This is a genomic window from Acinetobacter sp. CAU_H_S170_2 (assembly GCF_058890445.1).
In genome coordinates, this window is sequence record NZ_JBZYAE010000001.1 from 2,472,938 (window position 1) to 2,588,280 (window position 115,343).

The window sequence follows — 115,343 nt, forward strand, 5'->3', positions numbered from 1 at the left end:
CTTAGCTTAACTGGATAGAGCAGTTGCCTCCTAAGCGACCGACGTGGGTTCGAGTCCCGCAGAGCGCACCATTTTATGGTTGTTTTCAACCTCTCTATGCCTAATCATAAACACTAAAAATTCGATTTATCACATGTGATACTAATAATCCCCTTCAAACTTGGACGCTGATTCAACAGCCGCTCAAACTCGCTCGCGGCGACACCTACATCTGGGTTTTCAAATCAGGTCTAACTAAGTCAAACTGTTCTAGAGACTTTACAATTAATTTTCGTGCTCGAATCAGTTGTTTGGCTGTTTAAAATAGCTGTTCTCAACAGATGCACGGAATGAGCCAAATTCCATACACAATTTTTCCCTTCTATTTTAGTGCTATAGCACAGATTTCATTCTGAAATCTTGGTATAACAAAGCGCCCCTATTTTAAAAAATATTTTTATGAATAATATTAATTTAATTTATAGGTCAATCATTTGCCAATTTTATTTATTACGTAATCAAATTACGTATTGAATAATAATTTAGATCAAGTATGATGAATTAAAACTTCTACACTTGCTCACTCAACATTGAGAATGCTGCTGAACAAGTGCCCCATTTCAGACAAACGGACTTGTCTCTCTCGCTCTAGAATTGTAGCGACCAGTCCGTTAGCTCTGAAAGGAATCGTTAAAAAGATAAGCAATAGGATTGCTTAAAAAAGAAATGAGGACGTTGTATGAATGAATTAGCCAACCCATTAGAACTGTGTGGATTCGAATTTATTGAATTTGTTTCTAAAGATGGTCAGCTAGATGCGGTGTTTGAAACCATTGGGTTCAGCAAAGTGGCAAAACATAAGTCTAAAAATGCGTATTTATGGCGTCAGGGCAAGATTAATATCATTCTAAATTATCAGCCTGAATCATATGCAGCTTATTTCTATAAAGAACATGGCCCTTCTGCCTGTGCAATGGGTTTCCGCACCAAGAATGCGGCAAAGGCATTTAAAAAGGCGATAGAAATTGGTGCTGAACCAATTTACAACCAAGTTGGTCCGATGGAGCTAAATATCCCAGCAATTAAAGGGATTGGCGGCTCTCCTATTTTCCTCGTCGATTGTGACATTTACCAAAATGACTTCATATTCTTTGATGATGTACCCTCTCATCCTGTCGGCACAGGTTTATATGAAATCGACCATTTGACCCATAATGTGTATAAAGGCCGTATGCAGTATTGGTCTGATTTCTATGAAAAGATTTTTAACTTCCAAGAAATTCGCTACTTCGATATTAAAGGTGAATATACTGGCCTGACGTCCAAGGCACTCACGGCGCCAGATGGCAAAATCCGTATTCCGCTCAATGAAGATTCGGATAAAGGAAATGGTCAGATTGCCGAATTCCTCAATGAGTTTAACGGTGAAGGCATTCAGCATATTGCCTTCATTTGTGATGACCTGATTAGCACTTGGGACAAGTTAAAAGCTTTAGGTGCCAAATTCATGACACCTCCGCCAAATACCTATTATGAAATGCTAGATGAGCGTTTGCCTAACCACGGTGAACCTGCTGATGAACTACAAAAACGGGGCATTTTGCTGGATGGCAATACTAAAGACGGTAATAAACGCCTCTTGTTGCAAATTTTCTCCCAAAATATGCTAGGCCCTGTCTTCTTTGAATTTATTCAACGTAAAGATGACGATGGTTTTGGTGAAGGCAACTTTAAAGCGCTATTTGAGTCGATTGAACGCGACCAAATTAAACGTGGCGTTTTAGATGTATCTAAAGCTTAAACGATTTCTAGAATTTCCCTGTACATATAGTTTTATGTACAGGGAAATTTAACTTTTGTGCAAGAACTATACTCGTAAAATTAAAGTCTGCTCCGATGACAATATAAAAATAACGAAACATCATCATGGTTCAAGGCTTTATCTCACATGGATGAAGAATAAAAATGCAGCACATTGAACAAGGAAACCTGAAAAAAGGTTTAAGTAATCGTCATATTCAGCTCATCGCCCTCGGTGGTTCTATCGGCACGGGGCTATTCCTCGGTATTTCACAAACCATCAAACTCGCAGGACCTTCTGTTATTTTAGGCTATGCCATCGCAGGCCTTATAGCCTTTCTCATGATGCGCCAGCTCGGTGAAATGATTGTGCATGAACCCGTGAGCGGTTCTTTTAGTCATTTTGCTTATAAATACTGGGGCAAATTTGCGGGCTTTATGTCTGGCTGGAATTATTGGGTACTGAATATTTTAGTGTGTATGGCTGAACTCAGTGCTGTCGGCCTCTATATCCATTACTGGTGGCCTGATATTCCAACGTGGGTTTCTGCTTTGGGTTTCTTTATTTTCATTAATGTCATTAATTTACTGCACGTGAAATTATTTGGTGAAATGGAATTTTGGTTAGCCATCATTAAGGTCGTGGCAATTATTGCCATGATTACTTTTGGTAGTTACTTGTTGGCCAGCGGTAGTGGTCATAGCCAGTCTAGCTTACAAAATTTATGGCAGCTCGGCGGCTTCTTCCCCAATGGTATTACAGGTTTAGTGATGGCTATGGCCATGATTATGTTTGCTTTCGGTGGAATTGAACTGGTAGGTATTGCAGCAGCAGAGACAGATAATCCTCAGAAAACTCTCCCAAAAGCCGTCAATCAAATTGTTTACCGCGTCTTATTGTTTTATATCTTGAGCTTGGTCGTAATTTTGTCGCTTTATCCATGGAATATGATGGCTGAAGGCGGTAGTCCTTTTGTATTAATTTTCGACTCGTTGGGCAGCCAGACCGTGGCCGCTGTTTTGAATTTTGTGGTTTTGACTGCGGCTGTTTCTGTCTATAACAGCACCAATTACTGTACCAGCCGAATGCTGCTTGGACTAGCACAACAAGGTAATGCCCCAAAATTTTTAAGCAAAATTAATCCGCGTGGTATTCCTGTAAATGCCATTATGGTTTCAGCTTTCTTTACTTTAATATGTGTTCTGATTAACTATTTATTTCCTGAAAAAGCATTTAACTTACTCATGATGCTGGTCGTAGCAGCTATTGTGATTAACTGGGTCGTGATTTCTTATACACATTTAAAGTTTAAAAAAGCCATGAATCGCATGCAGGTAAAAACTCAATTTCCAAGTGTGGCCTATCCATTTACCAATTATTTATGTATTGCCTTCATGGCGAGTATTCTGCTCATTATGAGTCGTAGCCCAGATATGCAAATTGCAGTTCTCATGATTCCAGTCTGGATCGCGATTTTACTGACAGCTTACCTCTTTAAACGGAAGCAAGAAGATCATGTTGCGTTGCTTGAAAAAAGTAAAATCACTTCCTTACCAGAAGCGTAATATCGTATTTATCATATTAGGATGTATTCATGTTTCAACATATTGATGCCTATGCAGGTGACCCGATTCTTTCTCTGATGGAGGAATTCAGCAAAGATGCGCGCCAGAATAAGGTCAATCTCAGTATCGGACTGTATTATAATGAAGATAATATTGTACCGCAGCTACAGTCGGTTCAAAAAGCCTATACTCATTTAATTCCTGACTATGACAAAGTCCGAGTCTATTTGCCAATGGATGGACTCAAGAGCTTTAATCAGGCTGCGCAAGAACTGATTTTCAGTCAGGCTAGCCCTGCCCGTCAGCAAGGGCGTGTCGTCACCATTCAGACTTTGGGTGGTTCTGGTGCACTCAAAGTAGGCGCAGACTTCTTAAACAAATATTTTCCGCAGTCCGAGATCTGGGTCAGTCAGCCGACTTGGGAAAACCATATTGCGATCTTTAATGGCGCTGGTGTTCAAACCCATTTCTACCCTTATTATGATGCGGACACCCATGCCGTAAATCTAACGGCGATGCTAGATACCTTAAGGCAGCTACCTGCTCAAAGTATCGTACTACTGCATCCTTGCTGTCATAACCCAACAGGTGCAGATTTAGCACCTCACGAATGGGATCAAGTGATTGAGGTTCTAAAAGCAAATGACTTGATTCCTTTCTTGGACATGGCCTATCAAGGTTTTGGTCAAGGCTTGGAACAAGATGCTTATGCAATCCACGCGCTAGATCGGTCTGGTATGAACTTTATTGTCAGCCATTCTTTTTCCAAGATTTTCTCCCTATATGGCGAACGCGTTGGTAGCTTAAGCTTTGTCTGTGATGACGCAAACATTGCCCAAAATGTATTGGGCCAGCTTAAAGCGACAGTCCGTCGCATTTATTCTAGCCCAGCCGCCAACGGTGCGTTATTGGTGAGTCAGGTATTAAATGACACAGCGTTGTCTCAGCTATGGCAGTCTGAATTAGAAGAAATGCGTCAGCGCATTTTACAGATGCGTCGCTTACTTGAAGACAAACTCAGTCAAGCGCTACCAGATATGGATTTTAGCTATCTGACCCAGCAACAAGGTATGTTTAGTTATACGGGCTTAAGTGCAGAACAGGTCGATTTGCTGAAACAAGATTATGGTATTTATTTAGTCCGCAGCGGCCGTATGTGTACTGCTGGCCTGAATTTAAACAATATTGATTATGTGGCTGAGTCGATGGCAACTGTGCTTAAAGCTGCAAGTTCCGCTGAGTCTGTGCTTGCTTAAGATATATCATGTTTACTTAGGCTTCTCACTCTAGGGTCAGAAGCCTTTTTTATCGTTATTATTCGGAACTTGAATCAAGGCAACCAAAGTCTACGGGTTTCAGCTTAGCTACCTAGTTCGTGCTTCCCCCCTTCGCCTTTAGACAGCGCAGTAAAAAATCAAATATTTCGACTGCCAAGCTCCACAGCCCAATAAAAAAATCCACCAGAGGGTGGATTTAAAACTTAATTCATCTTTTCAATGTAATCAACGCTTTTATATGGCAGCAGCTGGATGAAATAAAGCATCAATCTGACGCTGTACGCCAAGAACATAATCAATTGCTTGCTGCATTTGTCCTTCGGGTAACTGATCTTCTGTGCCAATACAAGTAATGACATGATCCAGTTGCTGCGTGAAATTAAAGACTGGAATACTAATCGCATTGATCCCGGCCATCATATCTCCTGTGACTGAAGCATAGCCTTGACTCAAGATTTTCACTTTCAGTTCTAAAAAATCTTCCCAATTTGCAGGATACTGCTCTGGTTTAGCACTACTTTCCCATTCTTTTTCCAATAATGGCCTGATGATGTGCTCAGGCTGGAAGCAGGCATGCAAGCGCCCTGTCGCAGATTTCAGCAGAGGCATGCGTGAACCGACTCGAGTAATAATATTAAAGACATGGTTAGATTCTAAAGACTGAACTACGACCGCGCCATCGGCGAACCATTTACTCACATGAATACTGCAATTCAGATGTTGCTGAATGTCCTGAATATAACGCTGGCTTAATTCCAACATATCTGTTCGTTTGAGTGCATTCACCCCAAAAGCATGTGCGCGCTCACCTAAGCTATAACGCCCATCCGTTAATTGCTGAGCATAACCTTTACGAATCAAACTCACCACATAACGGTGTACTTTGGCCGGGTGCATGGATAAAACTTCGGACAGCTCTTTTAACATCATCGGTGCATTATGTGCGGTCAATGCATCTAATACGGTTAATCCAACTTCCAGAGACTGAACCCCTCCCTGTATTTTTTCTTCCTCAACACTCATCGCTTTACCCTGCATAGCTGCATTAGTTGTCATAACTCCATTGGTGAATTGTACTACTTAAATCAAAAATGTGAGCCATCTAAACCTGACTCTCTCATTCAGAGTAGTATAGTTTAATAATTTACATTATTCATAAATAAATTATTTATTGCGTAATTTTAAAATATAAGTATGATTCTATCTAGAACGTAAATTTTCCACGGAAAGGATCAATATCCATGAGCAAACGCTTGAAGTCATTTGTTGAAATTGCTGCACATTCAGATTTCCCGCTAGAAAACCTGCCTTATGGCATTTTTAGTGAAAAACACAATTCGCAGGCCCGTGCTGGCGTAGCACTGGGAGAATGGGTGGTTGATCTGGCGGTACTGGAAGCGCATGGTTATTGCAAACAGGCAGATGGCAAACTGCTCTTTAATCAACCGACACTGAATTTGTTTATTGAATCAGGTAAAGCCAATTGGTCTAAAGTCCGCGCAGAATTACAAGCTTTGTTGTCCGCAGATAATCCTGAACTTCGTGACAATCAGGCCCTGCGTGATCAGGTTTTCTTCAAACAATCAGACGTCAAAATGCATATGCCTGTACACATCTCAGGCTATACCGATTTCTATTCATCTAAAGAACATGCCACCAATGTCGGTTGCATGTTCCGTGACCCGAAAAATGCGCTGCTGCCCAACTGGTCAGAACTCCCTGTTGGTTATAATGGTCGTGCTAGCTCAGTTATTGTGAGCGGCACTGACATTGTCCGTCCATCAGGACAAATCAAGCTGCCAGATTCAGAACGTCCTGTATTTTCTGCTTGTCGTAAACTCGACTTTGAACTGGAAACTGGTTTTATCGTAGGTAAATCAAGTCAGCTGGGTCAACCTGTTCCAATTGAAAACGCTTGGGATCATATTTTCGGTATGGTGCTCTTTAATGACTGGTCTGCACGTGACTTGCAAGAATGGGAATACGTGCCACTTGGCCCATTTAATGCCAAAACTTTTGCGTCGTCCATTTCACCTTGGATTGTGACGCTGGAAGCACTTGAGCCATTTAAAACCAGTTCTCCTGAACAAGAGCCGAAACCTTTGGCTTATCTACGTGAAGACAACAGCAGCAACAGCTATGACATTCATTTGTCGGTAGAAATTCAGCCTGAGAATGACGACAAAAGTGATGTGATCTGCAAAACCAACTTTAAATATATGTACTGGTCCATGACTCAGCAGCTAACACATCATACGATTGCGGGCTGTAACTTGCAGGTCGGTGATTTGATGGGTTCAGGGACCATTTCAGGGCCAACTCCAGATTCTTATGGTTCATTGCTCGAAATCACATGGAATGCCACCAAACCTTTAACGCTATCAAATGGCGAACAGCGTAACTTCATTCAAGACGGCGATACCGTCATTATAAAAGGCTATTGTGAACAAGATGATTTGCGGATTGGTTTTGGTGAAGTCAGCGGCAAAATTCTGCCAGCAGTGGATTTTGGTTTTACCCAATAATTGCAGATCAGGATCTTGCCCATGAAACTGTATACCTATTTTCGTAGTTCTGCGGCTTACCGAGTTCGTATTGGCCTGAATTTAAAAGGTCTGACTGCTGAACATGTACCTGTGCACTTAGTCAATAATGGTGGTGAACATCATAGTGAAAGCTACCGTCAAATCAATCCGAGTGAGCTGGTGCCCACATGGGCAGAGCAAGATTTTGTCTTGACCCAATCGCTAAGTATTCTTGAATATTTAGAAGAAAAATTCCCAGACATGGCCCTGCTCCCTCAAGACTTGCAGCAGCGTGCTTTGATCCGTGCATTTAGTTTAAGTATCGCCTGCGACACCCATCCGCTCAACAACCTACGGGTACTTCAGTATCTGGCGGGTACATTGGAAATAAGTGATGCACAAAAAACGGCTTGGTATAAACACTGGGTTTTAACGGGCTTTAAAGCCCTTGAAGCACAGCTAGAACAGTCAAATGGCAAATTCTGTTTTGGCAGTCAGCCGACCCTAGCGGACTGCTGCCTGATTCCACAAGTCTATAACGCTCTACGTTTTAATCTTGATTTATCCGATTATCCAAAAATTTGTTCGATCTACACCCATTGCAACACTTTAGAAGCCTTTCAACACGCTGCACCTGAAATGCAGCTTGAAGCCTCTTAAGTTTTTTATAAGGATATAAAAATGACCATTCAAATTGAAAAAATCCACCACGTGGCCTACCGTTGTAAAGATGCCAAAGAAACGGTGGAATGGTACAAAAAAAACCTAAATATGGATTTCATTCTCGCCTTTGCTGAAGACCATGTCCCTTCAACCAAAGCCTTTGATCCCTATATGCACCTATTCCTAGACGCAGGAAATGGTAATGTTCTGGCTTTCTTTGAACTGCCAACCCAGCCTGAAATGGGCCGTGATGAAAACACCCCAAAATGGGTGCAGCACATTGCACTCAAAGTCAAAGACCGTCAGGCACTGATTGATGCTAAAGAACACCTAGAAGCCAATGGCATAGAGGTCTTGGGCATTACCAATCATGGTATTTTCTACTCAATTTATTTCTTTGATCCAAATGGTCATCGTTTGGAACTGGCCTATGACGATGAAAAAGCGCCACAAAAAATTGCCATGATTACAGAACAAATGAAATATGACATGCTGGAAGAATGGAGCAAAACCAAACGCGCACCGCAGCATACGCACTTCCTACATGCAGATGAATTAAGCCAAAACTCTCGTACCGCCAAAGTAGACGCTTAAGTCTGGCGGAAGTTGTGCTGATGGTGAATGCCTTAGAGGCAACTTCAACGATGATAAAAAACGCAAAGCAGCTTCGGCTGCTTTTATGATTTAAATAGATAGGATTTCTTATTTTAATTAGCTACTTAGAGTACCTTAAATCTCCTATCAATCATCAATAATTGCTTTCCATTTGCTTCACGGCGAATCCTATTTCCGTCCTCATCCGTATCGAATCAAATTGTTCATGCATGAAACCTGTCTATGCATCCCTTTAAACTTATAGGTTTAAGCACCAGTCAAATAGGCAGCAATTTCATCAGCCGCAGCTCTTGCTGTTCTGGACACTCCAATTAAAGTCGCCGATGCCATGCCTGTCCACTCACCATAGCCAACCAACCATAAGTTATTTACTTTCATTGAACGCCCATTATGAACAGCAACCGTTTGATCAGGCTCTACCACACTAAGACCTCTTAAATGATTAAGTGCAGGGTTAAATCCTGTACACCAAATGACAGCATCTACCACTTGTGTTGAACCATCAGCCCAAATAACCGAATGCTCAGCAAATGCGACAAAAGGCTCTCGACTGTGCAAAACTCCTCGTGTTCTTGCCTCTTTGACACTGTCAATCATGACAATATCTCCCAACCCACCTGCGAGCTGTTCCAAACTCCGACCTTCCTGTTGTGCTTTTAAACGCTCCGTTGCACGAAGAAACAAGACCCGCCCATCCACATCATCTGATAAAAATGCTGGTGCTGTCATCGTGACCCAAGTCGTTTCTGCCACTTTTGAAACTTCGGCAAGAATTTGTGCGCCTGAGTTACCACCACCGACAACGATGACTTTCTTATTTTTAAAAGGCGCTGCATTGACATAGTCCGCTGAATGAAGCTGTATTCCTTTAAATTTTTCACGTCCAATATCATTAGGAATATGAGGCTGGCTCCATGTACCTGTTGCACTGACCACAGCCTTTGCCCGCCAATATTGATCTCTAGCATACACATCTAAATAGCCATCTTTTTGTTCAATATGATCGACATGGACTGGCCGAATGGTCGGAAATTGATAGCGTTGCTCGTATGCCGACAAATACTCGATCACTTCATTTCGCGTTGGGTAGGTGTGTTCAGTCGTTGGCATCATCCAACCCGACAACGAACTCCATGTATGCGGTGAAAAAAGACGTAGCGACTGCCAAGCATGCAGCCATGCACCGCCAGCTTGCGATTGATCATCTAAAATCACAAATGGAACTTTTTTACGTTTGAGGAAATAAGCTGTAGCAAGTGCCGACTGACCACCACCAATGATAATCACATCGACTTCTGCTTGTAGTTGTGCCAAAGCAATTCTCCTCTTTGTTATAGTGAAGCCATATTCATAATTAAAAAAGCCCAGTCTATTCAACAAACTAAGCGACTTTTAAAAATTGATCAAATCTGTAATTGGGCTTTCAATTGCACAAGCTACTTTTCAACATCTTTGATCATCTAGAGTTTATAAACTCCGTTGATTGACACGCTTAGATAATTCTTCTGCCGACTCTTTTCGCTCTGAATAGCGGTCTGTGAGGTACTGAGTTTGCCCACGCGTCAGTAGCGTGAATTTATACAGCTCCTCCATGACATCGACAATTCGATCATAAAAGGCTGAAGGTTTCATTCGTCCATCTTCTTCAAACTCTAAAAAAGCTTTGGGAATAGACGATTGGTTTGGAATGGTGATCATCCGCATCCAGCGGCCTAAAATACGCATCTGGTTTAAGCTATTAAAAGACTGCGAACCACCACTGACTTGCATGAGCGCCAAAGTCTTGCCTTGGGTTGCACGAATCGCACCACCTGCCAGTGGAATCCAGTCAATTTGCGATTTGAAAATTGAACTCATTGAGCCATGGCGTTCTGGCGAACACCACACCATCCCTTCTGACCAAGCCAAAAGTTCATGTAGTTCTTTGGCTTTTGGATGTTCCATATCTGCATCTTCAGGTAAGGGCAAGCCCTTAGGATGAAAAATTTTTACTTCAGCGCCAAACTGCTCCAAGATACGACCAGCTTCCATCACCACCAATCGGCTGTATGAACGCTCTCGGTTAGAACCATACAGCAGCAAAATACGGGGTGGATGATCTAGCACTTTAGCTTGTACTTTTTCTAAAGTCGGTTGATCGAGAAGATTCATATCTACATTTGGGAGAGTCATAGAAATTACACCTCTTCTTTAAAAAACTTTTTTCTAAGCCACAAAGACACACTGACTAAAGCAATCAACACTGGTACTTCAACCAATGGGCCAATCACAGTCGTGAATGCGACAGGTGAAGCCAAACCAAAGGTTGCAATCGCGACAGCCAGCGCCAATTCAAAGTTATTTCCCGCAGCTGTAAAAGAAATAGCTGTGGTTTTAGGATAGTCATTCCCCATCCACTTGCTCATAAAGAAGCTGATGAAGAACATCACGATAAAGTAAATGGTCAGTGGAATCGCAATACGCAAGACATCGAGTGGCAAACTCACCACGTCGTTTCCTTTGAGGCTAAACATCGCCACAATCGTGAACAATAACGCCAACAAACTCAGTGGACTGATCTTAGGTAAGAAGACATGTTGATACCAATCCAGACCTTTAGCTTTTACTAGAGTGAATCGCGTCATAAAGCCAAGGAAAAATGGAATTCCCAAATACACCAGTACTGCATGGGTAATAGTCCAAAAATCGACATTGATTACCTGTCCTGCAACACCAAAATAAGGTGGCAAGAAGGTTAAGAATAGCCAAGCATAAGTACTGAAGAATAAGATCTGGAAGATACTGTTAAAGGCCACCAATGCAGCAACATATTGGTTATCCCCACAGGCTAAACCATTCCAAACCAAGACCATGGCAATACAACGAGCCAGTCCTATCAAGATTAAGCCTGTCATGTATTCAGGATAGCTGTGTAGAAAAATGATGGCTAATGCAAACATCAGAACAGGTGCGATGAGCCAGTTTTGTACTAAGGATAGCGTCAGCGTTTTCTTATCTTTAAACACCTGTGGCAAAGCTGCATAGTCTACTTTGGCTAATGGTGGGTACATCATCAAAATTAAACCAATCGCAATTGGAATATTAACGGAATCCACACTCATTTTATCCAATGCCACTGAGGCTTGTGGAAAGAACACACCTATCGCTATCCCTAAAGCCATGGCAATAAAAATCCATAGCGTGAGGTTACGATCTAAAAATGACAGTCTTTGTTGGGCCATGATGTTCTCATTCAATATTTGAGATGTGATTGATTGAAGCAATCAATTCATGACGAGACATGTGCGCTGTATCCAGTGCAAATAACGCATCTAAACGACGATTGATATGATCCACAGTGACTTGGAATGCTTTGAGTTTTTCTTCTTTCGGCAAGTCTAAATGCGAAGGATCAGCCAAACCCCAATGTGCTTTGATTGCACCACCTAAATAAAGTGGGCAAGCTTCCTGAGCGGCTGAATCACAAACCGTAAACACCACATCAGGTTGGTATTGTTCGCAGTCATCAATGGTTTTACTCCACAAACCATCTGTTGAAAGACCAAGATTTTCTAAAGTTTCTATGGTCAATGGGTGTACTTGCCCTGATGGCTGACTACCTGCACTATAGGCTTTCAAACCTTCAGGCGCACGACGATTAAACAGCACTTCGGACAAAATGCTGCCACAGCTATTTCCTGTGCATAAAAAAAGAAATTTCATCTTGTGCTACTCGCAATAACTCTTTATTTGCGAAAAAGGGCATTCAATTTGGGGCTGTAAATCAGCATTTTTGAGGGTATTTAAGACGTCTACGCACCAAGTGGGTAAATTAGGATTGAGACTGTAATAGACCCATTGCCCTTGACGTCGATCTTGTAAAAGACCTGAAGAACGCAGTAAGGCTAAATGCCGCGAAATCTTAGGTTGGCTGAGTTGTAGTTTTTCAGTCAAATCACAAACACACTGTTCATTATTTCCAAGAACCAACATGACGATATTGAATCGCGTTTGATCAGCTAAACATTTAAAAAAATTGATTTGATCCATACTTTCACCTACTCAAACCTCTGGATATAGCAATACTTACAGATACCCAGTACTTATTTATTTCAATCGCTGCCCATTTGCATCAAGCACTTGTTCACCGTCTTCTTTAGTGAAAGCACCCTTTTGTGGGAGGGGTAGAATTTCTAAAACCAGTTCTGATGGACGACTTAAACGAGTGCCCAAATCTGTGACCACAAACGGGCGATTAATGAGGATTGGATACCGAAGCATAAAGTTAAGCAATTGATCTTCAGTCCAATCCTCTTGATCAATTCCTAATTCTGTATATGGAGCAACATTTTTACGAATCGCTTCTCTCACCGTTAAACCTGCATCCGCGATCATTTGAATCAGTTCATTTTTAGATGGAGGTGTTACAAGGTACTCAATCACTTCAGGTTCAATATTGGCATTACGGATTAACGCCAATGTATTACGTGATGTACCACATTCAGGATTGTGATAGATCTTCACTTTTGGAGTAGCAGTCATTTACTCAAACTCAATGGAATCTTTACATATATTTATATATGAATAAACATATATATGCAACTCCATATTTAAAGAATGAAAAATGATCTATTTTAAATATATAGTGATCGAATGAGCATGTTAAAATTAGATAAAATATAAGATTTAGAGGTCAAACTATGGAAACAGTCATGATTACTTTGATCTTAGTTATTATTTTGATTTTACTAGTCATATTTTATAACAAGAAAAAATAAACTATGGCTTTTGGGTCTATGAATAGACTCAGTAATGCCCCCCCAATTAATCGGTAAAAAGGTAAGATAGTTTTTTGCTCTCTTCTTAGCTTAGGAATTTCTGAATTATAGCCCATAAAATCAGCAACGACCTCTAACGCTGTAATACAGCGTTAGAGGGATAATGATCTCAAGATTGTATTGCTTCGGCTGTCTAATTTGCCGTATTAGGCACCATCACCAGCCCAAACCATATTCCCTTTTTTAAGCATTACTTAATGCACTGGCTAAATCACCAGTACCCTTCAAGTCAGACACCTGTCCCTCCAAAGGCCGACTAAATTCGATACGCTGAATCTTTGCTGCCCGCTCTGCGGAGAACACTGGGATTTGACTCATCGCAAATTCGGACAGTGCGGTAATGGTCAGTGAGGGATTCACACCTAAATTTCCAGGTACAATCGAACCATCTAATACGCGTAAATTTTGATAACCAAAGACTTGACCTGTGAAGTCCACAACGCCATTCGACTTATCATTTCCCATCGCGACACCACTCATAATATGTGCTGTCGTTGGCGTTCCCAGTAAAATTTCGGTAAGTGCAGAACCCGGTTCTCCACCCAACTTTTGTGCAATCATTTTAGTGGCTTCTTCAGCCGCAGGGAATGAAACGGTGAGTGGCGTGTCCCCTTCTTTTTGCACAGCAGTGATACTATTTTTGAACAGTCGATACCACTTTCTACGCCATTCAAAATGAATGAATGCTTCAGACTTTTGCATTACCAATAAAATGATCGAATCTTTGGCTTTACCCTTATAACGCAGTACTTTAAAGGTTTTTAAGGGATGTAACAGTGTATTGAACACAAACTTCATAAAGCGCATAAAGCCCTGACCGGTCACCATCGGCACGTATGGAATATAAATCCATGAAGCATCCGCACCTTCAGGGAAACGTGTGACCTCGATATTGGTATCTGCATCAACCGAAATAAAAGAGCTGATTGCCACCCCATCATCCAGTTTTTTTCCTGTGTTGTTTACTGTGGTCAGGGTTTCCGAATTCGTCCGAACTTCCTGTCCCAGCAATGAAGAAATATTGGGTAAAGTCTTATGCTGATCACGCATTTTTAACAACATCGGTACCGTACCCATCACCCCTGCAGATAACACTACCCCACGACTGTGCAAACTATACTGACGAACTTGTTTCCCAAGGGTTTCTTTGACTATTACTTCGTAACCTGCGCTACCATCTTCATTCAGTGGTTTAATTTTCACCACTTCTGAACTTGGACGAATTTCAACGCCATTACGCTCAGCAAAATACAGGTAATTTTTCATGAGGGTATTTTTTGCATTGTTGCGACACCCCAACATACAAGCACCACAATAAATACAGGAGTTACGATCTGGCCCATCTCCATTAAAATACGGGTCTTTCGCTAATTGACCTTCCTGACCAGCTGCTTGCGAAAAGAATACCCCTGTGTTGACCGTTTTAAAAGAGTCTGCATATCCAATTTCACTCGCAACTTCTTTTAACGTGTCATCTGCAATATTGGTATAAGTATTATTCGCTGTACCCAACATACGTTGAGCGAGACCATAAAACGGCTTTAAGGTTTCTTTCCAGTCTTTACGAATCTTGGTCCACGCCTCGGACTCAAAAACAGCATCAGGTGGAATTAAATGTACATTGGCATAAATTTGTGAGCCCCCACCAACGCCTACCCCGTGCAAAATGGTGGTTTTACTGGTGAAAGTAAATTGCATCGTACCTCTGAATCCCAGTTCAGGACGCCACAAATAGTTTTTGGTGTCTAAATTGGTGGTTGGAAAATCCTTATCTTCACGGCGTAAGCCTTTCTCCAAAATCAGGACTTTATAGCCTTTTTCACTAAGGCGTAAAGCACTGACCGATCCACCAAAGCCTGAGCCAATCACAATTTGATCATAATCAAAATCTATTTTATTCATCCTATTAACTCCTTTAATAGTTTTATTTTTCTGTTTTTAAATTTAAGCGCTTATGACTTCATCCGAATCAATAAATTCAACAGCCAATTGGCAAATTTTCCGTAAGGCGGCGCGAGAAACTTCAAGCTTGAAAAACCCGCCTGATAAAACACAGGACGCATTTTGGAAAAAGTCAAAAAGCCTTCATAGCCATGATAGTGCCCCATCCCGCTGGCACCGACTCCACCAAATGGTAAGTCATGCTGCCCGACATGAAATAAGGCATCATTGACCGAAACCCCGCCCGACATAACTCTGCTGATATAAAATTCGACTAAGCTTTTGTTATTGCTAAATGGATAAAAGGCCAATGGACGATCACGCTGAACAATATAGTCAACAACATCTTCAGGCTTTTGGTAGGTTTTGACCATCAAGATCGGGCCAAAGGTTTCACGCGTATCAATTTCCATCTCATCATTACTGTTCAACACCAAAGTCAGTGGAAATTTTCGTGTCGCAGCATCAGGCTCTTGCTGATTTAAATTAATTAAACTAGCCCCTTTGGCTTCAGCATCTGCCAAGCTATGTACTAAGCGCTGAAATGCACGCTCATCAATCACAGAAGTATAATCTTTGCTATGAATATCAGGCACATGTTCCTGCACCCAAACTGATGCCGCTTGAATAAACGCTTGTAACTTCGACTCATGTACAAATAAATAATCGACATTGGTACAAATTTGTCCCGCATTAAACTGTTTCACAAACATAATGCGTTCTACAGCTTTCTCAATAGGGTATTCAGGGTCTATCACCGCAGGAGATTTTCCGCCTAGCTCCAGAGTCACAGGGGTTAAGTTTTGCGCTGCAGCAGCCATGACTTTACGCCCTGTCGCACCAGAGCCAGTAAACATCAAGTGATCAAACGGCAGTTTTGAAAAAGTGATGCCCACTTCACCAGTCTCATCGAAAATCTGTAATTTTTCCGCTTTAAAATATTTGGGGCTTAACTCAATCAGCAATTCAGCCAAATGTCTTGAATTTTCAGACATTTTAACCATAGCCGTATTTCCCGCAGCAAACACGGCCGACAACTGTGAAAACATCAAATTGATGGGGAAATTCCACGGCACAATAATTCCAATCACCCCCAGTGGCTGAGGAATTACGCGGTTCTTCGCACCAAAATACAAGCTATGATCGACATGTCTTTTTTGTACTTTAGTCCACTGTTTCAAGTGTTTGATGCTGCCGTTTATATCATCTGTGACCGTAATAATTTCTGCCAGTAAGGTTTCATGGCGTGAACGATTGCCATAATCGCGATTCAGGGCTTCAATAATTGCTTCACGGTGATCATTAATCAGCGCTTTTAAATTCAGTAAATGTTGCTTGCGTTGCGCAATTGTTTCAATGCCTTGTTGATGAAAGCTTTTGCGCTGCAATTGAAAACAATCGTGTAATGTCTGTTCTATCACTGTTTGCTCGATATGAGGCTGAACCGTAAGTTGCATATGCTTTTCCTTTCACGGCTAAAAATGGTGATTTAATACTTCTTTTCTATGTTGGTTGAGATAATCTCTTATCCTACTTTAACAAATGGCTTGAATTATGCTTGACTTTTTAGGACACTAAATTGATGTTTTAGGACAACACGGAATGTTGTGATGGGAAGTTATATTCGTGCAGCCAGCCTCGGCGGTTTTGAAGACTTAGTCCGTAGTTATGGCATCAACCCTATAGAAATCTTGAAAGAGATCGGGATTTTACCTGCTTTACTCCGCGATCCAGATTCATTTATTCATTATGATCATTATTTAAATTTATTGGAAAAAGCGGCCTTAGCCTGTCAGGATGACTGCTTCGGTTTAAAACTCGGCGCACTCCAAAATATTAGCACAATCGGTTTGATTGGCGTCTACATGTCCCGACAAACGAGCATACTTGAAGCCTTAAGCGTGGCGCAAAAATATGTCTATTTACATGCTGAAGGCATTGTCTTCCACGTCTCGCAGCATAATGCTCTACTCTGTAAGTTGAACTTTGTTCGATTAAGTGAATACAACACCGATGTACCACAAAAATCACAACTGGCCATTTGCCTTGTCGCGAATATTCTCAAAGATTTGATTGGCCCACAGTGGCATGCAGAAAAAATTTGCTTCAAGCAAAAAGCACCACAAAAAAGTGCTCAAACTTTCCAAGCACATTTTTCATGTCAGGTAGAGTTTGAAACCGATGAGGATGCGCTTTATTTTCCCGCAAGCTTTTTAAGTTATAAACCCTATAATTTTAATGAAGATGCCATCAATCAACTGATCGTACAGCAGCTTGAAACACAAAGCAGCACCAAAACTGAAGACAATACCGCACTGATAGAGAGTTCAGTCCGCATGCTGATGGCGACAGGAGACTGCAGCATTGAAAATATCTCGCTGTGTATGGGCATGCATCCGAAAAAGCTTCAGCGCGTTTTAAAAATGCAAGGAACAACCTATCGAGATATACTTGAAAATGTCCGAAAGAAAGAAGCGCTTCGTATGCTTGATACAGATAATGTGAGTTTGACGGATATTGCTCTACAGTTGGGCTATGCAGAGTTATCTATTTTTAGTCGCAACTTTAAAAGTTGGTTTGGCGTTCCTCCAACCGAGTTAAGAGACAAAAGTCGAAGCCATATTGTTTAACTTCTGGTTTTGTTACTTTGTTCAATAATGAGCATACCTCTGAGTTTCAAGATCAAACCAAATGGCAATATTTCCACGATTAATGAGAACTCGGTTATATGAGGAGCAATTGCTTATACGGTCAATTTTAGGTGCTGGCTTCTTCATTCGGAAATTATATTGCTAAAGATGGCTTTAAGAATAGGTTTGTACAACAAAGCCCATCCTTCTAATCATTTATGGTTCACAGTAGAGCGATAGCGAACTAAAACTCTCACTTTTTTAATAAATTATGCTTTTAACGGTATAACAAAACGATAACTTATTTAAGCCAAGATAGAGTGCTGATTACACCGCTTAATGACCATCTGTCTTCATTCATCTATATTTAAAACTAAGGATTTTTGCTCTTAATATTTGATTCAACTTTTATATATTTTTTATAACACAGCACAATATTCCGCAACAATTATCATTGCTGCTGTAGACCATATTAATCATGTAAAAACAACAACTTGATCTTCTAAATAAAAATAATCGATAAATGATCTACGAAATATAATTTTGTATTATAAATACAGTAAAGAAAAAAGTGATACGAATCACAAAAAGGATTTATTTTTACGCTTAATTGAGTAAATTTTAACCAAATAATAAATTTTATATTTCAAATTATATATTTATATTTTTCATTAACTTAAGTTGAAAAAAAGTGTTTTTTTAGTGTAAAAACTCTATTGCGATCACTTTTTGAACTGATTAGTTATGTCTAGAGCATTTACTCTTATTTTAATTGTGCTATTTTTGTGACACGGAGTAACAAATGATTTCGGTTAACCGACTTCTCCAAAAGCCAAAAAACATAAACACAAAATGAGCAACAAACATTTGCATTTGCACCTCAAGGAAAGACGTAGAATGAAATTAAAGACATTAACGACAGCAATGATTTTAGCAACTGTACCAATGACGGGGGCATTTGCCGCTGCTCTAGATCGTTCAGGTCAGTCAATCTCTGCATTCTTGCAACCTGGTAATTACTTTGAAGCAGGTATTTCTGTATTAGATCCAGATGTATCTGGGAAGGCTATTTCAACTGCTGGTGGCGGCAATCTTTCTGACATGGGGGATGATTACTACTTCCCCTCAGCTGCTCTTAAATTACAAGTAACAGACCACTTCTCATTTGGTTTGATCTATGACCAACCATTTGGTGCTGATGCTGCATACTCAACAAGTGACCCACTTGTTGGTCTCAATACAGGTTTGTTACACTTAAACGGTGAAGCAACTGAAGTAGAAGTTGACACTCAAAGTTTGTCTATGATTTTTGGTTTCCAGCCAAATGAAAATTTCAACATTTATGCTGGTCCTGTTTATCAAACAATTAAAGGTAATGTTCAATTACGTGGTGCGGCATATGGTTCAGCTAACGGCCTTGGCTTATATAATGCTGATTTAGATGAAGATGGTGCAGTTGGCTGGTTAGCTGGCTTTGCTTATCAAATTCCTGAAATTGCTTTAAAAACATCTATCACTTATCGCTCTGAAATTGACCACAAAGCATCTGCTCGCGAATATGGTCAAAGTAACGTATTAGCATTTGTTGGCAGTAGCCCTGTTTACGATGTAGCAACAGATGCAAATATTACAACTCCCCAATCTGTTAACCTTGATTTCCAAACAGGGATCATGGCAAATACAGTTGCCTTTGCAAATGTACGTTGGGTGAATTGGAAAGACTTTTCTATTGACCTAAAACAATTCGGAACTGTTGCAGATACTCTAGGTGCGCTAGGCCAGACTCCAGACAACCCAAATGGCTTTGATATTGTTGGTTATACTGATGACCAATGGTCAGCAAACGTAGGTGTAGGCCGTAAATTTAATGATCTATGGGCAGGTAATGTCTCAGTAGGTTGGGATTCTGGTGCAGGTAATCCTATATCAACTCTTGGCCCAACTGAAGGTTACTGGAATGTTGGCTTAGGACTTCAATATAGTCCAACACCTGCAACCTTTATCGCTGGTGGTGTTAAATACTTCTGGTTAGGCGATGCAAAAGCGCAAGTCGCATCTAACTTTGGATCAGATACTTATGTTGCAGAATTTAATGACAATGATGCTTTAGCTTATGGCTTAAAAATCGGTTACAAGTTCTAATTACTAATACTGAAAAAACCATCTGCAAAGATGGTTTTTTCATTTTCAACAATGACACCTACGCTCTTTTTTATACACTTGTGATTCATTTGAGCAACAAATAAACACTTAAACATTTTGCATAATATTCAATCAGCCACTCAGCATCTAAAAATAAATCCATATAAATCATAAAATTAATATTTTTTTTTAGTGTTTTTACTCTACACAAGTATATTTTTTAACTTTTCAGTTCATTTTACAACCGTAGTTGAGCATTTACTCTTTTTGTATTTATGTTACTTTTCGTGCCAATCACTTACATAAAGCTACAACAAGGAATGTTCCCTATGAAGCTTACAGCTCTTCGCTCGGCTATTTTGCTCAGCTTAATCCCAACAACTTCTGTCATAGCTGGCGGTCTAGATCGATCTGGGCAATCAATGTCTGCTTTTTTTCAATCGGGCAACTATGCTGAAGCTGGTTTTACAGTAATTGATCCAACTGTAGAAGGTACCTCTACAGTTGTTAAAGATGAAAAAATCAGTGATATGGGAGGTGATTACTACTTCCCTTCTGCAGCGATTAAAATACAGCCAACCGATAATATTTCACTAGGATTATTATATGATCAGCCTTTCGGTGCTGATGCAACCTACTCATCAACAGCAGGTACATTTGGTAATGGTACGGAAGGAACTTCTGTTGAAGTTGATACTCATAATCTAACTGCGCTGATTGGTTACCAACCCAACCAAAACTGGAATTTTTATGCAGGCCCCGTATATCAAACAGTTGAAGGAAAAGTTTCATTACGTGGCGCCGCATACGGTGGTACTCGTCTATTAGGTGGCTACGACATAGATCTCAAAGAAGATGATGCTTTCGGTTGGATTGCAGGTGCCGCATACTCTATTCCTGAAATTGCACTTAGAGCTGCTATCACTTATCGCTCTGAAATTAAACATGAACTTGATACTTCAGAAACATTTGCCCTAGGTGCTGTTGTTCGTCCCAACTCAAACACAGAAGTTGTTACACCTCAGTCTGTAAACATTGATTTGCAATCAGGTGTCGCTAAAGATACCTTAGCTTTTGCAAATATTCGCTGGGTACATTGGGATCAATTTGCAGTTAAGCCAACATATTTAGCTGCTGCAACACAAGCTGCAAGAGGTAAAGCACAAAATCTAATCGACTATTCAGATGATCAGTGGTCTATTACAACAGGTCTTTCTCATAAGTTTAATGATAAATGGGCTGGTTCAGCTTCTGTTGGTTATGACTCTGGAGCAGGTAACCCTGTTACGACACTTGGCCCTGTAGAAGGAAACTGGAGTATTGGATTAGGCGCTCAATATAGCCCTGCACAAAGCTATTTCATTGCTGCTGGCGTACGTTACCTATGGTTAGGTGATGCAGATGCACAAACAGGTGGGAATGTTGTTGGTAGCTTTGAAGATAACAGCGCCCTTGCATATGGTATGAAAATTGGCTATCGCTTTTAATTAATCTATGTTAACTAACATTGAATTCAATGAAAAATGGCGCTAATTGCGCCATTTTTTATTATTTTAAAATCAATATATTAAGCAGGAATATCACGAACTGAAGCATTACGAATTGCCTCTTTTAAAGCTGCATAACCATGAATTGCAGGGAATTGTGGGAACTCTTTAATCACGTTTTCTGGTGCATCAAACAAAAAACCTTTATCCGCTTCACCCAGCATAGTGGTGTCATTATAAGAATCACCTGCGGCAATCACACGGTAATTTAGTCCATGCAATGCTTTAACTGCTTCACGTTTTTGGTCAGGTTGGCGCAGCTTATAGGTTGTAATCATACCCTTTTCATCAGTCTCTAACTTATGACAAAAAATCGTTGGCCAGCCCAGCTGTTTCATTAATGGGTGCGCAAACTCATAGAAAGTGTCTGACAAAATAATCAGCTGAAAATGTGTACGTAACCATTCAACAAATTCTTTTGCGCCTGGAAATGGGCCCATCTCAGCAATGACTTCTTGAATATCATTTAAGCCTAAACCATGTTCTTTTAATATATTCAAACGCTGCGTCATGAGCACATCATAATCAGGAATATCACGTGTGGTTGCTTCAAGCGCTTTAATGCCTGTTTTTTTAGCAAAGTTAATCCAAATCTCTGGAACTAACACCCCTTCTAGATCAAGGCAAACAACTTCCATGAATACTCCCTTTTATTTACGTGGAAAAATTTTGAACTATCATAGCTTAATATTTGTCTAATGCATTGCTGTTTTTTAAATCTATTTTTTTCATAAGCATTTATTTTTTAGTGATAAGTGGTTTATTTCAACTCTATTAAAATGCACAGCAAATAACGTAATATAGGTCTTGTTAGATTCCAAGCCTATTGCCAGGATACTTATGACAACCATTCCAACTATTGATCTTGTTGATGCTCTCGCAGCTGAATATGCAGACAAATCACCAAGTGAAATTTTAGCACTTGCACTGAATCAAACGGGTGAAATTGCCATCTCGTTTTCAGGTGCAGAAGATGTCGTACTTATTGATATGGCTGCTAACTTAGGTAAACCTTTTCGTGTCTTTAGCTTAGACACAGGACGTTTACATGCAGAAACCTATCAATTTATCGAAACTGTGCGTAAACACTACAACATTAATATCGAAATTTGCTTCCCAGAAGCAGATGCCGTTCAACAACTGATCAATGAAAAAGGTTTATTCAGCTTTTATCAAGATGATCATAAAGAGTGTTGTGGTATCCGTAAAGTTCAGCCTTTACGTAAAAAATTAGCGACTTTAGATGGTTGGATTACGGGTCAACGTAAAGACCAAAGCCCAGGCACACGAACTGAGATTCCAGTTATTCAAGCAGATGCAGGCTTTTCAGGCGAAGGCAAACAATTGATTAAATACAATCCTCTTGCCAACTGGTCCAGTGCCGATGTGTGGAGCTACATTCGCATGATGGAAGTGCCTTATAATCCATTGCATGAGCGCGGTTTTATTTCTATTGGCTGTGAACCATGTACGCGTCCAGTGTTACCAAACCAACATGAACGTGAAGGACGTTGGTGGTGGGAGGAAGCGACACACAAAGAATGTGGCCTACATGCAGGTAATTTGAAAAAGTAAAGATCAAAACCACTGCAAAGCAGTGGTTTTTTCGCAACCAATGGATACACACAAAGCGCTCCCATTGTTAAAAAAAATCGATATACTAGCTTTAAGTTCTATAATTCTAACAAGATTGCTCATATAGGAGCGGTCAGATATTGCAGTGAGGCAATCCAGACTATGCGTCCATTACATCCGATTGACTTTATTTTTTTATCACTTGAAAAACGCCAGCAACCCATGCATGTCGGTGGATTATTCTTATTCCAAATCCCGGAAAATGCACCTGCCAGCTTCATTCAAAATTTAGTTGCAGATATTCGTAACTCCAAATCCATTCCTATTCCTCCATTTAACAACAAACTCAACGGCTTATTTTGGGATGAAGATGAAGAGTTTGATCTTGATCACCATTTTCGTCATATCGCACTCCCACAACCGGGGCGTATTCTTGAACTGCTCACCTATATTTCACAGGAACACAGTAGTTTAATTGATCGCGCTAAACCGTTATGGACCTGTCATATTATTGAAGGGATTGAAGGGAATCGTTTTGCCATGTACTTCAAAATTCACCATGCGATGGTGGATGGTATTGCGGGTATGCGTTTGGTGGAAAAATCATTATCACAAGATCCAAATGCAAAGAGTATTGTACCACCTTGGTGTGTTGAAGGCCCTCGTGCGAAGCGTTTAAAAGAACCGAATGTTAGCCGCTTTAAGAAAATAATGAATGGCGTAATGGGCCAGCTTGGGTCAACACCACGTGTCATGTATGAGTTGTCACAAACAGTCATGAAAGATATGGGACGTAATCCTGATTATGTTTCAAGCTTTCAAGCACCCAGCTCTATTCTGAACCAACGGGTTAGCTCTTCGCGTCGTTTTGCAGCACAGTCTTTTGAGTTTGATCGCTTACGTCATATTTCTAAAAGTCTAGGGGTCACGATTAATGACATCGTACTGGCGATTTGTTCAGGTGCCCTACGTGAATATCTTTTGTCCCAAGACGCACTTCCTAAAAAGCCTTTAATTGCCATGGTACCTGCCTCGGTTCGTGATGATGATTCGTCTATGTCGAATCGTATCACCATGATTCTGGCAAATTTAGGCACGCATAAAGAAGATCCACTAGAGCGCCTCGCAATTGTTCGTCGTAGTGTGCAAAATGCCAAAGAAAAGTTCAAACGCATGAACTCAAACCAAATTTTGAACTATAGTGCGTTTGTTTATAGTGCTGCTGGTCTCAATATTGCCTCAGGCTTACTGCCTAAGCGCCAAGCATTTAATCTGGTAATTTCAAATGTTCCTGGCCCACGTGAACCATTGTATTGGAACGGGGCACGACTCGATGCGCTATACCCTGCCTCAATCATTTTAGATGGTCAGGCACTCAACATCACCATGACCAGTTATTTAGATAAACTTGAAGTTGGTTTGACGGCTTGTCGAAATGCGCTACCGAAGATGCAGAATCTACTCACACACTTAGAAGAAGAGATTCAACGCTTTGAGGCGATTGTGGGGATCGAAGACCCAAAGTTGCAAACGGTCAGTTGATGCCGCAAAAAAACGAATCAGAAATACAAGAATAATCAATAAAACTAAGGGGCTTCGATAAGCCCCTTAGTTTTTAATGCTACGACATTGTTTTAATAATTGATGACATGCAGTACGAATCATGGCAGTTGTAATTTGTACTTCTTTACCCTGATCATCCACGATATATGCATTATGCGTTACTTTCGTATCTAATAAATGTTTCAAACTAGGTTGAATAATTGCTTCTCTAACACCCATATCACACCTCATTTGCTAAACCTATTTGGGAGAATAAGCTTTGGCTATTTCCGTGTTTCTAGTATTAAAAATCTAAGATCGAAAGTAAAATTTCAGTTGTAACAACTATTTAACCATATATTGTTACAATTTCAGCTCAGAATGATATCGTATTGCTCTTGCGTATATAAATTTTCCACCTGAAATTTAATCACACGACCAATGAAATGCTCTAAATCAGCGACTGCTGGGGCTTCTGCAGTTAACAAACGGTCAATCACGGATGGATGCGCAACGACAGTAAAGCCAGTCTGAGATTGATACGCACGTGTATATCTCATGATTTCTCGAAAGATTTCGTAACATACAGACTCAGCTGTTTTCACATAACCCCGTCCCTGACAGGTCGGACAAGATTCACATAATAAGTGCTCTAATGATTCACGTGTACGTTTACGTGTCATTTCGACCAAACCTAGCTCAGAAACCTGTGTAATTTTGGTTTTTGCATGGTCTTGCTCAAGCATCCGTTCAAACTGAGTCATGACCTCAGTTCGATGCTCCTGCTCTTGCATGTCAATAAAGTCGATAATAATAATACCGCCTAAATTGCGTAGTCTCAGCTGGCGCGCAATGACCTGTGTCGCTTCCATATTGGTTTTAAACACGGTGTCTTCTAAAGAGCGACCACCCACATATGAGCCTGTATTAACATCAATAGTGGTCATAGCTTCAGTCTGGTCAATCATCAAATAACCACCAGACTTCAACGCAACACGCGTCTGCAGCGCTCTTTGAATGTCTTCTTCGACATTATACAAATCAAAAATTGGGCGCTCACCCGGATAATGAATAAGGCGTTCTTTGATATTCGGAACAAATTCTTCTACGAACTCTTGGAGCTTGCCATGTATTTCACGCGAGTCGACTGAAATTTTAGCGGTCTTTTCACTCGCAAGATCGCGAATAATTCGCTGGGGTAAAGGCAGTTCTTCAAAAATTAACGATGGCACCGCAATACTGATTTGCTTGCGCTGAATAAATTCCCAAAGTTTCGCCAAATAAGCCATGTCTTGCGCAATGGCAGCTTCCGCAATCCCATCAGCAGCTGTACGAACAATCACTGAACCCGGAAGTTTATGTTCCGCTTGAATACGCTCAATCATCGAACGTAAACGATCACGCTCAGCTTCAGACTCAATGCGTTGAGACACACCCGTATGATTGCCATAAGGCATCATCACTAAATAGCGCGAAGGAATGGAAAGATCAGTTGAAAGCCGAGCCCCTTTGGTGCCCAGCATATCTTTCATGACTTGAACAGTAAGAATTTGTCCTGGCTGTAAGAGCTCAAAAACATTCGGGGTGGGTTGATTACGTGACCAAACCATATCATTAATATGTAAAAAAGCAGTTCGTGACAGCCCGATATCGACAAAAGCAGCCTGCATTCCCGGAAGAACACGAACCACTTTACCTTTATAAATATTGCCCACTAAACCACGTTTCACCGTACGCTCAATAAATAATTCATTGACCGTGCCGTTTTCAATTAACGCGACGCGACATTCCATAGGCGTGACGTTAATTAATAACTCGTCAGACATAACAAACTCAAAACATTATAAAAAATCTTTTGAGACAGTTAATTTAGTGCCTTAACTGCCTGTAATAACTGTACCGTTTCATGTAACGGCAGCCCCACGACATTGCTATAGCTTCCCTCTATACGTGGAATATAACGTGCTGCAATGCCTTGTATAGCATAGGCTCCCGCCTTGCCAATGGGTTCAGATGTAGCCCAATATGCTTCCATATCATTCGGGCTCAAATGCTGAAATTCAACTTCAGTACGAACTACTATACTTGAAATTTGCGTATTTGTACGAACACAAACCGCAGTATATACATCATGCTTGCGCCCAGAAATTTTTCCCCACATTTCAAATGCATGCTGCTTAGATTCTGGTTTGCCTAAAATCTCTTGATCGACCCCTAAACTGGTATCGGCAGCAATCACAATTGCATCTGGGTATTGAAGCTGTACTGCCTCAGCTTTGGCACATGCCAGTCGCTCCACATAATGAGCTACCGACTCGCCTGCTTGTACAGACTCATCAATATCTGGACTATAGATATCAAATACTAGACTGAGCTGCTCAAGCAGCTCACGGCGACGGGGCGAACTGGATGCTAAAATTAAACGCGCCATTTCTTCAAGATGAAATAGACCATAGGGAAAGTCAGCACACTACTCAACAACGGTTGCCAATGACGTGCAAGAGAAAACTGTGCCCCGATCATAATTTGTGCGATCCAGGTAATAAACAAATGCGCGATCACAGCCAAGGTAGCGATGACCCAAATATTGGCAAAGGTCATAATTCGACGTTCCCGCGTTAAAAAACGGGACACAAATGTAATCAGGACAAAGCTGAGCGCGTTTAAGCCCAAAGGTGCATCAAGTAGTAAATCGGTGAAAATCCCGACTGCAAAGGCAAACCAAATCCCGCTCCATGTCGGCTGGCATAGCACCCAAAACAGCATCACCATCATCATAAACAGTGGACGCCAACCAGAGAGCGCATAAGACAAGGGATAAACCATCAACACTGAAGCAATGATCACCGAAAAAATGATCGGAAATAAGGGGTCACGCTGTTTGGCGGCACGAAGTTTAGCGATCGGCATGTGGTTGCTCCATCGCTAAAGAATCGGAAAATAACACAACGACATGATGCCCACCCGCTAACTGTGCAGCAGGAACAACATCAATTTGAGCAAACTCGCCTGAATTATGACGACTGATTTTTGAAATGGTGCCCACCAGATAACCTGCTGGAAAATGCTCACCTAAACCAGAGCTATACACTTTTTCACCCACTTTAATTTCGGCACTGGTCGGCACGTATTCCATTTTCAAATGACCCAAATCTCCAGTCCCTGAAACAATGGCACGCATTCCAGATCGCTCTAAGCGAACCGAAAGAGAATGTTCCTTATCTGAAAGCAACATGACGCGACTACTATGCGGATAGACATTAATAATCTGTCCCATAATACCTTTGTCATCGAGCACGGTTTGCCCGACCTTCAACTGACTGTTGGCACCACGGTTTACCACAATAATATGACGCAATGGATCGGCATCTGTCCCAATGACTTCTGCAATTTCCATACGACCATCAATGATCAACGGGGTATCTAACAGACCGCGTAAACGCGTATTTTCCGCAGATAATTCAGATAATTTTTGTAAACGCACCTGCGCCTGCAATAACTCGGCTTGCATCGCGGTATTTTCACGGCGCAATTGAGCTTCAGACTTGGTTTGTTGATTCAGCCACTCTCGCGATAACACGGGATAACTTGCTACGGCATAAATTGGATTATAAGCGGCGTACAAGACATCTCTTGCAGGTTGAATCACATGCGGCATGCGCCAGTTAAAAAACAGCACGACCAAGCATGTGATCACTGCAATGATAAATGAGCGAAAAGATGGCGGTTGTCTGGAAAACAGATTTGTTTGCACCCGCCGATTCCTTTATTAGCCTACAAATAACATGTCGTGATTTGGATTATCGAAGAATTCTAAAACTTTACCACCACCACGAGTGACGCAAGTTAGAGGATCTTCTGCAACCACCACAGGTAAGCCTGTTTCTTGCGCAAGAAGTTTATCGAGGTTACGCAGTAATGCACCACCACCTGTCAATACTATACCGCGCTCAGCGATGTCTGAAGACAGCTCAGGAGGCGTTTGCTCAAGTGCAGATTTCACAGCTGAAACAATACTTTGTAATGGATCAGAAATCGCTTGCGTGATTTCGTCCGAAGTCACAGTGATCGCACGTGGCACACCTTCAGCAAGGTTACGGCCGCGAACTTCAATTTCAAGTGTTTTAGAATCAGGTTCTGGTAAAGCCATACCCACTTCTTTCTTGATAATTTCAGCAGTGGTTTCACCAATCACGCAACCATGTGCTTTACGTACATAGTTAATGATTTGTTCATCAAATACATCACCACCAATACGTAGTGAGTCAGCATAGACACAACCTTGAAGCGAAATAATCGCAATTTCAGTTGTACCACCACCAACATCGACCACCATAGAGCCGCATGCTTGTTCAACTGGCATACCTGCACCAATTGCAGCAGCCATTGGTTCTTCAATCAAACGAACATCACGCGCGCCTGCATTAAATACAGCTTCACGAATAGCACGACGCTCAACCAAAGTTGATTTGCAAGGCACACACACCACAACACGAGGTGCAGGTGGGAACAGACGTTTTTCATGTACTTTACCAATAAATTGGTTCAGCATAGTTTCGGTCACTTCAAAATCGGCAATCACACCATCCTTCATTGGACGAATGGCAGAGATATTTGCAGGTGTACGGCCCAGCATTTGCTTTGCATCAAGACCTACCGCGGCAACGATTTTTTGTGAACCACTGTGACGAATCGCCACAACTGTCGGTTCATTTAATATAATGCCTCGTCCTGGTGCATAAATAAGTGTATTTGCTGTACCTAAATCAATGGCTAGATCGGGCGAAAACAAGCCAATTAGTCTTTTTAGAATCACGGAGACGTTCTCGATTAAACTTTATGTGGACGCAAGGTGGCAACTTTAACTAAATGTGATGATTTGAACAAGTCAATCGCTTATTATAACGCACGATATTTTGAAATTTTTTAATACTGACTCAGGTGATGTTATGTCTACATCGGATGCACAGCATTCTGCAGATTTAAATGCACAAACAGTTTCAGCAATCGCCAATCTTGCTCGATTGTCGCTAGATGATACGCAATCTGCTGAATATGCTCAAAGTCTAAATAAAATTTTAGGCATGATGGAAACCTTAAAAGGCATCGACACCGATGGTGTTGAGCCGCTTAAAAGCCCATTTGATCACCCACAACCCTTACGTGAAGATGTGGTTTCAGAAACCAATCATCGTGATGAATATCAAGCCATTGCACCGCAAGTGCAAGACGGTTTGTACCTAGTTCCTCGCGTGATTGAATAATTTCTATTCAGTTAAACCATTATTTTGTAAAAATTAACGTAAAGACATTTCTCATGACAGATTTACATCGCTTATCGATTCGTGAACTCTCTGAGGGTTTAGCTGGGGCTAAATTTTCATCTCGCGAACTGACTGAACATTATTTAAAGCGCATTGCAAAACTGGATACACAAGTTAAATCTTATGTAACCGTGACTGCAGAACAAGCGCTTGCACAAGCCGATGCTGCCGATGCTGCAATTAAAGCAGGCACAGCAACCGCATTGACAGGTGTGCCAATTGCACACAAAGACATTTTTTGCACCCAAGGCATTAAAACCACTGCGGGCTCAAAAATGTTGGATAACTTTATCTCTCCTTACGACGCTACCGTTGTAGCGAAAGGTAAAGCCGCTGGTCTAGTCACTTTAGGTAAAGTGAACATGGACGAATTTGCAATGGGTTCAACCTCTGAGAATTCATTCTACGGCGCTACAGCAAACCCTTGGAACTTAGGTCATGTACCAGGTGGTTCTTCAGGTGGTTCTGCGGCAGCGGTTGCAGCGGACCTTGCTCCATTTGCCACAGGTACAGACACAGGTGGTTCAATTCGCCAACCTGCATCGTTCTGTGGCTTAACGGGTCTTAAACCAAGTTATGGCCGTGTCTCGCGCTTCGGGATGATTGCGTATGCATCATCGCTGGATCAAGGCGGGCCAATGGCACGTTCGGCTGAAGACTGTGCCTACCTCATGAATGTGATGGCAGGCCATGACGCAAAAGACTCAACATCCGTTGAAAAAGACGTTGATGACTATGTGGCGAACCTAAACGGCACATCTGTTAAAGGTCTACGTATTGGTATTCCAAAGCAATACTTCAATGTCGCTGGTTTAGACGCAGACGTAAAAGCACGCGTTGAAGAATCATTGAAAAAATTGGAAGAGATGGGTGCGACTTTGGTTGAGATTGACCTCAACATGACTGAAGCTTATGTTCCAACCTATTACTTGATTGCGCCTGCTGAAGCGTCATCAAACTTGTCTCGTTACGATGGCGTGCGTTATGGCTACCGTGCAGAGAACCCTGTTGACCTGATGGACTTATACAAACGTTCACGTTCTGAAGGTTTTGGTGCAGAAGTGCAACGTCGTATCTTGATTGGTACATATGCGTTGTCTGCGGGTTACTACGATGCTTACTATGTCAAAGCACAAAAAGTCCGTCGTCTGATTCAACAAGACTTCTTAAAAGCGTTTGAATTGGTTGATGTGATTGCGGCACCTGCTGCACCAACCACGGCTTATAAAATTGGCGCGAACTTGTCCCCAGTTGAAATGTACTTGGGCGACATTTACACCATCGCGGTCAACCTTGCGGGACTTCCTGCGATTAATGCACCTGTTGGTTTTGACAAAGACAACTTACCTGTGGGCTTACAGCTGATTGGTAACTATTGGTCAGAATCTCAACTGTTGTCTGTGGTACATCAGTACCAACAAGCGACGGATTGGCATACGAAACGTGCGGCAATTGCTGAGGAGAATGCATAATGACTAAAAATGCTGCTAAACCAAAATCATTATTGATTGATGGTTGGGAAGTCGTTATTGGGATCGAGATTCACACTCAGCTTGCGACCCAATCTAAAATCTTCTCAGGTTCTTCGACTGAATTTGGTCAAGACCCAAACACCCAAGCCAGCCTCGTTGACTTGGCAATGCCGGGTGTACTACCTGTATTGAACAAAGAAGTGGTCGATTTAGCCATTCGCTTTGGTTTGGGTATTGATGCGTACATTGACCAAGCGTCTGTGTTTGCCCGTAAAAACTACTTCTACCCTGACTCTCCAAAAGGCTACCAAATCAGCCAGATGGATAACCCGATTGTGGGCTTGGGTCATATCGACATTCAACTTGAAGATGGTACGGTAAAGCGCATTGGCGTAACGCGTGCCCACCTTGAGGAAGATGCAGGTAAATCGATCCATGACCAGTTTGAAGGGATGTCAGGCATCGACTTAAACCGTGCAGGTACACCTTTGCTTGAAATCGTGTCTGAACCTGATATGCGTTCGGTTGAAGAAGCGGTGGCTTATATCAAATCGATTCACACTTTAGTGCGTTGGTTGGGTATTTCTGACGGTAACATGGCAGAAGGTTCATTCCGTGCAGACTGTAACGTGTCGTTACGTCGTCCGGGTCAACCGTTTGGTACACGTTGCGAGTTGAAAAACCTCAACTCATTCCGTTTCATTGAACAAGCGATCAATGTTGAAATTGAACGCCAAATGGAAATTTTGGAATGGGATGGCACGATTGACCAAGAAACGCGTCTATTCGACCCTGTGAAGATGGAAACACGTTCGATGCGTTCGAAAGAAGAAGCGAACGACTATCGCTACTTCCCAGACCCTGACTTGCTGCCTGTGATTATTTCAGATGCGCAAATTGAAACTGCTCGTGCTGCGTTGCCTGAGCTTCCTGCGGCACGTCGTGAGCGTTTCGTAGCGGACTTTGGTGTCACTGAGTACGATGCGCATGTCTTGACACTGACCCGTGAAATGTCAGACTTTTATGAAGTGGTTGTGGCTGCTGCTGGCGGCGCTGCACAAGGTAAAGTGTCTGCAAACTGGGTGATGGGCGAATTCTCAGGTGCTTTAAATAAAGCAGGCTTGGAACTCGCAGACTCTCCTGTTTCGGCTGAAAAACTGGGTGGCATGGTTGCGCGTATCGTGGATAACACCATTAGCGGCAAGATTGCGAAGCAAGTATTCGGCTTTATGTGGGATGAAGGCAAAACTGCGGACGAAATTATTGCGGAAAAAGGTTTGAAGCAGGAAACTGATACGGGTGCGATTGAAGCGATTATCAAAGACGTGCTTGCTGCCAATGAGAAGATGGTTGAAGAGTTTAAATCTGGTAAAGAGAAAGCTTTCAATGGTCTAGTGGGTCAAGTAATGAAAGCGTCTAAGGGTAAAGCTAACCCTGCGCAAGTAAATGAATTGATGAAGAAATTGATTGGTTGATTTATTCGCTAATTAGTTGATTTCATGTTATAAAAACCTCACAAATGTGGGGTTTTTTACGAGTAGGTTATGGCATCAAAAACTATTTTTAATATTTCTGAAGAAAAAACAGCGAAACTAGCAGTACTCATTGATGCAGATAACGCATCAGCCAAGGATATAAAAAATATTTTAGATGAACTTACCAAATACGGAGAAACAACAGTAAGGCGTATTTATGGGAACTTTGTTAGCCAAAATGGTAGCTGGAAACAAGCCATAAATGATTTAGCGATTAAACCCATGCAACAATTTGCTTATACCACAGGAAAAAATGCCACTGACGGCTTTATGATTATTGATGCGATGGATTTACTCTATACTAATCGTTTTGATGGCTTTGCTCTAGTTTCTAGTGATAGCGATTTTACTGCCTTAGCTATTCGTATTAAAGAACAAGGAGCAACCGTTTACGGTTTTGGAAAAATGCAAACTCCTGATGCCTTTAAAAATGCTTGCTCACATTTTACTTATGTGGAAAACTTAAGTGATGAAGAAGTTGCAACAATACCTCAACCAATTAAACAACAGAAAAACACCCAAACAGTAACTAAAGAAACTACTAAAATAGAATCAAAAACTATAACAACCTCCAATTCTAATACTGAACTCCCCTTATCCACTATACAGCAAGTTTTTGATAATCAAGATGCTGAATGGATTACTGTTGCATCTTTAGGCTCTCAACTAAAATTAATGAAAACTGATTTTGATCCAAGAACTTATGGATTTAAACGCCTTAATGATTTAATTAAAGGCTTTCCGCAAATTTTCGAATGTGATGAACGTACTCTAGAAAATGGGCATAAGCACTTGTATGTAAAGTTAAAATAAAACAGTTCGATGCTTTTGTAGTTTGCTTGATGAAAGCGCCTAAGGGTAAAGCTCCCCCCTACCCAAGTGAATGATTTGATGAAGAAATTGATTGGTCTGATTAGTTTTGGAATAAAAAATCCGCTTTAGAGCGGTTTTTTATTTATATGTTTATTATTTTTTTGAGCGATATTTTCCAAGTTTCTTATGATTTTCTCGTAGTCATTAACATTATTTATTTGCGCAAATTGAGATTCAATTTTTTTAAGATCAAACTCACTTATAACATCACTATTTATTTTTAAAAGATACTCAAAAGTAATTACTTTTCTGGCAATAAAATTTGTTTTAATGCCATCATAAGTATAAATAAAGAAAGGAATACAACCTAATAAGAAATAAAACACCATAAAAATGTAGAAGTTTTTATGATTTCTTAAGACCCAGTTTTTCTCTTTTTCTTCACATTCAACTCCATCTCGCTCGTCATCAAGTTTCTTCTTTACTTTCGAAAATAATATTACGCACATAAAAATGGTTACTAAGCCAAGCATCATCACAATGAGACTATAAGTCTTAGCTTGAAATCTATCTAAACTACGTAAAGCTATACTTTGATAAATCTCATCACTAAAACTTGATGAAGTCTGCACTAAAAAATTAATAATTCCATTTCCAAGAAAGCTAAATATGGGTTTCAATACTACTTCCCAAACACCACTTCCTAAACCACCTACAATTAAAGTACCTAAAATCCCAAGTACCCAACCTAGTGCATTATGTTTTTTTATAAAATCTTTCATCATCAATAAGCTATATAAATTTCAATCAATAATACTATATAAAGGTTGGTTTATTCCTAATAATTAACAGCTTAAGTTTTACCTAAAATTTAAAATATAAAGCTAAAAAACCTCCGAAGACATAACATTGAAGAAAACATGGTCACTAAAAAATATTCTCAATCAGCAAACTCGAAGACTTTGGATGCATCCAACTATCCAAGTCCTTTTTTATGCTTGATTTCTGAATCCCTCTCCTTGCGAAGCTTCGCTTCTCACCTTTAAAAAAAGGAAACTTTGTCATGTGATTAATTTGGTACGCGAAGTTCCCTCTCCTTTAATAAAGGAGAGGGCTAGGGAGAGGATTTCTACATGAAGTAGTTTTTAATTCCCCCAAATTACTACACTAAACGTATTCTATTACTTTAAAAACATTCACCACTTTAAGAAATCAAAGGACAAAAATGAAAATAACCATTCTCACACTTTCTACCCTTGCCTTCTTCAGCACCACTGCCTTTGCAGAAACCAAACCCAATGTTCCTACCATAGAAGCTAACCAAATATTTAAAGCCGCAGGCTTTTCAAAAACCAAACATGGCTGGGAAGGTAGCTGCGACACAGGTAAAATCACCACATACAAAGACTTAAATGGTGACGGGCTAAAAGACGCGGTCATTTCAGACTACAGCACCATGTGCTATGGCAACACAGGTGTCGGTTACCACATCATTTCTCAGCAAAAAGCTGGAACATGGAAACTCATTTTTGAAAACATGGGCATCCCTACTTTTCTACAAACCAAAGGAAAAGACGGTTGGCCAGATATTGAAAATGGTGGCCCCGGATTTTGTTTTGCTGTTTACCGCTGGAATGGTCAAAAATATGATGTCAACCGTTATGAATATAACGGCAAAGCCTGCACATTAGACTATTAACACCTTAGCATAGTAAATTTCATATCAGTGAATATATAAACTGATTGATTTAACAAGCTTTTACAGACAGGGATAACGCCTCAATTACTTGGAGCTTTTTTTATAAAAATGACCTCAGTTATACGACTAAAGAGCACTGAATGACTTAAAAATGACATCTGAACTGTGCTAATTTAGATCAAAATTGAACATAAATACGCACAAACAATAAAGAGGGTTTAAAAATGTCAAAACAAATTTTAATGCTCGTCGGTGACTATGCCGAGGACTATGAAACTATGGTGCCTTTTCAGTTTTTAACAGGTCTCGGTTATACCGTTCACGCAGTCTGTCCCGATAAAAATGAAGGTGAAAGCATCGCCACAGCCATTCATGACTTTGAAGGTGAGCAGACCTATAGTGAAAAACGCGGTCATAACTTTGCTATCAACTACAACTTTGAAGCGGTACACACTGCGGACTATGCCGGTTTAGTCATTCCCGGTGGTCGTGCGCCCGAATATTTACGCATGAATGAACGTATTCTTGAGATCGTGCGTGAGTTTGATGCTGCGAAAAAACCAATTGCAGCAGTTTGTCATGGTGCACAAATTCTTGCGGCAGCCGATGTACTCAAAGGTCGTACTTGTTCCGCTTACCCTGCCTGTGCAGCCGAGGTGAAACTTGCTGGTGGGACTTATGCGGACATTGAAGTGACTGAAGCTGTAACCGATGGACACTTGATCACAGCACCGGCTTGGCCTGCCCACCCTGCTTGGATGGCACAGTTTATTCAAGCTTTAGGGGCGACTGTGACGATTTAATTGTGTTGTTCCTCAAATGAATCTTTTATGAGATGGCCTATCAGCCTTTAGATTCAAAAATAAAAAAGCTCCTTCGATTCAAGGAGCTTTTTTTATAACATTAATGCTTTCGATTCAGTTTATAAACAGTTCTTACTATTCATAATTTTCAAATATTTTAATCGATTAAACTACCTCGTCACGCCTAACTTATTCCAAATTTCTGGGGTTAAAAAAGTCGTGACCAATTTATTCAAATCCACATAGCGCAGTACGCCTTGCAACTGCCCTTTCACTTCAGGGTTCTTTAAAATTTCCTCACCTGTAATCTGTCCAAGTTCTTGAAAGCTGTCTCCAACCGCTTGTAAGCCTTCAGCTTGAATCACTGCTTTGGTCTGCGCTGAACATTGCTCCACCAAAATGCGTTGTAATACTTGTGCTAAGTTTTTATCTAGCTGTGTCCGCTGTGCATCGGTGACATTGCTATACACCTTCAGATCAGGATGTGCAGCCAGTGCCGCAAACGTCCACTGCAACACAGTAGTTTTATCTGTTGCTGTCGTTGACTTCACCAAACAATTACTCAATTGGTCGACTGTAGTACTGGCCGTTGCAACTTGGACTGAACCACACAAGGCTGCTGCCAAAACAGCATGACGAAAAATAACAGAAGACCGACCACGTAAAACGCTTAAAACAGGCTGTGACATAAACTCAACTCCAATCAACAATTGCATTCTTTGTATCACAAAGCCCGCCAATCAGCCTGTTATGGAACTGTAAAATTACCGTGTAGTTGGAGAAAATTAAATCGCTCAATTCAAGCGATTTCCCTATTTAACTCAGCAGTTTCAAAGGCAGTGAGCTGTGGGTGTACGGTCGGGCATGCATTCCAAAACCAATAGAAGTAACCTTTGGGGTCAAGCAAAGTATACATCTGAATCGTAGATTGACTACTTTCGCCCTTCCAACACGCTAAAGCAGCATTACGGTTATTATGTAAATCGATAAATTCAGGAGCAACTTGCTTCGGCATTTCAGGAATATAAAGTGCGTCACCATGTTCTACCCACAAATCAGCCAAGTAAATTTTTCGGTCTTTTGGAAAATATCGTCCTGCTGAAATTACTAAAGGTAGTTTATTTGGATCGGTCGAAGCAAATACATGCGGAAAGTCATGATGCTCTAGGTCTGTGACGACAAAGGGATATAAGGTTTTTGCATCTAGATTGATTTGAGTTGGGTCATAAGGGAAAAAATGACCGGCCAACATGCCATATTGATATTTAATTTGAGACAACTTTTTCTGCGTAGCCTGTACCTCTATCGCCTGTCTAGCTTTCACCAAAGTCATACCAAATGCGGCAGCAGTTTCTGGCGTGGCTTTGAGTGGCATAAACTCAAAAGAGTTTCCTGCGAACGCTAATTGGGTCTGCTCTCCCCAATGGGTTTGGATCGTCGCTATTTCTTTGGGTACATCATAAACATGCCCCCTACTCATATGGGCGTTGGTTGAGGATGCTTGAATCAGCTCAATAGCATCTGATACTTCGGCTAAATACTCGGGTGTTCCACCATTGTTGTAAAAATAAGGCTGAGCTGAAATATCAACGTCTATTTCTTGCACGGTCTGATCTAGCAAAGGCGCAGTAAAATAGGTGGCTGGGGTTTGCACATTACTCATGATGTATTTCCTTTGGTTGAGGTGCTCACATGAAGTGCGGTCGCAAACAGCCTAAAATCTTACTTCATTTGCTTGAGCATATTTTTAGCACCTGTGTGGTTATGATTTTTGGCTAAGTTCTGCAAAACATATTTTGCCTGCCCTTTAGGGTTGGAAAAACGACTGCTATAACTTGGAATACCCGTTAAACAACGTGCAACTAATATGCCCGATTCGGTATAGACATTTGAGGCATCCGACCCCGGCAAACGACCATAGTTATATGCGCGTTGTGCACTGTTACAGGCAGCGACTTGGTTGCGTCCACTGTTAATATCACGGCGTGCAGCCACATACAGTTTGGCCTGTTGCTGCTGCGGTGTTTCTACAGCTTTGGCGACTTTAGGTGGTACTTCCACTTTGTTTTCTTTTTTAGGCTCTACTTCTTTTTTGCTTTCTTCCTCTTTCTTCACCTCTGCCTTGATCGCAGGTGCCTTCGTCACCGCTTTTTTGCTTGGTGTAATAGGTGCCATACTCCGTGGTGCTGGCTCAGTCAGTACTTTGCTTTGTAAATTAACCACACGAGTATCATTTGAGTTAGGCAGTTTACGTTCAGACAATGCCTCAATGCTCACCGACCACTGCTCGCCATTATTGAGCTGGCAACGAAAAGCACCCGTACCCTGTTTTAAACTGTTATAGGTGCGAAGTAATTTTTTCGCCCACGGATCTTTCACTAAGCTAAAACTACTTTTTTGTGTCTGAGTAAAACGCCCACCATGTGCTTGGCAATACTGACTAAACATGCTGCGTGGATATAGCACCTCGATATCTTTTTCATTTTTTACGCCTACCGTGTGATAGACGTATTCTTTGCTGTTTTTATCGGTATCATTAATTTTTCGTTCTACGATTAATTCTTGTGGTGATGCAATATTTTTAAAAGGTGCTTGTGCTATATTTCCCAGACTGGTACAGCCCTGCAACACACTCCCCAAAACCCCAAATACACATAAAATTTTATAATTCACTACGACTTTACTCTTAAACACCCGCATAAAAACATTAGCGGAAAGCTCATAAAATAACAAACTTAAATAACTGTTTTTATTATTTATTTTAGCTTGACGCACACATCATTCTGCTTTGTTTTATGATAAACCCAACAACATTTCATCAATTTAATTTGACCCATACAACAAAAATTACAGACAAGATGATGCTTGAGCACATAAAAAACCTGCCGTGAACAGCAGGTGAGATACATCAAAAATATTTAGTCATCCAAAGTCGATTCAAAAGCTTTTAGACGCTTATAAATCGAGAGCAGTTCAATAATGGTTTTCCATGACAAAATTAGATATTGAAATGACTCTCGTACTTTATCAAACACATTACCAATTTGGTTGATTAAACCTAGAGTCATTTTCCCTGCTGCAATTGCGGGAAATAACACCACCAAACTGTATAAAATATCCAGTTGTCGATACCATGTCGCGACTAAGTTAAAATAAGCATAGTGAAAATAAAGTCTAAAATAATTCTTTCTTACTCTGCTAAACAGTTCGACCAATGTTGCAGGTTGGGCACGGTCTGCATGGTCTTCCCCATACACCAACTCTTTACGGTAAGCCGCTTCAACCTTCTGATTATTAAACTCTAAACCTGGTAGTTTACTTCCCACTACCATTAACAAGACCGTACCAAAAATAGCCCAAATAATAGAAGCCCAAACTAGGGAATGCTTTACTTCACCCACAATAGGCAATTCAGGAACATTCTTTGAAAGCTCAAATAGAATTGGTAAGAAAGCCACCAACACCATCACAGCCTTGATCAACTCAACGCCCAAATCTTCTAAAATAGTAGCAAAGCGCATAGTGTCTTCTTGCACACGTTGTGATGCCCCTTCTATATGACGCAATTTTTCCCAGTGTTGGGTGTAGTATTCATTCATCGCTGTACGCCACCGAAATACATAGTGGCTGGTGAAAAAGGCATTGATCACTGCGAAAGTGACCGCAACCATCGCAATATACAAGAAGGTTAAAGTACCCATATATAGGTCTTTAATGTTACCGCCTTTACCAAGCATGCTTTGAATGAGATCCCAAAATGGTCCATACCATGCGTTGATGGCAACACTGACCTGTACACCAAACCAGATGTTAAACAGAATAAATGCGGAGCCCCAAATCGACCATCTTTGCCATTTATTGTCTGAGACAAAACGCCAAAATAAGGCAAAAAAGGTTGTTGCTATAAAAAACCAGAGATAGAACCACAGAAAAGACGGAGACCAAAAACGGCTCACTCCTATAGGCAGTTCAGCCGTTGCATATCCTTGCGGCCAACCTATGACGCTTCCCCATGTATTTCCCCCTGTGTACCACAGTACGACATTGATCACCGACCAAAGTAATACCGAAATGAAGAACCATCTAGGGTTTGGGAAAAATGACTTAAACATGAACGATATATATCCCTTTTATATTTCAGGTATGCAATCCGTGCATACTAATCCTTATTTCTTAATTTAGTACAATCGCATTACAGCAAGTTTGTACACTTTACTTATCCTTATTGGGTTATACGTTATTTGATTTGTATACCCCTTCACAAGAGCTCAGGACATTATTTTCCGACTTGATCAGTCACATCACAATCAAAATAAATTATTTCAATAACTTATGAAAATACGAACGGGCTTTGCCCCAGATTTAAAATAATATTTTATTGCTTATAACTTTTGGGTTTCAAACTGAAAAATTGCTTAGGATTTAAAGCGAGTGCAATGATGGTATTTCTCTGACAACCATACGATTACTTGTTGATTTTATGTATGAAAGAATGAAGTTTGCACATTTTAAAATAACTTCATGCTACTATCTTTTCATTAAAAACTATTGGATCTATGACATGGAAACCCTAGTACTTGAACTGATCAAACCACTCACACTGACAAAAGAAGACTTTCCACCCATTAACTTTGAAGAAGGCACTGTGCTCAAAGTTCTCATGAAAACACCTACAGGTTACTTGGTAACGGCGGACTCTCGTTTTAATTTTACGGTGTCTTTTGATGATGAAAATCAAGTGTGGCAGAAGCTTTAATTTGCAACGCTCTTTAATAAAAGAATAATCCATTCAATAAGATAAAAATAAAAACCATCTTTTTTTATTGATTTAAAACTGGTTATTTTTATTAAAATTTAGTTTTCTTATACCGAATCAGCAAATGAATACCGTGCTGAGAGTTTTCTATACCTATTGATTTTGTGATTTCTGGGGCTCATTTGTATCGTCGTTATGCATCCATTTTATCCTTAATCTCTTGATTTAATTGATCTACATTAAATCCTTCATCCTTGTTAAGTAAAACTTTGAACTATAAATCAGAAAAAGAGAAAGGATTTGAAAATCTTCAGTCTATAACTCTATATTTACCGACTCATTCACCAAGCTCATTACTATTTAAATCTAGGTCTTTCTGCAAAACCTATCGCTATAAAAAAGCCTCAGATACGAGCATCCAAGGCTTTTCAATTTTTAAACGTGTGCTGAGCTAAGTTATTGCGCGGTATAACCACCATCCATTACCACGGCTTGACCCGTTACACCGCCCGCCTTATCGCTGGCAAGGAAGATTGCATAATCCGCAATTTCTTCTACACTCAGTAAGCGTTTTTGTGGCACCATCGCCAAAATCACATCTTCTAATGCACTTTGCTCACTGACATTTCGAGTTTTAGCCAAGTCATGAATTTGACCGCGTACCAACGGTGTATCGACATAGCCCGGACACAGAGCATTCACCGTAATACCATCACGCGCGCACTCTAAAGCCGCCACTTTGGTCAAACCAATCACACCATGCTTAGCACTGTTGTAGCCGGCCTTGCCAGCAAATCCAATTAATCCATTAATCGAAGCCATATTAATCACGCGACCAAACTGCTGTGCTTTCATGATTGGAAATGCGTACTTAATGCCAATGAATGACCCCACCAACATGACATTAATCAGCTTTTGATAGACTGCAGTTGGAAAGTCTTCAATCACTGCAACATGCTGAAAACCCGCATTATTGATGAGAATGTCCAACCGACCATAAGTTTTCTGAGTCAGTTCAATCGCAGCTTTATATGCTTCTTCATCAGTCACATCACAAGGCGCAGACAATGCTTCAAAGCCTTGCTTTTGAAGTGCCGCCACAGTTTCAGAACACTTCTGGGCATTCATATCAGAAATGACAACTTTGGCACCTTCACTGGCAAATTTCTTTGCAATTTCATGTCCAATACCACTGGCTGAACCTGTAATAAATGCCACTTTATCTTTTAACAGTTGACTCATGATGTACTCCGTTGTCTTCTTTTTTCATTCCAAAGTCTTAAACAATACCAAACCAAGTAAAGGCAGCAATAGCAACAAATACCGCGATGGTTTTAATAATCGTGATGGCAAAAATGTCTTTATAGGATTGTTTATGGGTTAAACCTGTCACAGCAAGCAAGGTAATCACGGCGCCGTTATGCGGTAAGGTATCCATACCGCCAGAAGCCATCGCAACAATACGGTGTATGACTTCAGGTGGAATACCCATGGCTAAAATCGCAGCATTGTATTGATCGGCCATCGCACTTAAAGCGATACTCATACCGCCAGAGGCTGAACCAGTCACACCCGCTAAAACTGTCGTGGTAACCGCACCATTGACCAGTGGATTGGTAAAAGTATTGCCCAATGCATGACTAATAATCGCAAAGCCCGGTAAGGCCGCAATAATCGCACCAAAACCATATTCAGATGCGGTATTCATCACGGCAAGTAAAGACCCGCCAATACTGGCATTGACACCATCTTTGAAGCCCGTATAGACACGACGGAAGTCAAATGAAATTGCCGCGATAATACCCACAATTAAGGCTAAACCCACGGCCCAAATGGCAGAAGTTTTCGCAACATCGACGGTGTAAGCTGCAAGTCCAATAGCATTAAAGTCGAAACCGTTTGGATACCATTCTTTAATTGCAGTGGATAAATACTTATTGGTCACGGCAACTAAAATGAGCGGTACAAAAGCCAACCATTGACGTGCGGTAGAACCATTCGCTGTTGTATCTAAGTTTTGCTTCAGTTGTTGTTGCTCGGCTTCAGTCAGCTCAATACCTGTGGCATAACCATCGCCATTTCGAGCGGCTACACGGCGACGCCATTCCAAATAGCTCAAGCCTGTAGCAAGAACAAATACCGCACCAATCAAACCGAGAAAAGGTGCTGCATAAATGTCTGTACCAAAAAAGGTCGTCGGAATAACGTTTTGAATCTGTGGGGTTCCCGGCAAGGCATCCATGGTAAAGGTAAATGCACCAAGGGCAATGGTTCCCGGAATCAAACGCTTTGGAATATTGGCTTGTCTAAAGAGTTGATTTGCAAATGGATAAACTGCAAAGACCACCACAAAGAGACTGACACCGCTATAGGTTAAAATCGCACCCAAGAGCACAACAGTTAACATCGCATTTTTAGAGCCAATCAAATTCACAATGGTTTTGGCAATGGATTCGGCAATCCCTGACATTTCAACCACTTTACCGAAGATGGCACCGAGTAAAAACACCAAGAAATAATCTTTAATGAACCCAACCATTTTGGGCATAAATACGCCTGAATAAAAAGGCAAAACGTTAGCAGGGTTAATCAGTAAAACTGCCAACAGGGCACAAATTGGTGCCATAAGAATGACAGAAAAACCTCTGTAGGCTGTATACATCAGTAGCCCAAGAGACAATAAAATTACACACAAATCCCACATATTTTTTACTCCATCCTTAAAGAAAATATGTCTTGATGTGCTGTAATATTAATGGCGAATGATGTCAAACCTAGTTGAGTCACAGTGCAATCAGCCTGTGTGGAATACGCATTCATCGACCGTCTATTTCCCTCATGACGAGATGTCTATTTGCATTCTGATCTATGTACTATATTTATCCATCAGAGCATTAATATTTCAGCTTATGGGTCAGACTATAATGCATATAAACCCACGCATTGTTTGAAAATAATCATTGAGTAAGAAGAAAAATTGATTAATATCCAAGCCCTAGCAAGACTGATAAAACTAATTGCATCAAGTTAAAGGTAAAATTTTAAAATCGAACGAAATGACTATTTTTATATTTTTCATTCAGTTAAAACATATTTTTACAGACTATCATGCTGTTCGATTTATACTGCTTTGACGACTTGATAAAAATGCACCCACTTCCATCACTTGATCTGTTTTGACCGTCTGTTGTATTTTTCATGTAAACCATTTGAGAACAACACGTTCATTTTCATTCAACATCGTGTTGCATCATTGCTCAGGGAAGCTCATGACACTCAAACAATTAAAAGCCTTTTTGGTCCTTGCACGTACGCTTAATTATGCCAATGCAGCCAATGAGCTGTGTCTGAGCCAATCCGCTCTCAGCTTAAGTATTAAAACATTAGAAGAAGAACTCGGTGGAAAACTGTTTAAACGCAACACGCGCCGAGTAGAAATCACCACTGAAGGTCAGTCCCTCATTCCCTATGCCAAAAAGCTCTTGGCCAACTGGGAGGATATGGAAAAAGATGTCAAACAGCGCTTTAAACTCAACCGTGGTACTTTAAATATTGCCTCAATGCCCTTTGCCACTCATGCGGTACTCCCCGAAGTGATGCATGATTTTGCACAGCAGCACCCCAACATCAGTTTTTCAATCCATGACATCACCAATGAAAAAATCATTGAAAAAGTTCAAGAAGGCATCTTTGAGATTGGCATTTGTTTTGAACCTAAACCGAATGATCAACTGATTTTTCAGCCCTTATTCAATGAAGACTTTTTGGCTCTGCTGCCCAAACACCACGTCTTAGCAAAACAAAAAAGCGTGACATGGCTTGAACTCTGCTCTTATCCTTTTGTGACCTTACAAAACCCCTCGATTATTCGGCATGTGATTGAGGAGCAGTGTGCGGCGCATCAAGTGGTGTTGGATTTGAAAGTCGAATGCCACCAAATCAGTTCTCTATCTCACTTTGTTGCCTATGGTATGGGTGTCAGTGCTATTCCACGACATTTCCAAAAATTCATCGATCTTGAAAAAAATGTGTTGGTTGAAATTGAGGACAATCAAGCGCAACTCGCGGTGGGCATTATTTATAAAAAAGATTATGAACTGTCTAACATGTCGTCCCAATTTATTGAAACCACACTTTGGCATCATTTCTAAGCGAAGCTCTCCCTCCTTCGGACGAAACTGAAGCTAAACCTTAATAGCTCAGAATAAGCCGTATGATTATTTGCATGGCTTTACCACATGCTTTGACTCTTCTTTTATTTATTTTTCTTCGTAAATATTCTGCATTAATGAGTTTTTCTTATTATACGTTAGAAAGATTCAATTTCTAAAAAGTGCAGTGCAATGCTAAAAAAATAACAAGCAAGGAAGATCAGGAAATAAAAGATGAATAAAGTCGTCGCAAATGCAGCCGAAGCATTGGCTGATGTGGTTACCAATAATCAAACGGTTGCCGTGGGTGGTTTTGGCCTCTGCGGTATTCCAGAAGCATTAATTGATGCCTTAAAAGATACAGGTGTCACAGGTTTAACCTGTATTTCGAATAATGCGGGTGTGGATGGCTTTGGTTTAGGTAAATTATTAGAAACCAAACAAATTAAAAAAATGATTGCGTCTTATGTCGGTGAAAATAAAGAGTTTGAGCGTCAGTATCTCAATGGTGAACTTGAAGTTGAGCTCACTCCGCAAGGTACACTCGCAGAAAAACTACGTTCAGGCGGCGCAGGTATTCCTGCATTTTTCACCCAAACAGGTGTAGGCACCCTCATTGCCGAAGGCAAAGAAGTCCGCGACTTTGATGGTCGTCCGCATATTTTAGAAATGTCCCTTACTGCGGACATTGCTTTAGTGAAAGCCTACAAAGCCGATAAAGCCGGTAACTTGGTATTCCGTAAAACAGCACGTAACTTTAACCCTGACTGTGCCATGGCAGGCAGATTCACCATTGCCGAAGTTGAACAGGTGGTTGAAATTGGTGAAATTGATCCAGATGACATCCATTTACCGGGGATCTACATCAACCGCGTGGTGCTCAATGCCACCCCCAAAAAGCAGATCGAACAACTGACCATTAAAGCAGAGGAAGCTTAATTATGGCTTGGACACGTAATGAAATGGCGCAGCGTGCTGCCCTTGAACTCGAAGATGGTTTTTATGTCAACTTAGGTATTGGCTTACCGACCTTAGTGGCCAATTATCTACCCGAAGGGATCAATGTTTGGTTACAGTCAGAAAATGGCTTGCTCGGTATTGATGAGTTTCCAACCCGTGATGCAGTCGATGCAGACTTGATTAATGCAGGAAAACAAACTGTCACCGCACGTAAAGGGGCTGCATTTTTCTCAAGCTCAGAATCCTTTGCCATGATTCGTGGTGGTCATGTCAATATTGCTATATTAGGTGCAATGGAAGTCTCTGAAACGGGCGACTTGGCAAACTGGATGATTCCGGGTAAAAAAGTCAAAGGCATGGGCGGCGCAATGGACTTGGTCTCTGGTGTACAAAAAGTCGTGGTACTCATGGAACACTGCGCCAAAGATGGCACGCCAAAAATTGTGCCTCAATGTACCCTACCACTCACGGGTAAAGCTGTCGTTAGCCGTATCATTACTGACTTAGGAGTGATGGATATCACTGCTGAAGGTATGAAACTGGTTGAACTGGCACGCGATGTGAGCCTAGAACAAATCCAGAAAGCGACTGGATTAGAACTTATCATCAATGACTTTAAAGCTGCTTAAGTACAAAACAGCATCATTCAAAGCAGCTTCGGCTGCTTTCTTATTGGGCTCACTCAAAAATATTTTCAGTTACCAATAGGTATTTTTATGGCCTTTAAATCAAACATAAAAACCATCATCAGCTTGTTCAAGAGCATCTCTATACTCCCAAATTTAGGGAATGATGACTCCCGCGCACATCTTTTTAACCCAAATATCGGATGAAAAACCACACCGCTCGGCTACTATATTTGCATTCCACATCTAGAGGTTCCCATGTCACAACAAGATTATGAAAATGGTTTAAAAGTTCGCACAGAAGTCATGGGCGAATCTTTTGTTAAACGTGCTCAAGACAATACTGTACCTTTCACCCAACCTTTGCAGGACTGGATTAATGAACATGCTTGGGGCTCAACATGGCAACGTGAAGGTGTCTTACCGCGTAAATATCGCTCGTTAATTACCATTGCATTTTTGACGGCACAAAAGAGTCCAACTGAGTTGAAAGGTCACGTTCGTGGTGCGCTAAATAACGGTGCAACGGTTGAAGAAATTCAAGAAGTCCTTTTACACAGTTTACCTTATTGCGGCGCACCTGCGACTCAAGAGGCGTTCCGCGCTGCACTGGAAGTGATTCAGGAATATCAAAGTAATCCATAAATAGATTAAGCGCCCATACAAAAGCGTCTTTTGCAGTCGTATGGCGCGATTCATCTGGTTTGGCTATGCAGCATTTTTGGTTAGCCAAACCATTTTCATTAAAAGGCTTTGGTTACACTCATGCCTACACTAAAGTTTCGGCCATCGGCAGGTTCAAAGAAGCGACTATTGCCGTCATTCACAATTACTGAGCCAACATAGTTACGGTCAAACAGGTTATCAACTCGGGCATAGCTGTTTACTTTCCAGTCACGATTTACCCATAAATAGCCGACATTTGCAGCCATGACGGTATAACTTGGCGCAGTATCTGAGTTGATATCATCGACATAAATTTTATCCATATAGCGTGCTTCTAAGCCTGCTTGGAAACCCTGTTCAGGTTGCCATGCAATACGAGTAAACGCTTGGTTTTTGGCAATTCCGGGAATCTTATTTCCTTTATTAATGGCTTTCGCATAAGGTTTTTTTGAATCATCTGGATTCGCTATTTCTGCTGTATAACTATCAAATTCAGCATCGATATAACTAAAGCTCGATTGTATGTTGAGCTGTTTCCAGATCGTTTGTTGCCATGAAAGCTCTAACCCTTGTCGCGTGGTTTGATCTGCATTACGAAAAGTCGCACGACCATCACGTGTTCCCGCTGTCACTATATCGTTTTTTGTATCTGTCTGGAAAACAGCTAAAGTGAAGAGCCCGAATGGATTCTGCGACTTTAAACCTAGCTCGTAATTATCACTACTCGCAGGTTTTAACGCAAAATTCATACCCGATTTCTTAGGATCAGCGTTATAAGCCATTTCGGTAAAGGTAGGGGTTTCAAAGCCTTTGCCATAACTGGCATAGGCATAAAGTTCAGGTGAAATTTCCCAACCTAATGCCACAGATGGCAATAATTTTTGATAATCGGTTGAGCCACTGTCATCACCATTGCCATCTACAATGTAATGATCATCGGACTCATAATGCACATTGCTATAGCGTAAGCCTGTATCAAGATGCCACGTAGGTAAGAACTGCCATGAAGCTTGTACATACGGATCTAAATTCCATAAGGTATTATTTTCATTACGGCGTAATGCACCTTTTACACCAAAGTTACTTTCATTATCATAATTTTTATAGCCTTTCCGGTCTTCAACCATCCGGTCTAAAGCCACACCGGCAACTAAAGTTGTATTCGGTAAAAGCGCTTTACCCGTCCAACGGAAGTCTGCACCATAATAATCCCGATCAAAATCAATCACGCCACCTGCATGGCGATCATTCTCTTGAAACTCTTTTGGAATCGACTGATATTGTACAACTTGTCGGTTGCCCAAATAGAACATGCTATACAACTCTTGCTGGTCATTCAGCGGCTTAGTCCACGTCAGTCCTGTTTGGGTTTGTTCAATTTCTTTACGGACATTATAGGTATTTTTGCTATCATTGACTTGTTTTGGATTGGCTTTCCACTGCTCACGCTTTAGACCTTGTGGGTCGTCAGCATCAATATCGACACGATTCATCACCCAGTTGATTTTACTGCCATCCTCTAAGTTCCACGTCAGTTTGGCATTATTCAATACTTTTTGTGCTGCACTATGGTCTCGAAAACCATCAGTATCAAAATAAGAAGAACTAATCACATAAGCGGGCTGATTGGCCTGTTCGGAACCCCCTTGTAATTGGATATTGGCTTGTTGCTTATGGTGGCTGCCTGCATTAAGACCCACTTGGATTGAGTCTTTCCCTTGCCCTTCTTTGGTCTCAGTCAAGATGGTTCCACCTGATGAGTTACCATATAAAGATGAAAATGGCCCTGTCAGTACTTCAATGTGATCTAAACTATTGAGGTCAATATTGGAACTTTGCCCTTGACCATCAGGCATGGTCGCAGGAATACCATCGACATACATCCGAATGCCACGCACGCCAAAAGTCGAACGAGCGCCAAAGCCACGCATCGAAATCTGTAAGTCTTGCGCATAGTTTTCACGGTTATTGATTTGTAAGCCTGCAACCCCTTGTAAGACTTCAGATAGGTTCACATTGGCATTGTTTTGTACTGTAGCCGCTTGGACTTTTTGAATGGATGCAGAAGTCGATAACAACTCGCTATCGGTATGTACCGCTTGGACGGTGATGACGGGAAGTTGATATTCTGTGGTTTCTGCATAAGCATGCATAGACTGTAAAATAACCGCAGTCAATAAGGCTTGTTTAAAAGGCGCAGGCATCAAATAAGTTAATCGCACAATATTTCCTTGCTTGTTATTACCATAAAAATGGGAAGCCTATCATCTCGACAGGCTTCCCATACAATAAAACGTTTTAATCGGCTAAGCTATACGCAACCACATAATCACCATGATCAGGCGACTGACGTGCCCCACCTGCGGAAATGACCACATATTGCTTGCCTGTTTTTGGAGAAATATAGCTCATTGGTGTACCTTGGCTACCTACGGGTAAACGCGCTTTCCATAACTCTTCACCATTAGATGAATTGAAGGCGCGCAAGTAGAAGTCTTGTGTTGCAGCAAAGAACACTAAACCACCTTGAGTTGCCATTGGACCACCAATAGTTGGCATACCAATCGGCGCTTTTAAGCCCATTTTGATGCCCATTGGACCCGTATCTTCAACCGTACCTAAAGGCACTTGCCAAGCCACTTGACGGGTTTTCATATCAATCGCCGTCATGGTTCCGAAAGGTGGTTTTTGACATGGAATACCTAATACCGACATAAAGCGGTTTTTATTCACTTTATACGGTGTACCTTTCATTGGCACTGCGCCCATACCTGTGTTGACCTTCTCTCCACCACTGGCTTCAAGTTTTAAATCTTCAGGCGTTTGTTTAATCAGCTGAATCCACAGACCTAGGCGCATGTCGTTGACAAACATATAACGATGCGTTGGGTCAAATGCGATACTGCCCCAATTCATCCCACCCAACGAACCCGGAAAACTTAAAGATATATCAGAACCCGGTGCTGTAAAAAGACCGTCATAGCGCATTGATTTAAAGTTAATACGACACATCAACTGGTCAAATGGCGTTGCGCCCCACATGTCCGATTCAGTCAAAGTTTGATTGCCAATTTGTGGCATTTCAACTGAACGTGGCTGAGTTGCACTGTATTGCTCATCAGGAATATCTGCAGCTTTTACAGGTTGCTCAACCACTTTGGTTAAAGGCTGACCCGTAATACGGTCAAGTACAAAGAACTGCCCTGACTTGGTGCCAATGACGACAGCAGGTTTGGTTTGCCCATTTTGCATCGGAAAATCGACCAAGCTTGGCTGCATGGGTAAATCGAAGTCCCAAAGATCATTGTGAACGGTTTGATAAACCCACTTCTCTTTACCTGTGGTTGCATCCAAAGCCAAAACGGAAGAATTGTACTTATGGTCTACAGGTTGACGATTTCCACCCCAGACATCGACCGATGAACTTCCCATCGGTAAAAACACCGTGTTCATTTGCGGGTCGTAGGACATTGCAGCCCAAGAGTTAGCTGAACTACGTTTGTAGATTTCACCCGGTTTGAGGACATAGTTTGGATTTGGGTTACGTGGATCAAAAGCCCAGCGTAGCTGTCCAGTAATCACATCATAAGCACGAATCACACCACCCGGCATATCGGCTGCAAAGTTGTCAGCAATACGACTTCCAACGATGATACTGGTGCCTGCAATGGTTGGCGCCGAGGTCACTTCAAAACGAGGCGCTTGCGTGCCCGCACCTAGACCATCTAGTAAGTTCACTGTTCCATCAACACCAAAGTCTTTACAGCGTTCGCCTGTATCGGCATTGACTGCAATTAAACGACCGTCAGGTGTATTGGTATAAACACGACGTGGACATGCAGTATTATTTGCCACCGCTGTCACCGCACTTGCACCTGCTAAAGTCGGTTGTACCAAGGCTTGAGTCGAGTCAAAGTAACCCACACCACGGCAACGCTCCCAAGCATCGGCTTTTGAGTTCACTTCAGCCTTCCAGATTTGTTTACCTGTATCTGCATCTAAAGCAATAATGTTGTTATGCGGTGTACATAAAAAGACTTTATCACCGACCTGTAAAGGCGTGAGCTGGTCTTCTGCGCCATTACCCGTACCTGTGGTCATATCGCCTGTTTGAAAGCGCCATGCTTCCTTTAACTTAGATACATTATTACGGTTAATTTGATCCAGTGCGGCAAAACGACTTCCACCGGCATCATTACCATAGTGCGACCAATTCACTTGTTGAGTTTGAGCTGTTACAGGCACTAGGGGTAGTTCTTCACCACTGGCTTTTACCGTTGGATGTGGAATAAACATGCCATACAAACCACCGAGCATACCTAACACCGTTAAACCACCTAAGGCATAAGCGGGTGCTGAAGGCGCAATTTGAAATTGGTACTTACGAATAGCAGGTAAAGTAAAACAGAGTGCGGCAAATAAACCCGCAGGGAACATTAAACGTGAATGGAGTGCCCAAAAATCCCAACCTGCATCAAACAGTGCCCAAACCACGGTTCCAAGAAAAACCAGTGCAAAAATCCAGACACCCAATGCTTTTTTTCTAAAAATAAATATTGCGGAAATAGTAGTCAATAAACCTGCAATGAGGAAGTACCATGAACCACCTAGACTAATCAGTTTTCCACCACCGATTAAATAAAATAAGCCAGTCAGCAATAAAGCTAAGCCTAATATAAAGCACCATATTTTAAATATGGGTTGAGATTGCGCTTCGGACATACTTTTTACTCCAAATGCTGTGTTTTAAATGATCTCTCCTACTTTGTTTTGAGCATCATTCACACCACATCCAAACTTTGAGCATCCACAATTAACTTGCTTCAACAATGAAAAAAGAGTGTTTAGGGACTGTTGATATTTCATAAATGGCTTGCGTTGTAGGCTAAAATTGAGCAGGCAAGGCATGGAACGATGACAATAGTGGGACTATTTTCAAGTTTCATAACGATGCCTGTGAAGATTTTAGCCACAACCTTTTAGGACTAGAGTATTTTTTGATGCTACGTTGTTGCGAACCACTTATTTAGAATGACTAAATTGCGTATTTCACGCCTAGTATCATCTAAAAAATACTCGTTGTCGCAAGCATAGATGAAGTGTCAACAGCCCCTGACTCAGCAACAGTATTGCTTACATTTTAAACACTCTTTCACTTTAAATACGATTAAAAATTCACCTTAACGCTAAGACCCGCTACCCAAGCATCATCCACTTCTTTCACACCAGAAGGTTGATAGATATATTGTAGGTTGGGTCTGAGCATCACCGCAGGTGACCACTGATAGGTATAGTTCAACTCAACATTGAGTTCGTCATGTTGAATTGGGACATAATCGCTAGCGAGCGCGTCATAACTGTAATAACCACGGCCTTCGTTAGTGGCGATTTGCTTGTCCGTCGCACGATCATTCACGACATAATTGGCTAAACCAAAACCAATAGAATCATTAGGACGGCTATCAAAAGGACCTTTGTACCAAAGCGCCAGTTGTTGTGTACTTTCTACAAATGTTGTGGCCTTATCGTTCACTACGCCATTAAAACTGATATATAAACCACGCTTCGGATCAGCTCCGTGTTGGGTCAGTTGTTGTTGTGCATTCAGCCAAAAACTGTATTTTCCATCTTGCATTTCACCACTGCGAATGTCTTTTGCCTCAGCCGTGGAATACAGTGCACCCACTTTATATTCACCAGACAAACCATTAAATGCTGCTAACTTTGGTTTCCAAGCCAACTCTACAGGAATGGTTGCCCCCTCAACATTGTCCATGTCAAGGTTAAAACCATCACTGTCTGAGTCTGTTTTGACATTGTCTGGATTGACTTCATACACGCCCAAACCAAGTGACCATGCAGGTGCAAATTGGTATTTAATATTGGTGCCCCAGAGTCCTACAGGCCAGTTGTACCAGATCGAACCGATGGATTTACCTAACTGACCACCACACAAAAGTAAGTTCTGGAATTCACATTGTGAGCTGTTAAAGTCATCCGACATGCCCATACGTCCAATCTTAAATTGGACACGGTTATCATCAAATCCTGTTTTGATCCAAGCCTGAGTTAAGCGCCAAATCTTGCCACGCCCGTAAATTTCTTGAGTATTGCCTAAAGTACTGGCACGCGGGTCTTTAATGCGTTCAAGCGTTAAGGCGTTACCATCACGTTTGGTAATCATTAAGCCTGCGGTGGTGTTTTCCCAACCCGCAATTTTATTTAAATCAAAATTGGCACCCAGTGTGAGCTGCGCGGCATTGTCAAAACTATTGTCATCGTTATAACCACCATCCAGATTGGTTGCCGCCTGACTCATAATTGCCGCAGTAAATTTATAGCCTTGATCTTCCAGTTGCTTCCGCTCACCGTTCCAATCCCCAAATAACCATTGACGATCAGCCGAATAAAATTCATTGGCCGAAGCCAGCTGGCAAGTTAAAAGTGCCAAAGATAATGTGCCAAGTTTTAATAGTTGTTGCATACCAAACATCCCTTTTTGTGAGGAAAGCTCAACTCAAGTGAGCTTTCCATGCATTTATGCTTATTTAATATGAACGGCTGGACTGAGTTCAGAAGTTGCACCTAAATGATCGGTCACATTGGCTGTCACACTGGCAGCACCACTCAGTGTTTTCCAAGTAGTTTGACCTTGACCTTGTGCATTGGTTTTTACCACTTGCGCACCTAAGTACTGTTCAGCTTCTTGACCATTCGCTTGAAGGTTGGCAAAGAATTCAACGTGATAACGTTGATTTGGTTGCCCTTGAACTGTCGCGGTGACTTGACCTTTGTTATAGCTTAAACGTGGCGCTAGGATATTTTGGTTTGGGATCGCATTACAGCCTTGTTCATTCGACTGTGTACAGGTTTTTTGCAGTTTTGCTGCTTCAATCACCACACCACCACCACGAGAACCGACAAAGCCAGCATGTTCAAGTGCAGGCACTGCAAATACAATGGCACCCAAACGTTGATCTGGCACACACGAACCACCTGCTTCACAGCGTTTAATGTCTTTGCCATTGTCCCAAATTAGGTTTTTGGTCAATGTCGTACGGGCATTGGCATCTTTTTCTGAACGAATGGCAATGCCAAGACGGTTACCATGCACTTTGTTACTGTCAAAAATGTTGCCATCACCCGTGAGGTTAAAGCCTATCGAATTGTTGGTCAGTTCGTTATAAGCGATGTAATTGCGCTTACCCCAGTTAATTTGCAAACCATCAGAATAGTTTTCAAATTTGTTGCCGACCACTGCGTTGTCATTGCCCCACAGGATTTCAATACCCTGAGACGGCTCTGGATTGGCTTTGGTTGAAGTAAATAGGTTATTGGCAACAAGGTTAAATGCGGCGCCACGAGTCAGCTCTAAACCATCACCATTATCGACAAACAAGTTGTTCAAGACTTTGTTGTTATTAGTGGTGGTCGAGGTCGGATTGCCCTTACCGTCATCACCCGTCAACATCACGCCTGAGCCACCGTAGTTATTACTGATACGGTTATGTTGAATCAAGTTATTGCTTGAACGGTTCACCAAAACACCAATACAGAACCGATGAATATCCAGACCTTTTAGCGTCACACCATTCACATCTTGTAGAACCAGACCCGGCAAAGTCGTGGTACGGACATTGGTGCCGTACTGTTCAGGGTTTGCCCCTGGGCAGGCTTTCGCGCCTTCACCTTTAATATAGTTTGAACCATCAATCGCAATAAACTCGCCTGTTTTGTCCCATTGCATCCCGATGATCTTCACTGAAGACTTAATTGGCGGCAAAGGCTGATTTAGTTTAATTGCATAGGGGGCTTGCCCCACAGCTTGGATGTGAATTTCATTTTCTTGCGTCGCATTGGCATTCGATTGTTCAATCGCCCAACGCAGTGAACCTTTTGCACTATCGTCCTGATAACGATCCACAATATAAGTTTCTGCACTGGCCAAACCTGATGCCGCTAAACTCAAAACCAATGTGGTCAAACGTAAAGTTGATGGTTTCATATTTTAAATCCTTTTCTATCCTTGAACATGAATAACGCAGTGCGTTAAGGGGTTGGTTGTACAGTTTTCAGCAACTGTTTGAGTTGAGTCACATCAATTTGACCCGGTGCAGAGGCTTCACCAATCATGCCAAAACTTAGGCTACCGCCCATGTTGGCAGTCGCCACACGTGAAATGGTGCCCAACTGCCCCATCGACATGGTCAGTAGTGGTTTTTGACTTTTTTGGCTGACGACCAAGGTGGCATTCATGAGGGTAAAGACATCTTGTTTTGACTTTGGCATTACCGCAATTTTCAAAATGTCGGCACCCATCTGATCTTGTTTTAGCAGACGGTTTTCAATGTCTTGTTGCTCAGGTGTCTTTGCAAAATCATGATTCGACATGATCACCAACACCTTCTTGTCATGCGCCAATTGGATTAATTTCGCCACACTGCCTGCATCACGGAACATTTCAATATCCAGCAATTGCATAAATGGCTTTTTCAGGTATTCACGATAAATTTTTTCATAGTTTTGGTCAGACACCGTCATTTTTCCGCCTTCGTTATGGGTACGAATGGTGGCGATTAACGGTTTGTCTTTTAAAATTTGATTCAACTGCTGACCCAATGCCATCACTTTTTTAGTGTCGGCAGAAAATTCCAATAGGTCGATACGAAACTCAGCCACGTCAGCGTTTGGGTTATTGGCAATCACTTGGGCTTGGGCAATGGCTTGCTCTGCTGTCTTTGCGGTAATCGGCACAATAGTTTTGACAGGTAAGTCACCAATATTGAGGTTTTTCACCATATAGTGTTGTGCGCTTGATTGAGCCACTTCCGCTGCAAATGCTGGCATTGCTGCTAAAACAGCACTGCTTAAGCAGAGTTGCATCGCAATTTTTTTAATCTTCATCATTACATTTCCTTGTATTTTCAAATTATTGCCAGACTTCTGTCATCAACGGCAAATATACGTGGGATGAATGAAATGGGTCATACCATCACCACGTATAAACTTTTATCTTTAGAGTTAGTTCAAGATGTCTCGCACTAAATCTTGGAAAATTTAGATATCCAAAAAGACCGTTTCGTCTTCTCCTTGAATACGAATGTCAAAGCGATACACCACTTCACCATCACGCTGTTCACGTTTTGCAATGAGGGTTTGACGACGAGGTGCCCACTCAATGCCTTTCAGCACAGGATCTTGTGCATTGGCTTCCGCTTCATCTTCAAAATAGACACGAGTGTTCAAACCGATGTTGATACCGCGTGCGAAAATAATCAGGGCAATATGCGGGGCTTGAGTTGTGCCTTTACGTCCCGGAACAGCACCCGGTTTAATGGTATTGAAACTCCAAAAACCAGTTTCAAAGTCTGCCCCTGTACGTCCCCAACCGAAGAAGTTTGGATCGACCGCTTTGCCTTGAATATCCGCCGCACTTGGATACACGCCGTTGGCATCAGCTTGCCAAATCTCGATTAAAACATCACGTAATGGCAAACCTAAGCCGTCAAACACCTGACCTTCCAAGCGAATGCGTTCGCCTAAAGTATTTTCTTTAACCAGTTGGTTGTTAAAGTTATTTTCAAAGACTTCAATGTTGGCTTGTTTTGGTAACAAACCAATGTGTACATATGGTCCACCTGTTTGAGATGGAGTTTCATGCAATTCTTGAAAGTTCCAATTGTTCATGTTGCTCTCCCTGAATTAAGTCAAATCATTTTCGAAATAAGTCGCACGACGACCACGTAAAGTGATGTCAAAGCGGTAACAACGGCTGTCTGCTTCAATGAAGTTGCTCTTGTCTTCTAAAGCAATCAATGCGCGACGTTGTTCTTCCGAAGGAATGGTTTTAATAATCGGACACGAATCAATCAGCGTATCGCCTTCAAAGTAGAACTGCGAAATAAGACGTTGTGCCCAACCATCAGCAATCAAAGAGAAATGAATGTGTGCAGGACGCCATTCATTAATACGGTTACGCCAAGGATATGGACCCGGTTTAATGGTACGGAATACAAAATAACCATTGGCATCGGTCATCATGCGACCACAGCCGCCAAAGTTCGGGTCCATTGCACCAATAAATTGGTCATTTGGATGACGGTAGCGCCCTGAAGCATTGGCTTGCCACACTTCGAGCAAAGCATTTTTGACTGGGCGACCAAACTGATCACGGACATAACCATGCACAATAATGCGCTCGCCAATCGGCAAACCTTCTTTGGCATAGTTCAAGATCAAATCATTGTCTTTAGGACCAAACTGGTCTGCACTGAAATGCGGTGCGGTCACTTCAGTTAAAGTTTCTGCAATTGAGATCAATGCATTTTTAGGCGAGCGTAATACACTGGTTTTATAGCCGGGTGCATATGCTGGCGGATGATCTTCGGTATTGCGTTGTGCATAAGCACCTAAAATAAGTTGCGACATGTGACGTCCCTCTTAATCTTGTTCCATTACTCTTGATTCATTTGTTCTTGGCTAAGCTGCTGTTCGCTGAGCTTTTGCGGGGCAATACCCAAATCTGCAAAAACTTCTTCTGCCATATGCATAGCTGCATTGGCTGCGGGTAAACCTGCATACAGAGAACAGTGCAAAATCAACTCTTTTAAATCATCCTTGGTCACACCATTGTTAAAACAAGCACGTAAATGCATACGTAGTTCGTCTTCACGGCCCAGTGCCAATAAAACGGCAATGGTGACTAAGCTACGGGTATGACGCGGCATGCCCGGTCTAGACCAGACTTCGCCCCACGCAAAACGGCTAATAAAATTTTGGAAGTCGGCATTGAAATCATTCAAGTTCTCAAGTGAACGACCGACATGCTTTTCACCCAGCACTTCAGTGCGTACGGTAATTCCTTGTTGATAACGTTGTTCATCATTCATGGGAGAAACCTCAATTAGGTCGCATCGGTATGTGCGACCAGTGATTTAACAAAAATAGCGACTGCTGCTGCTGTTGCTGGAATTAACAGCAGACTTAAAATAGCTGTAAACGACCAGTCATTGCCCAGTAAAACTGCGCCGATCCATGCACCAAATACTGCACCGAAACGACCAATCCCAGACATCCACGCCACACCTGTTGCACGGCATTGGGTTGGGTAAAAACGCGCACTCAGTGCTGGCATTGCCGACTGCGCACCATTAATTGCAACACCAGCGCAAAGCACTAAAATGGCAAGTAAGGTTGGATTTGCTAAGCTCTGACCAACGGCAAAGGCAAAGATCCCAGCGACAAAGTAGAAGCATGCAATAATGCGGTTCGGGTTGAAACGGTCCATTGCCCAGCCAATAAATAAAGCACTGAGTACACCGCCAAACTGGAATAAACCACCAATAAATGCAGCTCGTTCCATGGTTGCGCCAGTTTCACGCATTAAGGTTGGTAACCAACTGGTGAGTAGATAAATCATCACCAAACCCATGAAATAGGTCAGCCACAATAAAACCGTGCCTTTGACATATTTCTGAGAGAACAGCATGCCAAACACACCTTTCTTCTCTGCACCTTCAGTTTTTTCTTCAGGTACATGAAACTCAGTAACACCCTGTACTTGCATCGGTGCAATACGCGTCAAAATTTTGCGGACTTTTTCACTGTCACGACCTTTCACAATCAAGAAACGATACGATTCAGGTAAGAAGAAAATCACCAAGATCATCAAAATTAGTGGAGACCAACCGCCCAATAAGAATAAGCTGTGCCAACCAAAGGTTGGGATCAACCAACTGCTAATGAAACCGCCTGTCGCCATACCTAAGTTGTAACCACAGAACATGCAGGTCACGAGTAACGAGCGTGAGCGCTGCGGGCAATATTCAGAAAATAGCGTGGTTGCATTCGGCATTGCAGCACCCAAACCAATACCCGTTAAAAAGCGCAGTACCACTAAAGTGTTTAAGTCAGTTGCATATGCCGATGCCAGAGTAAAACCACCAAAAATCAGCATCGAAACACTTAAAACAATCTTGCGCCCAAAGCGGTCAGCGGTTGGACCAGACACCAAAGCACCAATAATCATGCCGCCTAAAGCCGCACTCATGACTGGACCCAGTTGTGAACGGTCTATTCCCCAGTCTTGTGCCAAAGCGGGAGCAATAAAACCCATTGCCGCAGTATCAATACCGTCAACAAAAACAATGAGAAAACATACAATTGCAATCAACCACTGATATTTGCTAATCGGTGCATCATTAATCAGTGCTTGTGCGTCTATACTCGTTTTTTGAGTAGCGTATTCCTGAGACGCCATACCTGCCTCCTTGGGCTGAAAGTCCTTTTAAAATCCTTAAACTATTGAATCGATTCAATAAACTGACTCAGGGTTTGATTAAACAACTCGGGCTGCTCAATATTGGAAAGATGCGATGCATCAATCACCGCGAGTTCACTCTTTTGAATCTGTTGTTGCATGAAAATGCCATCATCAACTGTCGTTACAGGATCCAAAGCCCCTGCAATTACTAAAGTTGGAATGTGAATATTCTGAATCTCGTTGCTCAAATCGGCTTGTGCCAATGCACGGCAAGATTCTGCATAACCCAATGCTGGCGTAGTCGCTAAAGACTGAATGGTGCGCTGCGCCAAAGCATCGTGTTGATAATCAAACTGTTCGCTGAACCAACGTGTATGTGTTGTCGCGACCAAATCTGCCAAACCATTTTCAATCACGGCATCGGCACGCGTATTCCATCCTTCTTCATTCCAGATTTTGGCTGCTGAGTTGGCCACGGTAATGCTATGAAAACGATCTGCATGGTGAATACCGAGCCATAAAGCGGTCATGCCGCCCATCGAAATGCCGCAGAAATGCGCTTTTTCAATGTTTAAACCATCAAGAATATCAATCACATCTTCTGCAAGATTTTGTACAGTGGTTTGCTCAATCACATCGCTTTTCCCATGACCACGGGTGTCATAGGTCACTACTTTAAACTGCTGTTCAAAGGTAGCAACTTGTGGCTGCCACATGCCTTGATCGGTACCGAGTGAATTTGAAAATACAATCACAGGCGCATTGTCTTGCCCACTGATCGCAACGGATAAAGTCTTGCCTTGACGATTGGTCATCGTGATATTCACTTTGCCTCTCCTTTTGCCTCTTGCAACACCGCATCAATCTGGTCTTGAATATTGCCAAGATAAGATTCGGGTTTAAAAATTTCTGAAATCTGAGCTACGCTGAATAAGTCTTTAACTTGATCCAATTCAGCAATCACATCTCTTAAGTGCACGCCTTTTGCAACAGCTGTTTTACACGCGTCCTCTACCAAATGATGAGCCTGTAAACGTCCGATGTGTGGCGCCAATGCCATCATGACCGCTTCTGCCATGATCAAACCCTGTGTGCAAGCTAAATTACGTTGCATGTTTTCAGCATTAACTTGCATCCCTTGTAGAACGTCCAAAGTCCGCTCTAAAGCACCTGCACAGAGTTGGAAAATTTCAGGCAATGCCAACCATTCCGCATGCCATCCACCTAGACTACGCTCATGTTCCTGCACCATGCTTTGGTACAAACTTGACATCAGCACAGGCACACGATTGGCTGCTGCCAAAACGGATGCCGCAGCAACAGGATTACGCTTATGTGGCATGGTTGATGAGCCACCACGCCCTTTCGCTGCCGGCTCAAATACTTCTGCAATTTCAGTTTGCATCATCAACGACCAGTCACGTGCCATTTTGCCCAGACCACCTGTCACTATTGCGAGAACACCCGCCACTTCGACAATACGGTCGCGCTCACCATGCCAAGTACAGCTTGGAACTGAAAGTTGTAACTGTGCTGCAAATGCTTGCACAACTGCTGTGCCTTGATTTTGCAAAGATGCCAATGAACCCACTGCACCGCCTAATTGCGCAGTGAACACACGTGATTTCATAGCTTCAATACGGGCTAAATCACGATGAAAAGCCGAAGCCCAACGTGCGAATTTATGCCCCAGCGTAATCGGTAAACCTTGCTGTAACCATGTTCGTCCAATCATCACTTGTGAACGATACTGCTGTACTTGAGCTAAAGCTGCGCGATAACATTCTTGAATTAAAGCTTCAACCTGCGTCATTGCTGCACGGCATTGCAAAATACAGGCGGTATCTAAAATGTCCTGACTAGTTGCACCCCAGTGCACATAGCGCGCAGTATCTTCATCACTTTGTTTCACAATTGCGGTTAATTGCTTTACAAATGGAATCGCAATATTGCCCGCTAAGCCTGTTGCTACAGCCAAAGCATCAAAATCAATCTGATCGAGGGCAGTCTGGGCAACTTGGGAAATTGCTGTTGCTGCAGATTCTGGAATGACACCGACCTGAGCCTGCGATTTTGCCAAGGCAACTTCCGCCTCAATCATGTATGACACCAACGCGCGATCACTGAAAATTTCAGTCACCTCGTTTTGGTAAAATAAGCTGGCATATAACTGGCTCATGATCGCTATCCTTAACTCTGCTTTAAACGCGCTGAATAATCATTGCAATACCTTGACCGACACCAATACACATTGAACACAAGGCATAGGTGCCACCGGTTTGTTCTAATTGATTTAAAGCTGTGGTCACCAAACGTGCACCCGAAGCACCCAATGGATGACCAATCGCAATCGCACCACCATTTGGATTCACTTGAGTCGTGTCATCTGCTAAACCGAGGTCACGGGTAACGGCAAGTGCTTGTGCTGCAAAGGCTTCATTCAGCTCAATCACATCCATCTGCTCGATTGTGAGATTGGCTTGTTTGAGTAACTTTTTGATGGCAGGTGCAGGTGCAAAGCCCATGATGCGCGGTTCTACACCCACTGCTGTTGAAGCAATGATTTTGGCACGTGGTTTAAGTTGGTACTCTTGAATCGCCTGTTCCGAAGCGATCAGTACAGCAGCCGCACCATCATTGATGCCTGACGCGTTTCCCGCGGTGACGGTGCCTTCTGCTGTCACGACTGGCTTGAGTTTCGCCAAAGCTGCTAAGGTGGTAGATGCACGTGGATGTTCATCCGTGTCGACTACGATTGGATCACCCTTACGCTGTGCAATATTCACAGGGATGATTTCATGTTTAAAAAAGCCTTGAGCTTGCGCGGTTGCGGTGCGCTGTTGACTCGTCAAGGCAAACTGGTCTTGATCTGCACGATCAATATTAAATTGTTGTGCCACGTTCTCCGCAGTCTGCGGCATGGTCTCTACACCATACATCGCTTTCAGCTTAGGATTGATAAAACGCCAGCCCATAGTGGTATCTTCAATCTTTTGACTACGGCCATAGGCGGTTTCTGATTTACCCATCACAAACGGTGCACGGGACATACTTTCCACACCGCCTGCGATAATTAAATCCGCTTCGCTGGCTTTAATCGCACGCGCTGCCATGGCAATTGCATCTAGTGATGAACCACATAAACGGTTTACAGTCGTGGCTGGGACTTCAACGGGTAAACCTGCAAGGAGTGCTGACATGCGTCCGACATTACGGTTATCTTCTCCCGCTTGGTTGGCACAGCCATAGATCACGTCATCGACTTGGGTCCAATCCACACTGGGATTACGTTGCATTAAGGCTTGAATCGGCACGGCGCCCAAGTCATCGGCACGCACTGGAGCGAGTCCACCGGCATAACGTCCGAATGGGGTACGGATGGCATCAATAATGTAAGCGTTTTTCATATCTATTCTTCTCTTAATCCTCCCTTAATCCCTCCTTTAAAAAGGAGGGAGACCTACCGCACTTGATGCTAGAGAAGTCCCCCTTTAGCAAAGGGGGATTTAGGGGGATTCAAATCATTAATTCTGTTGTGTCGCATCCACTAAAGTTGCACCGGTCATTGCCTGCAATTCTGCAAAGCTTAGACCGTCGACTTTCTCAATCACTTTTAAACCTTCAGCGGTGACATCAATCACACATAGATCGGTGTAGATACGATCGACACACTTCAAACCTGTCGCTGGGTAGCTCAGTTCAGCCACGATCTTCGGTTCACCCTGTTTGGTGACATGGTCGGTGGTGATAAAGACTTTCTTGGCACCGACGGCTAAGTCCATCGCACCACCGACGGCAGGAATAGCATCGGGTGCACCGGTATGCCAGTTGGCCAAGTCACCATTGGCTGCCACTTGAAAGGCACCTAATACTGCAATATCTAAGTGACCACCCCGCATCATGGCAAAAGAATCCCCATGATGGAAAAAGCTACCGCCTTCGAGCATAGTCACATATTCTTTACCCGCGTTGATCAACTCAGGGTCTTCTTGGCCTTTTTCAGGCGGTGGACCAAAAGCCAATAACCCATTTTCAGAATGTAAGAACACATCTTTGTCTGAAGGCAGGTAGCTGGCAATCTTGGTCGGTAAGCCAATCCCAAGATTGACATACGCACCATCTGGAATATCTTGTGCCACACGTTCTGCAATTTGGTTACGGCTGAGTTTTTGATAGCTCATGATGTTCTCCCGATTACACAGCAACAGGTTCAGGTTGAACCTGCACCACGTGTTGAACAAAAATACCTGCGGTAATGATGTGTTCAGGGTCTAAAGCACCCAAGTCCACCACTTCAGAGACTTGTGCAATGGTTACATCTGCGGCCATGGCCATAATCGGGCCGAAGTTACGTGCCGATTTGCGGTAGACCAAGTTACCCCAACGGTCGCCTTGTTGGGCTTTAATCAAAGCAAAGTCAGCTTTGATTGGATATTCCAGTACATAATCTTTACCATCGATGTGACGGGTTTCTTTGCCTTCTGCCAATAAAGTGCCATAGCCGGTTGGGGTGAACACTGCACCGAGTCCCATACCTGCAGCTTGAATACGACAGGCCAAATTGCCTTGAGGCACCAGTTCCAACTCAATTTTGCCTGCACGATAGAGTTCATCGAAGACCCAAGAGTCGGACTGACGTGGAAACGAACAGATGACTTTTTTCACGGCACCGGCTTTGAGTAGCTTGGCTAAACCATAGTCACCATTACCAGCATTATTGCTAACGATGGTAAGGTCTTTAATGCCGAGTTGAATTAAGCCATCGATCAGTTCCGCAGGTTGTCCTGCAGTACCAAAACCACCAATCATGATGGTTGAGCCGTCGGTGATTTGGGAGAGCACTTCCGCGAGGGATGCCGCGCTTTTATCTATCATTAGATAACTCCATTGTGCATCATGCAAATTTGAAAAGGCGCGGAAAACTAACTTATACTGGAGGATGATTCAGCTAAAACCACATTCCCTAGTTTTTTAGTTCGATTTCCTTATCTGTTCATTTTTTATAATTTCTCCACTTTAGGATAGATAGTGACCATAGGTTTTGTTCGATCATCGAACAAAAAATCTATAGATCGAACAAAACCTGATTATTTCACTCTGATTTCACGTTATAGTAAAAATAATGAATTAATAAAAATCGAAAAAGGGAACATGATGGAAGAAGCAGCCGAGACAAAAGAAAAGCGTCTTCAACACAAAGACAATAAAAAAACTATTCGACATGAAGATTTTGTCGCAGGTATTAGTAAAGGTATGGCTATTCTCGACAGCTTTGGTACTGACCGACATCGTTTAAATATCACTATGGCAGCAGAACGCACAGGCATGACTCGTGCTGCGGCACGACGCCATTTACTCACCCTTGAATATTTAGGCTATTTAGAATCTGATGGTCATTATTTTTATTTAACTCCTAAAATTCTTAAGTTTTCAGGGTCTTACTTAGGTGGAGCACATCTTCCTAAAATTTCACAACCTTTGCTGAATCTGCTCACCAATCAAACCTCACTCATTTTTTCCGTTATGGTTCTAGATGGCTATGAAGCCATTACCATTGCACGCAGTGCCGCGCACCAGCAAACGGATCGCGTCAATCCTTATGGTCTACATTTGGGAAATCGCTTACCTGCACATGCGACATCGGCAGGCAAAATTTTACTGGCCTATCTCGATGATCAGGAACAATGTGAATGGCTGAATCAGTATCCGCTACAACGCCTAACCAAATACACCCATACCAACAATGAAACATTTCTGGCTTTATTGCATGAAACTCGAGAGCAAGGTTGGTGCTATTCATGTGAGGAACATGAATTGGGCGTACATGCCCTTGCCGTTCCGATTTATGGCCAACAGTTAAAAGTGATTGCCGCCTTAAATATTGTTTCCCCTACCATGCGCACAACCAAAGAGTATTTGATTCAACACATACTGCCATTACTACAAGAAACCGCACGCGAACTACGTAATATTCTGTAACTGTGACACCTTCGGCATAACTTTAGTTAATTTCATGCTGTACACACTTCAGCACGTACAGCATTTTCTGTTGAAAATATTATTTCACCACAACTTTCGGATTAGAGTTACCCCACATGGTGTAGACATCTGCCAGCAAAGCGCCATTGTATTCTTCCAAATCACTTTGCTTCACTGTTGCACCCCTTTGTTCGCCAAACAGGACCACTTCATCATTGGCACGAATATCTGGAAAATCAGTGACATCCACCATGGAAGTGTTCATAGAGGTGCGCCCAACTACAGGCACTTTATGCCCACGAATCAACACATAGGCTTTATTACTAAATGCACGTCGATAACCATCTGAGTAACCAAGTGGTAAGTTCGCCAATAGTGAATCACGCTTCAAAGTATACGTTTGGTCATAGCCAACTGTTGTGCCTTTCAAATAGGCATTGACTGTTGCCACTTGAGTTTTAAAGGTCATCAGCTTTTTATATTCAGCTCGATCTGGCAGGCTGTCACCATAAATCACACCGCCTGCACGTACCATATCTAGGTGTGACTCTGGAACCGTCAAGGTCGCAAAAGAATTTGCGGTATGTAAAGTCAGTGCTTCTCGCTTTAATTTGGCTTTTTTAATTATCCAGTCCGTTTGCTGGTTAAAGACCGCCAAACGTTCACGTACATATTTTTCATCTTCCACAGCATAATGCGTCATGATGCCCACCAGCTTTAAATTTAGCAGTTTGGTCATGCGTAGCGCTTGCTGTTTACCTAGTGCACTGTCCAGCTCTAAACCGTTTCGGTCCATACCCCCTGCATTTAAACCCAAATGATACGCAAGGGTTAAACCTTGTTGTTTGGCCCATACTGAGAGGCGCTGTGCTTGTTCATAGTTCCCCAACAACTCTTCCATGTTTAAGGAAGCAGCATTTTGGATTTCTTGATCAGTCGCAGCACGTAGCCTTAATAGGCGCCCCTGATAACCAGACTTGCGCACCATCGCTGCTTCAGCATTACTGGTGATACCAACACAGGGTACATTAAGTTTCATAATACTCGGCATCAACAGTTCAATCCCATGACCATAAGCATCGGCTTTCATGACCGCACAAATCTGGCTTTTGTCCTGTAGCTGCTGTTGTAAGGTCTGAATATTCTGCTCAAAGGTCTGCACATTAATTTCGACCCATGCATTGGCCTGTGGTGCTGCCACTTGTGTCGCTGAAAGATGTGGCGTCAATAACGGTGCGGCAAAACTGCTCTGTATATGTAGTAATCCTGTACCCAACATGCATACCCAAAGTGTCGCTTTTTTCAAAATAAATCCCTCTGCTTTGCGATAAAAATAAAGGAGGAAAACTCCCCCTCTGTTCCTTAATTATTTTCTGGCATTTCATCCTGTTCAATGCGACGACCATGGGTCAAAATCCAGTTACGCTCTGCATATTTTTTCGTTTTATAGTAATAAGCAATACCTAATCCAATAAACCAAAGTGGAGAGAACGCTAACGAAATCATGGTGTCATGATCGAGCGCCAAAATCGCTACCACAAAGATTAAGAACAATAAGGTAAACCATGCCATAAAACGTCCACCCGGCATTTTATACGCTGACTGTTCATGCAGTTCAGGCGCTTTTTTGCGATAAGCCAAGTACGATAAAATAATCATGGCAAAGGTGAAAATACATAAAATCGAGGTGAAGGCTGAAATGATGATAAATGCCGTCATTACATCAGGCACAATGAACAAAATTGAAGTACCTACCACCACACAGAACATCGAGAACATTAAACTCAATACAGGCACTTTGCTTTTCGACAGTCGAGCAAAGCTTTTCGGTGCATCTTTTTCTACCGCTAAACCGAACAACATCCGGCTGGTGGCAAACACCCCACTGTTCGCTGAAGACATGGCAGAGGTGGCCACGACAAAGTTGACAATACTGGCTGCTGCAGGCAAACCAATTAAAGTAAACATTTCAACAAATGGACTCTTGTCTGGTGAAATCTGCGACCAAGAAGTGACTGCGATAATACAAACCAAAGCACCGATATAGAACAATAAAATACGTAATGGAATTGAGTTAATCGCGCGTGGTAAAGCATGATGCGGATCTTTAGTTTCTGCTGCTGTAGTTCCCACCAATTCAATACCGACAAAGGCAAATACCGCAATTTGGAAACCAGCCAAGAAACCCGTTAAACCATAAGGGAACAGTGACTCTTTCTCGACCACATGGGCTAAAGACGCTTTCACACCATCTGGAGAGACAAAACCAATCGTAATCAGATAAACACCGACCAACAGGAACATAATGATCGCGATAATTTTAATTAAAGCAAACCAGAACTCCACTTCACCAAACAGTTTTACCGCAACAAAGTTCAATAAAGTCAAAATGGCAATGGAGGTGAAGGCGGGTATCCATGCGGGGAGATCGGGATACCAAAACTGTGCATAGCCTCCAATCACAATCACATCCGCAATTGCGGTGACAATCCAACTGAGCCAGTACGACCAACCCAAAAAGAACCCTGCCCACGGCCCCAAATAAGCCGTTGCAAAGTCTGCAAAAGATTTGTAATTGGTATTAGAAAGCAGTAGTTCCCCCATCGCACGCATGACGAAGAAGAAGAAGAAGCCAATAATGAGGTAAGTTAAGATGATCGAAGTACCCGACACAGCGAGTGTCTTGCCCGACCCCATAAAAAGACCTGTACCAATCGCACCACCAATCGCAATCATCTGAATATGACGATTGGTCAGTGAGCGTTGCAGTTGTTCTTCCTCAACTGACTCGTAATGATGCCCACCCAGTAAATCACCGTCTAAGGGCTCTTTTTGTTGATGGGTCTGTTTTCCATTCATCATGTTTTTACTCCAATTTACAACCCAATGGGTGTAAATATGGGACTCAGATTTAGATAATTCCTTATTTCATCTCAGTCCAAAATTAAGCTACATATTATTTTTCAATAACATTAATTTTTATTATTCAGCACCACACTATTTATCTCTTTATGGCGGCAAAATAATACTCACACAGGCTGCAAAACCCATGCCTAATTTAATTATTTAATATTAAAAAACAACAATTTAATAAAAACACAACACAAAATCATCCATCGATTATAAGTATCCTTATGATCGACAGATGAAAATATTGAATTAATATTTTTCTCAATATCCATATATTCAATTCCATTGAAAATTAATTTAACGACTTAAGTTCGATAAACCACCATCATCACATTTAATAAATTGACTGAAATCATCAAGCATGAACCTCAGTTAATATCAGCCCAGCTCTTAATCCCTTTTTCACTTGAGTATTCGGAAATAAAATTCGAACCTGATCAGGTGCAGTCACATACGGTTTGCCCTGTTGCAGAGCAATCACTGCATCAGTTTCGAACACGGAAAAATTAGGCGCAGAATCTGCCAAATTAAGCTGGAAGTCATCTTCAGTTTTGATGATCGAATCAACGACTCGAAAAGTTTGAATTGCTTGTTTTTGACGGATAGGTAAGGCCTGCTCACTCACCACGGTGCGAAGCACATGATTAATCGCGGCGAAAGCCGCCAAATCATTTTGGCCAAAGGGTTTGGCATGACCAAGTTCAAGCGTCGAACTGGCTGCTTGAAACTGAGCGCTGCTAAAGTGCGTAAAGGTACGACCTACTGCATTGTGATACACCAAGGCATCCAGTTCCGCAGCTTTTAGGCTGTCCAACATCACCGCATCATAGTCATGGGTTTGATAAGGAAATAAGGCAAAAGTCGGCAACAAAGATGGGCGAATCGCAGTGTGCAAATCATAATGATAGCGTCGCACTTGAGCTGGACTATCATTAAAAAAAGCGGTGACGGTCTGTTCTAAGACCGCCACCCGCTGCGCTTCAACTGTGTCGGTAAATTGTTGATAGGCCCCGCAGAACATGCGGTTCATATCATTTTCAACATAACGTTGCCCTGTGCGAATCGCGATAGGGTTACCTAAAATCAGTAATAACTTCACCTTGAGCTCTAATGCCCCTGCAAACAAATCTTGACTCAACTGCGCCAACAACTCGATTGGCGCAGTTTCATTGCCATGCACACCCGCGGAAAGCACGACCGCTTTTTCATAAGCCTGTTTTGGCGTAAAAGATAAAACACCTTCAGCCAACCACTCCCAACAAAAATCATGCTGTACGCCATGCACTACAGCCGGGACACGTTGTGCTAAAACATCACCTAGAAAATTTATCATCTGCTTTCCCTGCACGATTGCTTAACGTTGGAAGTGATACACCGAACCTAAGTTCAAAATTTGAGTCAACTCATCTAACGCAGTACGGCTTTCAATCAGTAATTGCGGGTCAGCCAAATCTTGCTGCGCCAGCTGGTCACGGTAGTAGTGATCCACCCACGTATTTAAACGGGTAAACAAGGCATCATTCATAAACAGGTTTGGATTGATCGCGTTCAGTTCTGCTTCATTCACCGCCACACGTAAACGTAAACATGCAGGACCACCGCCATTGCGCATACTTTCACGCAGGTCGAAGACTTTGATGTCATCAATCGGCGTACCCATTTGGATCATGTCGTTTAAGTAGCCCCACACTGCTGGGTTTTGATGCGATTCTTCAGGCACCACAATGCTCATCCCGCCATCGGCACGCGTGAGCAATTGGCTATTGAACAAATAAGTATTGACCGCATCTTTCACAGATACACGCTGATCAGGCACTTCAATGGACACAAACTCTTGACCCAAACGCGCCATTTTTTCGCGAATTTCTGCCAACGCTTCCGATTGGTTCAAAAATGCATGCTGATGGTGAAACAAGACGTTTTGGTTACTCACCGCAATCACGTCGTTATGGAAAACGCCTTGGTCAATCACATCGGGATGCTGCTGGACAAAAACGGTTTGTTCCGCTTTGAGTTGGTGTAAACGTGCTACTGCTTCACTCGCCTCACGCGACTGGCGTGCAGGATAGTGTTTCGGACCGATACCACCACCGAGGAACTGCTGACCATAGACAAACACTTGCACGCTGGCTTGGTCATACGCACCGCCTAAACGGTTATGGTTCGCCGCACCTTCATCACCAAACAAAGCCACTTGTGGCAGTGCTTCATGATGGGCGAAGTGACGCTCATCCTTAAACATGGCTGCCATCACGCGTGATGTAGTATCGTGTTCAATAGAACGGTGGAATTTGTTGTTCAAATTTGCCGCAGTAAAATGTACACGACCATCTGCGCTGTCTGCCGACGGTGAAACCGTTGCCGCATTGGCAGTCCACATGCACGATGCAGAACTCAAAGCTGATAATAACGCAGGCGAAGTTCGCATCGCTTGTTCGATGACGCTGTGATCATCACCGCGAAAACCCAATTTGCGCAAAGTCGGCACATGTGGGCGTTCTTGTGGTGCAAATACACCTTGCTTTAAGCCCATGTCGGCCAAAGCTTTCATCTTTAACAGACCTTGCTTGGCAGCCAACTTTGGGTTGGAAAGATTATTTTGATTTTTGGTGGATGCTTCGTTTCCGAATGACAATCCCGCATAGTGATGCGTTGGACCGACTAAACCATCAAAATTAATTTCATAGCCTGACATTTCTAAACTCCCTTTTTGTCGACTTACAGCACAATGCCTGGCGATAATTTTTCAGGTAGGCTTACCTGCTGACTTTCCAGTGATGCCATTGGCCATGCGCAGTAATCTGCGGCATAGAAAGCACTGGCACGATGATTCCCTGATGCACCAACACCACCAAATGGCGCGGCACTTGAAGCGCCTGTTAATGGTTTATTCCAGTTCACAATGCCTGCACGCGCTTCAATCAATAAACGATCAAACAGATCACGGTCAGGTGAAACTAGACCCACCGACAAACCGAATCGAGTGGCATTCGCCAGTGCCAAAGCCTCATCGAAATGGTCATAACGATAGATACAGCTGAGTGGCCCAAAATATTCTTCATCTGGCACATCGCTAACATGGGTCACGTCTAAAAGACCCGGACTTAACAAGCTGCTGTTGGCATCCGCTTGAGTAACAGGGAGCAGAACTTGAGCCCCTAAATCGATTAGGCGTTGTTGTGCTTGTAGAATTTGCTGTGCAGCATGCAATGAAATGACACCACCCATAAACGGTTGTGGCTGAGCATCCCACTGACCCACAACCAAATTACGGCTGACTTCAACCAAACGTTGAATGAAGGCATCGCCTAGTGCACCATTTTTAATGATTAAACGACGTGCACAAGTACAGCGCTGCCCCGCTGAAATAAAGGCAGATTGGACGGTTAAGTTCACCACCGCATCAATGTCGGTAATCTCGTCGATAATTAATGCGTTGTTGCCACCCATTTCTAGCGCGAGAATTTTTTCTGGTGCGCCCGCAAGCTGCTTGTGTAAGTGGTAACCCGTATTGGCACTGCCTGTGAACAACAAGCCATCAATTTCATGCGATTGGGCCAGTGCTTCACCTGTACTGCGACCACCTTGTACCAAGTTCAATACGCCTGCTGGTAATCCTGCTTCTTGCCACAACTTCACGGTTTCTTCTGCTGTCCACGGCGTAAGTTCACTTGGTTTAAAAACAATGGTATTGCCCGCAATCAGCGCAGGGACGATATGACCATTTGGCAAGTGACCTGGGAAGTTATATGGGCCAAATACAGCCAAAACACCATGCGGACGGTGACGTAAAGACGCAGCGCCATCTGGCATTTCCGTCAGACTTTCACCTGTACGTTCGTGATAAGCACGTACTGAAATCGCTACTTTACCAATCATTGACTGAACTTCAGTCAATGTTTCCCAAATCGGCTTACTGGTTTCACGACTAATAATCGTTGCAAGCTGTTGTTTGTTTTGTTCTAACAAGCTGGCAAATCGTTGAATAATTTCAAGGCGCTCAGCTAAAGGACGGCGTGCCCAAGCGGCAAATGCTGCGCGTGCAGACTGACAAGCCTGTGCAACTTGCTCAGCTGTTGCTTCTGCACCATGCCAAATTGTGTCTTGCGTAACTGGATCGAGTTTGTCCCATGCCGTACCTTGTGCTGGAGACCATGTCCCGTTTATATATAAATTCCCTTGTGACATTATTTTTGCTCCATCTTATCTAAAGGCAACATACGAATGCTTTGCCCTGCTTGCACACCAAGGGCATGCGCTTGTTCTACCGTTAAACTTAAACTGTCTGTCTCAGCCGCATGCTGAATTAAAATCGCGCGATAGTCTTGATATCGATCATTCGCCACCAAATAACGCCCTGCACCTTCTGGTACGCTATCGACAATTTTGACGGCACAAGTGTGACTTTCTTTGACTGCACGAAGGCTACTGACTTCCGCTTCAAGCGTCGGGCCTGCATCAAAAATATCGACATAACCTTGGTAACACAGCCCTTCCGACTCCAACACACGAGAGGCAGGAACAGTCTGAGGATGTACCTGTGCAATCACTTGTTGTGCGGCCATCGGCAGTAAGTCGATATACACAGGAAAACGTGGCATCAACTCCGCAATAAAGACTTTTTGTCCAATACCACTGAGGTAATCCGCAGTCGAGAAATCCATATTGAAAAAGTGATGGCCTAAGGCATCCCAAAATGGCGAACGACCATTTTCATCCGAATAACCACGCATTTCTGCAATCAGCTTATTTTGAAAAGCCTGTTTGAAAGCTGCGATAAACAGAAAACGAATCTTCGACAGCAGTTTTCCATTTTGGTCTTTGCGGTACTCTGGATCTAAAAACAGTGTGCAGAGTTCACTACAACCTGTATGGTCATTGCTTAAAAACAGCGTATTTAAAGTTTTATAAACATTCAGAGTTTGTGAGGCATGGACTTGTTTGCCCACATGGTAGTTATAAAAAGGTTCAGTTAAACCCACTGAAACTTCAATGGCACTCACACCCACCACACGTTGTAACTGAGTATCTTCTAAAACAAATAAATACCCTTGTTCACTTGGTGCAGCTTGCCCCGCTAAGGTCTTTTGTGTGCGTGCAATTCGAGCAGATAAGATCTCTTTATTTTGGGGTAAAGAAGTCAGGCCAACGCCCGACTTCCCCGCCAGAATGTAGATATCATCTAAATCTCGATGCTCTGCATGTCTAACAATCATCATAACCAGTGGCCTATCACGCGCCAACAAAGCGCGCGAGCGCACGCTCAAAGCGTTGTAAACCTGCTTCGATATCTGCTTCTGGAATAATTAATGATGGCGTGAAACGAACGACATTTGGACCTGCAACCAGCGCCAATAAGCCTTCTTCGCCCGCTAAAGTCACGATGTCTTTGGCTTTGCCTGCATATTCAGCTTTTAGTACACAGCCAATGAGTAAACCTTGACCACGGACTTCTTCAAATAGGCCATAACGTGCATTTAACTGGTTTAAACCGTCGGCAAAAATTTGCGCACGTGTACGTACACCATTTAACACTTCTGGGGTATTGATCAAACCAAACACCGCATTGGCTACAGCAGACGCCAATGGGTTACCACCATAAGTCGTACCATGGTCACCCACCACAAACATGTTGGCAAACTTATCTGTTGTGATCATGGCACCAATTGGAAAACCGCCGCCGAGTGCTTTGGCTGTGGTTAAAATGTCTGGGATCACATCCGTATTCATATACGCATATAAAGCACCTGTACGACCGACACCTGTTTGCACTTCATCAAAAATAAGTACCGCACCATGTTGGTCACACAGTTCACGTAAACCCTTTAAAAATTCAGGGCTTGCCGTAATGACACCACCTTCACCTTGAATCGGCTCAACAATCACCGCACACGTGTCTGCATCAATCGCTTCACGTACGGCATCTAAATCATTAAATGCTAAGTGCTGAATACCTTCTGGAAGCGGTGCAAAATCTTGTGAATATTTCGGTTGACCACCTGCCGTAACCGTAAATAAAGTACGACCGTGGAAAGCATTTTTAAATGCAATAATTTTATTTTTGCGTGCAGAGCCTGAAACTAGGCCCACTTTGCGCGCAAGTTTCAAAGCCGCTTCATTTGCTTCTGCACCAGAGTTACAGAAGAACACTTTATCTGCAAAGGTGTTATCAACTAATTGTTTTGCAAGTGCAAGTACGGGTTCATTGGTATAACCATTGCCAATGTGCCAAAGCTTTTGACCTTGTTCGACCAAAGCTTTAACCGCCACAGGGTGAGCATGTCCAAGTGCATTGACCGCAATACCGCCTGCAAAATCGATATATTCCTTACCTTGCTGATCCCATAAACGAGAACCTTCGCCACGCACAGGAATAAACTGAGCGGGTGCAAAAACTGGCACCATGTACTGATTAAAATCTTGGCGAGCGGGTTGACTATTCTGGTTCATGGTTTGTTCGTCCTTAATAAATCTGATGTTGTTCTTTCTAATAATGTGGTGTGCCCCGAAGGGCACGGAACTTCCCCTTAACCTGGGAAAATTCCTCGTTCTTTACGTGCTTTTAAGATACGTTTACACGCCAAGATGTATGCTGCTGTACGTAGGCTGCACTGCTTTTCGCTTGCAGTGAACCAAACGTCTTCAACTGCTGACATCATGAGTTTGTCTAAACGTTGGTTAATTTCTTCTTCTGTCCAGAAGTAGCTCGCCATGTCTTGAACCCATTCGAAGTAACTCACAGTTACACCGCCTGCGTTACACAGTACGTCAGGTACAATCGTGATTTTACGTTCTAACAGAATGTCTTCTGCGTCTGGATACGTTGGACCATTCGCACCTTCCAAGACTAATTTTGCAGTCAATTTTTGCGCACGCTCAGGCGTAATCTGACCTTCTAAAGCCGCTGGAATTAAAATATCCATTTCAACCGACCAGAACGCTTCATCTTCAATTAAAGTGGCATCTGGGAAGCCTGCTACACCTTTATGAATCGCAACGTAGTCTTGTAACTGCTTAACGTCCATGCCTTCAGCATTAAAGATCGTGCCTGTATGGTCTTGTACACACACCACTTTCGCATTGGCTTTATGGAATAAGTAACCCGCTTCGCTACCCACGTTACCGAAACCTTGGATCGCTACACGACTGCCTTCAAGCGCAAGATTGATTTTCTTAGCAACTTCTAAACCAGTCACAAATACGCCACGACCTGTTGCACGCACACGGCCTAAAGAACCACCCAAGTGCACAGGCTTACCGGTTACCACACCTGTTACGGTATGACCTTTGATACTTGAATAGGTATCCATCATCCAACCCATAATGTCTGCATTGGTGCCTACATCTGGAGCTGGAATATCGACTTGTGGGCCAATCACTAGGCTAATTTCGCTGGTAAAACGGCGAGTTAAGCGTTCAAGTTCACGTGGAGACAATTTGCGGGGGTCTACACGCACACCACCTTTGGCGCCGCCATACGGTAAGTTTAATACCGCAGTTTTAATCGTCATCCACGCTGAGAGTGCCATGACTTCATTGAGTTCTACGTCTGGATGATAACGAATACCACCTTTACCCGGTCCACGCGACAAATTGTGCTGTACACGATAACCTTCGAAGTGCTGGATCGAACCATCGTCCATCACGATTGGTACATCAACAATCAAAGCGCGCTTAGGACGCTTTAAAGTATCGATGAATGGAATTAAGTCGTCTTCCAGATATGGCGCAACACGGTTAATCTGTGCAAGATAGGTCTGCCAAGCGCCACTATTGTCCATTTCATATGACAAAGACATGATGTTTCCCTTTGAAAATTTGGTGAATCAAATCCATTAAATAGATATGAGACATCACCCGCAGAACACATCGCCTCAGCTCGATGTAACGTTCATGTGAATACTGCTCAATATGCATAGTATGAAAAATCAAACTGCGCCGAAAAAGTTGTAATTTTGATTAAAATGAAATAAATTTCATCAAATTGATAACAGGAAAAATCAAAATGAATGATACGGACAGTCAAATCCTCGGCTTACTGCAAGACAATGCGCGTATCTCGATTACCGACATTGCCAACAAGCTCCGTATCTCTCGAAATACAGTGCAAAAGCGTATTGAATATTTGGAAACCAGTGGCGTCATTACAGGCTATACAGTGCGGATTAAACCGGGGACTGAGAAAAATAGTATCCGAGCTTGGATGAATATTATGGTCGAAGGCACCAAGACCAGTGCAGTCGTCAAAGAGCTCCGAATCGACTCTGCTGTGCATACCTTGCATAGCACCAATGGCAAGTGGGATCTGTTGGTAGAGTTGAAGTCTGACAGCTTAGAGAATTTTGACCGAATTTTAGAACGAATTCGAAATATTTCAGGTATTTACAATACTGAAACCAGCATTTTGCTTTCTACCTATAAAGTTTAAAGTCGATAAAGACAATCTGGAAAATTTATACTTCTCTCTAGCCTGTTGCCTTAAAGATCAAAAGACGTTGTAAATTGGATGCTGAACTAAAAATATATAATTCATAAGGATCAAATTTTTCTTTGTCTGAGCGGTTAGTGTGAATCTTTAACATTATTGATCCAAACTATCTTATTGTTTTATTTAAGATAAAATAGTATACAATATCCCACTAGATGCATTTAGCTATTATAAAAATCCTTTGATAGGCTCGACACTTGGCGGTCGTTTCTCCACCCATACTTAGTCTAGACCACTGATTTGGTCTGTGCTGGTTTGAATGGCATGACACTTCAAATGTTCTCATTTTAAAGCGTGACGAGCCTTTACTTTATAGTCAGTTTGATGGGGTTGATCCATCTCGAACTGTAAAAATGATTCAAGCAGAAAAAATACCAGAACTCATGCAATACATGGAAAAAATTTCAGGTGTAGTGGAGTATGAGAATCAGAGGTTTTTATTATTTTTTGGGTATATTAATTTAAATAATATTGAATTTAATTATATTTAAAATAAGTCTATTTAGTGTACATAGCGGGCTTAATAAATAAAATATCAATATTAAAATATTTTTTTATTGTAGTTTGGTTATTATGCTGATAAGCGAGTATGGTATGGGTAAGGTAGGTTTTGATTTCAAGGCTTCATTTTTATTTAGTGGAGTTATGGTATTGTTATCTGAGTTTCTTCTTGTTTTTTTTGATAAAGATATAATATTGATTAATTTGGAATTAATATTAATATTTCTTCCATTTTATATTGATGTTTCCTTGTTAAATATTATTGAGGTTAGAGCTTGGATTTACATATTTTTAATGTATTTCTTTTCTTTCCCTACTCTATTTTTAATAGTGTCGTATTTGCTTTATGACCATAAAATGCTAAATCACCCAATTCCTAAGAGGTTTTTAGTTTCAATATTGAATGTGTGTCTATCACCTGTAGCAATTATTTTACCTTTTATTGTTATGTTAGAAGGTGGGGATAGCATAGGTCGTGGAGGAGCATTTTATAGATTATTCACGAATTCTATGTTGGGTTTATGGATACTAGGTGCATTAATGTTTTACGCGATTACTTATATTTTTTGGAACTTAGTCATAGGAATGCCAAAAATGTGGGTTTCGCCAAAGAACAAATAGTAAATCTCCTTCATAAATCAAAAAGTGATCTTATTAGATTTATCAACCCTCACCTCTCATTGCTTCGAATTATAAGAGGATTATGACTAGACCATACAATATTAAAAATAAACCGACTCTTAACTAATATACACCCATAAAAAATCAGCCTTGAATGGGCAAGGCTGATTTTTAAACTGAAGGGTATTGGACTATCTTAAACCGATAAATCCACGCACAAATATTTCATTTCGAGATATTCGTCGATACCAAATTTAGAGCCTTCACGACCTAAGCCAGACTGCTTCACACCACCAAAGGGAGCCACTTCATTTGAAATCGCACCCGTGTTAATGCCGACCATACCGTACTCAAGTGCTTCACCAACACGCCACTGACGTGCGGTATTCTGCGTAAATAGGTAAGTTGCTAAACCAAACTCGGTGTCATTGGCCATTTGCACTGCTTCTTCTTCTGTTTTAAAACGGAATAAGGGTGCTAATGGACCAAAGGTTTCTTCTTTCGCGACTTTCATCTCTTGCGTCACTTCCGTTAAAAGTGTCGGTTCAAAGAAAGTACCACCTAAGCTTGAACGTTGACCACCGGTTTTAAGCTGCGCACCTTTGCTAATGGCATCGGCAATATGCGACTGTACTTTTTCAATCGCGGCTTCATCGATCAGCGGGCCTTGTGTTGAAGTCTCAACTCGGCCATCACCCACTTGTAAGTTCGCTACAGCAACTGCCAGTTTTTCAACCAAGGCATCGTAAATACCGTCTTGTACATAAATACGGTTGGCACATACACAGGTCTGTCCGCTATTGCGGAACTTGCTGGCCATAATGCCTTGTACAGCTTGCTCAAGATTGGCATCATCAAACACCAAAACAGGTGCATTACCGCCTAATTCTAAAGACAGTTTTTTGATGGTTGGCGCACATTGTTGCATCAAGATACGACCAACTTGAGTTGAACCTGTGAAGCTCAACTTTTTCACCGTGTCGCTTTCACACAGTGTTTTACCCACTTCGCTTGAATCACCACTGATGTGTAATAATACGTCTTGTGGCAAACCCGCTCGTATTGCTAACACTTCTAAAGCATAAGCCGTTAAAGGCGTTTGCTCAGCAGGTTTCACAATCATCGAGCACCCTGCTGCAATTGCAGGTGCGACCTTACGTGTGATCATTGCTGCGGGGAAGTTCCACGGCGTAATTGCGGCCGTAACACCAATCGCCTGTTTGATCACCAACAAACGTTGGTTCGGCAGTGTTGGTGTTAAAACTTCACCATCGATACGGCGCGCTTGTTCTGCAAACCAACGAATAAATGAAGCCGCATAGCCAATTTCACCACGTGCTTCAGCTAACGGCTTGCCTTGTTCTGCAGTCAAAATCTGAGCCAATGACTCTTTATTTTCCTGCATCAAATCAAACCAAGCCCAAAGCACATCAGCACGTTGTAGAGCTGTTTGCGCTTTCCACGCAGTTTGTGCCTTTTGAGAACGAGCAATCACTTGCTCAACTGACGCTCGGTCATGGGATTTCACCCATGCCAAGGTGTCATGTGTTGCCGCATCTTTGACTTCGATGTAACCGCCATTTTCAGGCACATCAAAACAAATATCTGGATGCTGTAATAAATCTTTATATTGCGCTTGAAGCATAGTCATTACTCTTCAATTATGCTGCAGCAGAAAGTGCAAAACCTTGTTTTAAAATGTTTAAGCCAGCACGGAATTGTTCTGCAGGAATCGTTAAAGGATATAAGAAACGGATCACATTACCATAACGACCACAGGTCAAAATAAGCAAGCCATTTTGCATTGCATAATTTTGAATTGCTTTCGCTTGATCCGCCGTTTCCAACTCAATCGCGACCATTGAACCCAACGCACGAATTTCTTGGACTGTAGACGAAGACTGTTTGAGTTCATTCAGAACTTCAACCAACTCTGCGCCCAATACATTTGCACGTTCGCAAAGACCTTCTTCTTCAATCACGTCCAGTACGGCATGCGCAGAAGCCACAGCCACTGGGTTACCTGCATAAGTCCCACCTAGACCACCTGGGTTTGGTGCATCCATCACTTCAGCACGGCCAACCACGCCAGAGATTGGGAAACCACCACCAAGGCTTTTCGCCATCGTGATTAAATCCGCTTTGGTCTCGTAGTGATCCATGGCAAATAACTTACCAGTACGTGCAAAGCCTGTCTGTACTTCATCTGCAATAATCAAAATACCGTGTTGATCACATAGCGCACGTAAACGCTTTAAGAATTCAGCAGGAACAACGTTGAAACCGCCTTCACCTTGAACAGGTTCAAGCACAATAGCGGCAACATCATGTGCCGCAATGTCTTCTGCAAAAATGTCTTCAATGCTTTCAATCGCAGCATCGACAGTAATGCCCTTTGACTCTACAGGATAGCGCGCATGGAAAACACCTGAAGGCATCACACCAAAGTCACGTTTGTACGGTGCAGTTTTACCCGTCATTGCCATGGTCATAAATGAACGACCGTGGAAACCGTTACCAAAAGTCACAATACCGTGACGACCTGTGTAAGAACGTGCAATTTTCACTGCATTTTCTACAGCTTCAGCACCAGTAGAGAAGAATGTTGTTTTCGCTTCACCAGCAATTGGCGCACGTGCATTAATACGTTCAGCTAAAGAAACATAGCTTTCATACGGTACAACTTGGTACGCTGTATGGGTGAATTTAGTCAATTGTTCAGTAACAGCAGCAATAATTTTAGGATGACGGTGACCTGTGTTCAGTACCGCAATACCGCCCGCGAAGTCTGTATATTGATTCCCTTCAGCATCCCAAATGGTGGAATTTTCTGCTTTCTCCGCATACCATTGACACATGACACCAACGCCACGAGGAGTCGCTTTTAGTTTACGTGCGTTCAGTGCAGAGTGTTTACTGTCCATTTTGTATCCTCATTCTTGATTCATACATTTATAAAATTTCAGCGTCCCGATCATGCTTTTTGCTGATATACAAAGGACGTGGGGTTTATTGCATTTTGCGCTTTTATTGGCACTAGACGAGAGCCACTTTTCATCAGACAGATGGAGCCAATTTACCCTATCCCTTTATAGTTATTTTCCACCTGAAATATTTATTTGATAAAAATAAACAACTTAAAAAATATCAATTAAAAAAGACATACTTATTTAAGAGAGCCATTACGGTATTCAATCGAATCACCAAAAATGATAAAGAAACCCAAAACTCAGCAGATGACTGTGCCAACCCAGAACCCATTTATGTCCAGCCTTACGCTTTTCTGACTATATTTTCAAACCGTTGTACGCGAATGTGTAAATCATCTAAAAAAACTTTTGCTTTGGATGCGACTTGTGTATATTTCCAGCCCCTTAGTCGCGGGCATTTGCTCCCAACGTCTACAAGCGAAATGCTTTACAACGGCTGCCTGACGAGATAATTTTGCATTTATGGTAATCGCTCACGAAAAGCCATTTTAATATTGTAGGAGAGAGCCAATTGCGTAGCTTGCTTGGAGATTATTTACTGCAACGATTACAGCAAGATATTGACGGAACCCTACAATTGCGGTTGTTTCGCTGCTTACGCAACGCCATTATTGACAGTGTGCTCGCACCCAAAACTCGCCTACCTGCATCACGTGATTTGGCCAAAGAAATTAAAGTCTCACGCAATACCGTACTCAGTGCATATGAACAATTACAAGCGCAAGGCTATGTTGAAGCACGTACAGGCCAAGGCACTTGGGTGGCTGAAAAACTGCCTGAATCCTTTTTGGTCAAAGCTGAAAATACCAATAGTCAAGCTCAAGAAAAAAAGACTCAGCAGAATTACAATTTGTCGCAACGCGGTTCCTATCTCATCGGCTATTCAGCTGCATCACCTTACCAATGGGGCGCGTTTGTGCCTGGTGCACCCGATGTCACAGAGTTTCCGCACCATATTTTTAGCCGTATTCAAACCCGCCTCAGCCGTGAACCCGAGATTAACAGTCTCATTTATAGCAATGCGGGCGGTTGTTTAGAGCTGCGCCAAGAACTGGCGGAATACCTCAAAATTGCGCGTTCGGTGCAATGCGATGCAGACCAAATCATTATTACTGAAGGGACACATCAGGCGATCGATTTGGTTTCACGGACCTTAAGTGACCCAGGCGATGAAGTTTGGATTGAAGATCCTGCTTATTGGGGGGCACGTAATATTTTACGCATTAATGGCGTGAATCTACGCTCCTTGCCTGTCGATCAAGAAGGCATTATTCCTGACCTAGACCCGAAAACCCCACCTAAACTGATTTTTGTAACGCCTTCACATCAGTACCCTTTAGGCTCTCACTTAAGTTTAGAACGTCGTAAACAACTGATTGCCATCGCACGCCAGCATAAAAGCTGGATTGTGGAAGATGATTATGACAGTGAGTTCCGCTTTTCGGGTCAGCCCTTCCCTTCTTTGCAAGGCTTGGAGACTGATGCACCTGTCATTTATATGGGAACCTTCAGTAAAACCATCTACCCGGCGTTGCGCATTGGTTATTTGGTGGTCCCTAAAAAGCTGTTTTCACCGCTGCGTATTGTGGCATCGGAGTTATATCGGGGCGGGCATTTACTGGATCAAAAAGTTTTGGCGGAGTTTATCCGTGAGGGCCATTATGAAGCACATATTCGTCGTATGCGTTTACTCTATAGCAAGCGTCACGCCTTTTTAATCGATCTGATTACACGTCATCTTGGGGCAGATTTCCTGCATGAATACAATACCGCTGCCGGTTTACATTTGATTTTAAAGCTGCCGAGCAACATGGATGATGTGCTGATTGCCAGCAATGCACTTGATCAAGGCGTGAAAGTTCGGGCGCTGTCACAATACTATACCAAACATTACTCAACACGGCAGAAAGGACTACTATTGGGCTTTGCCTGTGTCCGTGAACAGGAAATATTGGTGGCTTTTGGTGTGTTACTCAAATGTCTGCGAAATGCAGGAATTCGTACGCTGAGTTGATTGTTTTTATAAATTAGATACTTAAGTTTTTTTACAACCCTTCGACTTGCGACTAAAGCCGCGGTTACAAAGCTGAGTTTTGCTGCTTCATTCTATAAATTATTGAGATGAGAGTAAACATTGGCTCCCATGCTTTTCATATTTTAGCTGCAATTGGCTCCTTCCAAATGCTAAAAAATGGCTCTCGTTTACTGAGAACAAAAAAGAGAGATTAGGTGCATACATAAACAACATGTAACCGTTTTGTAGCCAAAGTGTGATTTTTCACGCTTTGACAGGAATATCAGATTTATTCATTTTTGCCTTAATAATGATAAAGCCTCTGATCATTCGGTTACAGTTTTAAAGGATGAGTAGTCCGAAAAAGGCTTTGCCCCTTTTGAAGCTACCTCCTTAAGATTAAGGAAAATTATATGGAAGCACCTAAACAAAGCGCTGTGCCGGATGCATCTCAAGGCTTAAAAAATGGACTTAAGTCGCGTCATCTCACCATGATCTCGATTGCAGGTGTCATTGGTGGTTCACTGTTCATCGGCTCGGGAAATGTTATCTATTCGGCAGGCCCGGCTGCAGTTTTGGCCTATGCGTTTGGTGGATTACTCATTCTGTTAATCATGCGTATGCTGGGTGAAATGGCCGTTCTCAATCCAGACAGTGGGTCATTTTCAACCTATGCAGATCGTGCCATTGGGCGTTGGGCTGGTTTTACCATTGGCTGGCTGTATTGGTGTTCTTGGGCTTTGCTGATGGGTTGGGAAGCCTATGTCGCAGGTAAAATTCTCAACAGTTGGTTTCCCTTTATCCCAATCTGGGGTTACATGCTGGTCGTAATTGTGTCCTTAGTTTTGGTTAACTTACAAAATGTCAAAAACTATGGTGAATTTGAATTTTGGTTTGCACTCATCAAAGTAATTGCGATTGTGATTTTCTTAGTAATTGGTAGCTTGGCTATCATGCATTTATGGCCATGGGGTCAAGCAACTGCATCAGGAATCACGCATTTAACCGCAGACGGCTTCATGCCGAACGGTTTCTCGGCAGTGATCACCGCCTTGCTCGGGGTTATGTTTGCCTACATTGGTGCTGAAATTGTTACAGTTGCGGCGGCAGAATCAGAAAATCCAGCCCGTGAAATCCGTAAAGCATCTAACTCTGTGGTTTGGCGGATTATGTTGTTCTATGTCGGTTCAATGTTTATTACCGTCTGCCTAATTCCACATAACAATCCACTGTTAAAAGATCCAACTTGGGGAACCTATAGTGTGACTTTGTCAGCACTTGGCATTCCAGAAGCAAAACACATTGTTAACTTTGTGGTCCTGACCTCGGTATGCAGCTGCTTTAACTCGGCACTTTATACCTGTTCACGGATGTTATTTTCACTGTCCAAACGTGGCGATGCACCGAAAAGCTTCGGTTCAATCAACCGTAATGGTAGTCCGTGGATGGGCGTTCTGGTCTCGTCATTATTTGCTCTGGTGGCAACGTACCTTACTGCAACTGAAAGTATGAATGTCTATGACATCTTCATGTTAGCAACAGGTACAGCAGCGCTGTATGTCTACCTGACCATTGCCTTCTCACAATTACGTATGCGTAAAAAATTAGAAGCCGAAGGACAAGTGATTGACTTTAAAATGTGGTTATTCCCTTGGCTCACTTATCTTGCCATTGTCTTTATCATTGGTGCACTCATTACCATGCTTGTGGAAGGTACCTACTTTAAAGAAGTGACTTACACTAGTTTACTTGCCTTGTTTATAGTTGGATTAGGCATCTGTGCACAGAAGTTTAACTGGGGAAAGCATGCTCAAGATAAGCCTATGAACACTCAAGCCGATTTAAGCAATAACCTTTAATTTTAAAATAATGTGGTAATGATCTAAGGTTACACCAGATTAAACCGATGGCTTTCAAGTGAGAGCCATCGGTTTTTTAGTGATAAGAAATGACCACTTAGATGAAACTCAAAATCTTAATTGAGATCTTTAATCAACACGTTTTTATGGTAAGCCTCGACAGGCTGCCCCACGATTACACGGTTCTTCAGTGCCCCTTCACGCCAACTTGAACGGTAAATGCCCATTTGGAAATAAGGTGACCACTTTTGATGGTAATTATTGACCCCACTGATGTTGGCTACTTCTTTTCCATTGTGTTTTACCACCACTTTCCCGGGAATCAGTTGATTGTTTGCATCAAGTTTTGACCATTGGATATCAAAATTCCAATCATTCCACTGGTTATAAGCCACAGGCACATCTAAGACATAACGCTTCAAAAGCGTTTCTGGAACCGCCAATGGCGAGCTCATTGGCTTCAACTCATATAAATGTAACTGCCATTCAGGTTTTAGACCTGAAAGCACCAAGGCTATTGGAGGATTCAAATCCTTTCCATTTAGGTTAAAACCATGCCACTGCGCCAGTATTGTTCCATACTGAAATGCTGGCCATGTTGAGGGAATATAATGAGAAAAAGAATAGTTGTAATGACCCCAACCAAATTGCTTTCGTTGTATTTCCGCGCGATAACATTGACCATCATCAGGCACGACAAATTTGGCAACATTCTGCCCTGTACCAGCTGGATCTTTAACTATCGTGGCTGAACTACGATTTTCAAAGTGGAGAGCCATTGCATTCCACGTCGACAAATCATTGCTGTATTTATCGACACGAATTGTCCCCGTCTCAAAGCCATCACGAAAAATGACCTTACTCTTTTCTTCTGTATTGTCGACCAATACATCATCCTCTTTAGGATCTGGTATCACATCTGATGGATTGACAACTTGTTGTGTATTTCTTGCAAAGACTTGTAGTTTGACCGTAGTGGTTTGACTGTCTTGTTGACCATCATTCACCATTAAACTCAGTTCATAATCTCCAGCACGGTCTGGAATAAAATGAAATGTTTTATCTGTACTGGCACCCAGACTGGGAAAGCTATTTTCTGGCTTTTTAACAACCGCCCAACGATAGCTCAATGTGGTCGTGCCATCATCGGTACTTTCAGAACCATCTAAAAGTATACTATCCCCGACCATAGCACTGTTTTGCGTTAACTGAATTACGGCTACAGGCATTTCATTTTGAACACCTTTTACCGTTGCTGTTGTTGACTGCTGATCCTAATCGCCCCCGCAAGCACTCATCCCCAAAACTGTAACTAAAACTAAAAAACATCTAATTTTTTTTCATGCAAATGCACTCTATTTATACCCACCCAAAATCTGCCATGTACCTCATCTCCCCCATTTCTCGTTGAGAATTGAAAGCAATAGAACATGGCCAAATTCAACTTTTAAAACCCTAATGAGGTTCATTTGAAACAATGAAACGTACTACTTTAGTTATTGATAAATGATCAATTTCCCCCAAAATCAAGCATTCAGCACAGCCTGCTCATCTTATAACATTATGAAAATCCAGCTCTTCTTTTTTTTATGGCTGAATACCTCAAAAAATGAGTATCAGTATTGAATATTTTAAAAAAGCTAAAAAATAGCAGTAAGGAAAAATAAAATATTAATCACACAAAATGCCCACTTTTTAACGTAATTGGCATTTTTTTTCAGTCTTTTATCTATATTTTTTTAACTTACAATTAGTTAAATTAACTTGCATCGATAATCATTAGCCCAACCTAGCATGACCACTTTTTTAACTATAAGATGATATTTTTACTCTAGGGATAAGAAGATGAATAAGAAGCCAACAATTATTTTAGTACATGGATTTTGGGGCGGCGCTGCCCATTGGTCTAAAGTCATTACTGACCTATCTCACCGAGGTTACGAAGCCCTTCGTGCCGTTGAACTACCTCTCACCTCTTTGGCTGATGATGTTGAACGAACCCGTAAAATGATTGCACAAGTACAAGGAGATGTACTTTTAGTTGGCCACTCCTATGGGGGGCGGTCATTACCGAAGTGGGTAATCAGCCCAATGTTGTTGGTCTAGTCTATATTGCAGCTTTTGCACCCGATACTGGTGAAAGTCCAGGTGGCATTACGCAACAACATTTACCCGTTGGTGCACCCAACTTAGAACCCGACAGTGACGGATACCTTTGGGTCAAAGCCGATAAATACCATGAAAGCTTCTGTCAGGACTTAACGAATGATGAAGGACTGGTCATGGGCATCACCCAGAAAGCCCCTGTTGCCAGTACTTTTGGCGATACCATTTCAAACCCAGCATGGAAAAACAAACCATCTTGGTACCAAATTTCAACTGAAGACCGCATGATTCACCCTGAAAACCAAGCCATGATGTCTTCACGCTTAAATGCTCAAAAAGTCATTTCTTTAGATGCCAGTCATGCTTCACTCGCGTCTCAACCCAAAGCCGTTGCTGATTTAATTGATGAAGCCGCAACTTTCCTTGCGCGTTAAACTATCTTTATTGAAGGGAGTCTAAAGACTCCCTTTTTTAGAGGTATTTTAAGTATCAAACGACTTTAAAATCACAATAGATAGTGCAATATTATTATCCTGTAGGTGTAAATATTCGCACATACTCGGTTCGATGGCTGTCAGCTAGACTTCAGCTTTTACTACTGACCTTATCATTCATAATGAAGCTCCCTCGTTAAAAGTTTTATTCAAACTACGCTATTTCAAACAAGGTGTTATGCAAATTTTGAATAACATTTTTTAACTAACTCAGCATCAAAACTTTCTGTATATTTTAATGAAGCAATAAGAATGAATAGATCATAAAAACAGTTCACAAAATATAACAGACTAAGTGCAATTTTCTATTTTGTTATATTTTTTCTCTCCAATTCTTGTACCTACATCTTCTAGGCATCCTGATGCAAGATCATCATCAGTATTTTAAGTAGGTAGTTTTTAATGAAACGATCTATGCTTTTTAATCATTCCTATCTAGACAGCAACTGGGTATCGAACCGTCGATATTCCTGCCAGCCATGGAGGATGCAATGAGCCTCGGATTAACCGCACTTGAGTTGGCAAGAATTCAATTTGCCTTTACTGTTTCCTTTCATATTATTTTTCCTGCAACCTCTATTGGTTTAGCCTGCTTTCTTGCCATGCTGGAATGGAAGTGGCTGCGCACCCAAAATCCAATTTATAAAGACTTATTTAAGTACTGGATTAAGATTTTTGCCGTGGCATTTGCTATGGGGGTTGTTTCGGGCATTGTCATGGCCTACCAGTTTGGGACCAACTGGAGTGAATTTTCACGCATCGCAGGCAGCGTCACAGGGCCACTGCTCACGTATGAAGTCATGAGCGCCTTCTTTTTAGAGGCGGGTTTCTTGGGCATTATGCTATTTGGTTGGGGACGCGTCAGTCCCAAAGCCCACTTTTTTGCCACTTTAATGGTCGCTATCGGTACCTGTATTTCCATGTTCTGGATTTTATCTTCCAACAGTTGGATGCAGACACCTCAAGGCTTTGCCATCGAAAATGGCATTATTGTCCCCACAGACTGGTGGGCAATTGTGTTTAACCCATCTTTCCCCTATCGATTTGCCCATATGGCAGCAGCGGCCTTCCTAGTCTCATCACTTTTGGTGGTTGGCACCGCAGCCTGGCATTTACTGAAAGGTCGTCGTGATGAGTTAGTGAAAAAATCTTTTTCCATGGGCTTATGGATGGTACTGGTCACATCTTGCTTACAAGTTGTGATTGGGGATAACCACGGTTTAAATACCTTAAAACACCAACCTGCAAAATTGGCAGCCATTGAGGGTCATTGGGAAACCAATCGTGATCATGGCATGCCTTTATTACTGTTCGCTTTACCGAATATGGAAACAGAGTCGAATGATTTTGAGATTGGTATTCCCAATCTGGGCAGTTTGATTCTGACGCATTCCCTAGAGGGTCAGGTCACTGGTTTAAAGGACTTCGCAGCTGAAGACCGTCCGAATGCACTGATTGTATTCTGGAGTTTCCGAGTCATGGTCGGCTTGGGTATGTTAATGGTTTTACTCTCATTAACAGCGCTGTGGCTGCGTAAAAAAGGCTCTTTATATGAAAGCAGTTGGTTTCATAAATTTGCCATCATCATGGGGCCTACAGGTTATATCGCGCTCCTAGCAGGTTGGGTCACTACAGAAGTTGGTCGTCAGCCTTGGGTCGTGTATGGCGTGATTCGAACTAAAGACGGTTTATCGCATACAGTCACCGCAGATCAAGTCGGCTTGAGCCTGATTATTTTTGTTCTGGTCTATACCGTCGTCTTTGGCGCGGGTATTTACTACATGCTGCGCTTGATCAAATTAGGCCCTGCTTTTTCTACGCCTTTAGATGCCGTGCAAGATACTGGCCCAGGGCATTTTAAAACCCCTTTACGTCCACTCAGTGCTGTTGAAGAATCTATCGAGACCACTGATCCTTCTGCTCAAAATAGTAAGGAGAAACCACATGATTGATCTCGCTTTGGTTTGGGTCGGTATTATCGGGCTCGGGGTACTCATCTATGTGGTTATGGATGGTTTCGACTTAGGCATTGGTATTCTGTTTCCCTTTATGAACGGAACGCAAGAACGTGATGTGATGATGAATACCGTCGCGCCCGTTTGGGACGGTAATGAAACATGGATGGTCCTAGGTGGTGCTGGCTTATTCGCTGCATTTCCTTTGGTCTATTCAACTGTTTTATCGGCACTGTATTTACCCATTATCTTTATGGTGGTTGCCTTGATTTTCCGCGGCGTAGCGTTCGAGTTCCGCTTTAAAGCCACGCGCACCAAATACCTCTGGGATCTCGCGTTTATCTGGGGCTCTATCTTATCGAGCTTTTTCCAAGGCGTGATTTTAGGGGCTTATATCCAAGGTATTCAGACTACCAATGGTATTTACAGCGGTGGTGGATGGGACTGGTTCACGCCATTTACATGTTTTACTGGTCTAGGGGTCGTGGTGATGTATGCCACTTTAGGCTGTGGTTGGCTCATTTGGAAAACCGAAAAAGAGATACAACAACGGATGTATCATCTGATGCCTAGGCTGATTATTGCTTTACTCATTATCTTCGGTGCCGTGAGTTTATATACGCCTCTGACCCATCCTGAAATTGCACAGCGTTGGTTCTCTCTGCCGAATCTATACTATTTTAGCCCAGTGCCAATTTTAGTCTTACTGTTTGTTGGCTTGATTCTATCGGCGTGCAAAAAGCAGCATGAACTAAAACCGTTTATCTATACTTTGGCTTTAGTCTTTTTGGCTTTTACTGGCTTCGTCATCAGCTTATGGCCCAATATTATTCCGCCATCAGTCACTATTTGGCAGGCCGCTGCACCTGAGTCAAGTTTGAAGTTCACCTTAGTAGGAGCTGCAATTCTCATTCCGATCATCATTGCCTATACCTTCTTGTCCTATTGGGTGTTCCGTGACAAAGTACGTATAGGGGATCAGGGTTATCATTAATTGAGGAGATAGACATGAAAAAATTTGTTGATCGACTCAGCCCACGATTATGGTTTATTTTATTGTGGTGCTTTGGCTTTATTTCTCTCGCACTGATTGCGGGTTTCTTTAAGCTGTTGCTGAGTTTTGCTTACTAAAGCCAGCCAAGCATTTTTTATGAATTAGGCACGGGACTTTCAATACATGTCCTGTGCCTTTTAATTGCAGCGAACCCATATGTATAAATCAGAAAAACTTGCGCTCAGCCTGAAACATTTGATTGAAAGTGGTTTTTGGAAAGCCAACGATAAACTACCTTCACTCCGTCAACAAGCTGAAACATCGGGTTTTAGCCTGATGACCGTGATGAATGCCTATCAGGAACTCGAAGCGCAAGGTCTGATTTATTCACAAGAAAAACTCGGTTACTTTGTGACAGGCGATGCACGCTCAGAAAGCAACTCCAATAGCGTCATCCTCAACGAAAAAATTGAAATCAACTCTAAAATTTTCAGATACTTAAAATCGATCCAATCTGAACAAATGGTTCCCTTTGGCATTGCCTTTCCCAACAGCCAACTGCTCTACTCTGCCAAGCTGATGCAAACGTTGGGACAACGTGCCAAACACCGTCTCAGTTATGAACAGATGCCAAGTTTACCTCCCGGAAACTTTGAGCTGCGGAAACTGATTGCACAGCGCTACTGTATGCAAGGGATTCCAACAGACCCGTCCGATATCGTAATTACCTCGGGCGGATTAGATGCTTTAAACCTCTCCTTACAAGCCATGACCCAACCGGGTGACTATATTTTACTTCAAAAAACAATATTTTATGGCGCATGGCAAGCGGCTGAACATTTGGGCCTAAAAGTCATTAGTATTCCTGAACATGAAGAACACGGTATTGACCTTGAGGCGTTTAAAGATGCAATTGAACGTTATCCAATTAAAGTCTGTTTGCTGATGCTCAACAGTCACAACCCAATTGGTTTTACGGTCAGTGATGACATCAAATACCAACTGGCAAAGCTTCTGCATGAACGTGATATCTATTTAATTGAAGATGATGTTTATGAGGAGCTTTATTTTGACCATAAAAAGCCGCTGTCGATGAAATACTTTGATCAGAAAAATTTGGTTTTACACTGCTCTTCTTTTTCAAAAACCTTAGGTGCGGGTTTTCGGATTGGTTGGGTCTATGCGGGTAAGTTTTCAGAACATATTCAGCATTTACAACTGATGAGTACGCTTTCCGTCAACTCGTTTATTCAAAATGCCTTGGTCGATTATTTATCGCATCGACACTATGAAAAGCACTTAAAAACTTTGCGTAACACCTTAAAACGTCTCAAAAATCAGTATTACACTTATTTATCTGAACATTTGTCTGAAGATTATCAAATTCATTATTATCCATCGGGCTATTTCTTATGGATTACTTTGCCCGAGCAGATCAATGGGAATTTGATTTATGAGCAGCTTTTAGAGAAAAATATCAGTATTGCGCCCGGTTCATTATTTTATCAAACGGACAATGTCCCACATCATATTCGAATCAATTGTTCATTTGAAATCAATGAACGTATTCAAAATGCCTTAGATGCCTTGATCCAATGTATTTACCCAGAAGCCTTTGAGTAAAAGTTGAATGCTTTAAATCCAAACTGATTTAAACCATCTTTTGATTTGAAGAGACCCACTCCCTCACACTGCAAATATCACCATCCCAGAGATAAAATGACATGATCAGATCTGATCATGTCATTTCTCTCAAGCTAGGTATAGGATTTCTCAGCACTCATATTCTGAAAATAGGTGCGATAGATATAGACACAGCCAAGTGAAAAGCCAGCCATCAGGCCGGATGCAACAGGTAAAGCCATCACGCTGTCTTAAGGAAAGACAAAAACCAAAAATGGAAAGGCATATACCGCAGGAATGCGCATATCAAAGAGCTTGAGCAAAAGAAACATCAAGGGCATATATATGAGGGTGAGCAAGATCCAATCTTGAATCCACAACTGCATAAGCACGGCCATTGAAATCGACAGTGTCAACGCAGCAATCTGCTTAAGGCACATTTTCAACGAATACATCATCATATTTAATGATTCATATACCACCACTGTAATCGGTGGAATCAGCGCCATCGCTTCAACCTTGAAAATAGCGGCGAGTGCAAAACCGATTAAGGTAATACTGGCATATACACCTATTTTTCGTCGATCAAAATTGCCTTTCTTCTCCACGCCTTGGTTCAGTTTAAAGAGCACAACACCCAACATCAGGATAAAACTGGTGGCAAAAATCGAAATCAAAAACGATATTTCATAGGCTTGGGTCACAATCGGCAAGAAACCTGTGGCCAGTGCGGGCGGTAATATATAGTTAAACATCCGCATCACGAGCAACATAGCACAGAGAACCAAAACCAGTTTGAACAAATATGAAATCGGCATCAAATTAATACAGAACCCGATTACAGCGGTCAAACTGGGTAAAATAAAAATTTTATCTGGCTGATTCAGCCACTGTTTATCTCGATAGACCCATAGCCCAACGGCCATCGCCGCCATTTCAGGCAGAATAATTTCACGATCATTCAGCCCATAGGCAGCCGCCACCATGAGTACTATAAAGACAAAGGCCGCGAGATAGCTTTTGGGGCTTAAGATTGTCTTTGCATGTGACATAGGATTCATATTCGATTCCTTATTGATTTAAAAAGATATAAAGCCAAGTAAATACTTCGTCACTGCTATCAGCGATGGGGCAAATAGCACCATAATGATTCCTGAAATAATCATCGAGAGACTAGCAATGACGCCTTCCAATTCATGCCGCTGTCTTGCCCGAGCTATACCCATAGCATGTGCGGCATTACCCAGTGCTGCGCCCGAAGCAAGGTGATTTTTATATTTGATCCAAAGCAAAAGAAGGTCTCCCAACAACATACCAACTAAACCTGTAATTACGGTAAAGAGCGGAATCAGGCTGATGGAGCCCCCGAGTTTTTCGGTGAGCACCAAAGCAAAAGGAATCGAAATGGAACGCGCCAACAGGCTATTTTTAACGATGTCATCAAAGTCCAATAGGCTCGCCAAAAACCAACTGCTGAAAATACCCACCAACATGGCGAGACTAGAACTGAAGAGCAACACTTTAAAATGTTGCTGAATCATGCGGCGATAACGAAATACAGGAATCGCAAAAGCCACCGTAATTGGGCCGAGCATGGCCACCAAATATTGGGTATAAAAGTAATAGTCTTGGAACTGATGCTGTAAAAGAAAGATCAGTATGATGCTCAAGCTAGGAACGACAATAATCGGAGATAAATAGATTTTTTGGGTTCGAACAAAAAGCTGCTTTGCCATGAAATAGCACAGCACAGTCCAAACCAAGTAAAAAATCCCCCAGCATTCAGTCATTCTGATCTTCCTGTTTTGATTCTTGATTTAGCACTGGCTGCTTTAACAACAACCGCACGCTATATACAGAAACCATCATCACCAAAGCGGTGCTGATTAAAATCACCAGCAGAATTTTCCAACCACTGGCAATCAATAAATCTTGATATTGAATCACGCCAACCACTGGCGGAATGAAAAACAGCAGCAGTTCAGCCAGTAACAGATTGGCACCGCGTTCAACGTGGGCTAATTTCAACCATTTCATTTCAAGTAAAAACAACAGCAGAAAAAACCCAAGTACCCCTGATGCCACAGGCAAATTCAGCAACTTTTGTAAGACATCAGCACAGCTCCAAACGGCCAAAATAATGATGATTTGGTAGCTCGCAGTTTTTAACTTCTTCAGCCGAGTTCGGTCATGCAACATCTCAATTTATGTCCGCATAAGCCCGCTCTTTAAACGGCTGGATCGAGACACGTTTGTAGGTTTCTAAAAAAGATTCATGTGCTAAACGTAGATCCAGATAAGTATTTAAAATTTCTTCGAGCACATCGGGAATATCTTCTGCAGGAAATGATGGTCCTAAAATATCACCGATGGATGCATCATGATCTGAGTTACCGCCTAAACTAATTTGGTAATATTCAGCGCCTTTTTTATCAACACCTAGAATGCCAATATTGCCGACATGGTGGTGTCCACACGCATTCATACAGCCTGAAATGTTCAAATCAACCTTGCCTAACTGATATAAAGCATCCAAATCATCAAAACGGCGAGCAATTGCTTCATACACTGGGATGGATTTGGCATTTGCCAAGGAGCAGAAATCGCCGCCCGGACAGCAAATCATGTCAGTCAGAAAGCCAATATGCGCACGAGCCAATATGCCACGATCTAAGACTTGCCACAGTTCAAACAGATCCTTTTGACGTACGTCGGTTAAGGCAATATTTTGCTCATGCGTGGTTCGCAGCTCACCGAAAGTATATTGGTCAGCCAAATCTGCAATTAAACTCATTTCATCGGAAGTGATATCCCCCGGTGCTACACCCGCCCGTTTTAAGCTGATCGTAACGATGCGGTAGCCCGCGACTTTATGCGCATGGGTATTGATATTGAACCAGTGTTTAAACTTTGGATACTGTTGGAACAAAGCCTCAAAATTTTCCGCATCTAAAGATTCATAGGCAAACGGTCGAAATACGGCATCCATTTGCGCTAAAACACTAGGCTGAACTTTGAGCAGTGTTTGAGTATGTGCAAACTCAGCTTCAACTTTTTCCGCGAAGCCCGCTGGACTGAGGGCTTTCACTAAAATTTTAATACGCGCTTTGTATTTATTATCTCGGCGACCATGCAAGTTATATACGCGCATGATGGCATCTAAATAGGCAATTAAATCTTCACGGGCTAAAAATAGCTTAATCACATGTCCCGCTAAAGGGGTGCGTCCAAGCCCACCACCGACTTTAATTTGATAACCTAACTCCCCCGTTCCATTTTCTACCAGATAGACCCCAACATCATGAAAAGTTGTGGCAGCACGGTCTTGTTCAGGGTGTGCACAAACTGCAATTTTGAATTTACGCGGAAGGAATGAAAACTCTGGATGGAAAGTACTCCACTGGCGAATTAGTTCACAGGTGGGGCGCGGGTCTGTGAGCTCGCCCTCAACTACACCTGCATATTGGTCTGTGGTGGTGTTTCGAATACAGTTGCCACTGGTCTGAATAGAATGCATGTGTACTGTAGCGAGTTCCTGCAAAATATCGGGGACATCTGCAAGCTGCGGCCAATTCAATTGAATATTTTGGCGCGTAGAAATGTGCGCATAACCACGGTCATACTTCTGTGCAACCTCAGCCACCTTACGCAATTGCACTGAGTTCATTAAACCATAAGGCACCGCCAAACGTAGCATGGGTGCATAGCGCTGAACATATAAACCATTTTGTAAGCGTAAGGGACGGTATTCTTCTTCGGTCAGTTTCCCCTCTAAATAACGCTGGGTTTGGTCGCGAAACTGTGCGACACGTTCATTTAATAAATTTTGATCAAAGTCTGTATATAAAAACATGGGGATGACCTAGGTATATGCATCAATATGAAAGAAAAGCTGTTTTGAATGGGAGATCAAAAATGCAAGTTAGGCGAAAAAAGTCGCCTACTTTCGGGACACGCCATGTTGTAGACAGGTCTGCATATACTCGGCATAGACCGATAACTTTTCATAAATATGCTCCGCATAGAACATATCTTCAACCAACTGGGTCGCTTGCTGCTGGTTATAACTGCCATAACTCAACAGTAACTGCGCATTCAATGTGGCGAATTTTTCACATAAATCGATATATTGCTGATCTTTGTTTTTAAAGAACAATTTCCGCATATTCCATTCACTACTGTCGATGATGACATCTTGTGGATGGGTAGAAATATAGTTGATTTTGACTTTAAAAAACTGTTCCAGCTCTGCGAGTTTTTGTGTATTGAGCACTAATGATGTCACCAAAAAAATCTGCGAGACATCAGTTCGACATAGCGCTTTGATCAATGAAAAATAAAAAAAATCGACATCATTAAATACGCTATCACTCAAATCTAAATAAACATTGAGTGCCTCAAGCACATCATCTATTTTTAGGTTTTGTTTTTGCTCTGCTTGATAGTAACGATTGAGGATATTGAGGACGGTTGGTGTTGCAGAACTGCTATAAATCACAGGATGGTTCAAATTTGCCAAGATAAAAGGTGCAAATAAAAATGCGACCTCTGCATGTTCTGCTTGAATGGCAGACTGCACAATATACTGAACTTTAGCGCTTGAAAAATCACGTAAAACTTTAGCACGTAACAAAGTCGCTTCTAAGTTTAAATACTGCTGCGCAAGTAGATGTTGCAGTTGATCTGAAAGACCCTGCCCCTCAACCAATTCAGAAATTGTATTCAGTTGCTGTGTTATAAACATTACGCCACCATCAAGATTGTGATCCCTTCTTGAATCAAATTTTCAGCTAGTTTGGTGCTAATGAGTAGCTACAGTAAGGCTTGAAAAAACTATAACAGCGTGCCTCCTTCTCAAGTTTTATGGGTACAAAACCATCAAAATTAGAAAATAAATTCGCTATTTAAATAGAAGCCAATCCCCTCATGGCGTTATTTTGAGTGCCTAAAAATTCAGAAACTACTCTTCTCTTTTCCTATTTCAAGCTGACTGTTTAGCCATTGAATCTAAAATGGAATATAAAAAGGAGAATAAAAGTTATGGCTGACAAGACACCTCTAAAGTTGTTTTGATCCTTTCTAACACAACGGTGGTTTTAAACCATTGCACATTGGCATTATGATGAAAAAGCTGATCACATAAGGCTTGAAACCGACTCATACTTGGCACCAAGAGTACCAACATAAAATCCGCCTCACCTGTTACGTAATAGCACTGCTGTATTTCTGGAATTGAAAAACTTGCTTTCAACTCGTCAAGGTCAGTCACATGGGTTTGATTGACGCGAACCTCGACAAAAATCGTAATCACTTGTCCCAATTTGTCTGGATCAAGCACCGCGGTATTACCAATAATATAGCCACTGTCTCTTAATTTTTGAATGCGACGTTGTACCGAGGCCGTTGATAAATGCACTAAATCGGCCAACTCTCGAAGTGGCGTTAAGCAATCTTTTTGCAAATGCTCCAATAAAGCGAAATCAAATTTATCCAATTGCATGAGCAGCTTCCTGCGAGAAATTTTCTCATTCAAACTAATGATTACAAGCCATTTTATCAAGAGTATTGCAATAAAATATCATCCATTCATCCTGTTTTAGAACCGCCTATGTCTACGCATTCCAATACAGCACTTGGCATTAGCTTAAATGTCACGGCCTCGGTATTATTTGCTTTAATGTTTGCCTATACCTCACTTTTGGGCACGTTGGCGGGTACAGAAATATACGGCTGGCGCATTGTATTGACTATTCCATGTCTAACACTTTTTATTTGGCTCAAAGGCAATTGGTCTCAGGTGGTTGTTATTTATCGCCGTTTCTACCAAGAGCGCTTTTTCTTTTTAACGCGAATTTTATCTTCGTTTTTAATTGGGATTCAGTTGTGGCTATTTATGTGGGCACCCAGTCATGGCTATGGACTGGATGTTTCACTCGGTTATTTTATGATGCCGATTAGCATGGTGATTGTCGGTCGCATCGCATTTAAGGAGCGAATGTCACGCTTTCAGCAACTGTCCTGTATTTTTGCAGTGCTGGGGATCTTGAATCTCTTAGCCATTTCTCAAACACTGAGTTGGCCCACTCTGCTGATTTGCTTAGGTTATCCAATCTATTTTTGGCTCAGACAAAAAACGGAGACGAATAATATAGGCGGACTTTGGTTTGACATGATGTTGAGCCTCCCTGTTTGTATTTTCTTTATCATGCAAGGCAGTATCGTCACAGAAAGCCTATCTGAAAGCGCACATACGCTTTGGCTCATTTCAGGACTTGGACTAATCAGTGCGCTGGCTTTAGCATTTCAGTCCTTGTCTGCCCCGCATTTAAACTTAAGCCTGTTTGGACTGTTGGTTTATGTTGAACCGATATTGTTAGTGGCCGTTTCAATCGCCTTAGGGGAAAGCATTACTTCAGCAGAATGGCCAACCTATATCGCCATTTGGCTCGCAGTTTTTACCCTCATGCTTGAAGGATTACGCAGCTTTAAAAAGAATCGTAAACTTGCAGCATAGGCATTTTTTATGCATATTTTCCTCTAGATCGCTTAAATTTAGCCATCTAGACATGCTTTGGTGCTGAATCGAGAACTGACTTTCTGATCGTATTTAAATGGCTATTTGACTCCATGAGTTACGTGCTGACAATTTATATTTAAAACGACATAGAGTGAATTACAGTGAACCTTTTAAATGATAATGCTGCCTCACAATACTATTCAATAAACTAGAAAAGTTGATTGCAGGTTGGCTATGCAAATCCGCCTTGAACGCAATACCGAGTCCAATCGTAGCGGTCTTATTCTTCAGGTATTTATATTTAATCCCTTCAATTTTGAGCTGTTGAGTAGACTCAGGCACCAAAGAAATGCCCAAATTTGCCGCAACCAACGATAAAATTGAAACAATCTGAGGGGCTTGCTGTCCAATTTTAGGCGTGAAGCCATGCTGTTGGCAGCTATTTAAAATCGCGGCATACAGCCCTGCACTCACCTCTGGTGGTGAGACAATAAAGCTTTCATGCTTAAATTCTGCCAAATCTACTACCTCATCTTCTGCTGGATATTGAATCGGCAAGGCAGCAATCAATTTTTCATCGATCAAATTACGAATCGTAATGGCTTTAGGATACTGTGCAGGTGGTCGCACAATCGCAATATCTAATTCATTATTCAATAAACTTTCAATCAAAATCAAAGAATTGGCTTCTTTAAATACCAAATTCACCTGAGGGTATTGCTGTTGAAATGCTTGAATGGCGGTAGGAATTAAAGAGTTTAGAATTGAGGTGCCTGTAAAGCCAAGCTGCAGTTCTCCCAATTCACCATTTGCCGTACTTTGGGTCAATTTCACCGCATTTTTCAGTTGGTTCTGAACGGGCAAGACCATTTTAAGAAAAGTTTCCCCTGCTGGTGTCAGAGCTACACCATGAGAGTATCGATAAAAAAGTTCAACACCGATTTGCCTTTCCAACTTTTTAATTTGCATACTCAACGGCGGCTGACTTATGCCAAGACGCAAAGCTGCTTTAGAGAAACTTTGCTCTTCCGCGATAGCAATAAAATATTGAATATTGCGCAGCTCCATATATTAAAGCTATACCATTATTGAGTTATATATATTATACATATACAAGTATAGTTCTTAAAATAAAGCTTCTCTCCATTTTAAATCAGCCAAGTCATGAAACTGAGCTCTTCATTAGACGCAGATTGGTCTACCCCTCAACAGCCGATTCCGCAGACCATCAGCCAAGGTACAGTTGAGTATAAAAGAGCGGGCATGGCGCTGTTTTTGTTGGGCTTTGCCAGTTTTTCACTGATCTATTGCGTACAACCCTTACTGCCCAACTTAAGTCAGAGTTTCCATATTGTACCCAGTGCAAGTGCGCTAGCACTGTCGTTAACCACAGGCTTTTTGGCTATGTCGATCGTGCTATCCAGTGCCTTTTCACAAACATTGGGCAGAAAAGGTCTGATGTTTTTCTCTATGCTTTTGGCTTCTATACTCAATGTGGTATGCGCGGTTTCACCGAGTTGGCATGTGCTCATGGTTTCAAGAAGTTTAGAAGGTTTTGTTCTAGGTGGAGTTCCCGCTGTTGCAATGGCTTGGATTGCAGAAGAAATTAGTCCCAAAAACTTAAGTAAAACCATGGGGCTGTATATTGCAGGCACAGCATTTGGCGGCATGATGGGACGTGTTGGCATGGGCATTTTGACCGAGTTTTTCTCATGGCGTATTTCCATGGCCATTCTTGGCGGCATCTGTCTGTTCTGTGCGTTTGGTTTTTTGAAACTCTTACCCAATTCACGAAATTTCATTGCCCAGCAAGGTCTCTCTTTTAAGTTCCATCTACATGCATGGTATGCACACTTGAGTCATATCCGCCTGCTAAAAATCTATGGGATTGGCTTTTTACTCACCAGTGTATTTGTCACGCTGTTTAATTATGTGACCTTCAGACTGTTTGCAGCACCCTATCATTTAAGCCAAACTCAGATTAGCCTCATTTTTTTATCTTATAGTTTGGGTATTATTTCCTCTTCGATTGCAGGCAATATTGCAGACCGAATAGGCAAAAAGCAGGTAATGATTTTGGGCTTTTTGTGCATGCTCTTAGGCGTGCTACTTACTCTTTCTGCCTCGTTGTTTTTAATTATTCTTGGTATTGGCTGTGTGACCACTGGCTTTTTCATTGCCCATGCCATTGCCAGCAGTCGTGTTGGAGAACTCGCAACATCCAATAAAGGTCATGCCACCTCCTTGTATCTGCTTTTTTATTATTTAGGTTCAAGCATTGTGGGTGCGTATGGTGGAAATATCTGGCAAAGCCATGGCTGGAATGGCATCGTTATATTAAATATTTTTCTGATTCTAATTGCACTCATCGTTATTTTTTCAATAAAACCGCTTCATTCTCCATCTGTTACCCATTAGGAATATTTACATCATGCAACAACACTTATTTGTTTACGGTACTTTAGGGCCAAACAAACCCAATGCTCATATTTTAGAAGCGATTGCTGGTATATGGAACAAAGGCTCTGTGAAAGGTTTGCTTAAGGAAGCAGGTTGGGGAGCAGAACTTGGCTTTCCTGGGCTAATGCTGAGTCCAGATGGACAAACTATTGATGGATATATGTTTAGTTCAGAGCAATTAGATACGCTGTGGAACAGCTTGGATGAATTTGAAGGAAGTGAATATCAGCGTGTTTTAACTGAAGTCACTTTAGAAAATGGGCAAATACAACAGGCTTATGTTTATGCGTTAAACCCAAATGGCTTTGTTGCACAAAGATTTAAAAGATAACACTCTGCTCATTTGAACAGAATTCAAGTGACAACTTGGGTATGAGAACGACCTAATTCGGTAAATTTGTTCAATACGGCTATGCGTGCATGAATCTCATTCACCTGACTAGAAAAACTCCTTGCTGTTAATTTATCACCTAATAGTTTGATGCAATGCATCTTGGTTTCAACTAAACTTCGACGATGATAACCAGACCATTTTTTCCAAAGCGTTCTTCCTAAACGTTTAACTGTTTTCAGTAACTCATTCCGCTCTAAAGATCTCAATTTCTGATCTTTCCATGGTTTTGCATTTTTTCTTGGCGGAATGAGCGCATGTGCATCTCGATCTAGAATGACTTGTCTGCAGTGCTTCGTGTCATAAGCACCATCGGTATAGACCGAATCAATTCGTTCATCTAAGGGAATTTGAGCAAGTAAATCACCGAGTACTTGCGAATCGCTCACATTATTTGTAGTAAGCTGTACTGCACGTATTTGCAAGGTTTCAGCATCGATGCCAATATGAAGCTTACGCCATTGGCGACGATATTCAGGTCCATGTTTCTTACGTTTCCACTCACCTTCACCTAGAAACTTTAAGCCAGTTGAGTCGACGAGTAGATGTAGCCCATCACTACTTTTTTGATAGCTAATCGCAATATCAATATGTTTTTGTCTTCGACAAAGCGTACTGTAATCTGGTGCGGTCCAATTTAATCCACAAAGTTTAATCAGACTTTGAACAAAACCTGTGACCATGCGTAAAGAGAGTCTAAATAAAGATTTGATCATTAAACAGCATTGGATGGCTGTATCTGAATAAGTTTGATTTCGACCATGTTTACCTTTGGGTTGAGCGTACCATTGCGTCTTGGGATCAAACCAAATTGAGAGATTTCCTCGATTTATGAATGCACTGTTATAAGAAGACCAATTGGTTGTACGATAGATTTTAGGTGTGGGCTTATTCATTTGAGAATTATATTGTGGAATAAGCCTTTAGAGATAGGTTTGTGCAACAAAGCCAACTGGTACTATCAGTGGGCAGAGGGAGACACCCATACTTTTTGATAGAGAATCGCAATATCGATATGCTCTTGTCTACTACAGAGGATTGAATAATCTGGTGCGTTTCAATCCAAACTACAGAGTTTAATGAGACTTTGCATAAAGCCAGTGACCATATGCAAAGAGAGTCGAAATAAGGATTTAATCATGAGACAACATTGAATGGCTGCAATCGAATAAGTTTGATTTCGTCCCTGTTTGGCTTTTTTTTGAGCATACCATTGGGTAGTAGGATCAAATAAAATCGAGATGTTTCCTCGATTCATTAAAGCGTGATTTTAGGTCGACCAATTGCTGATTTGATATTTTTTAGATACAGGCTTAGTCAGCTGAGTATTATATTGCTGAATGGGCCTTTAACAGTAGATTTGTACGACAAAGCCACATGGAGTTAAAAAAGTACTCAGATAACTTTCATTATCTGAGTACTTTTTTAATCGTTCAACTTATTAAATACGTTAATTTATTTTGGAAACATAAATCTCATAATGAGAATGCATACCTTTATTTAATATCACTTCTTCTATTTTATATTTTTCAACAATTCCATCGGACAAGAAATTATGCAGACAATCTCCCTCATTAAGTGGTGTACATATATCTTTACTAGTAATCATTGTCGATTGAACAATACAATTTTTTAAAATTAGATCATCTCCACCATCAATCCTGCTTAATTTTAAATCTATTTTATTCATCATATTGGATTTCCTTTAATAAAGTTTTTCGGATATCTCTTAATGATTATTAGCATTTAGATTATACGTCTGTAAAGTACAACTTATTGTAATTTGGTAATCTGTTCGGGAAAAAAACTAAAACTGCCGAAACAATAATTTTTTCCATGCCCCCGTGTAATATGAAATACGACGCACTAAATTAAAATATAGGCGGATTATAGGCTTTTTTTATCTTGTAAAAAATGCAGTATAAAATTCATCCAACTATTAGTAGACCTCATACCAAAGTTACTACTAAATCTGAGCAACTTAGAGTAGATTTAACGGTGAAATACTTTCGCAATAAAACCAAATAAATTATAATCTTACACAGTTTCGTCCACTGTTTTTAGCCTCATAAAGATTCTTATCAGCCAGAATAAATACTTCTGAAATATCTTCAGAAGCTTCAGGCCAAGAAGCGATACCTATAGAGACTGTAATCGATCCAACCTTTTCTATCGATTGCGCTTCCACTTCTCTTCTAAATCTTTCAGCACTTTCATAAACGTCTTGCTGGCTAACATCAGGTACAATAACAATAAATTCTTCACCACCATAGCGACAACAAACATCATCTTTCCGAAAATTCTTTTGCATCATTTCTGCAATATTTTTCAGTACTAAATCACCTTCAGCATGTCCATATGTATCATTTACTCTCTTGAAGAAATCTATATCTATTAATAATATTGAAAAGGAGATTTTCAAAGCTATTTTCTGATCTATAGACAAATGCATCCCTCTACGATTCATCAAACCGGTAAGAGGATCCGTATTAATGAAATAATCCATCTCAGTCATTTTTTTTGAAAAGTGATGAACACTCAATAAAAGAGCACGTTTAAATTTAACGATTTCATAATACCATGGGTTAATATTTTTAATTTCCCTACTTGCTTCAGGCTGATGTAAAGAGCTTGCCATATTTGCAAGCTTATGCAGAGGAGATGCTATAAAAAAAGAACACTTCCAAACAACATAAAAAATTAGTAAATAAAATATAAAGATTCCCGCTGATACTTTATAAATAATCGAATTCGCTTGTTTTAATAACTGCTTTGTGGGTTGCTGGGAGACAATTATCCAATTCGTCGTTTTTACATGTGAGAATCCAGCAAGATTATCAACACCTCTACTGTTGATAAGACGAATTTTCCCTGAATTTTGTTTTTTTATATAATCTAAACCAGTGTTATTTTTGATTATCTCACCGATTCTTTCATGATCAGGGTGAAATATAATTTTATCATTTTTATCAATTACATACATGTAACTTTTTCGATATGTTTCATTCGTTGATAAAAGTTGATTAATTACATTTTTTTCTTTTAAATATATCGCAGATCCAACAAAACCTCTGTAGCGCTTTTTTTCATCGAATATCGGATATGAAATAAAAACAATCATATTCTTTTTAACAGAAAGATATGGCGATGATATATATGGTTTTTTCCTTTATTGAATTACTAATTCCTAACGTAGTTTGTACTTTATTTTTATCAATATTCAATATATTTGGTGAATAATTAATCAACCTACCCTCTGAATCACTGACAACCACGCTATTGTAGTAATCAGATTGCATTTTTAATCTCTGTACTTCTGTTTCTCGGATCTCATTATCATCAAATTTTTTCCCTAAAATCTTTGCGCTGTATCCAAGTTCGATCAGTATATTCTTAAAGTGATTATCTATAATTATTGCAATCTTGTTTGCGTGTTCGGAATTAAGTGCTAATGAATTATTTATAAGCTGATTTCTTACTATATAATAGCTAATTACTGAGCTAATAATAAAAAGACTTAATACCGAAAAAATTGCTAAAAAAAGTATTAATTTTCTTAAATTTAAATTAATTTTAGATATTTCCATTTTTAATTAATTAGCCATAATTTCTTAATTTTATTACACGGCGAATTCAAACATGAGGTGCGACAGTTTGAAAAGTCTTATGATAATCAACAAGCTGAGCAAATTTCTCTAATGGTGTAAGCCAATCTAACGCTTTTCTAGGCGAATTCAAACATGAGGTGCGACAGTTTCAAAAGCCATATGATAATCAACAAGCTGAGCAAATTTCTCTAATGGTGTAAGCCAATCTAACGCCTTTCTAGGACGAGTATTCAGTGACATGGCAACTTGATTTAAATAATGCTGATCTGCCTGATTTAAATCAATCCCTTTAGGTAAATATTGCCTAATTAAACCATTCATATTTTCGCATGTGCCTTTTTGCCAAGGTGAATGTGGGTCACAGAAATATACATCTATGCCTAAATCTTCTTCGAGTATTTTATGTTCTGACATCTCGCGTCCACGGTCATAGGTCAACGTTTTACGCAGTTCTGCAGGTAAATATTTCAGAGCTTCAGTTAAAGCCTTGCGCACTGATTCTGCCTTTGCATCAGGTAATGTTGCCAAGATACAGAGCCGTGTATTTCGTTCAATAAGTGTTGCTATCGAACTTTTATTGTCTTTACCTTTAATTAAATCAGCTTCCCAATGACCCGGTATTTTTCTTTCTTGAACTTCGGCTGGGCGCTCATGAATAGTTTTAATATCCTGTAATATAGAATCTTTTTTAGGTTCACCGTTAGCTTTTCGCTTTTTATTTTCATGACGCAGACAGGATAATAAGTCTTTTTTCAACTCACCCTTGGGTAATGCTCGTATCGTTGAATAAATCGTTGTATGGCTTACATTCATTGTTTGATCCAAATCAGGAAATGTCTTTAAACGCTTTGCTATTTGCTGAGGAGACCATAAACAACGGATCGCTTCAACAATAAATTTCCAGAGGATTGAATCGATTTTGAGTTTTCTGTGACCACGTCTACGTCTAGCGAAGGTGTTATCAGAAGCATATCGAGCTTGATAAACGTCATTGATGCTATTTCTTTTAAGCTCACGATAGATCGTACTAGGATGTCTTTTAATGAGTTCAGCAAATTTTCTGGCTGAAAAGCCTTCTTTTCTTGACTCAAGCATTAATGCAGTACGATCTTCAAAGTTAAGATGATGGTATGACAATTTTATATACTCCATAAACCCTTTAAATTAATTAGGTGGTTTATGTCGCACTTCAAGTTTTACTCTGCCCTAGGACGAGTATTCAGTGACATGGCAACTTGATTTAAATAATGCTGATCTGCCTGATTTAAATCAATCCCTTTAGGTAAATATTGCCTAATTAAACCATTCATATTTTCGCATGTGCCTTTTTGCCAGGGTGAATGTGGGTCACAGAAATATACATCTATGCCTAAATCTTCTTCAAGTATTTTATGTTCTGCCATCTCGCGTCCACGGTCATAGGTCAACGTTTTACGCAGTTCTGCAGGTAAATATTTCAGAGCTTCAGTTAAAGCCTTGCGCACTGATTCTGCCTTTGCATCAGGTAATGTTGCCAAGATACAGAGCCGTGTATTTCGTTCAATAAGTGTTGCTATCGAACTTTTATTGTCTTTACCTTTAATTAAATCAGCTTCCCAATGACCCGGTATTTTTCTTTCTTGAACTTCGGCTGGGCGCTCATGAATAGTTTTAATATCCTGTAATATAGAATCTTTTTTAGGTTCACCGTTAGCTTTTCGCTTTTTATTTTCATGACGTAGACAGGATAATAAGTCTTTTTTCAACTCACCCTTGGGTAATGCTCGTATCGTTGAATAAATCGTTGTATGGCTTACATTCATTGTTTGATCCAAATCAGGAAATGTCTTTAAACGCTTTGCTATTTGCTGAGGAGACCATAAACAACGGATCGCTTCAACAATAAATTTCCAGAGGATTGAATCGATTTTGAGTTTTCTGTGACCACGTCTACGTCTAGCAAAAGTGTTATCAGAAGCATATCGAGCTTGATAAACGTCATTGATGCTATTTCTTTTAAGCTCACGATAGATCGTACTAGGATGTCTTTTAATAAGTTCAGCAAATTTTCTGGCTGAAAAGCCTTCTTTTCTTGACTCAAGCATTAATGCAGTACGATCTTCAAAGTTAAGATGATGGTATGACAATTTTATATACTCCATAAACCCTTTAAATTAATTAGGTGGTTTATGTCGCACTTCAAGTTTTACTCTGCCCACCTTTAACATAGAGTTAAAGTTACAATTAGATTTTTATTACAATTTACAAAGATTAATTACGTTAACTTAAACTTTCCAACGGCAAAAATTTCGAATTCAAGTCACTTATTGGGGCAGGCCGTGCATAAAAATAGCCTTGAAATAAATCACAATCGTGTTGATAGAGCAGAATTGCTTGTTCTAGTGTTTCAACACCTTCCGCTACGACCTCTAAATTCAGCTGATGGGCTAGAAAAATTATCGACCGAACAATTGCAGCATCTTGAACACTAATTGTCAGATTCACAATAAAACTTCGATCCAGTTTGATTTGAGTAATAGGTAGTAGTCGTAGATAGCTAAGGCTCGAATAACCAGTGCCGAAGTCATCAATGACCACATGCACTCCTAAAGCACGAATTGATTTTAGAATTTCAATTGCCCTGTCCGCACCACTAATAATAACGCCTTCGGTAATTTCAATTTTAAGCAGCTCAGCTGGTAATTGACTTATTTTTAGCGCTTTTTGGAGTTCCTCAAGAAACCCAGCACGTCCAAACTGCAAAGGAGAAATATTAACTGAAACTGTGAGCTGACTATCATGCGCCTTATTCCATTTAGCGATATCTAAACATGCTGTTTCTAAAACCCACTGTCCAATATTTACAATTTGTCCTGTTCTTTCAGCTAAAGGAATAAAAACATCTGGAAAAATATAACCCCGTTCGGGATGATACCAACGAATCAGCGCTTCTACTCCCTGAACCACGCCTGTTAATGGTTTGATTAACGGTTGATAGAATAGTGTAAACTGCTTCTTTTTTACTGCTTCCATAAGTTCTAGACGCAGATGAGCATAGTCTAAATTGGGTGAAATCTTATTGCTTTCTTCATAACAATGCCAAGTATTACGGCCTTGTCTCTTTGCTTCTCTCATAGCCAAAGTAGACCGATATAAAAGTTCTGAAGCACATTGTATAAAACTGTTATTTATGACGATACCCATACTTGCGCTTAGATGGAGTGTATGGTCATCGACTTGAAACGGCTCTGAAATCAAATCAAGAATCTTTTTAGCTCTTGTGGTTATTTTTTTATGATCATGTTGGCCTTTGATCAATAATACAAATTCATCTTCGGCATACCGACTCAAAACCTCATCAGGTTTTAAAAAACCTTTTAGTCGGCTCGCTATATTTTTAATAACTTTATTACCAACGTAGTAACCTAAACTATCATTCATCGAACTAAAGTCATCAAGATCAATATAAAGTAAAGTTAGAAGCTTTTGTTTTTCGAAAGTTTGCTCTAAGACTTTTTCAAAAGTTATTTGATTTAGTAAGCCTGTTAATTGATCATGAGTATTTTGATATTCAATATATTCTTCATGGATACGTTGCTGAGTAATGTCTTCCTGAATTCCAAGAAAATGAGTACATTTGCCATCTTGATCCAAAATTGGCCCCAACATTAATCTATTCCAGAACCAGCTCCCATCCCTACAATAATTTTTTAACGTTATCTGAACATCTTTCTGCTCCTTTACCGCTTGCTTAAACAAAGCAAGTTGCTCTAGATTAGTATCTCGGCCCTGTAAAAAATTATAATTACGGCCTATGACTTCCTCTTCTGTATAACCAACTTGTTTAAGAAAAGCAGGATTAACAAAGCTGATCACCATGTTTTCAGAGGCATCCGTGATAAACATCCCACTCGGACTTGCATCAACTCCGCGCTTTAAAAGACGTAAGCTCTCCTTATTTTTCCGATTTACACTAATGTCACGTGCTATCGTAAATACACCTGTAACCTTTTGATTTTGAATTATTGGTAAATTGATAATATCAAGCCATATAATTTTTTCTAACGCATTGTAAACGGGAATTTCGTAATGTTGAGACTTCCCCAGTAGGGCAGATTTAAATGCAGCATCAACTAATTCATGATATTCATCAGGTATTAATGTCCAATAGTGTTTCCCCTGTATTTGCTCTTGTGAAAAACCCGTAATTTCACGACAAGCAATATTGGTATTAAGAACGTATCCTTGCAGATCAAGTTCAAGAATTACATCTGGATGATAATTGTAAAAAGAACTATATTTTTCATTTATGGCTATTTTTTGTTGGCGTTCATCATCAAGCTCAATCGCTAATGCAACTAAAGAGGCGGCCTGTTCTAAAAGACGAATATTATGTTTCGTCGGTTTTTTGGGAGTTCGGTAATAAGTCCCAAAAGTTCCATATAAAATATTTCTTGCATTAATAATAGGCATAGACCAGCAACTTGAAAGCTGCTCTGCCTTTACTAATGCACGATAAGCTGCCCAATTCGGATCTTCCATCAGATCCTGACTAATGACCAACTTACGTAAAAATGCAGCTGTTCCACAAGCACCGCGCTGAGGACCAATTTTTAAATTATTGACGGCTTTACAGTATTGATTTGAGAAATGTTGTTTACCACTGATAAGCTTTAAAGTTTGGTCATGTTCAGAATAAAGCATGATCGTAACTAAGGCATCTGGAATATGGGATTCAAGCCACCCAGAAATTGCATTTAGAATGGGTTCTAATTCAGCGTGCTGCCCTATAAGACTAAAAATATGATACGTATCATAACTCTCTCTCATTTACTCCTACCCTCGCTTAACCTCTATTCAATCCTTGGTCTATTCTTGGCTTCATTATTATAACAGTTTGTATATTTTCCATTTATGACTGCTCCCTTAACAAGTAACATTAGTCTTTCCTTATGACAATAACATTTTTATAGAATATCGATTAGGTCTCTTTCATAAGTGAAAAGTAATCTTTTTTATTCAAGTTTATACTTGGCATGGTTGAGCTAGGGAAAGGAATAGGCTTTGTTGTGATGTGGGTCTAGGATTTTAGACCACGCCTATAAGTGATAATCTACTCCCCAATGAGCATGGGAAATGCTTGTTTTTGGAGTCAACCATGACACGAAGAAAACGTCGTAATCATTCAAGCAGAGTTTAAAGTTAAAGTTGCTCTCGCAGCAATTAAAGGGGACCACACACTCGCTGAACTTTCTACTCAATTCGATTTACATCAAAACCAAATCATTGATTGGAAAAATCAACTGCTTGAGCAATCAATCAATATTTTTTCACGACTAACAGCACAACAAGAACCAGAGATTGACCTCAAAGCTCTACATGCCAAGATAGGACATCAGGCATTGCAAATTGATTTTTTAGAAGGTGCGCTCAGAAAAATAGGGCAGCTGAGCGGCAAAAAATGATCGATAAGACCCATCAACTTTCGGTACGACAACAATCGCAATTGATTCAAATCAATCGCAGTACGTTGTATTACAAGCCCAAAGAGATTTCATCCACTGATTTGAGTTTGATGCGTCTGATCGATGAAATTCATCTCGACTACCCATTTATGGGCAGTCGAATGATACGAGATATGCTACAGCGTCAAGGGCATCAAATAGGTCGGCGTAAAGTCCGACGTTTAATGCACTTGATGGGAATACATGCCTTGTATCCAGAACCCAATACCAGTAAGCCTAATCTTGCACACCGTATTTTCCCATATCTGTTGAAAAACATGGTCATAGATCACTCTAATCAAGTCTGGTGTACAGATATCACGTACATTCCTATGGGTAAAGGTTTTGTCTATCTGTGTGCAATTATAGATTGGCATAGTCGTAAAGTACTGGCTCATCGTGTATCGATCAGTATGGAAACAGACTTTTGCATAGATGCGTTGCAAGAAGCAATTGTGAAATATGGTTGTCCAGAGGTGCTTAATACAGACCAAGGCAGTCAATTCACAAGCGAGGCATTTTTGAATGAGTTAAAATTGCGAAATATCAGTATCAGTATGGATGGGAAAGGACGGTGGATAGATAATGTGATGATTGAGCGGTTATGGCGCAGCGTGAAGCATGAGGAAGTCTATTTGAAGGCTTACGATACGGTTAAACAAGCGAAACAATCAATTGCTGAATATTTGGATTTTTATAACATGATACGTCCTCATTCAAGTTTGAATAAGGCAACACCGAATGAATTTTATGATCAACATTTACTAAAAGTAATGGCAGCATAATTTAAATATTTAGAGCGGATTTATCACTTATAAAACTGAATTGAGTGGTCTAATTAACGGAACCACATTAGATGACCAATTTGTTGTACGGTAAATTTTAGGTGTAGGCTTATTCATCTGAGAATTATATTGCTGAATAAGCCTTAAGAGGTAGATTTATGCAACCAAGCCATGTGTGTATAGAATTTTGGTGACTATTCACAGTTCTGTTCCATGATTCATGGTTACTTCTTACTTATGTAACTATGTCAGGGGCGATACAAGAATTAAGGAAACCTTATGAAAATAGCGAATATGAAATTACTAGTTGGTGCTTTTATGGCCCTAACTTTAGCTATGCTTAGCCCTGCCGTACTTGCAAATGATAACAATGATATACGAAAGGCTGTTGTAGTTAAGTTTGCAAAAAAAGCTTACTCTGCAAATTATTACGGAAGGATAGATGGATACAAGTATGATTCCTACAAATTTTATGCTAAAAAAGGGCAAAAGTTAAAAGTGACGTTGACTGGAGGAAATGTTGAAACTTACTTATGGGGTAATCAATTAAAAGACTCTATCAATCTTGGAGAATATTCTCCAGAGCTTGATAATAATGGTATTTATATTTTACCTGCTTCAGGTGAGTATGAAATTAGAGTATTACAACCTAGATCACAGGCAAGAAAAGATAAAAAACCTCAATACTGGATGAGTATTAACATTAAATAAAAGACCTCTTGCGAAAGTATCGTTTTACCTAATTTTTGAATTGGCTAAAACCTTATTAAATGTAGCTTTATGCTGTTTAAATTTTGACTAACGCAAGAAGTCTAAAGACTTGCTAGATTCTTTTAAGCTTTTATACAAGGGTTCAAAAACTATTGCCAGTTAAGCGGGGCGTGATTTTTACGCAGATGTGTTTATGTTAGTAAAATGATATAGATTACTTGTTTAATACCCCGAGGAATAATTTAATCTTGCTGTGCGTTTGTCACTTTTCTTTCAAAAGTTGATTATATCTTTCAACGTAACCGTCGTGATATTCAAGCCCTTTTGATAGGAATTTGCAGTGAAAGAATAGGCGAAACTTATCTTAAATAATGGTAATTCCTTATCTTTAAAATAGAGAACGCCCGATGAAATTCATTAGGCGTTTACTTTAAATAAGTGTCAGCTTATTTTATAACCAGATGTACTTGTCAATCATGATTCTTTTTCTCAATTGCCTTAAAAAACAATCTTGCTATTTTTGACTTTTCACACCATTTTGTTCAATTTGTACTGCGGCTTGCCAGCTAGGTAGTTGGCTTAAACCTGCTACGTAATGTTGGATATGGGGATAATTTTCACCTTGTCCCATATGATAAACTAAAGCATGTAGTCCAAAGCCCATCATGAAGTCAGCACCGGTCAAACGGTCTGCCACTAGAAATTCTTTATCTTTTAAATATTCATTTAAATGGCTAAATACTTTATCGAACTCAACTTGAGTATAATTTTCTAGAAATACCAACTTCGTGCCCTGCTTGGTTTCTATCGTATTAAACGTTTTTAACAAAAATGGCAGCATGGCAGAGCTTTCTGAGAAATGAATCCACTGTAGATAATCGACATAGGTAGGTTCATCCATATCTGGTGCTAAATGCGGCGCAAGTTTCTGAATTAATAACTCAACGATTGCGCCTGACTCTGCAATAACTTTGCCATCCCATTCCAATACTGGAGATTTCCCTAAAGGATGGATGATTTTTAAAGATTCAGGTGCCAAATGCGTGCTTGAGTCACGATAATAGCGTTTCAGCTCATAGGGCTGCTTGATTTCTTCAAGTAACCACAAAATGCGAAAAGAACGTGATTGATCTAAATGATGTAGTGTAATCATGATAATTCCTATTTTTTTAAATTTTTACAACCACTTTGCCAAAGTTTTCGCCTTTCAACATACCATTGAAAGCATTGATCGTGTTATCTAAACCTTGCACCATATGCTCTTTATATTTGATTTTTCCATCTTTCAACCATTCAGACATTTGCTGATAGAATTCCGGATACTGACTGCCATAATCATCAAAAATAATAAAGCCTTGCATGCGAATACGCTTTTTTAAAAGGGTGGAAATAAAGCCCGGTAAACGGTCTGGCCCTTGTGCTTGCTCGGTAGCGTTATACTGGGAAACCACACCACACACCGGTACACGTGCCGCAGAGTTAAGCAATGGCCATACCGCATCAAACACTTTACCCCCTACATTCTCATAATAAATATCTATACCGTTGGGAACTGCTTGTTGTAATTGTTCTGCAAAATTTTCATCATGATGATTGATACAAGCATCGAAGCCGAGTTCTTCTACTGCATAACGACATTTTTCAGGCCCACCTGCGACGCCAACCACGCGACAACCTTTAATTTTGCCAATCTGTCCAACCGTAGCACCAACAGGTCCCGTTGCAGCTGCAACGACTAAAGTTTCACCGGCTTTAGGCTGACCAATGTCCAACAGCCCCATATAAGCAGTAAATCCTGGCATTCCCAAAATACCCAATGCCCAAGATGGATGTTCAGGTTGCATACCTAAGCTTTGACAGGCAGACCCATTAGAAATTGCGTAGCCCTGCCAGCCATTTCCGGAAAGAACCCACTCGCCTTCTTTGAATTTTGGGTTTTTAGAGGCCACCACTTGACTGACTGTTCCACCGACCATCACTTCGCCAATTTCAACCGGTGCTGCATATGAAGGAGCATCGCTCATGCGACCACGCATATAAGGATCGAGTGACAAGTAAATGGTTTTTAACAATATCTCGCCTTGTTTAAGTTCATTGAGCTCAACTTGTTCAATACGAAAATCGCTGTGTTTTGGCTCACCCACTGGCCGTTTAGCTAAAACGATGCGTTGATTAATAACTGTTTTCACACATATAACTCCATGTTTTATTTAAAAGTATTTTTCTTCACAATCAAAAACTGTGATTAAAATTTCTTTACATCCATTGTAGATGAGTTATAATAAAAAACAATACGACTGGTCTATTTTTTACAATAGAGTAAATAATTAATATGAAGCCTACTCCTATTAAAAAGTCTGAAGCGAAGCGCTTACACATTCTTAACACCAGTTCAGACCTGATTTTGCATAAAGGTTTTACTGGCGTAGGATTACAGGAAATTTTACAGAGCTGTGAAATCCCTAAAGGCTCGTTTTATCATTATTTCCAATCTAAGGAAGCTTTCGGATGTGAATTGGTACAGCATTATGTAGACAATTACCAAGTCCGTTTAAATGATGTATGGCGTTGTGATAAATCCCCTTATCAAAAGCTGATTGAGTATTTTAATTTATGGATAGAAGATCCTGAAACACAGTGTGGTTGGGCGGATAGCTGTTTAATTGTGAAACTTGCCGCAGAAGTTGCCGATCTATCTGAAGATATGCGCTCGATTATGTCCGCTGGCGTTGATGATGTAATCCAACGTATTGCTGGTTTAATTGATTTGGGAAAACAGGATCAGTCTATCCAAGCAGATACCGAGGCCTCTACTTTGGCACAAGTACTTTACCAAATGTGGTTAGGTGCAGCATTACTGAGTAAGTTGCAAAAAGATAAAACACCATTACATCAAGCTCTGAGAGCAACTAAATTTCTATTAAAAAGTGAAGATTCATAAAAATTAAATATCAACTACATAATTAATAATTCATGATAGCAGTCCAATGATTACCTATTATTGTGTTGCTATTAGATCAATTTACAATCCATGAGTATAGCGCACAATGAATTCTCCTTCTAAAGCCCTCATGACTCGTATTTTAGTTGGTTATTTAGGCTTATATCCCACCTTATTACTGGTTCTCACTTTATTAAAGCCAATTACTCAGCATCAAAGTTTCCCGA

The 115,343-nt window shown here is 41.3% G+C and carries 98 protein-coding genes, 1 tRNA gene and 6 pseudogenes (2 of these 105 running past the window's edge); 40 read left to right on the forward strand and 65 right to left on the reverse strand.

Features of this window, described 5'->3' with window-relative positions:
- The 4 genes from AC5EUN_RS12205 to AC5EUN_RS12220 form a co-directional block, all read left to right on the forward strand.
- Nucleotides 1–71, forward strand: a tRNA-Arg gene (locus AC5EUN_RS12205) (it extends 5 nt beyond the left edge of the window).
- Nucleotides 72–718: 647 nt separating this feature from the next.
- On the forward strand, nucleotides 719–1,780 hold the full coding sequence (gene hppD / locus AC5EUN_RS12210) for a 4-hydroxyphenylpyruvate dioxygenase (protein ID WP_062034383.1): 1,062 nt from the start codon (nucleotides 719–721) through the stop codon (nucleotides 1,778–1,780).
- Between the two features lie 164 nt (nucleotides 1,781–1,944).
- Nucleotides 1,945–3,345 carry an amino acid permease gene (locus tag AC5EUN_RS12215; protein WP_159153191.1) on the forward strand — a complete coding sequence of 467 codons (1,401 nt, stop codon included), beginning with the start codon at nucleotides 1,945–1,947 and terminating at the stop codon, nucleotides 3,343–3,345.
- Between the two features lie 29 nt (nucleotides 3,346–3,374).
- On the forward strand, nucleotides 3,375–4,601 hold the full coding sequence (locus AC5EUN_RS12220; RefSeq protein ID WP_159153190.1) for an amino acid aminotransferase: 1,227 nt from the start codon (nucleotides 3,375–3,377) through the stop codon (nucleotides 4,599–4,601).
- 255 nt (nucleotides 4,602–4,856) lie between these two features.
- On the opposite strand, the gene AC5EUN_RS12225 is transcribed toward AC5EUN_RS12220, so the two are convergent.
- Nucleotides 4,857–5,678, reverse strand: coding sequence for an IclR family transcriptional regulator (locus AC5EUN_RS12225; protein WP_159153189.1), 822 nt, complete (start codon nucleotides 5,676–5,678; stop codon nucleotides 4,857–4,859).
- Nucleotides 5,679–5,863: 185 nt separating this feature from the next.
- Here AC5EUN_RS12225 and fahA point away from each other — a divergent pair, with 185 nt between their 5' ends.
- The 3 genes from fahA to AC5EUN_RS12240 are packed head-to-tail and all read left to right on the forward strand — an operon-like array spanning nucleotide 5,864 to nucleotide 8,404.
- A complete protein-coding gene (gene fahA, locus AC5EUN_RS12230) occupies nucleotides 5,864–7,147 on the forward strand; it encodes a fumarylacetoacetase (protein WP_159153188.1) in 1,284 nt (427 codons plus the stop codon).
- Between the two features lie 21 nt (nucleotides 7,148–7,168).
- On the forward strand, nucleotides 7,169–7,807 hold the full coding sequence (maiA, locus tag AC5EUN_RS12235; RefSeq protein ID WP_160362372.1) for a maleylacetoacetate isomerase: 639 nt from the start codon (nucleotides 7,169–7,171) through the stop codon (nucleotides 7,805–7,807).
- A 21-nt stretch (nucleotides 7,808–7,828) separates the two neighbouring features.
- A complete protein-coding gene (locus AC5EUN_RS12240; RefSeq protein WP_493352367.1) occupies nucleotides 7,829–8,404 on the forward strand; it encodes a VOC family protein in 576 nt (191 codons plus the stop codon).
- A 267-nt stretch (nucleotides 8,405–8,671) separates the two neighbouring features.
- Here AC5EUN_RS12240 and AC5EUN_RS12245 read toward each other — a convergent pair whose 3' ends face one another.
- The 8 genes from AC5EUN_RS12245 to AC5EUN_RS12280 all read right to left on the reverse strand — a co-directional run bounded on the left by AC5EUN_RS12245 (nucleotide 8,672) and on the right by AC5EUN_RS12280 (nucleotide 16,640).
- Complete coding sequence (locus AC5EUN_RS12245) at nucleotides 8,672–9,739, reverse strand: ArsO family NAD(P)H-dependent flavin-containing monooxygenase (protein ID WP_159153186.1); 1,068 nt, start codon at nucleotides 9,737–9,739, stop codon at nucleotides 8,672–8,674.
- A 153-nt stretch (nucleotides 9,740–9,892) separates the two neighbouring features.
- Nucleotides 9,893–10,597, reverse strand: coding sequence for an arsenical resistance protein ArsH (arsH, locus tag AC5EUN_RS12250; protein WP_159153185.1), 705 nt, complete (start codon nucleotides 10,595–10,597; stop codon nucleotides 9,893–9,895).
- Between the two features lie 5 nt (nucleotides 10,598–10,602).
- Nucleotides 10,603–11,646: an ACR3 family arsenite efflux transporter gene (gene arsB / locus AC5EUN_RS12255; RefSeq protein WP_159153184.1), complete on the reverse strand. Its 1,044-nt coding sequence runs from the start codon at nucleotides 11,644–11,646 to the stop codon at nucleotides 10,603–10,605.
- 7 nt (nucleotides 11,647–11,653) lie between these two features.
- Nucleotides 11,654–12,127, reverse strand: coding sequence for an arsenate reductase ArsC (locus tag AC5EUN_RS12260; protein ID WP_159153183.1), 474 nt, complete (start codon nucleotides 12,125–12,127; stop codon nucleotides 11,654–11,656).
- Between the two features lie 6 nt (nucleotides 12,128–12,133).
- Nucleotides 12,134–12,454: a metalloregulator ArsR/SmtB family transcription factor gene (locus tag AC5EUN_RS12265; RefSeq protein WP_159153182.1), complete on the reverse strand. Its 321-nt coding sequence runs from the start codon at nucleotides 12,452–12,454 to the stop codon at nucleotides 12,134–12,136.
- Nucleotides 12,455–12,511: 57 nt separating this feature from the next.
- Nucleotides 12,512–12,946, reverse strand: a complete 435-nt coding sequence (gene arsC / locus AC5EUN_RS12270; protein ID WP_159153181.1) for an arsenate reductase (glutaredoxin) — start codon at nucleotides 12,944–12,946, stop codon at nucleotides 12,512–12,514.
- A gap of 479 nt (nucleotides 12,947–13,425) precedes the next feature.
- Complete coding sequence (locus tag AC5EUN_RS12275; protein ID WP_493352368.1) at nucleotides 13,426–15,144, reverse strand: GMC oxidoreductase; 1,719 nt, start codon at nucleotides 15,142–15,144, stop codon at nucleotides 13,426–13,428.
- A gap of 50 nt (nucleotides 15,145–15,194) precedes the next feature.
- Nucleotides 15,195–16,640, reverse strand: coding sequence for a coniferyl aldehyde dehydrogenase (locus AC5EUN_RS12280; protein ID WP_493352369.1), 1,446 nt, complete (start codon nucleotides 16,638–16,640; stop codon nucleotides 15,195–15,197).
- A 153-nt stretch (nucleotides 16,641–16,793) separates the two neighbouring features.
- Between AC5EUN_RS12280 and AC5EUN_RS12285 the strand changes: the two genes are divergently transcribed.
- Nucleotides 16,794–17,813 carry an AraC family transcriptional regulator gene (locus AC5EUN_RS12285; RefSeq protein WP_279742371.1) on the forward strand — a complete coding sequence of 340 codons (1,020 nt, stop codon included), beginning with the start codon at nucleotides 16,794–16,796 and terminating at the stop codon, nucleotides 17,811–17,813.
- A 30-nt stretch (nucleotides 17,814–17,843) separates the two neighbouring features.
- Here AC5EUN_RS12285 and AC5EUN_RS12290 read toward each other — a convergent pair.
- A pseudogene (locus tag AC5EUN_RS12290) lies at nucleotides 17,844–17,960 on the reverse strand (IS5/IS1182 family transposase); the annotation flags it as partial.
- A gap of 750 nt (nucleotides 17,961–18,710) precedes the next feature.
- Between AC5EUN_RS12290 and AC5EUN_RS12295 the strand changes: the two are divergent.
- Both AC5EUN_RS12295 and AC5EUN_RS12300 read left to right on the forward strand, forming a co-directional pair.
- Nucleotides 18,711–19,955, forward strand: coding sequence for an OmpP1/FadL family transporter (locus tag AC5EUN_RS12295; RefSeq protein ID WP_010326172.1), 1,245 nt, complete (start codon nucleotides 18,711–18,713; stop codon nucleotides 19,953–19,955).
- A gap of 329 nt (nucleotides 19,956–20,284) precedes the next feature.
- The gene (locus AC5EUN_RS12300; protein WP_029574964.1) at nucleotides 20,285–21,442 is read left to right on the forward strand and encodes an OmpP1/FadL family transporter; all 1,158 of its coding nucleotides are present in this window, start codon (nucleotides 20,285–20,287) and stop codon (nucleotides 21,440–21,442) included.
- A gap of 80 nt (nucleotides 21,443–21,522) precedes the next feature.
- Here AC5EUN_RS12300 and thrH read toward each other — a convergent pair whose 3' ends face one another.
- Complete coding sequence (gene thrH, locus AC5EUN_RS12305; protein ID WP_005399989.1) at nucleotides 21,523–22,140, reverse strand: bifunctional phosphoserine phosphatase/homoserine phosphotransferase ThrH; 618 nt, start codon at nucleotides 22,138–22,140, stop codon at nucleotides 21,523–21,525.
- 202 nt (nucleotides 22,141–22,342) lie between these two features.
- On the opposite strand from thrH, the gene AC5EUN_RS12310 reads away from it, so the two are divergent.
- A complete protein-coding gene (locus AC5EUN_RS12310) occupies nucleotides 22,343–23,077 on the forward strand; it encodes a phosphoadenylyl-sulfate reductase (protein WP_058869094.1) in 735 nt (244 codons plus the stop codon).
- 162 nt (nucleotides 23,078–23,239) lie between these two features.
- Complete coding sequence (locus tag AC5EUN_RS12315) at nucleotides 23,240–24,619, forward strand: WS/DGAT/MGAT family O-acyltransferase (RefSeq protein WP_058952193.1); 1,380 nt, start codon at nucleotides 23,240–23,242, stop codon at nucleotides 24,617–24,619.
- A 66-nt stretch (nucleotides 24,620–24,685) separates the two neighbouring features.
- On the opposite strand, the gene AC5EUN_RS12320 is transcribed toward AC5EUN_RS12315, so the two are convergent.
- The 6 genes from AC5EUN_RS12320 to AC5EUN_RS12345 form a co-directional block, all read right to left on the reverse strand.
- The gene (locus AC5EUN_RS12320; RefSeq protein ID WP_004981331.1) at nucleotides 24,686–24,859 is read right to left on the reverse strand and encodes a PA1571 family protein; all 174 of its coding nucleotides are present in this window, start codon (nucleotides 24,857–24,859) and stop codon (nucleotides 24,686–24,688) included.
- Nucleotides 24,860–24,990: 131 nt separating this feature from the next.
- Complete coding sequence (rng, locus tag AC5EUN_RS12325) at nucleotides 24,991–26,445, reverse strand: ribonuclease G (RefSeq protein WP_004981336.1); 1,455 nt, start codon at nucleotides 26,443–26,445, stop codon at nucleotides 24,991–24,993.
- Nucleotides 26,446–26,483: 38 nt separating this feature from the next.
- A complete protein-coding gene (locus AC5EUN_RS12330) occupies nucleotides 26,484–27,050 on the reverse strand; it encodes a Maf family nucleotide pyrophosphatase (protein ID WP_058952195.1) in 567 nt (188 codons plus the stop codon).
- Nucleotides 27,038–27,529 (reverse strand): rod shape-determining protein MreD, encoded by a 492-nt coding sequence (gene mreD / locus AC5EUN_RS12335; RefSeq protein ID WP_058952196.1) that lies wholly within the window; start codon nucleotides 27,527–27,529, stop codon nucleotides 27,038–27,040. The genes AC5EUN_RS12330 and mreD overlap by 13 nt, the downstream gene beginning before the upstream one ends.
- Nucleotides 27,516–28,373 carry a rod shape-determining protein MreC gene (mreC, locus tag AC5EUN_RS12340; RefSeq protein ID WP_004694667.1) on the reverse strand — a complete coding sequence of 286 codons (858 nt, stop codon included), beginning with the start codon at nucleotides 28,371–28,373 and terminating at the stop codon, nucleotides 27,516–27,518. The genes mreD and mreC overlap by 14 nt, the downstream gene beginning before the upstream one ends.
- 15 nt (nucleotides 28,374–28,388) lie before the next feature.
- Nucleotides 28,389–29,435, reverse strand: coding sequence for a rod shape-determining protein (locus tag AC5EUN_RS12345; protein WP_087527717.1), 1,047 nt, complete (start codon nucleotides 29,433–29,435; stop codon nucleotides 28,389–28,391).
- Between the two features lie 133 nt (nucleotides 29,436–29,568).
- On the opposite strand from AC5EUN_RS12345, the gene gatC reads away from it, so the two are divergent.
- From gatC to AC5EUN_RS12365, 4 genes are all read left to right on the forward strand, one after another.
- A complete protein-coding gene (gene gatC, locus AC5EUN_RS12350; RefSeq protein ID WP_004694671.1) occupies nucleotides 29,569–29,883 on the forward strand; it encodes an Asp-tRNA(Asn)/Glu-tRNA(Gln) amidotransferase subunit GatC in 315 nt (104 codons plus the stop codon).
- Nucleotides 29,884–29,936: 53 nt separating this feature from the next.
- Nucleotides 29,937–31,415, forward strand: a complete 1,479-nt coding sequence (gene gatA, locus AC5EUN_RS12355) for an Asp-tRNA(Asn)/Glu-tRNA(Gln) amidotransferase subunit GatA (RefSeq protein WP_058952197.1) — start codon at nucleotides 29,937–29,939, stop codon at nucleotides 31,413–31,415.
- A complete protein-coding gene (gatB, locus tag AC5EUN_RS12360) occupies nucleotides 31,415–32,890 on the forward strand; it encodes an Asp-tRNA(Asn)/Glu-tRNA(Gln) amidotransferase subunit GatB (protein ID WP_058952198.1) in 1,476 nt (491 codons plus the stop codon). Before gatA ends, gatB begins: the two co-directional genes overlap by 1 nt.
- A 69-nt stretch (nucleotides 32,891–32,959) precedes the next feature.
- A complete protein-coding gene (locus AC5EUN_RS12365; RefSeq protein ID WP_058952199.1) occupies nucleotides 32,960–33,763 on the forward strand; it encodes an NYN domain-containing protein in 804 nt (267 codons plus the stop codon).
- A 125-nt stretch (nucleotides 33,764–33,888) separates the two neighbouring features.
- Here the strand turns inward: AC5EUN_RS12365 and AC5EUN_RS12370 are convergent, their stop codons facing one another.
- Entirely contained in the window at nucleotides 33,889–34,548 is a 660-nt protein-coding gene (locus AC5EUN_RS12370; protein WP_058952200.1) for a hypothetical protein, read from the reverse strand.
- Nucleotides 34,549–34,988: 440 nt separating this feature from the next.
- Between AC5EUN_RS12370 and AC5EUN_RS12375 the strand changes: the two genes are divergently transcribed.
- Together AC5EUN_RS12375 and AC5EUN_RS12380 are read left to right on the forward strand one after the other, a co-directional pair.
- Nucleotides 34,989–35,462, forward strand: coding sequence for a hypothetical protein (locus tag AC5EUN_RS12375; protein ID WP_058952201.1), 474 nt, complete (start codon nucleotides 34,989–34,991; stop codon nucleotides 35,460–35,462).
- A gap of 224 nt (nucleotides 35,463–35,686) precedes the next feature.
- On the forward strand, nucleotides 35,687–36,265 hold the full coding sequence (locus AC5EUN_RS12380; RefSeq protein ID WP_058952202.1) for a DJ-1/PfpI family protein: 579 nt from the start codon (nucleotides 35,687–35,689) through the stop codon (nucleotides 36,263–36,265).
- Between the two features lie 170 nt (nucleotides 36,266–36,435).
- Here AC5EUN_RS12380 and AC5EUN_RS12385 read toward each other — a convergent pair whose 3' ends face one another.
- The 4 genes from AC5EUN_RS12385 to sbmA form a co-directional block, all read right to left on the reverse strand.
- A complete protein-coding gene (locus tag AC5EUN_RS12385) occupies nucleotides 36,436–36,954 on the reverse strand; it encodes a hypothetical protein (protein WP_058952203.1) in 519 nt (172 codons plus the stop codon).
- A gap of 110 nt (nucleotides 36,955–37,064) precedes the next feature.
- A complete protein-coding gene (locus AC5EUN_RS12390) occupies nucleotides 37,065–37,928 on the reverse strand; it encodes a hypothetical protein (protein ID WP_058952204.1) in 864 nt (287 codons plus the stop codon).
- 59 nt (nucleotides 37,929–37,987) lie between these two features.
- On the reverse strand, nucleotides 37,988–39,040 hold the full coding sequence (locus tag AC5EUN_RS12395; RefSeq protein ID WP_094148459.1) for a hypothetical protein: 1,053 nt from the start codon (nucleotides 39,038–39,040) through the stop codon (nucleotides 37,988–37,990).
- Between the two features lie 143 nt (nucleotides 39,041–39,183).
- On the reverse strand, nucleotides 39,184–40,377 hold the full coding sequence (gene sbmA, locus AC5EUN_RS12400; protein WP_058952205.1) for a peptide antibiotic transporter SbmA: 1,194 nt from the start codon (nucleotides 40,375–40,377) through the stop codon (nucleotides 39,184–39,186).
- 449 nt (nucleotides 40,378–40,826) lie between these two features.
- Here sbmA and AC5EUN_RS12405 point away from each other — a divergent pair, with 449 nt between their 5' ends.
- Entirely contained in the window at nucleotides 40,827–41,021 is a 195-nt protein-coding gene (locus tag AC5EUN_RS12405) for a hypothetical protein (RefSeq protein ID WP_004694700.1), read from the forward strand.
- A 456-nt stretch (nucleotides 41,022–41,477) separates the two neighbouring features.
- Here AC5EUN_RS12405 and AC5EUN_RS12410 read toward each other — a convergent pair whose 3' ends face one another.
- Complete coding sequence (locus tag AC5EUN_RS12410) at nucleotides 41,478–42,263, reverse strand: 3-hydroxybutyrate dehydrogenase (protein WP_058952206.1); 786 nt, start codon at nucleotides 42,261–42,263, stop codon at nucleotides 41,478–41,480.
- Nucleotides 42,264–42,300: 37 nt separating this feature from the next.
- A complete protein-coding gene (locus AC5EUN_RS12415; RefSeq protein WP_094148458.1) occupies nucleotides 42,301–43,725 on the reverse strand; it encodes a GntP family permease in 1,425 nt (474 codons plus the stop codon).
- Between the two features lie 565 nt (nucleotides 43,726–44,290).
- Here AC5EUN_RS12415 and AC5EUN_RS12420 point away from each other — a divergent pair.
- The 4 genes from AC5EUN_RS12420 to AC5EUN_RS12435 all read left to right on the forward strand — a co-directional run bounded on the left by AC5EUN_RS12420 (nucleotide 44,291) and on the right by AC5EUN_RS12435 (nucleotide 47,403).
- Nucleotides 44,291–45,172, forward strand: coding sequence for a LysR family transcriptional regulator (locus AC5EUN_RS12420; RefSeq protein WP_058952208.1), 882 nt, complete (start codon nucleotides 44,291–44,293; stop codon nucleotides 45,170–45,172).
- A gap of 234 nt (nucleotides 45,173–45,406) precedes the next feature.
- Nucleotides 45,407–46,111 (forward strand): CoA transferase subunit A, encoded by a 705-nt coding sequence (locus AC5EUN_RS12425; protein ID WP_058952209.1) that lies wholly within the window; start codon nucleotides 45,407–45,409, stop codon nucleotides 46,109–46,111.
- 2 nt (nucleotides 46,112–46,113) lie between these two features.
- A complete protein-coding gene (locus tag AC5EUN_RS12430) occupies nucleotides 46,114–46,761 on the forward strand; it encodes a CoA transferase subunit B (RefSeq protein ID WP_058869077.1) in 648 nt (215 codons plus the stop codon).
- Between the two features lie 255 nt (nucleotides 46,762–47,016).
- Complete coding sequence (locus AC5EUN_RS12435; RefSeq protein WP_004694713.1) at nucleotides 47,017–47,403, forward strand: carboxymuconolactone decarboxylase family protein; 387 nt, start codon at nucleotides 47,017–47,019, stop codon at nucleotides 47,401–47,403.
- A gap of 98 nt (nucleotides 47,404–47,501) precedes the next feature.
- Here AC5EUN_RS12435 and AC5EUN_RS12440 read toward each other — a convergent pair whose 3' ends face one another.
- The 14 genes from AC5EUN_RS12440 to AC5EUN_RS12505 form a co-directional block, all read right to left on the reverse strand.
- A complete protein-coding gene (locus AC5EUN_RS12440; protein ID WP_058952210.1) occupies nucleotides 47,502–49,628 on the reverse strand; it encodes a TonB-dependent receptor in 2,127 nt (708 codons plus the stop codon).
- 94 nt (nucleotides 49,629–49,722) lie between these two features.
- Complete coding sequence (locus AC5EUN_RS12445) at nucleotides 49,723–52,146, reverse strand: glucose/quinate/shikimate family membrane-bound PQQ-dependent dehydrogenase (RefSeq protein WP_058952211.1); 2,424 nt, start codon at nucleotides 52,144–52,146, stop codon at nucleotides 49,723–49,725.
- Between the two features lie 445 nt (nucleotides 52,147–52,591).
- Complete coding sequence (locus tag AC5EUN_RS12450) at nucleotides 52,592–53,908, reverse strand: carbohydrate porin (RefSeq protein ID WP_058952212.1); 1,317 nt, start codon at nucleotides 53,906–53,908, stop codon at nucleotides 52,592–52,594.
- 60 nt (nucleotides 53,909–53,968) lie between these two features.
- Nucleotides 53,969–55,429, reverse strand: coding sequence for a right-handed parallel beta-helix repeat-containing protein (locus tag AC5EUN_RS12455; protein ID WP_058952213.1), 1,461 nt, complete (start codon nucleotides 55,427–55,429; stop codon nucleotides 53,969–53,971).
- Between the two features lie 44 nt (nucleotides 55,430–55,473).
- Complete coding sequence (gene aroD, locus AC5EUN_RS12460) at nucleotides 55,474–56,331, reverse strand: type I 3-dehydroquinate dehydratase (RefSeq protein WP_058952214.1); 858 nt, start codon at nucleotides 56,329–56,331, stop codon at nucleotides 55,474–55,476.
- Nucleotides 56,332–56,481: 150 nt separating this feature from the next.
- Complete coding sequence (gene pcaG / locus AC5EUN_RS12465) at nucleotides 56,482–57,111, reverse strand: protocatechuate 3,4-dioxygenase subunit alpha (protein WP_058952215.1); 630 nt, start codon at nucleotides 57,109–57,111, stop codon at nucleotides 56,482–56,484.
- 15 nt (nucleotides 57,112–57,126) lie between these two features.
- Nucleotides 57,127–57,852 carry a protocatechuate 3,4-dioxygenase subunit beta gene (pcaH, locus tag AC5EUN_RS12470; RefSeq protein WP_058952216.1) on the reverse strand — a complete coding sequence of 242 codons (726 nt, stop codon included), beginning with the start codon at nucleotides 57,850–57,852 and terminating at the stop codon, nucleotides 57,127–57,129.
- 26 nt (nucleotides 57,853–57,878) lie between these two features.
- Nucleotides 57,879–58,313, reverse strand: a complete 435-nt coding sequence (gene pcaC / locus AC5EUN_RS12475; protein WP_058952217.1) for a 4-carboxymuconolactone decarboxylase — start codon at nucleotides 58,311–58,313, stop codon at nucleotides 57,879–57,881.
- Between the two features lie 14 nt (nucleotides 58,314–58,327).
- Nucleotides 58,328–59,683 carry a 4-hydroxybenzoate transporter PcaK gene (gene pcaK, locus AC5EUN_RS12480; protein WP_058952218.1) on the reverse strand — a complete coding sequence of 452 codons (1,356 nt, stop codon included), beginning with the start codon at nucleotides 59,681–59,683 and terminating at the stop codon, nucleotides 58,328–58,330.
- A 41-nt stretch (nucleotides 59,684–59,724) separates the two neighbouring features.
- Nucleotides 59,725–60,501, reverse strand: a complete 777-nt coding sequence (gene pcaD / locus AC5EUN_RS12485; protein WP_058952535.1) for a 3-oxoadipate enol-lactonase — start codon at nucleotides 60,499–60,501, stop codon at nucleotides 59,725–59,727.
- A gap of 8 nt (nucleotides 60,502–60,509) precedes the next feature.
- Nucleotides 60,510–61,865 carry a 3-carboxy-cis,cis-muconate cycloisomerase gene (gene pcaB / locus AC5EUN_RS12490; RefSeq protein WP_058952219.1) on the reverse strand — a complete coding sequence of 452 codons (1,356 nt, stop codon included), beginning with the start codon at nucleotides 61,863–61,865 and terminating at the stop codon, nucleotides 60,510–60,512.
- A 22-nt stretch (nucleotides 61,866–61,887) separates the two neighbouring features.
- On the reverse strand, nucleotides 61,888–63,093 hold the full coding sequence (gene pcaF, locus AC5EUN_RS12495; protein ID WP_058952220.1) for a 3-oxoadipyl-CoA thiolase: 1,206 nt from the start codon (nucleotides 63,091–63,093) through the stop codon (nucleotides 61,888–61,890).
- A gap of 117 nt (nucleotides 63,094–63,210) precedes the next feature.
- Nucleotides 63,211–63,867, reverse strand: a complete 657-nt coding sequence (locus AC5EUN_RS12500; RefSeq protein WP_058952221.1) for a 3-oxoacid CoA-transferase subunit B — start codon at nucleotides 63,865–63,867, stop codon at nucleotides 63,211–63,213.
- A gap of 13 nt (nucleotides 63,868–63,880) precedes the next feature.
- Entirely contained in the window at nucleotides 63,881–64,561 is a 681-nt protein-coding gene (locus AC5EUN_RS12505) for a 3-oxoacid CoA-transferase subunit A (protein WP_058952222.1), read from the reverse strand.
- Between the two features lie 279 nt (nucleotides 64,562–64,840).
- Here AC5EUN_RS12505 and pcaU point away from each other — a divergent pair, with 279 nt between their 5' ends.
- Nucleotides 64,841–65,665: an IclR family transcriptional regulator PcaU gene (gene pcaU / locus AC5EUN_RS12510; protein ID WP_058952223.1), complete on the forward strand. Its 825-nt coding sequence runs from the start codon at nucleotides 64,841–64,843 to the stop codon at nucleotides 65,663–65,665.
- A 79-nt stretch (nucleotides 65,666–65,744) separates the two neighbouring features.
- Here pcaU and alr read toward each other — a convergent pair whose 3' ends face one another.
- The 8 genes from alr to AC5EUN_RS12550 all read right to left on the reverse strand — a co-directional run bounded on the left by alr (nucleotide 65,745) and on the right by AC5EUN_RS12550 (nucleotide 76,377).
- Nucleotides 65,745–66,944: an alanine racemase gene (gene alr / locus AC5EUN_RS12515; RefSeq protein WP_228141100.1), complete on the reverse strand. Its 1,200-nt coding sequence runs from the start codon at nucleotides 66,942–66,944 to the stop codon at nucleotides 65,745–65,747.
- Between the two features lie 83 nt (nucleotides 66,945–67,027).
- Nucleotides 67,028–68,527: an amino acid permease gene (locus AC5EUN_RS12520; protein ID WP_058952225.1), complete on the reverse strand. Its 1,500-nt coding sequence runs from the start codon at nucleotides 68,525–68,527 to the stop codon at nucleotides 67,028–67,030.
- 403 nt (nucleotides 68,528–68,930) lie between these two features.
- A complete protein-coding gene (gene astE, locus AC5EUN_RS12525; RefSeq protein WP_058952226.1) occupies nucleotides 68,931–69,908 on the reverse strand; it encodes a succinylglutamate desuccinylase in 978 nt (325 codons plus the stop codon).
- A gap of 21 nt (nucleotides 69,909–69,929) precedes the next feature.
- Nucleotides 69,930–71,270 (reverse strand): N-succinylarginine dihydrolase, encoded by a 1,341-nt coding sequence (gene astB, locus AC5EUN_RS12530; RefSeq protein WP_058952227.1) that lies wholly within the window; start codon nucleotides 71,268–71,270, stop codon nucleotides 69,930–69,932.
- Nucleotides 71,271–71,293: 23 nt separating this feature from the next.
- Nucleotides 71,294–72,763, reverse strand: a complete 1,470-nt coding sequence (gene astD / locus AC5EUN_RS12535; RefSeq protein ID WP_058952228.1) for a succinylglutamate-semialdehyde dehydrogenase — start codon at nucleotides 72,761–72,763, stop codon at nucleotides 71,294–71,296.
- Complete coding sequence (gene astA / locus AC5EUN_RS12540; RefSeq protein WP_058952229.1) at nucleotides 72,763–73,794, reverse strand: arginine N-succinyltransferase; 1,032 nt, start codon at nucleotides 73,792–73,794, stop codon at nucleotides 72,763–72,765. Before astA ends, astD begins: the two co-directional genes overlap by 1 nt.
- Nucleotides 73,795–73,807: 13 nt before the next feature.
- Nucleotides 73,808–75,025, reverse strand: a complete 1,218-nt coding sequence (locus AC5EUN_RS12545) for an aspartate aminotransferase family protein (RefSeq protein WP_058952230.1) — start codon at nucleotides 75,023–75,025, stop codon at nucleotides 73,808–73,810.
- A gap of 77 nt (nucleotides 75,026–75,102) precedes the next feature.
- Complete coding sequence (locus AC5EUN_RS12550; protein WP_171253722.1) at nucleotides 75,103–76,377, reverse strand: Glu/Leu/Phe/Val family dehydrogenase; 1,275 nt, start codon at nucleotides 76,375–76,377, stop codon at nucleotides 75,103–75,105.
- A 203-nt stretch (nucleotides 76,378–76,580) separates the two neighbouring features.
- Between AC5EUN_RS12550 and AC5EUN_RS12555 the strand changes: the two genes are divergently transcribed.
- Together AC5EUN_RS12555 and AC5EUN_RS12560 are read left to right on the forward strand one after the other, a co-directional pair.
- A complete protein-coding gene (locus AC5EUN_RS12555; RefSeq protein ID WP_058952232.1) occupies nucleotides 76,581–77,003 on the forward strand; it encodes an Lrp/AsnC family transcriptional regulator in 423 nt (140 codons plus the stop codon).
- A 654-nt stretch (nucleotides 77,004–77,657) separates the two neighbouring features.
- Nucleotides 77,658–78,185 (forward strand): hypothetical protein, encoded by a 528-nt coding sequence (locus AC5EUN_RS12560; protein WP_094148456.1) that lies wholly within the window; start codon nucleotides 77,658–77,660, stop codon nucleotides 78,183–78,185.
- Nucleotides 78,186–78,381: 196 nt separating this feature from the next.
- Here AC5EUN_RS12560 and AC5EUN_RS12565 read toward each other — a convergent pair whose 3' ends face one another.
- Entirely contained in the window at nucleotides 78,382–79,830 is a 1,449-nt protein-coding gene (locus AC5EUN_RS12565; RefSeq protein ID WP_058952234.1) for an NAD-dependent succinate-semialdehyde dehydrogenase, read from the reverse strand.
- Between the two features lie 16 nt (nucleotides 79,831–79,846).
- Complete coding sequence (gene gabT, locus AC5EUN_RS12570; protein WP_058952235.1) at nucleotides 79,847–81,109, reverse strand: 4-aminobutyrate--2-oxoglutarate transaminase; 1,263 nt, start codon at nucleotides 81,107–81,109, stop codon at nucleotides 79,847–79,849.
- Between the two features lie 577 nt (nucleotides 81,110–81,686).
- Between gabT and pdxR the strand changes: the two genes are divergently transcribed.
- Both pdxR and AC5EUN_RS12580 read left to right on the forward strand, forming a co-directional pair.
- Nucleotides 81,687–83,189, forward strand: a complete 1,503-nt coding sequence (pdxR, locus tag AC5EUN_RS12575) for a MocR-like pyridoxine biosynthesis transcription factor PdxR (RefSeq protein ID WP_058952236.1) — start codon at nucleotides 81,687–81,689, stop codon at nucleotides 83,187–83,189.
- A gap of 413 nt (nucleotides 83,190–83,602) precedes the next feature.
- Complete coding sequence (locus AC5EUN_RS12580; RefSeq protein ID WP_058952237.1) at nucleotides 83,603–85,048, forward strand: amino acid permease; 1,446 nt, start codon at nucleotides 83,603–83,605, stop codon at nucleotides 85,046–85,048.
- A gap of 116 nt (nucleotides 85,049–85,164) precedes the next feature.
- Here the strand turns inward: AC5EUN_RS12580 and AC5EUN_RS12585 are convergent, their stop codons facing one another.
- Complete coding sequence (locus AC5EUN_RS12585) at nucleotides 85,165–86,277, reverse strand: heparin lyase I family protein (RefSeq protein WP_228141069.1); 1,113 nt, start codon at nucleotides 86,275–86,277, stop codon at nucleotides 85,165–85,167.
- Nucleotides 86,278–86,893: 616 nt separating this feature from the next.
- Here AC5EUN_RS12585 and AC5EUN_RS12590 point away from each other — a divergent pair.
- The 5 genes and pseudogenes from AC5EUN_RS12590 (at nucleotide 86,894) to AC5EUN_RS12610 (ending at nucleotide 92,220) form a co-directional block, all read left to right on the forward strand.
- A pseudogene (locus AC5EUN_RS12590) lies at nucleotides 86,894–87,588 on the forward strand (alpha/beta hydrolase).
- Between the two features lie 551 nt (nucleotides 87,589–88,139).
- Nucleotides 88,140–89,600 (forward strand): cytochrome ubiquinol oxidase subunit I, encoded by a 1,461-nt coding sequence (locus tag AC5EUN_RS12595; RefSeq protein WP_058952238.1) that lies wholly within the window; start codon nucleotides 88,140–88,142, stop codon nucleotides 89,598–89,600.
- Nucleotides 89,593–90,597: a cytochrome d ubiquinol oxidase subunit II gene (gene cydB, locus AC5EUN_RS12600; protein ID WP_004694788.1), complete on the forward strand. Its 1,005-nt coding sequence runs from the start codon at nucleotides 89,593–89,595 to the stop codon at nucleotides 90,595–90,597. Before AC5EUN_RS12595 ends, cydB begins: the two co-directional genes overlap by 8 nt.
- A gap of 14 nt (nucleotides 90,598–90,611) precedes the next feature.
- Nucleotides 90,612–90,734, forward strand: a complete 123-nt coding sequence (locus AC5EUN_RS12605; RefSeq protein ID WP_004694789.1) for a hypothetical protein — start codon at nucleotides 90,612–90,614, stop codon at nucleotides 90,732–90,734.
- 79 nt (nucleotides 90,735–90,813) lie between these two features.
- Nucleotides 90,814–92,220 (forward strand): aminotransferase-like domain-containing protein, encoded by a 1,407-nt coding sequence (locus AC5EUN_RS12610; RefSeq protein WP_058952239.1) that lies wholly within the window; start codon nucleotides 90,814–90,816, stop codon nucleotides 92,218–92,220.
- A 251-nt stretch (nucleotides 92,221–92,471) separates the two neighbouring features.
- Here the strand turns inward: AC5EUN_RS12610 and AC5EUN_RS12615 are convergent, their stop codons facing one another.
- The 6 genes from AC5EUN_RS12615 to AC5EUN_RS12640 form a co-directional block, all read right to left on the reverse strand.
- Nucleotides 92,472–93,281 carry an HPP family protein gene (locus AC5EUN_RS12615; protein ID WP_228141070.1) on the reverse strand — a complete coding sequence of 270 codons (810 nt, stop codon included), beginning with the start codon at nucleotides 93,279–93,281 and terminating at the stop codon, nucleotides 92,472–92,474.
- A gap of 18 nt (nucleotides 93,282–93,299) precedes the next feature.
- On the reverse strand, nucleotides 93,300–94,010 hold the full coding sequence (locus AC5EUN_RS12620; RefSeq protein WP_058952240.1) for an LrgB family protein: 711 nt from the start codon (nucleotides 94,008–94,010) through the stop codon (nucleotides 93,300–93,302).
- Nucleotides 94,003–94,419: a CidA/LrgA family protein gene (locus tag AC5EUN_RS12625; RefSeq protein WP_058952241.1), complete on the reverse strand. Its 417-nt coding sequence runs from the start codon at nucleotides 94,417–94,419 to the stop codon at nucleotides 94,003–94,005. The genes AC5EUN_RS12620 and AC5EUN_RS12625 overlap by 8 nt, the downstream gene beginning before the upstream one ends.
- A gap of 1 nt (nucleotide 94,420) precedes the next feature.
- Complete coding sequence (locus AC5EUN_RS12630; RefSeq protein ID WP_130235112.1) at nucleotides 94,421–96,073, reverse strand: nitrite/sulfite reductase; 1,653 nt, start codon at nucleotides 96,071–96,073, stop codon at nucleotides 94,421–94,423.
- An 87-nt stretch (nucleotides 96,074–96,160) separates the two neighbouring features.
- Nucleotides 96,161–96,964: a hypothetical protein gene (locus AC5EUN_RS12635; RefSeq protein ID WP_058952244.1), complete on the reverse strand. Its 804-nt coding sequence runs from the start codon at nucleotides 96,962–96,964 to the stop codon at nucleotides 96,161–96,163.
- 294 nt (nucleotides 96,965–97,258) lie between these two features.
- Nucleotides 97,259–97,720 (reverse strand): Lrp/AsnC family transcriptional regulator, encoded by a 462-nt coding sequence (locus AC5EUN_RS12640; protein ID WP_058952245.1) that lies wholly within the window; start codon nucleotides 97,718–97,720, stop codon nucleotides 97,259–97,261.
- Nucleotides 97,721–97,828: 108 nt separating this feature from the next.
- Between AC5EUN_RS12640 and rarD the strand changes: the two genes are divergently transcribed.
- Nucleotides 97,829–98,734 (forward strand): EamA family transporter RarD, encoded by a 906-nt coding sequence (gene rarD, locus AC5EUN_RS12645; RefSeq protein ID WP_058952246.1) that lies wholly within the window; start codon nucleotides 97,829–97,831, stop codon nucleotides 98,732–98,734.
- A gap of 159 nt (nucleotides 98,735–98,893) precedes the next feature.
- Here the strand turns inward: rarD and AC5EUN_RS12650 are convergent, their stop codons facing one another.
- Nucleotides 98,894–99,805 carry a LysR family transcriptional regulator gene (locus AC5EUN_RS12650; RefSeq protein ID WP_493352370.1) on the reverse strand — a complete coding sequence of 304 codons (912 nt, stop codon included), beginning with the start codon at nucleotides 99,803–99,805 and terminating at the stop codon, nucleotides 98,894–98,896.
- Between the two features lie 96 nt (nucleotides 99,806–99,901).
- Here AC5EUN_RS12650 and AC5EUN_RS12655 point away from each other — a divergent pair, with 96 nt between their 5' ends.
- Complete coding sequence (locus AC5EUN_RS12655; RefSeq protein ID WP_058952248.1) at nucleotides 99,902–101,155, forward strand: MFS transporter; 1,254 nt, start codon at nucleotides 99,902–99,904, stop codon at nucleotides 101,153–101,155.
- A 13-nt stretch (nucleotides 101,156–101,168) separates the two neighbouring features.
- Nucleotides 101,169–101,528, forward strand: coding sequence for a gamma-glutamylcyclotransferase family protein (locus AC5EUN_RS12660; protein WP_058952249.1), 360 nt, complete (start codon nucleotides 101,169–101,171; stop codon nucleotides 101,526–101,528).
- 23 nt (nucleotides 101,529–101,551) lie between these two features.
- On the opposite strand, the gene AC5EUN_RS12665 is transcribed toward AC5EUN_RS12660, so the two are convergent.
- The 7 genes and pseudogenes from AC5EUN_RS12665 to AC5EUN_RS12695 form a co-directional block, all read right to left on the reverse strand.
- Entirely contained in the window at nucleotides 101,552–102,484 is a 933-nt protein-coding gene (locus AC5EUN_RS12665; protein WP_131229955.1) for an IS5 family transposase, read from the reverse strand.
- A gap of 92 nt (nucleotides 102,485–102,576) precedes the next feature.
- Nucleotides 102,577–102,909: pseudogene (locus tag AC5EUN_RS12670) on the reverse strand (transposase); the annotation flags it as partial.
- A 129-nt stretch (nucleotides 102,910–103,038) separates the two neighbouring features.
- Nucleotides 103,039–103,281 (reverse strand): hypothetical protein, encoded by a 243-nt coding sequence (locus tag AC5EUN_RS12675; protein WP_058952250.1) that lies wholly within the window; start codon nucleotides 103,279–103,281, stop codon nucleotides 103,039–103,041.
- 336 nt (nucleotides 103,282–103,617) lie between these two features.
- A pseudogene (locus AC5EUN_RS12680) lies at nucleotides 103,618–105,175 on the reverse strand (sensor domain-containing diguanylate cyclase).
- Between the two features lie 147 nt (nucleotides 105,176–105,322).
- Nucleotides 105,323–106,348, reverse strand: a complete 1,026-nt coding sequence (locus tag AC5EUN_RS12685; protein WP_004994718.1) for an IS30-like element ISAba125 family transposase — start codon at nucleotides 106,346–106,348, stop codon at nucleotides 105,323–105,325.
- 53 nt (nucleotides 106,349–106,401) lie between these two features.
- Nucleotides 106,402–107,337, reverse strand: a pseudogene (locus tag AC5EUN_RS12690) (IS30-like element ISAba125 family transposase); the annotation flags it as partial.
- 118 nt (nucleotides 107,338–107,455) lie between these two features.
- Complete coding sequence (locus tag AC5EUN_RS12695) at nucleotides 107,456–110,005, reverse strand: bifunctional diguanylate cyclase/phosphodiesterase (RefSeq protein WP_058952251.1); 2,550 nt, start codon at nucleotides 110,003–110,005, stop codon at nucleotides 107,456–107,458.
- A gap of 328 nt (nucleotides 110,006–110,333) precedes the next feature.
- Between AC5EUN_RS12695 and AC5EUN_RS12700 the strand changes: the two are divergent.
- A pseudogene (locus AC5EUN_RS12700) lies at nucleotides 110,334–111,464 on the forward strand (IS3 family transposase).
- 279 nt (nucleotides 111,465–111,743) lie between these two features.
- Nucleotides 111,744–112,175 carry a PPC domain-containing protein gene (locus AC5EUN_RS12705; RefSeq protein ID WP_058952252.1) on the forward strand — a complete coding sequence of 144 codons (432 nt, stop codon included), beginning with the start codon at nucleotides 111,744–111,746 and terminating at the stop codon, nucleotides 112,173–112,175.
- Nucleotides 112,176–112,689: 514 nt separating this feature from the next.
- Here the strand turns inward: AC5EUN_RS12705 and AC5EUN_RS12710 are convergent.
- The gene (locus tag AC5EUN_RS12710) at nucleotides 112,690–113,328 is read right to left on the reverse strand and encodes a glutathione S-transferase family protein (protein ID WP_058952253.1); all 639 of its coding nucleotides are present in this window, start codon (nucleotides 113,326–113,328) and stop codon (nucleotides 112,690–112,692) included.
- 16 nt (nucleotides 113,329–113,344) lie between these two features.
- Complete coding sequence (gene curA, locus AC5EUN_RS12715; protein ID WP_058952254.1) at nucleotides 113,345–114,364, reverse strand: NADPH-dependent curcumin/dihydrocurcumin reductase; 1,020 nt, start codon at nucleotides 114,362–114,364, stop codon at nucleotides 113,345–113,347.
- 143 nt (nucleotides 114,365–114,507) lie between these two features.
- Here curA and AC5EUN_RS12720 point away from each other — a divergent pair, with 143 nt between their 5' ends.
- Both AC5EUN_RS12720 and AC5EUN_RS12725 read left to right on the forward strand, forming a co-directional pair.
- On the forward strand, nucleotides 114,508–115,116 hold the full coding sequence (locus tag AC5EUN_RS12720) for a TetR/AcrR family transcriptional regulator (protein WP_004733176.1): 609 nt from the start codon (nucleotides 114,508–114,510) through the stop codon (nucleotides 115,114–115,116).
- Nucleotides 115,117–115,222: 106 nt separating this feature from the next.
- Nucleotides 115,223–115,343, forward strand: the 5' portion of a protein-coding gene (locus AC5EUN_RS12725; RefSeq protein ID WP_001087973.1) for a hypothetical protein. Its footprint extends 110 nt past the window's final position; only the first 121 of its 231 coding nucleotides appear in the window; the start codon lies at nucleotides 115,223–115,225; its stop codon lies beyond the right edge, outside the window.

Coding starts and splice junctions, on each gene's coding strand:
- hppD (WP_062034383.1), top strand. CDS start 719: ATGAATGAATTAGCCAACCCATTAGAACTGTGTGGATTCGAATTTATT.
- AC5EUN_RS12215 (WP_159153191.1), top strand. CDS start 1,945: ATGCAGCACATTGAACAAGGAAACCTGAAAAAAGGTTTAAGTAATCGT.
- AC5EUN_RS12220 (WP_159153190.1), top strand. CDS start 3,375: ATGTTTCAACATATTGATGCCTATGCAGGTGACCCGATTCTTTCTCTG.
- AC5EUN_RS12225 (WP_159153189.1), bottom strand. CDS start 5,678: ATGACAACTAATGCAGCTATGCAGGGTAAAGCGATGAGTGTTGAGGAA.
- fahA (WP_159153188.1), top strand. CDS start 5,864: ATGAGCAAACGCTTGAAGTCATTTGTTGAAATTGCTGCACATTCAGAT.
- maiA (WP_160362372.1), top strand. CDS start 7,169: ATGAAACTGTATACCTATTTTCGTAGTTCTGCGGCTTACCGAGTTCGT.
- AC5EUN_RS12240 (WP_493352367.1), top strand. CDS start 7,829: ATGACCATTCAAATTGAAAAAATCCACCACGTGGCCTACCGTTGTAAA.
- arsH (WP_159153185.1), bottom strand. CDS start 10,597: ATGACTCTCCCAAATGTAGATATGAATCTTCTCGATCAACCGACTTTA.
- arsB (WP_159153184.1), bottom strand. CDS start 11,646: ATGGCCCAACAAAGACTGTCATTTTTAGATCGTAACCTCACGCTATGG.
- AC5EUN_RS12260 (WP_159153183.1), bottom strand. CDS start 12,127: ATGAAATTTCTTTTTTTATGCACAGGAAATAGCTGTGGCAGCATTTTG.
- AC5EUN_RS12265 (WP_159153182.1), bottom strand. CDS start 12,454: ATGGATCAAATCAATTTTTTTAAATGTTTAGCTGATCAAACGCGATTC.
- arsC (WP_159153181.1), bottom strand. CDS start 12,946: ATGACTGCTACTCCAAAAGTGAAGATCTATCACAATCCTGAATGTGGT.
- AC5EUN_RS12275 (WP_493352368.1), bottom strand. CDS start 15,144: ATGAATAAAATAGATTTTGATTATGATCAAATTGTGATTGGCTCAGGC.
- AC5EUN_RS12280 (WP_493352369.1), bottom strand. CDS start 16,640: ATGCAACTTACGGTTCAGCCTCATATCGAGCAAACAGTGATAGAACAG.
- AC5EUN_RS12285 (WP_279742371.1), top strand. CDS start 16,794: ATGGGAAGTTATATTCGTGCAGCCAGCCTCGGCGGTTTTGAAGACTTA.
- AC5EUN_RS12295 (WP_010326172.1), top strand. CDS start 18,711: ATGAAATTAAAGACATTAACGACAGCAATGATTTTAGCAACTGTACCA.
- AC5EUN_RS12300 (WP_029574964.1), top strand. CDS start 20,285: ATGAAGCTTACAGCTCTTCGCTCGGCTATTTTGCTCAGCTTAATCCCA.
- thrH (WP_005399989.1), bottom strand. CDS start 22,140: ATGGAAGTTGTTTGCCTTGATCTAGAAGGGGTGTTAGTTCCAGAGATT.
- AC5EUN_RS12310 (WP_058869094.1), top strand. CDS start 22,343: ATGACAACCATTCCAACTATTGATCTTGTTGATGCTCTCGCAGCTGAA.
- AC5EUN_RS12315 (WP_058952193.1), top strand. CDS start 23,240: ATGCGTCCATTACATCCGATTGACTTTATTTTTTTATCACTTGAAAAA.
- AC5EUN_RS12320 (WP_004981331.1), bottom strand. CDS start 24,859: ATGGGTGTTAGAGAAGCAATTATTCAACCTAGTTTGAAACATTTATTA.
- rng (WP_004981336.1), bottom strand. CDS start 26,445: ATGTCTGACGAGTTATTAATTAACGTCACGCCTATGGAATGTCGCGTC.
- AC5EUN_RS12330 (WP_058952195.1), bottom strand. CDS start 27,050: ATGGCGCGTTTAATTTTAGCATCCAGTTCGCCCCGTCGCCGTGAGCTG.
- mreD (WP_058952196.1), bottom strand. CDS start 27,529: ATGCCGATCGCTAAACTTCGTGCCGCCAAACAGCGTGACCCCTTATTT.
- gatC (WP_004694671.1), top strand. CDS start 29,569: ATGTCTACATCGGATGCACAGCATTCTGCAGATTTAAATGCACAAACA.
- gatA (WP_058952197.1), top strand. CDS start 29,937: ATGACAGATTTACATCGCTTATCGATTCGTGAACTCTCTGAGGGTTTA.
- gatB (WP_058952198.1), top strand. CDS start 31,415: ATGACTAAAAATGCTGCTAAACCAAAATCATTATTGATTGATGGTTGG.
- AC5EUN_RS12365 (WP_058952199.1), top strand. CDS start 32,960: ATGGCATCAAAAACTATTTTTAATATTTCTGAAGAAAAAACAGCGAAA.
- AC5EUN_RS12370 (WP_058952200.1), bottom strand. CDS start 34,548: ATGATGAAAGATTTTATAAAAAAACATAATGCACTAGGTTGGGTACTT.
- AC5EUN_RS12375 (WP_058952201.1), top strand. CDS start 34,989: ATGAAAATAACCATTCTCACACTTTCTACCCTTGCCTTCTTCAGCACC.
- AC5EUN_RS12380 (WP_058952202.1), top strand. CDS start 35,687: ATGTCAAAACAAATTTTAATGCTCGTCGGTGACTATGCCGAGGACTAT.
- AC5EUN_RS12385 (WP_058952203.1), bottom strand. CDS start 36,954: ATGTCACAGCCTGTTTTAAGCGTTTTACGTGGTCGGTCTTCTGTTATT.
- AC5EUN_RS12390 (WP_058952204.1), bottom strand. CDS start 37,928: ATGAGTAATGTGCAAACCCCAGCCACCTATTTTACTGCGCCTTTGCTA.
- sbmA (WP_058952205.1), bottom strand. CDS start 40,377: ATGTTTAAGTCATTTTTCCCAAACCCTAGATGGTTCTTCATTTCGGTA.
- AC5EUN_RS12405 (WP_004694700.1), top strand. CDS start 40,827: ATGGAAACCCTAGTACTTGAACTGATCAAACCACTCACACTGACAAAA.
- AC5EUN_RS12410 (WP_058952206.1), bottom strand. CDS start 42,263: ATGAGTCAACTGTTAAAAGATAAAGTGGCATTTATTACAGGTTCAGCC.
- AC5EUN_RS12415 (WP_094148458.1), bottom strand. CDS start 43,725: ATGTGGGATTTGTGTGTAATTTTATTGTCTCTTGGGCTACTGATGTAT.
- AC5EUN_RS12420 (WP_058952208.1), top strand. CDS start 44,291: ATGACACTCAAACAATTAAAAGCCTTTTTGGTCCTTGCACGTACGCTT.
- AC5EUN_RS12425 (WP_058952209.1), top strand. CDS start 45,407: ATGAATAAAGTCGTCGCAAATGCAGCCGAAGCATTGGCTGATGTGGTT.
- AC5EUN_RS12430 (WP_058869077.1), top strand. CDS start 46,114: ATGGCTTGGACACGTAATGAAATGGCGCAGCGTGCTGCCCTTGAACTC.
- AC5EUN_RS12435 (WP_004694713.1), top strand. CDS start 47,017: ATGTCACAACAAGATTATGAAAATGGTTTAAAAGTTCGCACAGAAGTC.
- AC5EUN_RS12440 (WP_058952210.1), bottom strand. CDS start 49,628: ATGCCTGCGCCTTTTAAACAAGCCTTATTGACTGCGGTTATTTTACAG.
- AC5EUN_RS12445 (WP_058952211.1), bottom strand. CDS start 52,146: ATGTCCGAAGCGCAATCTCAACCCATATTTAAAATATGGTGCTTTATA.
- AC5EUN_RS12450 (WP_058952212.1), bottom strand. CDS start 53,908: ATGCAACAACTATTAAAACTTGGCACATTATCTTTGGCACTTTTAACT.
- AC5EUN_RS12455 (WP_058952213.1), bottom strand. CDS start 55,429: ATGAAACCATCAACTTTACGTTTGACCACATTGGTTTTGAGTTTAGCG.
- aroD (WP_058952214.1), bottom strand. CDS start 56,331: ATGATGAAGATTAAAAAAATTGCGATGCAACTCTGCTTAAGCAGTGCT.
- pcaG (WP_058952215.1), bottom strand. CDS start 57,111: ATGAACAATTGGAACTTTCAAGAATTGCATGAAACTCCATCTCAAACA.
- pcaH (WP_058952216.1), bottom strand. CDS start 57,852: ATGTCGCAACTTATTTTAGGTGCTTATGCACAACGCAATACCGAAGAT.
- pcaC (WP_058952217.1), bottom strand. CDS start 58,313: ATGAATGATGAACAACGTTATCAACAAGGAATTACCGTACGCACTGAA.
- pcaK (WP_058952218.1), bottom strand. CDS start 59,683: ATGGCGTCTCAGGAATACGCTACTCAAAAAACGAGTATAGACGCACAA.
- pcaD (WP_058952535.1), bottom strand. CDS start 60,501: ATGACCAATCGTCAAGGCAAGACTTTATCCGTTGCGATCAGTGGGCAA.
- pcaB (WP_058952219.1), bottom strand. CDS start 61,865: ATGAGCCAGTTATATGCCAGCTTATTTTACCAAAACGAGGTGACTGAA.
- pcaF (WP_058952220.1), bottom strand. CDS start 63,093: ATGAAAAACGCTTACATTATTGATGCCATCCGTACCCCATTCGGACGT.
- AC5EUN_RS12500 (WP_058952221.1), bottom strand. CDS start 63,867: ATGAGCTATCAAAAACTCAGCCGTAACCAAATTGCAGAACGTGTGGCA.
- AC5EUN_RS12505 (WP_058952222.1), bottom strand. CDS start 64,561: ATGATAGATAAAAGCGCGGCATCCCTCGCGGAAGTGCTCTCCCAAATC.
- pcaU (WP_058952223.1), top strand. CDS start 64,841: ATGGAAGAAGCAGCCGAGACAAAAGAAAAGCGTCTTCAACACAAAGAC.
- alr (WP_228141100.1), bottom strand. CDS start 66,944: ATGTTGGGTACAGGATTACTACATATACAGAGCAGTTTTGCCGCACCG.
- AC5EUN_RS12520 (WP_058952225.1), bottom strand. CDS start 68,527: ATGATGAATGGAAAACAGACCCATCAACAAAAAGAGCCCTTAGACGGT.
- astE (WP_058952226.1), bottom strand. CDS start 69,908: ATGATAAATTTTCTAGGTGATGTTTTAGCACAACGTGTCCCGGCTGTA.
- astB (WP_058952227.1), bottom strand. CDS start 71,270: ATGTCAGGCTATGAAATTAATTTTGATGGTTTAGTCGGTCCAACGCAT.
- astD (WP_058952228.1), bottom strand. CDS start 72,763: ATGTCACAAGGGAATTTATATATAAACGGGACATGGTCTCCAGCACAA.
- astA (WP_058952229.1), bottom strand. CDS start 73,794: ATGATGATTGTTAGACATGCAGAGCATCGAGATTTAGATGATATCTAC.
- AC5EUN_RS12545 (WP_058952230.1), bottom strand. CDS start 75,025: ATGAACCAGAATAGTCAACCCGCTCGCCAAGATTTTAATCAGTACATG.
- AC5EUN_RS12555 (WP_058952232.1), top strand. CDS start 76,581: ATGAATGATACGGACAGTCAAATCCTCGGCTTACTGCAAGACAATGCG.
- AC5EUN_RS12560 (WP_094148456.1), top strand. CDS start 77,658: ATGGGTAAGGTAGGTTTTGATTTCAAGGCTTCATTTTTATTTAGTGGA.
- AC5EUN_RS12565 (WP_058952234.1), bottom strand. CDS start 79,830: ATGCTTCAAGCGCAATATAAAGATTTATTACAGCATCCAGATATTTGT.
- gabT (WP_058952235.1), bottom strand. CDS start 81,109: ATGGACAGTAAACACTCTGCACTGAACGCACGTAAACTAAAAGCGACT.
- AC5EUN_RS12580 (WP_058952237.1), top strand. CDS start 83,603: ATGGAAGCACCTAAACAAAGCGCTGTGCCGGATGCATCTCAAGGCTTA.
- AC5EUN_RS12585 (WP_228141069.1), bottom strand. CDS start 86,277: ATGCCTGTAGCCGTAATTCAGTTAACGCAAAACAGTGCTATGGTCGGG.
- AC5EUN_RS12595 (WP_058952238.1), top strand. CDS start 88,140: ATGAGCCTCGGATTAACCGCACTTGAGTTGGCAAGAATTCAATTTGCC.
- cydB (WP_004694788.1), top strand. CDS start 89,593: ATGATTGATCTCGCTTTGGTTTGGGTCGGTATTATCGGGCTCGGGGTA.
- AC5EUN_RS12605 (WP_004694789.1), top strand. CDS start 90,612: ATGAAAAAATTTGTTGATCGACTCAGCCCACGATTATGGTTTATTTTA.
- AC5EUN_RS12610 (WP_058952239.1), top strand. CDS start 90,814: ATGTATAAATCAGAAAAACTTGCGCTCAGCCTGAAACATTTGATTGAA.
- AC5EUN_RS12615 (WP_228141070.1), bottom strand. CDS start 93,281: ATGAATCCTATGTCACATGCAAAGACAATCTTAAGCCCCAAAAGCTAT.
- AC5EUN_RS12620 (WP_058952240.1), bottom strand. CDS start 94,010: ATGACTGAATGCTGGGGGATTTTTTACTTGGTTTGGACTGTGCTGTGC.
- AC5EUN_RS12625 (WP_058952241.1), bottom strand. CDS start 94,419: ATGTTGCATGACCGAACTCGGCTGAAGAAGTTAAAAACTGCGAGCTAC.
- AC5EUN_RS12630 (WP_130235112.1), bottom strand. CDS start 96,073: ATGTTTTTATATACAGACTTTGATCAAAATTTATTAAATGAACGTGTC.
- AC5EUN_RS12635 (WP_058952244.1), bottom strand. CDS start 96,964: ATGTTTATAACACAGCAACTGAATACAATTTCTGAATTGGTTGAGGGG.
- AC5EUN_RS12640 (WP_058952245.1), bottom strand. CDS start 97,720: ATGCAATTGGATAAATTTGATTTCGCTTTATTGGAGCATTTGCAAAAA.
- rarD (WP_058952246.1), top strand. CDS start 97,829: ATGTCTACGCATTCCAATACAGCACTTGGCATTAGCTTAAATGTCACG.
- AC5EUN_RS12650 (WP_493352370.1), bottom strand. CDS start 99,805: ATGGAGCTGCGCAATATTCAATATTTTATTGCTATCGCGGAAGAGCAA.
- AC5EUN_RS12655 (WP_058952248.1), top strand. CDS start 99,902: ATGAAACTGAGCTCTTCATTAGACGCAGATTGGTCTACCCCTCAACAG.
- AC5EUN_RS12660 (WP_058952249.1), top strand. CDS start 101,169: ATGCAACAACACTTATTTGTTTACGGTACTTTAGGGCCAAACAAACCC.
- AC5EUN_RS12665 (WP_131229955.1), bottom strand. CDS start 102,484: ATGAATAAGCCCACACCTAAAATCTATCGTACAACCAATTGGTCTTCT.
- AC5EUN_RS12675 (WP_058952250.1), bottom strand. CDS start 103,281: ATGATGAATAAAATAGATTTAAAATTAAGCAGGATTGATGGTGGAGAT.
- AC5EUN_RS12685 (WP_004994718.1), bottom strand. CDS start 106,348: ATGGAGTATATAAAATTGTCATACCATCATCTTAACTTTGAAGATCGT.
- AC5EUN_RS12695 (WP_058952251.1), bottom strand. CDS start 110,005: ATGAGAGAGAGTTATGATACGTATCATATTTTTAGTCTTATAGGGCAG.
- AC5EUN_RS12705 (WP_058952252.1), top strand. CDS start 111,744: ATGAAAATAGCGAATATGAAATTACTAGTTGGTGCTTTTATGGCCCTA.
- AC5EUN_RS12710 (WP_058952253.1), bottom strand. CDS start 113,328: ATGATTACACTACATCATTTAGATCAATCACGTTCTTTTCGCATTTTG.
- AC5EUN_RS12720 (WP_004733176.1), top strand. CDS start 114,508: ATGAAGCCTACTCCTATTAAAAAGTCTGAAGCGAAGCGCTTACACATT.